This window comes from Arthrobacter gallicola, assembly GCF_014836775.1.
GTDB lineage: Bacteria > Actinomycetota > Actinomycetes > Actinomycetales > Micrococcaceae > Arthrobacter_B > Arthrobacter_B gallicola.
Genome location: NZ_JACSQD010000002.1, coordinates 165,785 through 278,345 on the forward strand (window position 1 = coordinate 165,785; position 112,561 = coordinate 278,345).

107 protein-coding genes, 1 tRNA gene and 2 riboswitches (2 of these 110 cut by a window edge) are annotated in these 112,561 nt (G+C 66.9%); of the genes, 48 read left to right on the plus strand and 60 right to left on the minus strand.

Going from position 1 to position 112,561, the window contains the following annotated elements; all coding sequences use genetic code 11:
* A protein-coding gene (locus tag H9639_RS05150) for a multidrug effflux MFS transporter (protein WP_191807067.1) crosses the window boundary here: on the minus strand, positions 1-682 show its 5' portion. The gene continues 521 nt to the left of window position 1, outside the view; only the first 682 of its 1,203 coding nucleotides appear in the window; the start codon lies at positions 680-682; the stop codon falls past the left edge of the window.
* A 287-nt stretch (positions 683-969) separates the two neighbouring features.
* Here H9639_RS05150 and H9639_RS05155 point away from each other — a divergent pair, with 287 nt between their 5' ends.
* The gene (locus H9639_RS05155; RefSeq protein ID WP_191807068.1) at positions 970-1,446 is read left to right on the plus strand and encodes a universal stress protein; all 477 of its coding nucleotides are present in this window, start codon (positions 970-972) and stop codon (positions 1,444-1,446) included.
* Here the strand turns inward: H9639_RS05155 and H9639_RS05160 are convergent.
* Positions 1,443-3,035: an MFS transporter gene (locus H9639_RS05160; RefSeq protein ID WP_318241981.1), complete on the minus strand. Its 1,593-nt coding sequence runs from the start codon at positions 3,033-3,035 to the stop codon at positions 1,443-1,445. The genes H9639_RS05155 and H9639_RS05160 overlap by 4 nt on opposite strands.
* 138 nt (positions 3,036-3,173) lie before the next feature.
* On the opposite strand from H9639_RS05160, the gene H9639_RS17015 reads away from it, so the two are divergent.
* From H9639_RS17015 to H9639_RS05175, 3 genes are read left to right on the plus strand one after another with little or no spacing between them, the layout of a single operon-like run.
* The gene (locus H9639_RS17015) at positions 3,174-3,740 is read left to right on the plus strand and encodes a TetR/AcrR family transcriptional regulator (protein ID WP_191807069.1); all 567 of its coding nucleotides are present in this window, start codon (positions 3,174-3,176) and stop codon (positions 3,738-3,740) included.
* A gap of 57 nt (positions 3,741-3,797) precedes the next feature.
* Positions 3,798-4,265 carry a ribonuclease E activity regulator RraA gene (rraA, locus tag H9639_RS05170; protein WP_191807070.1) on the plus strand — a complete coding sequence of 156 codons (468 nt, stop codon included), beginning with the start codon at positions 3,798-3,800 and terminating at the stop codon, positions 4,263-4,265.
* An 8-nt stretch (positions 4,266-4,273) separates the two neighbouring features.
* Complete coding sequence (locus H9639_RS05175; RefSeq protein WP_191807071.1) at positions 4,274-4,915, plus strand: dienelactone hydrolase family protein; 642 nt, start codon at positions 4,274-4,276, stop codon at positions 4,913-4,915.
* Between the two features lie 73 nt (positions 4,916-4,988).
* Here H9639_RS05175 and H9639_RS05180 read toward each other — a convergent pair whose 3' ends face one another.
* From H9639_RS05180 to uraD, 3 genes are all read right to left on the minus strand, one after another.
* Positions 4,989-5,834 (minus strand): HpcH/HpaI aldolase/citrate lyase family protein, encoded by an 846-nt coding sequence (locus tag H9639_RS05180; protein ID WP_191807072.1) that lies wholly within the window; start codon positions 5,832-5,834, stop codon positions 4,989-4,991.
* Positions 5,835-6,003: 169 nt separating this feature from the next.
* Positions 6,004-6,342 carry a hydroxyisourate hydrolase gene (uraH, locus tag H9639_RS05185; RefSeq protein ID WP_191807073.1) on the minus strand — a complete coding sequence of 113 codons (339 nt, stop codon included), beginning with the start codon at positions 6,340-6,342 and terminating at the stop codon, positions 6,004-6,006.
* Positions 6,339-6,854, minus strand: a complete 516-nt coding sequence (gene uraD / locus H9639_RS05190; protein WP_191807074.1) for a 2-oxo-4-hydroxy-4-carboxy-5-ureidoimidazoline decarboxylase — start codon at positions 6,852-6,854, stop codon at positions 6,339-6,341. Before uraD ends, uraH begins: the two co-directional genes overlap by 4 nt.
* A gap of 578 nt (positions 6,855-7,432) precedes the next feature.
* Between uraD and H9639_RS05195 the strand changes: the two genes are divergently transcribed.
* The 3 genes from H9639_RS05195 to H9639_RS05205 are packed head-to-tail and all read left to right on the plus strand — an operon-like array spanning position 7,433 to position 12,259.
* The gene (locus tag H9639_RS05195; protein WP_318241982.1) at positions 7,433-8,569 is read left to right on the plus strand and encodes an XdhC family protein; all 1,137 of its coding nucleotides are present in this window, start codon (positions 7,433-7,435) and stop codon (positions 8,567-8,569) included.
* 13 nt (positions 8,570-8,582) lie between these two features.
* A complete protein-coding gene (locus tag H9639_RS05200; protein ID WP_191807075.1) occupies positions 8,583-9,431 on the plus strand; it encodes an FAD binding domain-containing protein in 849 nt (282 codons plus the stop codon).
* Positions 9,428-12,259, plus strand: coding sequence for a molybdopterin-dependent oxidoreductase (locus tag H9639_RS05205; protein ID WP_191807076.1), 2,832 nt, complete (start codon positions 9,428-9,430; stop codon positions 12,257-12,259). The genes H9639_RS05200 and H9639_RS05205 overlap by 4 nt, the downstream gene beginning before the upstream one ends.
* Here H9639_RS05205 and H9639_RS05210 read toward each other — a convergent pair.
* Positions 12,246-12,503 (minus strand): metal-sensitive transcriptional regulator, encoded by a 258-nt coding sequence (locus tag H9639_RS05210; protein WP_191745498.1) that lies wholly within the window; start codon positions 12,501-12,503, stop codon positions 12,246-12,248. The genes H9639_RS05205 and H9639_RS05210 overlap by 14 nt on opposite strands.
* 295 nt (positions 12,504-12,798) lie before the next feature.
* Between H9639_RS05210 and H9639_RS05215 the strand changes: the two genes are divergently transcribed.
* From H9639_RS05215 to H9639_RS05235, 5 genes are all read left to right on the plus strand, one after another.
* Positions 12,799-14,199: an MBL fold metallo-hydrolase gene (locus H9639_RS05215; RefSeq protein WP_191807077.1), complete on the plus strand. Its 1,401-nt coding sequence runs from the start codon at positions 12,799-12,801 to the stop codon at positions 14,197-14,199.
* Between the two features lie 53 nt (positions 14,200-14,252).
* Entirely contained in the window at positions 14,253-14,843 is a 591-nt protein-coding gene (locus tag H9639_RS05220) for a rhodanese-like domain-containing protein (RefSeq protein WP_191807078.1), read from the plus strand.
* Between the two features lie 9 nt (positions 14,844-14,852).
* Complete coding sequence (locus tag H9639_RS05225) at positions 14,853-15,731, plus strand: sulfite exporter TauE/SafE family protein (RefSeq protein ID WP_191807079.1); 879 nt, start codon at positions 14,853-14,855, stop codon at positions 15,729-15,731.
* Positions 15,732-15,808: 77 nt separating this feature from the next.
* Complete coding sequence (locus H9639_RS05230) at positions 15,809-16,453, plus strand: TetR/AcrR family transcriptional regulator (protein ID WP_191807080.1); 645 nt, start codon at positions 15,809-15,811, stop codon at positions 16,451-16,453.
* 54 nt (positions 16,454-16,507) lie between these two features.
* Entirely contained in the window at positions 16,508-19,030 is a 2,523-nt protein-coding gene (locus H9639_RS05235; protein ID WP_191807081.1) for an MMPL family transporter, read from the plus strand.
* 63 nt (positions 19,031-19,093) lie between these two features.
* Here H9639_RS05235 and H9639_RS05240 read toward each other — a convergent pair whose 3' ends face one another.
* Positions 19,094-20,488, minus strand: a complete 1,395-nt coding sequence (locus H9639_RS05240; RefSeq protein WP_318241983.1) for an FAD-binding oxidoreductase — start codon at positions 20,486-20,488, stop codon at positions 19,094-19,096.
* A gap of 36 nt (positions 20,489-20,524) precedes the next feature.
* Entirely contained in the window at positions 20,525-22,282 is a 1,758-nt protein-coding gene (locus H9639_RS05245) for an L-lactate permease (RefSeq protein WP_318241984.1), read from the minus strand.
* Between the two features lie 207 nt (positions 22,283-22,489).
* Here H9639_RS05245 and H9639_RS05250 point away from each other — a divergent pair, with 207 nt between their 5' ends.
* The gene (locus H9639_RS05250; protein ID WP_191807082.1) at positions 22,490-23,242 is read left to right on the plus strand and encodes an SDR family oxidoreductase; all 753 of its coding nucleotides are present in this window, start codon (positions 22,490-22,492) and stop codon (positions 23,240-23,242) included.
* A 45-nt stretch (positions 23,243-23,287) separates the two neighbouring features.
* Here H9639_RS05250 and H9639_RS05255 read toward each other — a convergent pair whose 3' ends face one another.
* The 7 genes from H9639_RS05255 to gcvP form a co-directional block, all read right to left on the minus strand.
* Positions 23,288-23,710, minus strand: a complete 423-nt coding sequence (locus H9639_RS05255) for a ChaB family protein (protein ID WP_191807083.1) — start codon at positions 23,708-23,710, stop codon at positions 23,288-23,290.
* A gap of 2 nt (positions 23,711-23,712) precedes the next feature.
* Complete coding sequence (locus tag H9639_RS05260) at positions 23,713-23,943, minus strand: hypothetical protein (protein WP_191807455.1); 231 nt, start codon at positions 23,941-23,943, stop codon at positions 23,713-23,715.
* 90 nt (positions 23,944-24,033) lie between these two features.
* A complete protein-coding gene (locus H9639_RS05265) occupies positions 24,034-25,443 on the minus strand; it encodes an L-serine ammonia-lyase (RefSeq protein WP_191807084.1) in 1,410 nt (469 codons plus the stop codon).
* Positions 25,444-25,452: 9 nt separating this feature from the next.
* Positions 25,453-26,754 (minus strand): serine hydroxymethyltransferase, encoded by a 1,302-nt coding sequence (glyA, locus tag H9639_RS05270; RefSeq protein ID WP_318241985.1) that lies wholly within the window; start codon positions 26,752-26,754, stop codon positions 25,453-25,455.
* Positions 26,751-27,128 (minus strand): glycine cleavage system protein GcvH, encoded by a 378-nt coding sequence (gene gcvH / locus H9639_RS05275; RefSeq protein WP_191807085.1) that lies wholly within the window; start codon positions 27,126-27,128, stop codon positions 26,751-26,753. Before gcvH ends, glyA begins: the two co-directional genes overlap by 4 nt.
* A gap of 231 nt (positions 27,129-27,359) precedes the next feature.
* Complete coding sequence (gene gcvT, locus H9639_RS05280; RefSeq protein ID WP_191807086.1) at positions 27,360-28,481, minus strand: glycine cleavage system aminomethyltransferase GcvT; 1,122 nt, start codon at positions 28,479-28,481, stop codon at positions 27,360-27,362.
* A gap of 13 nt (positions 28,482-28,494) precedes the next feature.
* Entirely contained in the window at positions 28,495-31,341 is a 2,847-nt protein-coding gene (gene gcvP, locus H9639_RS05285) for an aminomethyl-transferring glycine dehydrogenase (RefSeq protein WP_191807087.1), read from the minus strand.
* A 149-nt stretch (positions 31,342-31,490) separates the two neighbouring features.
* Positions 31,491-31,597: riboswitch (glycine riboswitch) on the minus strand.
* A gap of 267 nt (positions 31,598-31,864) precedes the next feature.
* Here gcvP and cycA point away from each other — a divergent pair.
* A complete protein-coding gene (gene cycA / locus H9639_RS05290) occupies positions 31,865-33,355 on the plus strand; it encodes a D-serine/D-alanine/glycine transporter (protein ID WP_191807088.1) in 1,491 nt (496 codons plus the stop codon).
* Here cycA and H9639_RS05295 read toward each other — a convergent pair.
* From H9639_RS05295 to H9639_RS05320, 6 genes are all read right to left on the minus strand, one after another.
* On the minus strand, positions 33,342-34,220 hold the full coding sequence (locus H9639_RS05295) for an MBL fold metallo-hydrolase (protein WP_225219240.1): 879 nt from the start codon (positions 34,218-34,220) through the stop codon (positions 33,342-33,344). The two genes, cycA and H9639_RS05295, sit on opposite strands and share 14 nt — an antisense overlap.
* Before the next feature lie 84 nt (positions 34,221-34,304).
* The gene (gene amaP, locus H9639_RS05300) at positions 34,305-34,928 is read right to left on the minus strand and encodes an alkaline shock response membrane anchor protein AmaP (protein WP_191807089.1); all 624 of its coding nucleotides are present in this window, start codon (positions 34,926-34,928) and stop codon (positions 34,305-34,307) included.
* A gap of 33 nt (positions 34,929-34,961) precedes the next feature.
* Positions 34,962-35,552 (minus strand): DUF6286 domain-containing protein, encoded by a 591-nt coding sequence (locus H9639_RS17150; RefSeq protein WP_191807090.1) that lies wholly within the window; start codon positions 35,550-35,552, stop codon positions 34,962-34,964.
* On the minus strand, positions 35,549-35,953 hold the full coding sequence (locus H9639_RS05310) for an Asp23/Gls24 family envelope stress response protein (protein WP_225219241.1): 405 nt from the start codon (positions 35,951-35,953) through the stop codon (positions 35,549-35,551). Before H9639_RS05310 ends, H9639_RS17150 begins: the two co-directional genes overlap by 4 nt.
* Entirely contained in the window at positions 35,950-36,129 is a 180-nt protein-coding gene (locus H9639_RS05315) for a hypothetical protein (RefSeq protein ID WP_191745478.1), read from the minus strand. Before H9639_RS05315 ends, H9639_RS05310 begins: the two co-directional genes overlap by 4 nt.
* Positions 36,130-36,183: 54 nt before the next feature.
* Positions 36,184-36,762, minus strand: a complete 579-nt coding sequence (locus tag H9639_RS05320; protein ID WP_225219242.1) for an Asp23/Gls24 family envelope stress response protein — start codon at positions 36,760-36,762, stop codon at positions 36,184-36,186.
* Positions 36,763-36,959: 197 nt separating this feature from the next.
* Between H9639_RS05320 and H9639_RS05325 the strand changes: the two genes are divergently transcribed.
* The gene (locus H9639_RS05325; RefSeq protein ID WP_191807092.1) at positions 36,960-37,370 is read left to right on the plus strand and encodes an Asp23/Gls24 family envelope stress response protein; all 411 of its coding nucleotides are present in this window, start codon (positions 36,960-36,962) and stop codon (positions 37,368-37,370) included.
* A 257-nt stretch (positions 37,371-37,627) separates the two neighbouring features.
* On the opposite strand, the gene H9639_RS05330 is transcribed toward H9639_RS05325, so the two are convergent.
* Positions 37,628-38,887, minus strand: a complete 1,260-nt coding sequence (locus H9639_RS05330; RefSeq protein WP_191807093.1) for an MFS transporter — start codon at positions 38,885-38,887, stop codon at positions 37,628-37,630.
* A gap of 173 nt (positions 38,888-39,060) precedes the next feature.
* Between H9639_RS05330 and aceB the strand changes: the two genes are divergently transcribed.
* The 3 genes from aceB to ald all read left to right on the plus strand — a co-directional run bounded on the left by aceB (position 39,061) and on the right by ald (position 42,462).
* Complete coding sequence (gene aceB, locus H9639_RS05335; protein WP_191807094.1) at positions 39,061-40,659, plus strand: malate synthase A; 1,599 nt, start codon at positions 39,061-39,063, stop codon at positions 40,657-40,659.
* Between the two features lie 219 nt (positions 40,660-40,878).
* Positions 40,879-41,301 carry a helix-turn-helix domain-containing protein gene (locus H9639_RS05340; protein WP_191807095.1) on the plus strand — a complete coding sequence of 141 codons (423 nt, stop codon included), beginning with the start codon at positions 40,879-40,881 and terminating at the stop codon, positions 41,299-41,301.
* 42 nt (positions 41,302-41,343) lie between these two features.
* Positions 41,344-42,462 carry an alanine dehydrogenase gene (gene ald / locus H9639_RS05345; protein ID WP_191807096.1) on the plus strand — a complete coding sequence of 373 codons (1,119 nt, stop codon included), beginning with the start codon at positions 41,344-41,346 and terminating at the stop codon, positions 42,460-42,462.
* Between the two features lie 80 nt (positions 42,463-42,542).
* On the opposite strand, the gene H9639_RS05350 is transcribed toward ald, so the two are convergent.
* Together H9639_RS05350 and H9639_RS05355 are read right to left on the minus strand one after the other, a co-directional pair.
* Positions 42,543-43,871 carry an MFS transporter gene (locus tag H9639_RS05350; protein ID WP_191807097.1) on the minus strand — a complete coding sequence of 443 codons (1,329 nt, stop codon included), beginning with the start codon at positions 43,869-43,871 and terminating at the stop codon, positions 42,543-42,545.
* A 158-nt stretch (positions 43,872-44,029) separates the two neighbouring features.
* Positions 44,030-44,767 (minus strand): GAF and ANTAR domain-containing protein, encoded by a 738-nt coding sequence (locus H9639_RS05355; RefSeq protein ID WP_191807098.1) that lies wholly within the window; start codon positions 44,765-44,767, stop codon positions 44,030-44,032.
* Positions 44,768-45,168: 401 nt separating this feature from the next.
* Between H9639_RS05355 and H9639_RS05360 the strand changes: the two genes are divergently transcribed.
* A complete protein-coding gene (locus tag H9639_RS05360) occupies positions 45,169-45,504 on the plus strand; it encodes a hypothetical protein (protein ID WP_191807099.1) in 336 nt (111 codons plus the stop codon).
* Positions 45,505-45,582: 78 nt separating this feature from the next.
* Here H9639_RS05360 and H9639_RS05365 read toward each other — a convergent pair whose 3' ends face one another.
* From H9639_RS05365 to H9639_RS05375, 3 genes are all read right to left on the minus strand, one after another.
* Positions 45,583-47,805 carry a catalase gene (locus H9639_RS05365; protein ID WP_191807100.1) on the minus strand — a complete coding sequence of 741 codons (2,223 nt, stop codon included), beginning with the start codon at positions 47,803-47,805 and terminating at the stop codon, positions 45,583-45,585.
* Positions 47,806-48,061: 256 nt separating this feature from the next.
* A complete protein-coding gene (locus H9639_RS05370; RefSeq protein WP_191807101.1) occupies positions 48,062-48,253 on the minus strand; it encodes a hypothetical protein in 192 nt (63 codons plus the stop codon).
* A gap of 52 nt (positions 48,254-48,305) precedes the next feature.
* Positions 48,306-49,265 carry a lantibiotic dehydratase C-terminal domain-containing protein gene (locus tag H9639_RS05375; protein WP_191807102.1) on the minus strand — a complete coding sequence of 320 codons (960 nt, stop codon included), beginning with the start codon at positions 49,263-49,265 and terminating at the stop codon, positions 48,306-48,308.
* 521 nt (positions 49,266-49,786) lie between these two features.
* Here H9639_RS05375 and H9639_RS05380 point away from each other — a divergent pair.
* Both H9639_RS05380 and H9639_RS05385 read left to right on the plus strand, forming a co-directional pair.
* Positions 49,787-50,755 (plus strand): helix-turn-helix transcriptional regulator, encoded by a 969-nt coding sequence (locus tag H9639_RS05380; protein ID WP_191807103.1) that lies wholly within the window; start codon positions 49,787-49,789, stop codon positions 50,753-50,755.
* 45 nt (positions 50,756-50,800) lie between these two features.
* Positions 50,801-52,093: an aminotransferase-like domain-containing protein gene (locus H9639_RS05385; protein WP_191807104.1), complete on the plus strand. Its 1,293-nt coding sequence runs from the start codon at positions 50,801-50,803 to the stop codon at positions 52,091-52,093.
* Between the two features lie 19 nt (positions 52,094-52,112).
* On the opposite strand, the gene H9639_RS05390 is transcribed toward H9639_RS05385, so the two are convergent.
* From H9639_RS05390 to H9639_RS05410, 5 genes are all read right to left on the minus strand, one after another.
* Positions 52,113-52,313, minus strand: a complete 201-nt coding sequence (locus H9639_RS05390; RefSeq protein WP_191807105.1) for a hypothetical protein — start codon at positions 52,311-52,313, stop codon at positions 52,113-52,115.
* A gap of 30 nt (positions 52,314-52,343) precedes the next feature.
* Entirely contained in the window at positions 52,344-53,879 is a 1,536-nt protein-coding gene (locus tag H9639_RS05395; RefSeq protein WP_191807106.1) for a dihydrolipoamide acetyltransferase family protein, read from the minus strand.
* A 59-nt stretch (positions 53,880-53,938) separates the two neighbouring features.
* The gene (locus H9639_RS05400; RefSeq protein WP_191807107.1) at positions 53,939-54,919 is read right to left on the minus strand and encodes an alpha-ketoacid dehydrogenase subunit beta; all 981 of its coding nucleotides are present in this window, start codon (positions 54,917-54,919) and stop codon (positions 53,939-53,941) included.
* The gene (gene pdhA / locus H9639_RS05405; protein ID WP_191807108.1) at positions 54,916-56,112 is read right to left on the minus strand and encodes a pyruvate dehydrogenase (acetyl-transferring) E1 component subunit alpha; all 1,197 of its coding nucleotides are present in this window, start codon (positions 56,110-56,112) and stop codon (positions 54,916-54,918) included. The genes H9639_RS05400 and pdhA overlap by 4 nt, the downstream gene beginning before the upstream one ends.
* A gap of 142 nt (positions 56,113-56,254) precedes the next feature.
* A complete protein-coding gene (locus H9639_RS05410) occupies positions 56,255-57,394 on the minus strand; it encodes a histidinol-phosphate transaminase (RefSeq protein ID WP_191807109.1) in 1,140 nt (379 codons plus the stop codon).
* Positions 57,395-57,497: 103 nt separating this feature from the next.
* Between H9639_RS05410 and H9639_RS05415 the strand changes: the two genes are divergently transcribed.
* On the plus strand, positions 57,498-57,896 hold the full coding sequence (locus H9639_RS05415; RefSeq protein WP_191807110.1) for a phage holin family protein: 399 nt from the start codon (positions 57,498-57,500) through the stop codon (positions 57,894-57,896).
* On the opposite strand, the gene H9639_RS05420 is transcribed toward H9639_RS05415, so the two are convergent.
* Positions 57,853-59,466, minus strand: a complete 1,614-nt coding sequence (locus H9639_RS05420; protein WP_191807111.1) for a hypothetical protein — start codon at positions 59,464-59,466, stop codon at positions 57,853-57,855. The two genes, H9639_RS05415 and H9639_RS05420, sit on opposite strands and share 44 nt — an antisense overlap.
* A 2-nt stretch (positions 59,467-59,468) precedes the next feature.
* Positions 59,469-59,747, minus strand: a complete 279-nt coding sequence (locus H9639_RS05425) for a hypothetical protein (RefSeq protein ID WP_191807112.1) — start codon at positions 59,745-59,747, stop codon at positions 59,469-59,471.
* Between the two features lie 186 nt (positions 59,748-59,933).
* Here H9639_RS05425 and purB point away from each other — a divergent pair, with 186 nt between their 5' ends.
* Positions 59,934-61,358 (plus strand): adenylosuccinate lyase, encoded by a 1,425-nt coding sequence (gene purB, locus H9639_RS05430; RefSeq protein ID WP_191807113.1) that lies wholly within the window; start codon positions 59,934-59,936, stop codon positions 61,356-61,358.
* Between the two features lie 73 nt (positions 61,359-61,431).
* Here purB and rlmN read toward each other — a convergent pair whose 3' ends face one another.
* Together rlmN and H9639_RS05440 are read right to left on the minus strand one after the other, a co-directional pair.
* Positions 61,432-62,658, minus strand: coding sequence for a 23S rRNA (adenine(2503)-C(2))-methyltransferase RlmN (gene rlmN / locus H9639_RS05435; protein ID WP_225219244.1), 1,227 nt, complete (start codon positions 62,656-62,658; stop codon positions 61,432-61,434).
* Between the two features lie 131 nt (positions 62,659-62,789).
* The gene (locus H9639_RS05440) at positions 62,790-63,260 is read right to left on the minus strand and encodes a nucleoside deaminase (RefSeq protein WP_191807115.1); all 471 of its coding nucleotides are present in this window, start codon (positions 63,258-63,260) and stop codon (positions 62,790-62,792) included.
* A gap of 159 nt (positions 63,261-63,419) precedes the next feature.
* Between H9639_RS05440 and H9639_RS05445 the strand changes: the two genes are divergently transcribed.
* Positions 63,420-64,259, plus strand: a complete 840-nt coding sequence (locus H9639_RS05445) for an SMP-30/gluconolactonase/LRE family protein (protein WP_191807116.1) — start codon at positions 63,420-63,422, stop codon at positions 64,257-64,259.
* A 94-nt stretch (positions 64,260-64,353) separates the two neighbouring features.
* On the opposite strand, the gene H9639_RS05450 is transcribed toward H9639_RS05445, so the two are convergent.
* Positions 64,354-65,589 carry an MFS transporter gene (locus H9639_RS05450; protein WP_191807117.1) on the minus strand — a complete coding sequence of 412 codons (1,236 nt, stop codon included), beginning with the start codon at positions 65,587-65,589 and terminating at the stop codon, positions 64,354-64,356.
* A gap of 219 nt (positions 65,590-65,808) precedes the next feature.
* Positions 65,809-65,920, plus strand: a riboswitch (SAM riboswitch).
* A gap of 152 nt (positions 65,921-66,072) precedes the next feature.
* Between H9639_RS05450 and H9639_RS05455 the strand changes: the two genes are divergently transcribed.
* Both H9639_RS05455 and H9639_RS05460 read left to right on the plus strand, forming a co-directional pair.
* Positions 66,073-67,425, plus strand: a complete 1,353-nt coding sequence (locus H9639_RS05455; RefSeq protein WP_191807118.1) for an O-acetylhomoserine aminocarboxypropyltransferase/cysteine synthase family protein — start codon at positions 66,073-66,075, stop codon at positions 67,423-67,425.
* A gap of 1 nt (position 67,426) precedes the next feature.
* Positions 67,427-68,632: a cystathionine gamma-synthase gene (locus H9639_RS05460; protein WP_191807119.1), complete on the plus strand. Its 1,206-nt coding sequence runs from the start codon at positions 67,427-67,429 to the stop codon at positions 68,630-68,632.
* A gap of 122 nt (positions 68,633-68,754) precedes the next feature.
* On the opposite strand, the gene H9639_RS05465 is transcribed toward H9639_RS05460, so the two are convergent.
* From H9639_RS05465 to H9639_RS05475, 3 genes are read right to left on the minus strand one after another with little or no spacing between them, the layout of a single operon-like run.
* The gene (locus tag H9639_RS05465) at positions 68,755-69,966 is read right to left on the minus strand and encodes a cobalamin-independent methionine synthase II family protein (RefSeq protein ID WP_191807120.1); all 1,212 of its coding nucleotides are present in this window, start codon (positions 69,964-69,966) and stop codon (positions 68,755-68,757) included.
* Positions 69,957-70,553 (minus strand): GNAT family N-acetyltransferase, encoded by a 597-nt coding sequence (locus tag H9639_RS05470; protein WP_191807121.1) that lies wholly within the window; start codon positions 70,551-70,553, stop codon positions 69,957-69,959. The genes H9639_RS05465 and H9639_RS05470 overlap by 10 nt, the downstream gene beginning before the upstream one ends.
* Positions 70,554-70,568: 15 nt before the next feature.
* Positions 70,569-72,563, minus strand: a complete 1,995-nt coding sequence (locus H9639_RS05475) for an FAD/NAD(P)-binding protein (protein WP_191807122.1) — start codon at positions 72,561-72,563, stop codon at positions 70,569-70,571.
* Positions 72,564-72,863: 300 nt separating this feature from the next.
* On the opposite strand from H9639_RS05475, the gene H9639_RS05480 reads away from it, so the two are divergent.
* Genes H9639_RS05480 through H9639_RS05510 form a run of 7 tightly spaced genes read left to right on the plus strand, consistent with a single transcriptional unit; the run spans position 72,864 to position 80,481 of the window.
* Complete coding sequence (locus tag H9639_RS05480; RefSeq protein ID WP_191807123.1) at positions 72,864-73,925, plus strand: amino acid ABC transporter permease; 1,062 nt, start codon at positions 72,864-72,866, stop codon at positions 73,923-73,925.
* Positions 73,922-74,752, plus strand: coding sequence for an amino acid ABC transporter ATP-binding protein (locus H9639_RS05485; protein WP_318241986.1), 831 nt, complete (start codon positions 73,922-73,924; stop codon positions 74,750-74,752). Before H9639_RS05480 ends, H9639_RS05485 begins: the two co-directional genes overlap by 4 nt.
* A 29-nt stretch (positions 74,753-74,781) precedes the next feature.
* Complete coding sequence (locus tag H9639_RS05490; RefSeq protein WP_191807124.1) at positions 74,782-75,765, plus strand: transporter substrate-binding domain-containing protein; 984 nt, start codon at positions 74,782-74,784, stop codon at positions 75,763-75,765.
* Between the two features lie 9 nt (positions 75,766-75,774).
* A complete protein-coding gene (locus H9639_RS05495) occupies positions 75,775-76,899 on the plus strand; it encodes an LLM class flavin-dependent oxidoreductase (protein WP_191807125.1) in 1,125 nt (374 codons plus the stop codon).
* A complete protein-coding gene (locus tag H9639_RS05500) occupies positions 76,899-78,008 on the plus strand; it encodes an LLM class flavin-dependent oxidoreductase (RefSeq protein ID WP_191807126.1) in 1,110 nt (369 codons plus the stop codon). The genes H9639_RS05495 and H9639_RS05500 overlap by 1 nt, the downstream gene beginning before the upstream one ends.
* Before the next feature lie 18 nt (positions 78,009-78,026).
* Positions 78,027-79,430: an NtaA/DmoA family FMN-dependent monooxygenase gene (locus tag H9639_RS05505; protein WP_191807127.1), complete on the plus strand. Its 1,404-nt coding sequence runs from the start codon at positions 78,027-78,029 to the stop codon at positions 79,428-79,430.
* A gap of 46 nt (positions 79,431-79,476) precedes the next feature.
* Positions 79,477-80,481 (plus strand): ABC transporter substrate-binding protein, encoded by a 1,005-nt coding sequence (locus tag H9639_RS05510; RefSeq protein ID WP_191807128.1) that lies wholly within the window; start codon positions 79,477-79,479, stop codon positions 80,479-80,481.
* A gap of 7 nt (positions 80,482-80,488) precedes the next feature.
* On the opposite strand, the gene H9639_RS05515 is transcribed toward H9639_RS05510, so the two are convergent.
* Complete coding sequence (locus tag H9639_RS05515) at positions 80,489-81,757, minus strand: MFS transporter (protein WP_225219245.1); 1,269 nt, start codon at positions 81,755-81,757, stop codon at positions 80,489-80,491.
* Between the two features lie 88 nt (positions 81,758-81,845).
* On the opposite strand from H9639_RS05515, the gene H9639_RS05520 reads away from it, so the two are divergent.
* Positions 81,846-82,427 carry a TetR/AcrR family transcriptional regulator gene (locus H9639_RS05520; protein WP_191807129.1) on the plus strand — a complete coding sequence of 194 codons (582 nt, stop codon included), beginning with the start codon at positions 81,846-81,848 and terminating at the stop codon, positions 82,425-82,427.
* Between the two features lie 64 nt (positions 82,428-82,491).
* Positions 82,492-83,061 (plus strand): NADPH-dependent FMN reductase, encoded by a 570-nt coding sequence (locus H9639_RS05525; protein ID WP_191807130.1) that lies wholly within the window; start codon positions 82,492-82,494, stop codon positions 83,059-83,061.
* Positions 83,062-83,099: 38 nt separating this feature from the next.
* Here the strand turns inward: H9639_RS05525 and H9639_RS05530 are convergent, their stop codons facing one another.
* From H9639_RS05530 to H9639_RS05535, 3 genes are all read right to left on the minus strand, one after another.
* Entirely contained in the window at positions 83,100-83,873 is a 774-nt protein-coding gene (locus H9639_RS05530) for a YqjF family protein (protein WP_318241987.1), read from the minus strand.
* Positions 83,852-83,986 carry a hypothetical protein gene (locus H9639_RS17020; protein WP_263598536.1) on the minus strand — a complete coding sequence of 45 codons (135 nt, stop codon included), beginning with the start codon at positions 83,984-83,986 and terminating at the stop codon, positions 83,852-83,854. The genes H9639_RS05530 and H9639_RS17020 overlap by 22 nt, the downstream gene beginning before the upstream one ends.
* Positions 83,987-84,200: 214 nt before the next feature.
* Positions 84,201-85,364: a calcium:proton antiporter gene (locus tag H9639_RS05535; RefSeq protein WP_318241988.1), complete on the minus strand. Its 1,164-nt coding sequence runs from the start codon at positions 85,362-85,364 to the stop codon at positions 84,201-84,203.
* 251 nt (positions 85,365-85,615) lie between these two features.
* Between H9639_RS05535 and H9639_RS05540 the strand changes: the two genes are divergently transcribed.
* The 4 genes from H9639_RS05540 (at position 85,616) to H9639_RS05555 (ending at position 88,934) form a co-directional block, all read left to right on the plus strand.
* The gene (locus H9639_RS05540; RefSeq protein WP_191807132.1) at positions 85,616-86,026 is read left to right on the plus strand and encodes a VOC family protein; all 411 of its coding nucleotides are present in this window, start codon (positions 85,616-85,618) and stop codon (positions 86,024-86,026) included.
* 204 nt (positions 86,027-86,230) lie between these two features.
* Positions 86,231-87,100 carry a sugar-binding transcriptional regulator gene (locus H9639_RS05545; RefSeq protein ID WP_318241989.1) on the plus strand — a complete coding sequence of 290 codons (870 nt, stop codon included), beginning with the start codon at positions 86,231-86,233 and terminating at the stop codon, positions 87,098-87,100.
* A gap of 86 nt (positions 87,101-87,186) precedes the next feature.
* Positions 87,187-87,263: transfer RNA gene (locus H9639_RS05550), tRNA-Met, on the plus strand.
* Between the two features lie 258 nt (positions 87,264-87,521).
* The gene (locus H9639_RS05555; RefSeq protein WP_191807133.1) at positions 87,522-88,934 is read left to right on the plus strand and encodes an APC family permease; all 1,413 of its coding nucleotides are present in this window, start codon (positions 87,522-87,524) and stop codon (positions 88,932-88,934) included.
* Positions 88,935-88,941: 7 nt separating this feature from the next.
* Here the strand turns inward: H9639_RS05555 and H9639_RS05560 are convergent, their stop codons facing one another.
* The 3 genes from H9639_RS05560 to pstS form a co-directional block, all read right to left on the minus strand.
* Positions 88,942-90,432 (minus strand): mannitol dehydrogenase family protein, encoded by a 1,491-nt coding sequence (locus H9639_RS05560; RefSeq protein WP_191807134.1) that lies wholly within the window; start codon positions 90,430-90,432, stop codon positions 88,942-88,944.
* 91 nt (positions 90,433-90,523) lie between these two features.
* Positions 90,524-90,724 carry a hypothetical protein gene (locus H9639_RS05565; protein WP_225216870.1) on the minus strand — a complete coding sequence of 67 codons (201 nt, stop codon included), beginning with the start codon at positions 90,722-90,724 and terminating at the stop codon, positions 90,524-90,526.
* A gap of 98 nt (positions 90,725-90,822) precedes the next feature.
* Positions 90,823-91,968 (minus strand): phosphate ABC transporter substrate-binding protein PstS, encoded by a 1,146-nt coding sequence (gene pstS / locus H9639_RS05570; protein ID WP_191807135.1) that lies wholly within the window; start codon positions 91,966-91,968, stop codon positions 90,823-90,825.
* A gap of 206 nt (positions 91,969-92,174) precedes the next feature.
* On the opposite strand from pstS, the gene H9639_RS05575 reads away from it, so the two are divergent.
* A complete protein-coding gene (locus tag H9639_RS05575) occupies positions 92,175-92,558 on the plus strand; it encodes a DUF1304 domain-containing protein (protein ID WP_191807136.1) in 384 nt (127 codons plus the stop codon).
* Here H9639_RS05575 and H9639_RS05580 read toward each other — a convergent pair.
* From H9639_RS05580 to H9639_RS05620, 9 genes are all read right to left on the minus strand, one after another.
* The gene (locus H9639_RS05580; protein WP_191807137.1) at positions 92,555-93,496 is read right to left on the minus strand and encodes a DNA-3-methyladenine glycosylase family protein; all 942 of its coding nucleotides are present in this window, start codon (positions 93,494-93,496) and stop codon (positions 92,555-92,557) included. The genes H9639_RS05575 and H9639_RS05580 overlap by 4 nt on opposite strands.
* Positions 93,493-94,179, minus strand: a complete 687-nt coding sequence (locus H9639_RS05585) for an alpha-ketoglutarate-dependent dioxygenase AlkB family protein (RefSeq protein WP_191807138.1) — start codon at positions 94,177-94,179, stop codon at positions 93,493-93,495. The genes H9639_RS05580 and H9639_RS05585 overlap by 4 nt, the downstream gene beginning before the upstream one ends.
* Entirely contained in the window at positions 94,176-94,799 is a 624-nt protein-coding gene (locus tag H9639_RS05590) for a methylated-DNA--[protein]-cysteine S-methyltransferase (RefSeq protein WP_191807139.1), read from the minus strand. The genes H9639_RS05585 and H9639_RS05590 overlap by 4 nt, the downstream gene beginning before the upstream one ends.
* Positions 94,796-95,284 (minus strand): RNA polymerase sigma factor, encoded by a 489-nt coding sequence (locus tag H9639_RS05595; protein WP_318241991.1) that lies wholly within the window; start codon positions 95,282-95,284, stop codon positions 94,796-94,798. Before H9639_RS05595 ends, H9639_RS05590 begins: the two co-directional genes overlap by 4 nt.
* A 48-nt stretch (positions 95,285-95,332) precedes the next feature.
* Complete coding sequence (locus tag H9639_RS05600; RefSeq protein WP_191807141.1) at positions 95,333-96,811, minus strand: ATP-binding protein; 1,479 nt, start codon at positions 96,809-96,811, stop codon at positions 95,333-95,335.
* 14 nt (positions 96,812-96,825) lie between these two features.
* Positions 96,826-98,028 (minus strand): acyl-CoA dehydrogenase family protein, encoded by a 1,203-nt coding sequence (locus H9639_RS05605; RefSeq protein ID WP_191807142.1) that lies wholly within the window; start codon positions 98,026-98,028, stop codon positions 96,826-96,828.
* On the minus strand, positions 98,025-98,918 hold the full coding sequence (locus tag H9639_RS05610; RefSeq protein ID WP_191807143.1) for an amidohydrolase family protein: 894 nt from the start codon (positions 98,916-98,918) through the stop codon (positions 98,025-98,027). The genes H9639_RS05605 and H9639_RS05610 overlap by 4 nt, the downstream gene beginning before the upstream one ends.
* A 2-nt stretch (positions 98,919-98,920) precedes the next feature.
* The gene (locus H9639_RS05615; RefSeq protein WP_191807144.1) at positions 98,921-99,847 is read right to left on the minus strand and encodes an SDR family NAD(P)-dependent oxidoreductase; all 927 of its coding nucleotides are present in this window, start codon (positions 99,845-99,847) and stop codon (positions 98,921-98,923) included.
* Positions 99,848-100,000: 153 nt separating this feature from the next.
* Positions 100,001-100,954 carry a helix-turn-helix transcriptional regulator gene (locus H9639_RS05620; RefSeq protein ID WP_191807145.1) on the minus strand — a complete coding sequence of 318 codons (954 nt, stop codon included), beginning with the start codon at positions 100,952-100,954 and terminating at the stop codon, positions 100,001-100,003.
* A gap of 95 nt (positions 100,955-101,049) precedes the next feature.
* Here H9639_RS05620 and H9639_RS05625 point away from each other — a divergent pair, with 95 nt between their 5' ends.
* Positions 101,050-101,415 carry a VOC family protein gene (locus H9639_RS05625; protein WP_191807146.1) on the plus strand — a complete coding sequence of 122 codons (366 nt, stop codon included), beginning with the start codon at positions 101,050-101,052 and terminating at the stop codon, positions 101,413-101,415.
* Between the two features lie 48 nt (positions 101,416-101,463).
* On the opposite strand, the gene H9639_RS05630 is transcribed toward H9639_RS05625, so the two are convergent.
* Both H9639_RS05630 and H9639_RS05635 read right to left on the minus strand, forming a co-directional pair.
* Positions 101,464-102,009 carry a dihydrofolate reductase family protein gene (locus H9639_RS05630; protein WP_191807147.1) on the minus strand — a complete coding sequence of 182 codons (546 nt, stop codon included), beginning with the start codon at positions 102,007-102,009 and terminating at the stop codon, positions 101,464-101,466.
* A 119-nt stretch (positions 102,010-102,128) separates the two neighbouring features.
* A complete protein-coding gene (locus H9639_RS05635; RefSeq protein WP_191807148.1) occupies positions 102,129-103,646 on the minus strand; it encodes a SulP family inorganic anion transporter in 1,518 nt (505 codons plus the stop codon).
* Positions 103,647-104,353: 707 nt separating this feature from the next.
* Between H9639_RS05635 and H9639_RS05640 the strand changes: the two genes are divergently transcribed.
* The 4 genes from H9639_RS05640 to H9639_RS05655 all read left to right on the plus strand — a co-directional run bounded on the left by H9639_RS05640 (position 104,354) and on the right by H9639_RS05655 (position 108,518).
* A complete protein-coding gene (locus H9639_RS05640; RefSeq protein ID WP_191807149.1) occupies positions 104,354-104,689 on the plus strand; it encodes a hypothetical protein in 336 nt (111 codons plus the stop codon).
* A 63-nt stretch (positions 104,690-104,752) separates the two neighbouring features.
* Positions 104,753-105,766: a 1-aminocyclopropane-1-carboxylate deaminase gene (locus tag H9639_RS05645; protein ID WP_191807150.1), complete on the plus strand. Its 1,014-nt coding sequence runs from the start codon at positions 104,753-104,755 to the stop codon at positions 105,764-105,766.
* A 41-nt stretch (positions 105,767-105,807) separates the two neighbouring features.
* Positions 105,808-106,752 (plus strand): dihydrodipicolinate synthase family protein, encoded by a 945-nt coding sequence (locus H9639_RS05650; RefSeq protein WP_191807151.1) that lies wholly within the window; start codon positions 105,808-105,810, stop codon positions 106,750-106,752.
* Between the two features lie 122 nt (positions 106,753-106,874).
* On the plus strand, positions 106,875-108,518 hold the full coding sequence (locus tag H9639_RS05655) for a RecQ family ATP-dependent DNA helicase (RefSeq protein WP_191745426.1): 1,644 nt from the start codon (positions 106,875-106,877) through the stop codon (positions 108,516-108,518).
* A 108-nt stretch (positions 108,519-108,626) separates the two neighbouring features.
* Here H9639_RS05655 and H9639_RS05660 read toward each other — a convergent pair whose 3' ends face one another.
* Positions 108,627-109,106, minus strand: coding sequence for a CinA family protein (locus tag H9639_RS05660; RefSeq protein WP_191745425.1), 480 nt, complete (start codon positions 109,104-109,106; stop codon positions 108,627-108,629).
* Between the two features lie 242 nt (positions 109,107-109,348).
* Between H9639_RS05660 and H9639_RS05665 the strand changes: the two genes are divergently transcribed.
* From H9639_RS05665 to H9639_RS05675, 3 genes are all read left to right on the plus strand, one after another.
* Positions 109,349-110,368 (plus strand): glycosyltransferase family protein, encoded by a 1,020-nt coding sequence (locus H9639_RS05665; protein ID WP_318241992.1) that lies wholly within the window; start codon positions 109,349-109,351, stop codon positions 110,366-110,368.
* Positions 110,369-110,563: 195 nt separating this feature from the next.
* Positions 110,564-111,583: a glycosyltransferase gene (locus H9639_RS17155; protein ID WP_191807153.1), complete on the plus strand. Its 1,020-nt coding sequence runs from the start codon at positions 110,564-110,566 to the stop codon at positions 111,581-111,583.
* A complete protein-coding gene (locus tag H9639_RS05675) occupies positions 111,580-112,422 on the plus strand; it encodes a glycosyltransferase family 2 protein (protein ID WP_191807154.1) in 843 nt (280 codons plus the stop codon). Before H9639_RS17155 ends, H9639_RS05675 begins: the two co-directional genes overlap by 4 nt.
* Here the strand turns inward: H9639_RS05675 and H9639_RS05680 are convergent.
* A protein-coding gene (locus H9639_RS05680) for a glycosyltransferase (RefSeq protein WP_318241994.1) crosses the window boundary here: on the minus strand, positions 112,394-112,561 show its 3' end. 843 nt of this gene lie beyond the right edge of the window; the window shows 168 of its 1,011 coding nt (coding positions 844-1,011); its start codon lies beyond the right edge, outside the window — the gene reads right to left on this strand; the stop codon is at positions 112,394-112,396. The two genes, H9639_RS05675 and H9639_RS05680, sit on opposite strands and share 29 nt — an antisense overlap.

Genomic DNA, 112,561 nt, shown 5'->3' on the forward strand with positions numbered 1-112,561 from the left:
TGGCAAAGAGCAGAACGTAGCCGGCGAACCGGCCTTGGCGCAGCACGCGGCCCAGCCCGGCAAACGCCGGCCCCTGCGACCGCTTCCCTACCGGCAGCGTCTCCCGCACCACGGCTGCGGCACAGGCGAACATCAGAGCGGCAATTCCGGCCAGCGTCCACAGCACTCCCCGCCAGCCCCACACGCCGGTCAGAATCCCACCCAGCACCGGCGCCAGGACGGGAGCAACTCCGCCAATGGTCATCAGCAGGCTAAAGGTGCGGGCGGCGGCGGCACCGGAGGTCAGGTCGGAGGCCACGGCCCGGGCAATCACCGGCCCTGCGGCAGCGCACAGCCCCTGCACAAACCGCGCCGCGATCAGGACCTCCAGGTTCGGCGCGATCGCACAGACCACCGAGGCAAGGACGAAGGCGCCGGACCCCAGGAGCAGCGGACGGAACCGGCCGTACCTGTCGGACAACGGACCGAAAGCCAGCTGGCCCGCAGCCATGCCGATCAGGAACGCCGTCAGAGTCAGCTGAACGCCCGACGCCGAGGCCCCGAGCTCCCGGGCGATCTCGGGGAAGGACGGCAGATAGAGGTCCGTGGTGAACGGGCCCGTAGCGGCCAGGAACGCCAGCACCAGCAGCAGGCCGGTGCCCAAGGGAGCATTATTGGCTCGCGGGGAGGAGGTGGGAGACACGTCCTGATCCTACGGACCGGCACCGGGACCGGAGAATCCGTTACGCGTGTCCCGCTGGGGCCAACCGCCGTTCGGCGGGCCGCATACCGCCGCGCCGCCCGCGACAGGTCGTCCCCGCGGTAGGCCGTCCCCGCCGCATACCGCCGCGCCGCCCACCGCCGTCGGCCATCACAGCCCGGACAACCCACGGCAGGCCTAGTGGGACAGGCGGAGGCAGGGCAGACTGGGCAGAAGTTTCGACTCCCGGGCCCCCTCAAGAGGGTCCCGACAGACAGGAAGAAGACCAGATGAGTACGAACCCCGGCGGCCGGATCGTGGTCGGAGTGGATGGATCGGCGCTCTCACTGGTGGCGCTGCGGACCGCGCGCCGGCTCGGAGATTTGCTGCAGTGCCACCTTCAGGCAGTGTCCGTATGGTCGTATCCGGTTGCCCTGGCGGTTCCCGTTGCTTCCACGGAGTGGACGCCGCGGGTCGAAGCCGAATCTGCACTGGATGACACCCTGACGGCGGCTTTCGGAGAGGAATTCCCGGAAGGGCTCACGAAAACGGCCGTAGCCGGCCAGCCGGTCCACGTCCTGGTGGAGGCGAGCAGAGGGGCGGAGCTGCTGGTGGTGGGCAGCCGGGGCCGAGGAGGCTTCAAAGGGCTGCTGCTCGGCTCGGTCAGCTCCGCCGCCGCTGCGCACGCCCACTGCCCGGTGCTGATCGTGCACCCCGGTGAGTCAGACTCCAGCCTCCTCACCGGGGTTCCGGTCTCTGGCGGTTAGGCCTTGCTGCCGGCGGCCGCCGGCGCGGGCTTTTCAGCTGCGGGCTGCATTTCCTCAGGCTCACCGCTGTCCGGCGCCACGCGGCGCAGTGCCACCACGGCACCGGCAGCCGCGGCGACCATCAGCACAATGCCGATTGCCGACGTCGCCACCACACCGGAGTCGAACGCAGCCTGGGCCGAGGCCAGCAGGTCCGCGGCCTGCGGACCGGGGAGGGTCTTGGCTGCCTCGACGGCGCCGCCCAGGGTTTCCCCGGCGGCGGACGCCGCGTCCGGATCCATCCCCGCCGGGAGAACAACACCGTTGCGGTAGCCGGCCGTCAGGATGCTGCCCAGCACGGCGGTGCCCAGCACGGCGCCCACCTCATAGGCGGTTTCGGAGATGGCCGACGCCGCTCCGGCCTTTGCGGACGGGACACTGGAGAGGATGAGGTCATTGGAGATGGTCTCCGCGGAGCCAACACCGACGCCCAGGATCATAAACGCAATGATCAGGCCCAGCGGGCTTTCATTGTGTCCGGTCAGCAGCACCACGGTGTAGCCGACGGCACTGAAGAGCAGACCGCCTGCCACTGCGTAGGCGGGACGGACCCGGCGCACCACCTTCACCACGAGCAGCCCGGCGACGATGGTGAGCATCAGGCCCGGGAGCATCATCACGCCGGCCTCCCGGGGCGTCTGCCCCAGGACCAGCTGCAGATGCTGGGAGAAGAAGAAGATGAACCCGACCTGCGCGAAGACGCTAAGCAGGTTGGCGGAGATGGAGCCGCTGAACACCGGATTGCGGAACAGCCGAACGTCCAGCATCGGTTCGTCCCGGCGCAGCTGCCGGCGGACGAAGGCGGCTCCGAAAACCAGGGCCACAGCCATGGGCAGCAGGGAATCCACCCCGAACCCGTGCGTCGACACGGTCTTGATGCCGTAGACCAGCGGGAACATGGTGGCCATGATCAGTCCGATGCTGATCGGGTCGATCTTGCCCGGCTTCGGGTCCCGGGATTCCGGCAGCAGGCGCGGGCCGAAGACCAGCAGCGGGATGAGCACCGGCACGGCCAGCAGGAACACCGATCCCCACCAGAAGTGCTCCAGCAGGGTGCCGCCGACAATCGGGCCCAGGGCCGCGCCGCCGGAGAAGCCGGCAGCCCAGACCGCAATCGCGATCCGCCGCTGGCTGGGGATCACGAACATGTTGCGAATGATGGACAGTGTGGCGGGCATCAGCATGGCACCGAAGAAGCCCAGCAGGGCACGCGCACCGATCAGGGCCGACGCCGACGGCGCAAAGGCCGCGGCAACGGAGATGAGCCCGAAGCCGGCGGTGCCGATCATCAGCATCTTCCGCCGGCCGAACCTGTCCCCCAGGCTGCCCATCGGCACCAGGAGCCCGGCCAGGATCAGCGCGTAGATGTCGATGATCCACAGCAGTTCCGTACCGGTGGGAGCCAGTGCCCGGGACAGTGAAGGCACGGCAAAGCTGAGCACGGTGTTATCTACCGCCACCAGCAGGACGGCGAGCATCAGGACCGCCAGTCCCAGCCATTCACGCTGTCCAGCCCGCGCGAGCACGGGCCGTTCCTGTACCGCAGGCACAATTCCTCCTTGGATGCTGGCAGGGGTCTCCCTGCCGAAAACTTGTGGATTAAAAGACGGAACAGCACGTAGCCGGAGCCGGCCGAACGTTACTGTACCGTCTAGACTGTACAGGAAGAAATGGCGTACCGTAAAACCATGCCTGCACAGACATCCACCCGGGACCGCGTCCTGTCCGCGTACGAGGAACTGCTGATCAATGAAGGTCCGCGGGGGGCGACACTGGACGCCGTCACGGCGCTGGCCGGCGTCTCCAAGGGCGGCCTGCTGTACCACTTCAAGAACAAGGAAGCCCTGGCGGCCGGAGTGGTCGAGCGGCTGAAGGAACTGGCTGCCGCTGACCTGGAACAGATGCGCACCGATCCCGAGGGTCCGTCCAGATACCTGGTCCGCACCTCCGTTTATGTCGGCAGCCCGCTTGACCGTGCGCTGATCGCCGCGGTGCGGCTGGCCCAGTGCTCAGACCCCGCGGCGTCGGACCTGCTGCAGCAGATCCACCGCGACTGGTTTGATCTGGTGTTTCACGAAGTGGGAGACCGTGCCATTGCACGCGCAATCATGCTGCTGGGCGACGGGCTGTACTACAACGAGGGGCTGCCGGGCGGCTGGCCCCAGCAGGAGAACTCGCCAACTTCCGGCCCGGTGGAGGAACTCCTGGAAATCGTTGACCGGCTCAAGGCCCTTACTCCCGCCGGCCGCCCCTGATCCTTCCCTGCGCGTCCGGCCAGGGCTGGCCCGGTGCGGTGTGGCACAGTGTGTGCCATGGAAACAAGCACAGCTGACCTCTACGACGAACTCGGCGAAGCACTGGCTTCGGTCTCCCTGCAGTTCCAGGATCTGGGCGGACAGACCCGCTTTACCGGGACGGTGCGCACGATCCGCTGCCTGGAGGACAACGGACTGGTGAAATCCGTCCTGAACTCCCCCGGGAACGGCGCGGTGCTGGTGGTGGACGGCGCTGGTTCGCTCAACACCGCCCTGATGGGGGACATGATCGCCGAGGCCGCCGTGGCCAACGGGTGGGCCGGCGTCGTTATTAACGGTCCTATCCGCGACCGCGCCGCCGTCGCCAAGCTGCCGCTCGGCGTCAAGGCACTGGGTTCCAACCCGCGCAAAAGCGCCAAGGAGTCCGCGGGTGAGGTGGACGTGCCGGTGGAGTTCGGCGGGGTGACGTTCCGCCCCGGCGCCCGGCTCTGGGCCGATGAAGACGGCATCCTGGTCGAACGGTAGGCGTACAGGTGGCCAATGTACTGGTCTTCCATTCCGAGCTTGGCCTGACGCCGGGCCTGGAGGCCTTCGCGGACCTGCTCCGGGACGCCGGCCACACCGTCACCGCACCGGACCTCTATGACGGGCAAACGTTCAGCACCCTGGAGGCCGGGCTGGAGTACGCCGGAGAGGTCGGCCTGGAGACGCTCGAGGCACTGGGCGTGAGGATCGCCGAGCAGCTGCCGGAAGACCTGGTCTACATCGGTTTTTCACTGGGCGTCCTTCCCGCCCAGCGGCTGGCGCAGACCAGACCGGGAGCCCGGGGTGCCGTGCTCATCAGCACCTGCGTTCCTCCCGGCGCGTATGCCTACACCTGGCCTGCCGGCGTGCCACTGCAAATCCATGCCATGGCCGAGGATCCGGTGTTCGTGGAGGAAGGGGACCTCGACGCCGCCAAGAACCTCGTTGAGTCCACAGCCGCCGAGCCGGGCGGGGCCTGGGACGGAGGCGCGACACTGGATGAAGCCTCCGTCAAGCTCATCCTGTATCCCGGCAGCACGCACTTCTTCGCGGACATCAGTTCACCCGACTACGACGAAGACTATGCCCATGCCCTGACGGCAAGTGTCCTGCAGTTACTGAGAGGCATCGACGATGGGATCGAGGATTAAACACCGCAGCCCACCCCCGTAAGGGAGCGGGCTGCGGTTCTGCTGCGGATTTACTGCGGCCGAGGCGGAACGCTTACGCGTTCCAGAGACCGTAGGAGTCCGCCAGCGAGGAAATCTTCTGGGCGCGGGCCAGGCGGGGCAGGTAGGAACCATCGCCGACGACGGCGCCCGCGGCGTGTGCCTCCAGCAGCTCGTGCGCCCAGACGATTTCCGACTCACTGGGTGACAGGCCCTGGTTGATCGTGTCCGCAGCCTCGGGCATGAGGCACAGCTTGCCGGTCATGCCCATCGAAGCGGTGACCTTGCAGGCCTCCAGCAGCTTCTCACCCAGGGTGCCCACCGTCGGGCCGTCGATCGGACCGGGCAGCTGGCCCACACGGGACGCCACCACAAGCTTGGAACGGGCGTACGCGAGGGCCATCGGATCATCCGAGGCGCCGGTGTCACGGCGGAAATCGCCCACGCCGAAGGCCAGCCGGAAGGTACCCGGAGCGCTGGCAATCGCCGTCGCGTTTTCAATGCCGAGTGCCGATTCGACCAGGGCCAGGACCGGGGTGCCGGCCTGCAGCCGCATGGCCGTGTGCGTGACCTGCTCCGGCTTTTCGGTCATGGCCAGCATGACGCCGCGCAGGCCCGGAGCCTTGGACAGCGCCGCGAGGTCGTCTGCCCAGAAATCGGTTTCGATGCCGTTGACGCGGACCCAGGCGGTCATTCCGGTGGAGAGCGCCTCGACCACGCGTTCACGCGCTGCCGCCTTGCCGTCGGCGGGGACGGCGTCTTCCATATCGAAGATGACCGAGTCCGCTTCGGAGGCCAGGGCAGGCCCGAAGTTTGCTTCGTCCGCGGCTGATGCCAGGAGCCAGGAGCGGGACAGTTTCGCAGGCAGCGCCGCAGCGCGGCTGTTTCGGAATGGAGCCATAGCAATGAGACTACTTTCCAGCCACTGGGTTATCCCAACGCAGGGGCTGTTGATGTGACGACGGTTACTTCATATCCGGGTTATCCTGCGGCCGGCCGGGCGACGGCGGCGCTCCCCCGGCCGCAGCAGGTCCGGGCCGCCCTTCCCCCGGGCACGCTGCAGCGGGCGGTCAGCTGCCCCGGTAGGTGGAGTACGCGAACGGGCTCAGCAGCAGGGGCACGTGGCAGTGCTCCCCGGTTCCGCTGACGTTGAAGGTCAGGCTGACGGACGGAAAAAACGACGGCGTTCCGGCAGCTTCGAAGTAGGCCGCCGTGGCGAATTCAAGGCGGTAGGTCCCCCCCGGCAGCCGGTCCGGACCAAGATCGGCAACCCGGCCGTCAGCATCCGTGGTCCCTGCGGCGATTTCCCGCCAGCCCTGCTCCGCTTCGGCCTGGAGGGAGACCGGAATGCCTTGGGCCGGCCGGCCGGCGGCGGTGTCCAGGATGTGCGTGGTGATCTGGCTTTTCACTGGTTCAGGAGCCCTTCGAGTCGGAGGATGGCAATCTCGCGCAGCTGCGCGGCGATGACATCAAGTTCTTCTTCCGGAGTGTTGTCCAGGCGCTGGGAGAGGGCGGCCAGGACTTCCTCGGCGCTGCGGCCGGCTGCGCGGATCAGGAATACCCGCCCGAAACGCTCCTCATAGGCACGGTTTCCGGCCGCCAGCTGGGCCTGCACATCCGCTGAGGTTGCCACGCCCGACTGCTCGCGGCGTGAGAACTGCGCCTCGCTGCTGCTGCCGTCCGCCCGCTCGCCGATCCGGGGATGGTGCGCCAGGGCGCCGTCGATCTCTGCTTCGGTCCAGCCGGGAGCGGCCAGCTCGGCGAAGGAAATCAGTTCCGCCGGCGTTCCAAAGGGCCTGGCCAGGACAATTTCCGAGGTCCAGCGGGGGATGTCGACGCAGGGCTTCAACGCTGCATTGGCGTCCGCGATGGAGGCTGCGTTGAACGCGGAGAGGAAGTCCGGGGAAGATGTGAGGGCCACGGGTGTCAGCTTTCGGTAAGGGCGGAGATAGGACTTCCCGGCGCTGCACACCCTTGACCATCGGCGTTGGCCGACTTGATTCGATGTTCCGGTGAAGCTTCCTAGATGCTTTCCTGGTTTTCTGCTGTTTTCTTGATGCGTGTTCCGCTGAGTTTTTCTTGCAGTGTTTCCTTGCAGTATTTCCTAGATGTTTCCTTGATGCGGAATTTCTATTTCAAATAGTCTGTGTCTGGCGTCACAGCATGTCAAGCTGCCGGACGGTCCGTGGTTGCCGGACAGGTGCTGGACAGGCGCCCCGAACACTTTGCGCCGGTTGCCGGCGCCCGGGTGATGGACAGGGAATCCCGTGGTAGGCTCCTTCCAATTCCGGCCCGGATAATGCCCCTTTACTCGTGCGGAAGTGCTTTACGCGGCGCCAAGGTGCGGCGCCGAATGGTCTTGGTGAAAGCAAGAGACAAGAACTGGATTCGCGGATTTAAGGCCCGCCCGGCCCTCAGCCCGGTGGGGAACTCACCGCTTGGTTGCTGGTTAACCGGTAGCGGGTGCCGCCGGCGTAACCCCGTTGAAGGGCAGGTGCCGTGCTGGATCACTGGGACGACGTCGTCAACTCCCTGGCTGCAGGAATTCCCTGCGCGGCCGCAACGATTATCCGCACCTCCGGCTCGGTTCCGCGGCCAGCCGGCACCTCGATGATTACCAGCAGCAGCGGCGAGCTCTGGGGTTCGCTGAGCGGCGGATGCGTGGAAGCCGCGGTGCTGCACTCCGCCCTCGAAGCGATTGCCGATGGAAGCCCCCGGACCGAGGTCTTCGGCTACAGCGACGGCGATGCGTTCGCCGCCGGGCTGAGCTGCGGGGGCAGCCTCGACGTCCGGATCCAGCCGCTGGCACCGGGCGCGCTTCCGCCCGGCCCTGCCCCTGCGGCCCTGCTCCGGCGGCTCGACGGCGGCAGGCTTCCAGTCGCCGTGTCGTCAGGAGCGGCCCTGGACGCTGCCCTGCAGGATCTGCTCCCGGATGTGGAAGCGGCCGTCCTGACGGAGATGCGCGCCCGGCTGGAGTCCCTGCTCTCCGCCGGGAGGACCGGCGCTGTCCCGGTGCCCGGCCGGGACTCTGCCGGTGGCTCCGGCGGCGAGGCGCCAGCACTGTTTTTGGAATGCCGCCCGGCGCCCCCGCGCCTGTACCTGCTGGGCGCCAACGACTATTCGGTGGCGCTGTGCCGGATGGGCGCCCTGCTCGGGTACCGCGTCACGGTGGTTGATGCCCGGACGGCGTTTACGAATCCGGAGCGTTTTCCGGAGGCCGAGGACGTCGTCGTGCAGTGGCCGGATACCCTGCTGCGCGCCGAACAGGCTGCGGGCCGCCTGGATGCCCGTTCCGTGGTGTGCCTGCTCAGCCACGACGCGAAGTTTGACGTTCCCGCCCTGGCTGCCGCCCTGGGCTCACCGGCAGGATACGTCGGCGCGATGGGTTCACGGCGGACCCACCGGCAGCGGGTGCGGGCACTGCGGGCGGCCGGGATGGACGGTCCTTCCCTGGCCAGGCTGCACTCCCCCATTGGGCTGGACATTGGCGCCGGCACCCCCGAAGAAGTGGCAGTGTCCGTGTTCGCCGAGATCACAGCCGCCCGCCACGCCGGCGCCACCGGGCTGCCGTTGTCCGCGCTGAGCGGCCCCATTCATGCCTCCCCCCGTCCCGTTACCCAACTCACCGCCAGCTAGGAGATCCCTGCGCGTGGACATCAACACGATTACGGACCTGGTCCCCACCGCCGACCCGGCGCACTGGCGCCCCGGCGATGCCTGGCTGGGCGGGGGCACGGTGCTGTTCTCCTACGGCAGCCAGAGCCTGCAGCGGCTGTTGGACATCACCCGGGCCGGATGGGAACCGCTCACCGTCCGGGAGGACGGCCTGGAAATCGCGGCCACCTGCACTGTGGCCGAACTGTACGCTTTTGCCGGTGACCTGCCGGCCGCCGCCGCGGACTGGACCGCCCTGGAACTGCTGCGCCCCTGCTGCGACGCCTTTGTGGCGTCGTTCAAGGTCTGGAACGTCTCCACGGTGGGCGGCAACATCTGCACCGCGCTTCCCGCCGGACCGATGACCTCCCTGACCGCCGCGCTGGACGGCCAGGCACTGGTGCTCTCGCCGGACGGCACGGCGCGCACCCAACCGGTCACCGAGCTGGTCACCGGTGACGGGCAAACATCCCTCGCTCCCGGGGAGCTGCTGCGCAGCGTGACCCTTCCGGCCACGGCCCTGCAGGCCCGCACGGCCCTGCGCCGGCTGTCCCTGTCCAATCTGGGCCGCTCCGGCGTCCTGGTGATCGGCCGGGTTGATCCGGACGGGGCCTTCATCCTTACCGTGACCGCCTCGACCGTGCGCCCGGTCCAGCTGCGGTTCGGCAGCGTTCCCGGCCGGGCCGAGCTGCGCGCGGCACTGGATGCCGCCATTGAGTTCCCGCTCTACCACGACGACGTTCACGGGCTGCCGCAGTGGCGGCAGTACATGACCGAGCGGTTGAGCGAAGAAATCCGCGCCGAACTGGCCGCTGATCCGCAGGCACGGGAGGCAGCACAGTGACATACACGGTCAACGGACAACCCGTCCACGGCGAACCCGCGCCCGGGCAGTGCCTGCGCACCTTCCTGCGGGCCGCCGGAAACACCGGGGTGAAAAAGGGCTGCGACGCCGGCGACTGCGGCGCCTGCACGGTCCACGTGGACGGGGTTCCGGTGCACAGCTGCATTTATCCCGCCAGGCGCGCCGAAGGCCGGAACGTCACCACGATCGAAGGGCTGGCCGACGGCGGCACACTGCATCCGATGCAGCAGCAGTTCCTGGACGCCCAGGGATTCCAGTGCGGGTTCTGCACTGCGGGCGCCATCATGACCGCAGCCACCTTCGGGCCGCAGGAACTGGAGAATCTGCCGCGGGCGCTGAAGGGCAACCTCTGCCGCTGCACCGGGTACCGCTCCATTGAGGACGCCGTCTCGGGCACCCGGAACATCTGCGGGCAGGCGGGCTCCGGCTGCTCGGGCTGCTCCGCCGAACCCGACGCCGGCGCGCCTGACCGGGCCGCGGCATCAGTGGGGCACAACATCCCCGCGCCCGCCGGCCCGGCCATCGTGACCGGAGCGGCGCGTTACGCCCTGGACCTTCCACCGGGTTCCTTCCCGGGCCTGCTGCACTTGAAGCTGGCCCGCTCCCCGCACGCCCACGCCCGGATCTTGTCCATCGACACGTCGGCCGCCCTGGCAGTTCCGGGCGTCGAGGCCGTGTTCACGCACCACGATGCGCCCACTCAGCGGTTTTCCACTGCCCAGCACGAACTGCACACCGACGATCCCGCCGACACCCGGGTGCTGGACGACGTCGTGCGGTTCAAGGGCCAGCGGGTGGCCGCCGTCGCCGCCACATCCGTGGCTGCTGCCGAGGCCGGCGTCCGCGCCCTGGTAGTGGAGTATGAGCTGCTTCCTGCGGTCTTCGAACCGGATGATGCACTGGCTCCGGATGCCCCGCTGCTGCACGCCGCAGCCGCAGCGGAGAACGGCGTCGGCACACCTGCACCGAGTAACATCGTGGCCGAGCTGCACGCTGAGCTGGGGGATCCGGACGCGGGTTTCGCCGCCGCAGCGGCGGTGCACGAGGGAACGTATTTCAGCCAGCGCCTGCAGCACACCGCCCTGGAAACCCATGCCGCCATTGCGTCCTTTGACGAGGACGGGCGGCTGCTGGTGCGGACCTCCACCCAGGTGCCGTTCCTGGTGCGGCGCACCCTGTGCCGGGTCTTTGACCTTCCGGAGGATCGGGTCCGGGTGGTGTCCGGCCGGGTGGGCGGCGGTTTCGGCGGCAAGCAGGAAGTCCTGGTGGAGGACATCGCGGCGCTCGCGGCGCTGCGGCTGGGCAAACCGGTGCAGCTGGAACTCACCCGCGAGGAACAGTTCACCGCCACCACCACCCGGCATCCGTTCCGGGTCCGGGTGCGCGCCGGGGCGGATGCGGGCGGGCTGCTCACCGCGCTGGCCGTTGATGTCACCACCAACACCGGCGCCTACGGCAACCACGGACCCGGGGTGATGTTCCACGGCTGCGGGGAATCCGTGGCCGTCTACCGCTGCGCCAACAAGAAGGTTGACGCCCGGGCGGTCTACACCAACACCGTGCCCTCCGGCGCCTTCCGCGGCTACGGGCTAAGCCAGATGGTCTTCGCCATCGAATCCGCCCTCGATGAGCTGGCCCGCTCCCTGAACCTGGATCCGCTCGAGTTCAAACGGCGCAACCTGGTGGTTGAGGGAGACGCCATGCTCTCAACCTCCCCCGCGGCCGCCGAAGACGTGCTGTACGGCAGTTACGGCCTGGACCAGTGCGTGGACCTCGTGCGGAACGCGCTCGACGCCGGCGCCCGGGACCCGGACCGATCCGGGGAATCGCTGGGCCCGGGCTGGCTGGTCGGCACCGGCACCGCCGTCGCCATGATCGACACGGTGCCGCCGCGCGGGCATGTGTCCCATGCCCGAATCGCGCTGCGGCCCGACGGCCGGTACGGGCTCGACGTCGGCACGGCCGAGTTCGGCAACGGCACCACCACTGTCCACACCCAGCTGGCCGGCACCGCCCTGTCCACCGGCCCGGAGAACATTGTCATCCGGCAGTCGGACACAGATTTGGTGGACCATGACACGGGTGCGTACGGTTCCACCGGCACGGTGGTCGCCGGCAAGGCATCCCTGGCTGCCGCGGCGGAACTGGCCACCCGGTTGAAGGGCTTCGCGGCGTCGCTGTTCCGCAACACCTCGGCCCAGGTGTCCCTGGAGGACGGCGCCGTGGAGTGCGGCGGCGAGCGCGTACCGCTGGCCGAGGTCTATCTGCGGGCGCAGGAGGCCGGGGTGGAGCTGGTTGCCGAGGGCCGCTGGGGCGGAACGCCGCGGTCAGTGGCGTTCAACGTCCAGGGTTTCCGGATAGCGGTGGATCCGGGCACCGGCGAGATCCGGATCCTGCAGAGTGTGCAGGCTGCGGACGCGGGCGTGGTGGTCAACCCGATGCAGTGCCGCGGGCAGATCGAGGGCGGGGTGGCCCAGGCCCTCGGCGGTGCGCTCTACGAAGAGGTGCGGGTGGACGATGCCGGGGAGGTTGAGACCCGGATCCTGCGCCAGTACCACGTTCCCACGTTCGCCGACGTGCCGCGGACGGAGGTGCTGTTCGCATCCACCAACGATTCCCTGGGCCCGCTGGGCGCCAAGTCCATGAGCGAGAGCCCGTTCAACCCGGTGGCTCCGGCACTGGCCAATGCACTGCGGGATGCTACCGGGCTGCGGTTCAACCGGCCGCCCTTCGCCCGGGACCGGGTGTACCTGGCGCTGCGGGAAGCAGGGGTTGCCTTGGATTCGGCCGGGCTCAGGCGAGGGTGAGGAAGAGTTTCTCCATGTCCGCCTTGTCGGCCGTGGGATCCTCGCTCTTGAGGCACTGTTCGAGTCCGGTGGCGATGATCGAGAAACCTGCCCGGTCGATGGCCTTGGACGCCGCGGAAAGCTGGGTGACGACTGCCCGGCAGTCACTGCCTTCCTCCAACATACGGATCACGGCATTCAGCTGCCCCTGAGCCCGCTTGAGCCTGTTGATTGCCGGTTTCATCGTGTCCGCTTCCAGTTCCATGGCGGGCCCTTTCAGTGGTTGCCGTTTCGCTCATTCTATACCCCCAGGGGTTTCCCGGACCGATGCAAACATACCCCCGGGAGTATGTGCCACGCTCACATTGAGGCAACAGCGAAACCGCTGAAAAAGCGGCGATCGACCCCATTCGATGACGGGGCTGGTCGCCGCTTGTGCGTGCACAGCTGGTTCGGACCCGCCTGGATGGCCATTTGACCGATACCCCCAGGGGTATTAGCGTTGATGGCATACGGATACCCCCAGGGGTATCGTCATTCGAGCTATACCAGGAGAGAACATGCTGTTAGAGCGCATCTATGACGAGGACCTCGCGCAGGCCAGCTACTTCATCGGGTGTCAGGCCAAGGGCGAGGCCATCGTGGTGGACGCCCGGCGCGACATCCAGGTCTACCGGGAGCTTGCCGAGAAGAACGGCATGAGGATCACGGCCGTCACCGAAACCCACATCCATGCCGACTACCTTTCAGGGACCCGTGAGCTGGCGGCCGCGACCGGCGCCGCCACCTACGTTTCAGGCGAGGGCGGGGAGGATTGGCAGTACGGCTTCGAGGCTGAGCGGCTTTTCGACCAGAGCACCATCACACTGGGAAACCTCAGCATCAAGGCCCTGCACACCCCCGGACACACCCCCGAGCACCTCGCGTTCCTCGTGACGGACGGCGCCTCCAGTAACGAGCCGGGATTCCTGCTCTCCGGTGACTTCGTCTTCTCGGGCGACCTGGGCCGTCCGGACCTGCTGGACGAAGCCGCCGGCGGAGTCGACACCCGGTTTGCCGGGGCACATGACCTGTTCGTCTCCCTGAAGGAGAAATTCCTGGTCCTGCCGGACTACATTCAGGTCTACCCCGCCCACGGATCCGGCAGCGCGTGCGGCAAGGCCTTGGGTGCCATCCCATCCTCCACCGTTGGCTATGAGCGCAGCTTCGCCTGGTGGGCCCCCTACCTCGCAGCCGATGACGAGGCCGGGTTTGTAACCGAGCTGCTCGCCGGACAGCCCGATGCCCACGCCTATTTCGGCCGGATGAAGCGTGAAAACCGCCAGGGTCCCGCCATCCTGGGCGAACGCGCACCACTGGCCGAACTTTCGGCCGACAGTGTCGCCCAGGGACTGGCAGGCAACACGCTGGGCTTTGTTGATACCCGCAGCCACCACCAGGTCCACGAGGGCACGGTACCCGGAGCCCTCAACATTCCGGCCGGAACCAAGACCGCAAGTTTCGGCGCGTGGGCCGTGGACCCGGAGTCCGACCCGCGCCCGCTGGTGCTGCTTGCGCCGGACAGCGAAACTGCCACCGCACTGTGGGACCACCTGGTACGTGTGGGCATCGACAACGTGGCGGGATACCTCACCTCCCTGGACGGATTGCCCGTTGTGGCGCCGCGCACCGTCTCCCCTGCCGATCTGGAGGCCTTTGATCCGGCCCTGATGCTGGACGTGCGGAACAAGACTGAACACGCCGCCGGGCACATCCCCGGTTCGCAGCAGCTCAGCGCCGGACGCGTGCTGTGGAACACCGGCCAGCTGCCCACTGACGGGGTCATCGTGACCTACTGCCAGTCCGGGGTCCGCAACTCAGTGGCGGCCTCCACCCTGCGCCGGGCGGGGTTTGACGTCGTTGAACTGGCCGGCAGCTACGCGGGCTGGGCCGAATGGCAGCAGGCCCGGACCGCCGGATAGTCCAGTACACCCTCAGACCCCAGACCCCCAGACCCTCAGACAGGACACACCCCATGAACCCCACACCCCAGACCGTCACCGCCGCCGAGCTCAAGACCTGGCTCGCCACCGGCACTGATGCCCTCGTCCTTGATGTGCGTTCCAGCGCTGAATTCGAGGCAGCGCACATCAAGGGCTCCTGCAACGTTCCACTACCACTGCTTGCTGAACACGCCGGGGAGTTGGTCCCGCGGCTGCGGTCCGCAGTCGTCCTCGTCTGCCAATCCGGAGTGCGTGCCTCCGAAGCCCGGAAGAACCTGGCCGCGGCCGGTTTCGAGGATGCGCAGGTGCTGGTGGGCGGGGTTCCCGGCTTCCGGGAGGCGGAAGGCCCCATCATCGAAGGGTCCAAACGCTGGGCGCTGGAACGCCAGGTGCGTATGGCCGCCGGTTCCCTGGTAGTCGCCGGGCTGGCCGGCGGGAAATTCCTCTCACCGCGTGTCCGGACCCTCACCGGCGTTATCGGCGCCGGCCTGACGTTCTCCGCAGCGACCAACACCTGCGCCATGGGCAAGGCACTGTCCGCGATGCCCTGGAACAGAACCGGGGACGAACCGACCCTTGAATCCGTTCTCGCCCAGCTCCCCGCAGCACCGCAGGAGCAGTAAGAGATCCCCATGACTCTTCCCCTCCTACTGACGCTCCTGTTATCGGTGCTGATCGGAATCTCACTCGGCCTGCTCGGCGGGGGCGGCTCCATCCTCACTGTTCCGATCCTGACCTATGTCGCCGGCATGAACCCGAAGGAAGCCATCGCGGCCTCCCTCTTCGTCGTCGGGGCGACCAGTGCGGTCAGCGCTGTGCATCATGCCCGCGGGAAGCGTGTGCGGTGGCGGACAGGCCTGGTCTTCGGCGCCGCGGGCATGGCCGGAGCCTTCGGCGGCGGCCTGCTTGGCGGACATATCCCCGGAACCATCCTCATGATTGCCTTCGCCCTCATGATGGTTGCCACTTCCCTCGCGATGATCCGCGGCCGCAGGAACGCCCCGGATGCACCCCGGCAAGGTGACCTGCCTGTCGGCAAAGTCATCGGCGAAGGCTTAGCCGTTGGCCTGGTCACCGGCCTGGTGGGTGCGGGAGGCGGATTCCTGGTTGTCCCGGCACTCGCATTGCTCGGCGGGCTGTCAATGCCCGTAGCGGTGGGCACGTCCCTGGTTGTTATCGCCATGAAGTCGTTCGCCGGGCTTGGCGGCTACCTCACCACCGTCTCCCTGGACTGGGCGCTGGTGGGCGGTGTCACCGTGGCGGCGATCCTTGGCTCATTCATCGGTGCCCGCCTCAGCAGCCGCGTCCCCGAAGCCGCACTGCGCAAGGGCTTTGGGTTCTTCGTCCTGGCCATGGGCGTCTTCGTCCTGGTTCAGGAGCTCCCCTCCCCCGCCAATTACGCCGTCGGCCTCGCAGCCACCGGCCTCGCAGCGGCCGCCGCCCTGTGCTGGTTCATCATCCCCGGGTGCCCCCTGCGCCGGACCCTGACCCCACCCCTGCCAGCCCGGTAGCGCTGCGGGTCTGCGCTGCCGGCGCAGACCCGCATCGGCGTTTGCACCCAGTGCAACCATGCACTTAGTGTAGTTATGTGCTTCCAGCCTGTTCCGTCCCGGACCGCCGGGCCGCTTTAAAGAGCCGCCACCGGCAGGCGATCATCGATGCCTGCGCGTCACTGCTCTCCGAACGGCGCGGCACTGACTTCTCCGTGGAGGAACTCGCGCAGCGCGCGGATGTTTCCCGCCGCACGGTGTTTAACCACTTCGCGTCCCTGGATGACGTCGTCACCGAGGTGGGAACCGGGATCGTGGGGGCTGTTCTCATCCTGCCCCCAGGCCCGGCCCCGGAAGGACGCTCACCCCTGGACGATCTGGTGGATCTGGTCAGCTCGGCTGAATTCATCGAGGCGGTCTCCTACCTGACGCAGGTCCTGGGCCGCGCGGACAGCCGGTCCTCATCCCAAAAAGCCATCCTGGCGTTCCGCTCCGTCACCATGGCGGGCAACCAGGTCATCACCGGGCTGCTGTCCCGCTACCCGGACGTGGACCCGCTGGAAATCGAACTCCTCGTCGGCACCTTCGCCGGCGGGGTGAGTGTCCTTTACGAACGCTGGAACGCCCAGACGGGAGCCGTGGACACGCCCGAATCCCGCGGCGCCTGGCTTGACCTGCTCCAACGGCTGGTCACCACCCTTCGCACGGGCCACGGCTCCGGCACGCCGCCCGGGGCATCCTGAGCCACCACCGCACACTGACCACCCCCTCCGCAGCAAACCACGCAAGGACCTCCAATGGCTGAATTTCTGTACCGCCTCGGACAGGCCGCCGCCCGGCGAGCACGCACCGTATTGGCAGTGTGGATCGCTGTGCTGGCTGTCGCCGGAATAGCGTTCGCACTGTTCGGCGGCACGCTCTCCTCCGCGATTTCCATACCCAACACCCCCACCACCCAGGTCACCGACCGCCTCCAGCAGGAACTTCCCGAGGCATCGGGTGGCACCGGTTCGATCGTGCTCCAGACGGAGAACGGCTCCGCATTCACGGCCGAGCAGCGCGAGGCCATCAGCGCGCTGGTCGAGGACGCCAAGGCCCTGGACGGCGTGGAAAACGCCGTCGACCCCTTCGCCACCGAGGCACAGCGCGAGGAACAGGCCCGGCAGGTCGCTGACGGCCAGGCGCAGCTGGACGCCGGACTGCAGCAGATAGAGGCTGCGCGGGCTGAGCTCGACGCCGGCCAGGAACAGCTGGACGCCGCCCGGGCACAGGTTGAAGCAGCCGGGATGCTCCCCATGGCCGCCCCGCAGCTGGATGCCCAGCAGGCCCAGCTCGACGCCGGACGGGCGGAGCTGGAGGCCCAGGCCGCCACGGCCGCAGAACAGGCACCGCAGCTGGAACAGGCCGCGGCACTGCTGAACATGGCCCAGGAAATCCGCATGGTCTCCGAGGACGGCAGCACGGCGGTCCTGACCGTGGTCTTCGAGGACACCCAGATGGAGATCCCCCAGGAAACCAAGGACGCCGTGGTTGCGGTGTTCGAAGACGCGGGGATCGACGGCGTCACCGCTGACTTCTCCACCGACATCACCCAGGGCATCCCCAGCATCGTCGGCGTCGGTGAGGTTGTCGGCCTGGTGATCGCGGCCATCGTCCTAGTGGTTATGCTCGGCACCCTGATCGGCGCCGGACTGCCGCTGGTGACCGCCCTGATCGGCGTAGGCATCGGGGCCCTCGGCGCCCTGGCGTTCTCCGGTGTCGTCGAAATGATTTCCGTGACCCCCGTGCTCGGCCTGATGCTTGGCCTGGCCGTGGGCATTGACTACACGCTGTTCATCGTCAACCGGCACCGCCGCCAGCTCAAGAACGGCTTCGACCTCGAAGAATCCATTGGCCTGGCCAACGGCACCTCCGGCAACGCCGTCGTCTTCGCCGGCGCCACCGTGCTGATCGCATTGCTGGCCCTGAACATCAGCGGCATCCCCTTCCTGGGCCTGATGGGCACCGTGGGCGCCGCCTGTATTGCGATCGCCGTGCTCATCGCAGTGACCCTGACTCCGGCACTGCTCAAGCTCGTTGGCATGCGCATCCTGAGCAAAAAGGAACGCGCGTCCATCTCCTCCGCAACTGAGGACGGCACACCCGCCGCCGCGGCTGCCCCGGTGAAGCCCATGTCCACGGTTAGCGCCCTGCTGACCGCCGTGGCGGCGATCGCTGCCCTGCTGTTCATCGCCGTCCCCGCGCTGGAACTGCGGACCGGGCTGCCGGACGGCTCCTCCGAACCGCATGACTCCACCCAGTACCGGGCGTACTCAACCCTGTCGGAGAAATTCGGTGAAGGCCAGAACGGCACGCTGCTGGTAGTCGCCGAGCTGCCGGACGAGCCCACCGAGGCTGAAGCCACGGCAGCTCAGGCCGAGATCGCCCAGATTCTCTTCGACCAGGACGGCGTCTCCGCCGTCGCGCCCGTCGGCTCCTCCGAAGACGGCAGCACCGTGGCCTTCCAAGTGGTTCCCACCGAGGGGCCCACCAGCGAGTCCACCGAGAACCTGGTGCACACCCTGCGGGACATGTCCCCGCTGAACGGTACCTACGAAATCGGTGTCGCCGGCTCCGCCAGCGGCAACATCGACATCTCGGACAAGCTCTCCGACGCCCTGCCGATCTACCTGGGCGTCGTCGTCGGGCTCTCCCTGCTGATCCTGATCCTGGTGTTCCGGTCCATCTACGTTCCGGTCATCGCCACACTCGGGTTCGTGCTCTCCTACTTCGCTGCCCTTGGCGGCGTGGTGGCGATCTACCAGTGGGGCTGGCTTGCCGGCGTCTTCAATGTGGAGTCCCCCGGCCCGATCCTGAATTTCCTGCCGACCATCCTGGTGGGCATCCTCTTCGGCCTGGCCATGGACTACATGCTGTTCATCGGTTCCGGCATGCGGGAGGCCTACGCCCACGGCGCGCCGTCGCGCGTCGCCGTCGTCCAGGGTGTGCGGGCCGGCCGGTCCGTGGTGACCGCCGCGGCCATCATCATGGTCTCGGTATTCGGCGGGTTCGTCTTCTCCCACAGCGCGATGATCCGGCCCATCGGCTTTGCCCTGGCGTTCGGCGTGCTCCTGGATGCGTTCGTTGTCCGGATGCTGCTGATCCCGGCGCTCATGCACCTGGCCGGAGACAAGGCCTGGTGGCTGCCGAAGTGGCTGGACAAGATCCTGCCGGATGTCGATGTCGAGGGCGCCTCGCTGGAACGCCGCCACCCGCATCTGCACGACGCCGGTGCGGAGCAGGACGCTGAGGGAACGGATCCCGTTCCGGCTAAGCGCTAGCTGTACTGAGACACCGACAGGTGCCGCTTCCCTGAGGGGAGGCGGCACCTGTCGGTTAAGCCCCTAGATCGCCTTGCCCGGGTTCAGGATGCCCAGCGGGTCAAGGGCGGCCCGGATGGTGTGCATAACCTCCAGGGAAACACCGCCGAGTTCCTCTTCGAGCCAGTCCCGCTTGAGCAGGCCAATGCCGTGTTCCCCGGTCAGGGTGCCGCCGAGGGACTTGGCCAGCCGGAACATCTCCCCCAGCGCCACCTTGGGCGGGCCTTCCGTGACCGAGTCCTCGGGATCCATCACGATCATCGGGTGCAGGTTCCCGTCCGAGGCGTGTGCGACGGTGAAAATCCGCACCCCCGTCCGAGCAGAGATTTCCTCCAGCCCGGAAACCACCTCCGCCAGGCGTCCGCGCGGAACCCCGATGTCTCCGATCGAGACCCGGCCCAGCTTCTCCAGCGACGGGATGGCCTCCCGCCGCGCCCTGACCAGGGCTGCCGCCTGCTCGTCGTCGACCGCCTTTTCGCAGGTGCCAAAGGGGGCGACGGCGTCCATCACCACATCCTGCTCCAGGAACGCACCGTGGCCATCGGTCTGCACCAGGAGGAACGAGGCGCCGCGGGACCGGTAATCCGTGCCCAGCGCAGCATCCACCGCTTCCAGGGTCTGCCCGTCCATCAGCTCCATCATGGAGGGCTGGATCCGGGACGCGACGACGGCGGACGCGGCCCGGGCCGCCTGCTCCACGTTCGGGAAGAACGCGGCCACCGTGGCGGTCTGCACGGGCAGCGGCCGCAGCCGCAGGGTCGCCTCCACCACGATGCCGAGGGTGCCTTCCGAGCCGATGATCAGTGCGTTGAGGTCGTACCCGCTGACCCCCTTGATGGTTTCCCGGCCGGTGCGCAGTTCGCGTCCATCGGCGAGAATGACGCGCAGTGCCAGCACCGCCTCACGGGTGACGCCGTACTTTGCGCAGCGCATTCCGCCGGCGTTGGTGGCGATGTTCCCACCAATCGAACAGATGGCGGTACTCGCCGGGTCCGGGGCATAAAACAACCCGTACTCCCCCGCAGCCGCATTCAGCTCCGCGTTCAGGACCCCGGGCTGGACCACGGCCAGCTGCTCCTCGGGGTCGATCCGCAGGATCGCGTTCATGCGGGACACGTCCAGCACCACTTCTCCGGCCCGGGCCGTGGAACCCGCGGCCAGCCCGGTTCCGGCGCCGCGGGGCACCACCGGAACCCGGTGCGCGGTGGCCAGCCGCAGGAGGTCAGCCACCTCCCCGGCGTCGTGCGCGTAGACAACTCCGTCCGGCAGGCTGGGCGGCTGGTAGCCTGACCGGTCCGTACCGGCCGCCACCCGGTCAGCGGTGTGTACGGAGGAATGCGCCGCTTCCGCCAGCAGCGCCGCCGCCGGGCCGGTCAACGCGGCGGCCCCGGTGCGGGAGGGCAGAGACTCGGTGCTCACACATTCTCCTTGCGGTAGTGCCTGCCTGGACGGATGCTACGGAACCATCCAGCCCAGAACGGACGTGGACTGCAGCCAAATGAGCAGGGTCATCAACACCAGAAGACCCAGGCTCCAGCCGATCAGCTTGCGCAGCAGCGTGCCTTCGACGCCGTTCAGGCCCACGGCGGCTGCCGCGATGGCCAGGTTCTGCAGCGACAGCATCTTGCCCAGGACGCCTGCCGAGGAGTTCGAGGCTGCCATCAGGGTCGGTGATAGTCCGGTCTCATTGGCCGCTGCCACCTGCAGCTGGCCGAAGAGCGAGTTGGAGGACGTGTCCGAGCCCGTCAGCGCCACACCAATCCAGCCCAGCAGCGGAGACAGCAGCGCGAAGAATCCGCCGGCGGAGGCAAGCGCTACGCCCAGCGTGGTGGTCTGACCGGACAGGTTCATCACGAAGGAGAGCGCAAGCACCGAACATACCGTCACGATGGTCCAGCGCAGCGTCTTGAGGGTTTCACCGTAGATACGTACACCGGTGCCCGGTTTGATGCGGTAGAGCAGCATGGTCAGGATGCCCGAGATCAGCAGCAGCGTGCCGGTCGACTTCAGGTGGTCGAACCGCAGGTTCTGCGCGCCCACCGGGTCACCGGCCGAGTTGACCACGTCCAGCCCCGGCCAGTGGAAGGTGACGCCGCCGATGCTGGTCAGCCAGGCCTTGATCGGCGGGATCTGCGCCAGGGAGAAAACCACGATGATGATCAGATAGGGCGCGATCGCGAGCCACACGCTGCGCCCCGGAGGCCTCCCGGTGCCCGGTTCCCCGCCGTCGTCGCTTCCTGCGCCTGCCCGGGAACCGGGAGCGCTCCCGCCGCCGGTCCGGGTCAGGGTGTCCGTCCCTTCGGTGGCCCCCAGATGGGCGCCCTCGCCGCGCACGCCCTCGGCCTCGTCGTTGACCGTTTCCCCGGTCATACCGATGAGTTCCTTGGGCTGCCAGACCCGAAGCATGGCCAGGACGGCGATCACCGTAGCCACCGCGGCCACAACGTCAGTCAGTTCGACCACAAAGTAGTTCGACGCCACAAACTGCGCCAGCCCAAAGACGAATCCGGCTACCAGCGCCACCGGCCAGGTCTGCCGGACGCCGCGCTTGCCGTCGACCAGGAACACCAGGATCAGCGGGACCACCAGAGCGATGAACGGTGTCTGCCGGCCGGCCATGGAGGAGAGCTCATGCAGCGGGATTCCGGTCACCCCGTTGAGCGCGATGATCGGGGCAGCCATCGCCCCGAACGCCACCGGCGCCGTGTTGGCCAGCAGCGCCACCATCGCCGCTTTCAGCGGTTTCATGCCCGCAGCCATCAGCATGGCGGCGGAGATCGCCACCGGAGCACCGAACCCGGCCAGGGATTCGAGCAGGGCACCGAAACAGAAGGCAATCAGGATGGACAGGATCCGCAGGTCATCGGAAATGGAGCGGATTGTCCGGCCCAGGACATCGAACCAGGGAGTGGCAACGGTCAGGTTATAGATCCAGAGCGCGTTGATGAGGATCCAAAGAATAGGAAAGACCGCGTAGAAGGCGCCCAGAGCCGTGGCTGAGAATGCCTGGTCCAAGGGCATTCCCCAGCCAAAGACACCCAGCAGAATGGACAGCACCAGGGCAATAATCCCGGCCTGATAGGCCTTGAGCCGGAAGACGCCGAGCATCACAAAAAGCAGGAAAAGCGGCAGCGCAGCCAGGATGGCTGAGAGCACCAGGGAACTGCCTACCGGATCAAGGACCTGTTCAAACTGCGCCGTCGGAATACCCACAAAAACTCCCTTGTTTTTGTTCGGCCGGATCGCTCCTGACCTGATCGGGACTTACGTTGGGTTGACCCTAGGCTTAGGCTCCCGGCGGGTCAACGCTTTCCCGCATCCTTTTGCCGGTGAACTTCAGAAACTCTTCCTTTGGGGCACTAATAGACCCGTTTCGCTATTGCGGGGAAGATCTCCCCGGCGCTGGGGCAGGATGTATTCATGAGTTCAAACAATTCCCGCACCGCTGTTATTACCGGAGCCGGCTCCGGCATTGGCCGGGCCACCGCCCGGGCGTTCCTCGCTGCCGGATGGCAGGTGGCCCTGGCCGGCCGGCGCGAAGAGGCGCTGGTTGAAACGGCCGACGGCGATCCGCGCGCCCTGGTGATCCCGGCCGACGTTACCCGGCCCGACGACGTCGAGCGGCTCTTCAGCGCCGCCGCCGAGGCCTTCGGCCGGGTGGATGTGCTCTTCAACAATGCGGGCAGCTTCGGACCGGCAGGAGCCGTGGACGAAATCACCCTGGCGGACTGGAACAACACGATTGCAGTAAATCTCACTGGGACGATGCTCTGCGCCGCAGCTGCGGTTCGGCAGATGAAGCGCCAGGATCCGCAGGGCGGGCGGATCATCAACAACGGCTCGATCTCGGCCATTGCTCCGCGCCCCTTGGCCGTTGCGTACACCGCGACCAAGCACGCGGTGACCGGCCTGACCAAGGCCATCGACCTGGATGGACGCGGCTACGGGATCAGCTGCGCGCAAATCGACATTGGTAATGCCGCCACCGGCCTGCTGGACGGCATCACCTCCGGCGGCGCACTGCAGCCCGACGGCAGCCGCCGGGTGGAACCGACGTTCCCGGTGGAAGATGCCGCACGGACAGTACTGTTTATGGCTGAACTGCCCGCGGCGGCAAACCCGGGCTCCGTGGTGCTCACCGCGGCCGGCATGCCCTTCCTCGGCCGGGGCTGACCTTTCCTGGGCCGGGATGAACGTTCCTCGGCCCGGGCTGAAGACCTATTTTTCGCGGGATTCCCGGGTTTTCTTCTCGTTGGCTTTCTGGATGGCGGTGACCAGCTCCTCCTTGGTCATACTGGAACGCCCGGAAATATCCAGCCGGGCAGCGACCTCGTAGAGGTGGTCCTTCGTAGCGTTGGCGTCCACCCCGCCGGCGGTCTGGGCACTGGATTTCCGGCCCTCCGCCGCCTTTTGATCCGATGGTCCGCTGGAGTCCTTAGCCTCCCAGTGGTCGCCGACCTTCTCATGCGTGCGCTTGAGCGAGGCGTAAGCGGTCTGCGCGGCCCGCTGCTCGTCGCCGTACTCGTCAAGCGCCGAATCGTAGGTCTTCGCAAACGTGTCCTGCGCTTTTTGGTCCGACCTCTGCAGGGTGGAAGGCAGCTCGTTTTTCCTGGCGGAACCACTCCCGGTGGTCTTCGGCATGCTTAGTCCTCCCCTTCCGCCTGGCCCACCCACTCTTCGGTTTCCGGGCGGTCCGGGGGCGGGGTGCCCATGGCGGCCTGAACTTCGGGGCTGTCGGTGTCATCGGCGAGCGGTTCGGGATTACGCCATTCCTGAGTGGTGTCCGGGGTGGCTCTGCGGGTGAGGTTCTGCGTTTCGTGCTTCAGTTCCTCGTCCATGCGGCGTCCGTGGGTGCTGTTTCCGCGTTCGGCCATGGTGCATTCCTTCCGGTCGGCAGGTTACTAAGCGTCCTTACGGTCTATCACCGTTCACCGGGGCGCTCAACCCGCCGCCGTCGGAGCGTGTCAGCACTCCACCACATTGACGGCGAGGCCGCCCATGGCTGTCTCCTTGTACTTGGAACTCATGTCCTTGCCGGTTTCCCGCATGGTCACAATCACTTCATCCAGTGAGACCCGGTGCTCGCCGTCGCCCCAGAGCGCCATCTTGGCGGCATTAACCGCCTTCCCGGCACCGATGGCATTGCGTTCAATGCACGGGACCTGCACCAGGCCGCCGATGGGATCACAGGTGAGCCCCAAATTGTGTTCCATGGCGATCTCTGCCGCGTTTTCCACCTGTTCCGGTGTCCCGCCGAGAATCTCAGCCAGCCCTGCCGCTGCCATGGACGACGCCGATCCCACCTCGCCCTGGCAGCCCACCTCCGCCCCCGAGATGGAGGCCTGCTCCTTGTAGAGGACCCCCACGGCGCCGGCGGCGAGCAGGAACCGGACCACGGCGTCGTCCTTCTCCTCCTGCGTGGCCGTGTCCATGCCGGGCGCGTAGTGGGTTGCATAGAACAGGACGGCGGGAATGATCCCGGCGGCGCCGTTGGTGGGCGCGGTGACCACCCGCCCGCCGGAAGCGTTTTCCTCATTGACGGCCAGGGCCACCAGATTGACCCATTCCTGCCAGAACCGCGGATCCCGGGTGGGGTCCTCCTGCCGCAGCCGGGTATGCCACTGCGGTGCCCGACGGCGGACGTTCAGCCCGCCGGGCAGCAGGCCGCTGCGGGAAATTGCGGAATTCTTGCAGTCTTCCATCACATCGCGGATATGCAGCAGACCGGACCGGACCTCCTCCTCCGAGCGGGAAACCAGCTCGTTGGCCAGCATGACCCCGCTGAGAGGCAGCCCGCTGGCGGTGCAGTGTTCCAGCAGTTCCGCGGCCGTCCGGAAGGGGTAGGGAAGCTGCTGCTTGGACGCGGCGAGCTCGCGGGCGGCGTCATCTTCTTCGCCGTCGCGCACAATGAACCCGCCGCCGACCGAGAAGTACGTGGCTTCGTGCAGCACTTCCCCGCCGGCGCCGGTGGCCGCGAAACGGATGCCGTTGGTATGCCGCGGCAGGACGGTCAGCGGGCGCAGTACGATGTCCTCGATACTGTACGGCAGCAGGACTCCGCCGCCGTACTGGCCGCCCAAGTTGATTTTGCCCGAGGACTCAATGGCGGCGAGCCGTTCCTCCACCTGCTCCGGCAGGATCTCCTCCGGAGCAAAACCCTCCAGCCCCAGCAGAACCGCGGGCATGGTGCCGTGCCCGCGGCCGGTCGCCGCGAGGGACCCGTACAGATCCACGCGGAGACCGGCCGTGAAGTCCAGGAGGCCGGCGGCGTCCAGTTCACGTGCGAAGGCAGCGGCGGCCCTCATCGGCCCCACGGTGTGGGAGCTGGAGGGACCGATTCCAACAGTGAACAGGTCGAAAACGCCGACAGCCATCAGGACTCCTTAGACGCGGGTTGGTGCTCCTGCAAGGTCGGCGACCTGCGGGTACAGCGGGTGTGCTGCCGCCAGGGCGTGGACGCGGTCCTTCAGCGCACTGAGGTCCGCATCCTCCCCGGCAATCAAGGCCAGGGCGATGATGTCCGCGACTTCACGGAACGCTGCCTCGCCGAAACCGCGGGTGGCCAGTGCCGGCGTGCCGATCCGCAGACCGGAAGTCACCATCGGCGGACGCGGATCGAACGGCACGGCATTGCGGTTCACCGTGATCTCGATCTGCGCCAGCCGGTCCTCGGCCTGCTGGCCGTTCAGTTCCGCATTGCGCAGATCCACCAGGACCAGGTGCACATCGGTGCCGCCGGAGACCACGGAGATACCCTTGGCCGCGACGTCGTCGGCAAGCAGCCGCTCGGCGAGGATCCGGGAACCGGCCAGGGTGCGTTCCTGGCGTTCCCGGAACTCGGGAGTGCCGGCGATCTTCAGTGCGGTCGCCTTGCCGGCGATCACGTGCTCCAGCGGCCCGCCCTGCTGACCCGGGAACACGGCGGAGTTGATCTTCTTGGCGATCTCCGGGTCATTGGAGAGGATGATGCCGCCGCGCGGACCGGCGAGGGTCTTGTGCGTGGTTGAGGTAACCACGTGGGCGTGCGGCACCGGGCTGGGATGCAGCCCCGCGGCCACCAGTCCGGCGAAGTGCGCCATGTCCACCATGAGGTAGGCGCCCACTTCGTCCGCGATACGGCGGAACGCTTCGAAATCCAGCTGCCGGGCGTACGCGGACCAACCGGCGACAATCAGCTTCGGCTTGTGCTCACGGGCCAGGCGCGCGACGTCATCCATGTCCACGGTGTGGGTGGCTTCGTCCACTCCGTAGGGAACGATGTTGTACAGCCGCCCGGAGAAGTTGATCTTCATGCCGTGCGTGAGGTGGCCGCCGTCGGCCAGGGAAAGCCCCAGCACAGTGTCACCCGGACGGATCAGCGCATGCATCACCGAAGCGTTGGCCTGGGCACCGGAGTGCGGCTGAACATTGGCGAAACCGGCTCCGAACAGGGACTTTGCCCGGTCGATGGCCAGCTGCTCAATGACGTCCACGTACTCGCAGCCGCCGTAGTAGCGGCGTCCCGGGTAGCCCTCGGCGTACTTGTTGGTCAACACCGAGCCCTGGGCTTCCATGATGGCCACCGCGGTGTGGTTCTCGGAGGCGATCATCTCCAGGCCGTCCTGCTGGCGGCGGCGCTCATTGTCAATCTGCTCGGCGACCTCGGGATCGATCTCCGCGAGGTGGGAGTTCAGGAAATCGGTCACAGCTCGCCGCCGTTCTTTTCTGCGTACTCGGCAGCGCTCAGCAGCTCACCCTCCTCCGTGACCTCAACGGTGAACAGCCAGCCGGCACCGTACGGGTCCTCGTTCAGGATGGCCGGGTTGTCCACGGCTTCCTGGTTGATCTCCACGATGGTGCCGGAAACCGGGGCGTAAAGGTCCGAGACGGACTTGGTGGATTCAACCTCGCCGCAGGTCTCGCCTGCAGTCACCGTGTCGCCGACAGCGGGAAGGTCAACGTAAACCACATCACCCAGCGCGTCAGCGGCGACGGCGGAAATGCCAACCTTGACCGGGCTGGAGGAGTCGACCCACTCGTGTTCGGCGGAGTAGCGGAGGCCTTCAATAACTTTGCTCATAATGTGTGCCTTTCAAATAGGTCTTGTGAACTAACTCAAAGTCTAGGTCGGGTGCGGAGGGTTGGTGCGCGGCGTACGGCAGGCGACGCGGCATTTCGCCGCCCCTTAGACACCTCGCTCGTTCCTCGCTCGGCGATGCGGGGCTACACGAAACACCGCACCGCCCGCGCTGGCTAGGCACCGACACACCGCCCGGCTTTGTGGACCCGTGGTTGGTGCCTCTTGTCAGTACTACTTTTCTCGCTGATAGAACGGAAGGTCGACCACTTCGAAAGATTCGGGTTTTCCGCGGAGGTCGACAGAGAGCTCAGTGCCGGGGGTGGAATGGGCGGCATCGACATAGGCGAGAGCGATCGGGAAGCCGAGGGTTGGGCTGGGCGCACCGGAGGTGACTTCACCAATGGGGTGGCCGTCCTTCAGGACCGGGTAGTGCGAGCGGGCCGAACGGCGGCCGGAACCCTTCAAGCCAACCAGCTTGCGGGCCGGAGTCTGCTGCTTCTTGGCTTCCAGGGCTGCGCGGCCTACAAAGTCGCCGTCCTTGGACAGGGCGACGACGCCGCCGAGGCCGGCTGCGTAGGGGTCCAGCTCCAGGCTGAGCTCGTTGCCGTAGAGCGGCATGCCGGCCTCGAGGCGGAGCGAGTCGCGGCAGGCCAGGCCCGCCGGAACCAGACCGCGGCTTTCACCTGCGGCGAGGAGTGCCTGCCACAGGGCGGGGGCGACGTCGTTGGGAACGTAGACCTCGAAGCCGTCCTCGCCGGTGTAGCCGGTGCGGGCCACGAGGAAGCTGCCCGTCACTTCACCGAAGTGCAGGGGAACCGCCGCGGCAGCGTAGTACTTCATGCCCGTGACCGTGTCCCGGTTTTCGGCGGGGACCAGGTCCAGCAGGATCGCCTGGGCAATGGGTCCTTGGATGGCCACCAGCGAGGTGGCTGCCGTTTCGTCCGCGACCGTGACGTCGAAGCCCTGGGCGCGGGCAGCGAGTTCTGAGGCGACGACGGCGGCGTTTCCGGCGTTGGGCACCACCAGGTACTCGTCGTCGGCCAGCCGGTAGCTGATCAGGTCGTCGATGATCCCGCCGTCGGCGTTCGTGATCAGCGAGTATTTGGCGCGCCCCACCGCCATGGCGGAGAGCTTGCCGGTGAGTGCGTAGTCCAGGAACGCCCCCGCCTGCGGGCCGGTGACCCGGACTTCCCCCATGTGGGAGAGGTCGAAGAGGCCGGCTGCCTTGCGGACAGCGTGGTGTTCAGCCAGTTCGGAACTGTACTTCAGCGGCATCTGCCAGCCGCCGAAGTCGGTGAAGGAGGCGCCGAGGCGCTTGTGCTCTTCGTATAGCGCGGTGTACTGCTCAGTCATAGCGGCGATCCCCTTAGTTTTCGAACTCTTCGATCGGCGGGCAGGAGCAGATCAGGTTGCGGTCCCCCGCGGCACCGTCGATGCGGCCCACCGGCGGGAAGTACTTGTCCGTCCGCAGGCTGCGGAGCGGGAAGGCAGCCTGTTCGCGCGGGTAGGAGCGGTCCCACTCATTCGCGGCCACCGCGGTGGCGGTGTGCGGGGCGTTGCGCAGCGGGCTGTCCTCGACCGCGAAGTCACCGGCGGCAACCTGGTCAATCTCGGCGCGGATGGCGATCATCGCGTCGATGAAGCGGTCAATCTCGCCCTGGTCCTCGGACTCGGTGGGCTCGACCATCAGGGTGCCGGCCACCGGGAAGGACAGCGTGGGTGCGTGGAAGCCGTAGTCCACCAGGCGCTTCGCGACGTCTTCGGCGGTGACGCCGGTCTTGGCGGTCAGGTCGCGCAGGTCAAGGATGCACTCGTGCGCCACCAGGCCGCCCTTGCCGGTGTAAAGCACCGGGAAGTAGTCGTTCAGGCGGGCGGCCACGTAGTTGGCGGCCAGCAGGGCGCTCTTGGTGGCAGAGGTCAGGCCCTCGCCGCCCATCAGCCGGACATAAGCCCAGGAGATCGGCAGCACGCCGGCCGAGCCGAAGCGGGAGGCTGAGATCGGAATGTCTTCGCCGCCGTCCCAGGCCGCCGCGTTGCCGGGCATAAACGGTGCCAGGTGCGCCTTGGCTGCCACGGGCCCGACGCCGGGTCCGCCGCCGCCGTGCGGGATGCAGAAGGTCTTGTGCAGGTTCAGGTGGGAGACGTCGCCGCCGAATTCGCCCGGCTGCGCCAGGCCCACCAGAGCGTTGAGGTTGGCGCCGTCGATGTAGACCTGGCCGCCGGCCTCGTGCACGGCCTCGCAGACGTCGCGGACGTCGTCGTCGTACACCCCGTGGGTGGAGGGGTAGGTGATCATGATCGCGGCGAGGTTCTCGCGGTGCGCGTCGATCTTGGCGCGCAGGTCAGCGTGGTCAATCGCGCCGTCGCCGGCGGTGCCAACAACGACGACCTTCATGCCGGCCAGCACCGCGGAGGCCGCGTTGGTGCCGTGGGCGGAGGCCGGGATCAGGCAGATGTTGCGCTGCTCGTCGCCGCGGGAGTGGTGGTAGCCGCGGATTGCCAGCAGGCCGGCCAGTTCGCCCTGGGAACCGGCGTTGGGCTGGATGGACACCTGGTCGTAACCGGTGATCGTGGCCAGCTGGGCCTCCAGATCCGCGATCAGTTCGCGCCAGCCCTCGGTCTGGGAATCCGGGGCGAACGGGTGGATGGAGGCGAACTCAGGCCACGTCATGGCCTGCATCTCAGCGGTGGCGTTGAGCTTCATGGTGCAGGAGCCCAGCGGGATCATGGTGCGGTCCAGGGCCAGGTCCCGGTCCGAGAGGCGGCGCAGGTAGCGCAGCATCTGGGTTTCGGAGCGGTAGGAGGAGAACACCGGGTGGGTCATGTACTCGGAGGTGCGCAGCAGTTCAGCCGGCAGCTCGAACCCGGCCGCGTCGGCGGAGGAAGCAGCCGGCGTTGCGCCAAAGGCGGCAGCGACGTCGGCAATCACGGCGTCGGTGGTGGTTTCGTCAGCGGAGACACCCACGGTGTCCGCGTCGACGAGGCGCAGGTTGATGCCCTTGGCCTCGGCGGCGGCCACCACTTCGGCGGCACGGCCGGGAACACGGGCGGTCACGGTGTCGAAGAAGGTGTCGGAAACCAGCTCGACGCCCGCCGCGGTGAGGGCCGTGGCCAGGGCACGGGCGTGGCCGTTGGCACGCAGCGCGATCGCCTTCAGCCCTTCGGGACCGTGATAGACGGCGTACATCGAGGCCACGATGGCCAGCAGGGCCTGCGCGGTGCAGATGTTGGACGTGGCCTTTTCGCGGCGGATGTGCTGCTCGCGGGTCTGAAGCGCCAGACGGTAGGCGGGGGTGCCGGCAGAGTCCTTGGAGACACCAACCAGGCGGCCGGGCAGCGAGCGCTCCAGGCCCTTGCGCACGGCCATGTACGCAGCGTGCGGTCCGCCGAAGAACAGCGGAACACCGAAGCGCTGCACGGAACCGACGGCGATGTCCGCGCCCTGCTCGCCGGGGGGCGTGAGCAGAGTCAGCGCCAAAAGGTCAGCTGCCACGGTCACCAGGGCACCGCGTTCCTTGGCTTCGGCGATGATCCCGGACTGGTCCCGGACAGCGCCGGAAACACCGGGCTGCTGCAGCACAACGCCGGTGATCTCGCCGTCGGGCAGGCCCGCCGAGAGGTCAGCGACCTCGACATCGAAGCCCAGGGCCCTGGCCCGGCCGCGGACGATCGCGATGGTCTGCGGCAGCGCATCTGAGTCGAGCACGATCTTGCCCTCGGACTTCGCCTTATTGGAGCGGCGCATCAGCAGCACGGCCTCGGCGACGGCGGTGGCTTCGTCCAGCAGGGACGCGTTGGCCACGGGCAGGGCGGTGAGGTCCTGGACCATGGTCTGGAAGTTCAGCAGGGCCTCGAGCCGGCCCTGGGAGATTTCAGGCTGGTACGGCGTGTAGGCGGTGTACCAGGCGGGGTCTTCCACCACATTGCGCAGGATCACCGGCGGGGTGTGGGTGTCGAAGTAGCCCTGGCCGATCATCTGCACGGCGGTCTTGTTCTTGCCGGCGATCCGGCGGAGCTCGGCCAGGGTCTCCTGTTCGCTGCGGGCCGCGTTCAGCACCAGCGGCGCGTCTTGGCGGATGGCCGCGGGAACGGCAGCGTCCACGAGGTTGTCGAGGGTGTCGTAGCCGACGGCCTTGAGCATGGCGTCGGTTTCTGTCGCGCGCGCACCGATGTGGCGGTCGACGAAGGCTGCGGTGGACGGTGCTGCTGTCATGTGGAGGCTCCAAAAGGCGGGCGAGGGTACGCCGATGAGACGATTGGTTCCTCCCCGCTCTGTATTGGACCTGAGAGATTCCGCGGGAGTTAGCCGCTTGCACCGTCGGTGAGGATCCGGAGTGATCCGGTCCTGCTTTCCAGAGTTGCCTCGCTGTGGCGGTACAGGGGCCTGAGAGATTCCCGGGGAGGGTTTGCTCCTACGGCGCCCGCGGCGTCGGTGGTTCGCTGCTGCAGGACTCTCCCGCCACGGCTGATAAAGGCATATTCAGTTGTTGCTGCGTTGTTGACTCTAGTCGGCTGCACCGGTGCCTTCAAGGTATGACGCAAGACCGTTGCCGAAACCGCCGCGCCCGCGTATAAGCCAGTCCGCCGAAAGTCTCAAATTGACATGTCCTCGGGCACTCCGGAGACTGAAATGATCGGCGGCGACGCCGCATCTCATGGTGCTCCATTGGTAATCCGGTGACGGCAGCGTGTCTTGGCGGCGGTGCCACGAATTGGTGCCTACGAGAAAGAACTCCATGTCAGGTAGCTCCACCCGCCCTTCCAGCACGGCGCAGTCCTCAGAGGTTTCACGTTCCAAGGACCCGGATCTCTCACGGTCGCTGTCCAGCCGCCATATTCAGCTCCTCGCAATCGGCGGAGCCATTGGCACCGGCCTCTTTATGGGGTCCGGCAAGACCATCTCCGTTGCCGGTCCCTCGGTCATCTTCGTCTACATGATCATCGGCTTCATGCTGTACTTCGTGATGCGGGCCATGGGCGAGCTGCTGCTTTCCAACCTGGAATACAAGTCCTTCAGCGATTTCGCCGCGGACCTGCTCGGCCCGTGGGCGGGGTTCTTCACCGGCTGGACCTACTGGTTCTGCTGGGTGGTCACCGGGATCGCGGACGTCGTGGCGATCGCCCACTACGTCACCTTCTGGTGGGCCGGTGCACCGCTCTGGATCCCGGCGCTGGCCTGCATCGTGCTCCTGGTCGCACTGAATCTCCCCACGGTGAAGGCCTTCGGTGAAACCGAATTCTGGTTCGCGCTGATCAAGATCGTGGCTATTCTGACGCTGATCGTGGTGGGCCTGGTCATGATCCTGACCGGGTTCTCCTCCGGCCCGGGCGAACAGGCCAGCTTCAGCAACCTCTGGGAAAGCGGCGGGTTCTTCCCCACCGGTCCCATGGGCTTTGTTGCCGGCTTCCAGATCGCTGTGTTTGCGTTCGTCGGCATTGAGCTGGTGGGCACCGCCGCCGCCGAAACCAAGGACCCGACCAAGAACCTGCCCAAGGCCATCAACTCCATTCCGCTGCGCATCATGCTCTTTTACGTAGGCGCACTGGTCATCCTCATGTCGGTGATCCCGTGGACGGACTTCACTGCAGACGAGAGCCCGTTCGTCGGGATGTTCACCCTCGCCGGGCTGGGCACCGCTGCCGCCGTCGTCAATTTTGTGGTGCTGACCTCCGCCGCGTCGTCGGCAAACTCGGGCATCTATTCCACCTCGCGCATGGTCTACGGCCTGGCGCGCGACGGCGACGCCCCCCACGCGTTCAGCCGGCTGTCCCGGCGCAAGGTTCCGCAGAACGCCCTGTTCTTCTCCTGCACGTTCCTGCTTGCCGGGGTTGTGCTGCTGTACGCGGGCGAATCGGTGAGCGCGGCCTTTACCCTGGTCACCACCATTTCGGCGCTCTGCTTTATGTTCGTCTGGACCATCATCCTGCTCAGCTACCTCGCCTACCGGCGCCGCCGGCCGCACCTGCACACCGAATCGAAGTTCAAGCTCCCCGGCGGCCGGGTCATGGTCTACGTGGTGCTGGCTTTCTTTGCGTTCATCGTGTGGGCGCTGACAACCCAGCCGGACACCCTGATGGCCCTGCTGGTTACACCGATCTGGTTTGCCCTGCTGGGCGGTGCCTACGCGCTGCTGCGCCGCACGCCGCTGCACCAGGCGCGGGTGGCCGAATACCAGGCGATGGCCGCCACGGAACGGGAAGCCGTTAAGGCCCTTAGCCGCGGGTGAACTTCAGGTACCGGGTAGCGGAGTCCTGGACTATCCGGTCCGCGGCCCGGGGCAGGATGAAGTCCCACCAGGCGCCGTAGAGCCGTTCGTAGGCCAGGGGCGCCAGCAGCTCCGCGGCTGCCTCGACAATGTCCGGGCGCTCCGGGATGAGGTTGGGGTAGCTGTACATAAAGGCCACGTGCGTGAAGTCGGGGATGACCTGGATGATGTCCCCGCTGAACAGGGCACCCAGCCCGTCGGGATCATCTTGCCAGTGCATAACCGTGCCGCCCGGGAAATGGACGCCCGGGCGGTACAGGACCAGGCCTGCGGCCAACTCCAGCCGGTCGCCGTCCCAGAACTGCAGCACCGGGTCGCTGCGGCCCACCCACTGCCGGTCCGCGGCGTGCAGGTACACCGGAACCTGGAACTCGCGGGCCCAGTCCACCATGGTGGAGTAATAGTGCGGGTGGCTGATCGCGATCGCTGACAGCCCGCCTTCGGCGTTGATGATGTCGATCAGCTCTTCATCCAGGTACGGCACACAATCCCAGAGCACGTTGCCGTCTGCGGCTTTGACCAGCAGTGCCCGCTGCCCGATCGCGAACTTGGGTTCGCACCCGATGCCCAGCACCCCGGGCCCCTGCGGGTGCACGCTGGCCCGGCGCGCTCCGGAGCGGAGCCGGGAGAGCGTGGTCCAGGCCTGGCCGGATAACGGCACATACTGCCGTTCGTCCTGGCACACCGGGCAGCTGGCCCGCGGTTCGGAGTACTGCATGCCGCAGGTCACGCAGATCGGATAGTCGTTCGCTGGAAGCGCTTCTCTGTAATGCTGCACCATCACCGTGGACCCGTTCATGAGCAGGTTTGCCGAAATGCCGGTCACGCTACCGGCTCGTTTCCGCTGCGAACACCTGACCGGGCCGAATCCGGGCACCTGCCTGAGTAACGATTTGGACTCGCCGTCCGCTCAGTAGACCACCGTTCCGGTCGATTCGACGGTGCTGCCGAGCTGGGCCGGTTTGCCGCTGACTTCCAGCTGGATACCCACAGAGTGCAGTGGGGCTTCCAGGGCAAGGCTCAGGTTGGGCAGGACCTCGGAGCGGATCCGACGCAGGGTCTCCTGGATATCTGCCCGCTCATTGACGGTTACCCGCAGGGCAAGGTCCGGCGCCGCGGCCGTGCCGCGCAGCAGCGCGGAGGAATTGACGACGCCGGGCATGCGGTTGGCGTCGTGCTCAACGGCGCCGGCCAGGACACCGGGATCACACCGGGTAATACCGCTGGCCGGATCTTCCTGCAGCCGGTAGCCGGAGGCTTCGCGCCGGCGGGGAATCTGGGCCAGGATCCACCACAGGCCCAAAATCCCAAGAATGAGCCCGCCTATCAGCACGGCCGGCGCCACCCAGTCCGGCGCCAGCAGGGTCTCGGGACTCTGCTCCAGCACCGGCGACTGGGCGCCGGGCAGCGTTCCGCCGGTGAACTGGTTCAGGAAGCCCGCGGAAACCAGCAGCGCGAAGACCCCCGCTGCCAGCAGCAGCACACCGATAATGACCAGCCACGTCCGGTTCATCGCCCCCGCATGGTGTCGCATGGCGCGTCCTTTCCGTTCCTGGCAGGTCCCGGGTCAATCCCGGGAGCGGATGTAAACCTTAACGCGGGGCGCCGGGTCCAGGCCGGAGGCAACCAGCCGTGACCGGACGCCGTCGCCGACCCAGCGGTGGAGATCCCGGGTGTCATGCAGGGCGGTGTTCACGGACACCCGCACCTCCTTGTCCGTTGCCGTCGCCGAGGCGGAGGAGACGCCGTCGATGTGTTCGCAGGTGGCAGCGGCAAGCTGCGCCACCGCACGGCGGGACATCACCACTGCCGCGTCCCCTTCCACCGCGTGCTCGGAATCCGGCTCCTGCGCAGCCGGCAGGCGCACACCGAGGTCGTGATACCGGCCGGGAACGATGCCGGCCAGCAGCAGGATCAGCCCGACGGCGGCCGTCACGGACCCGAGGACCCAGATCCCGGGTTCATCCCAGCTCACGCCCGCAAGCCAGGTGAGCGGAGCCTTAACCGGCTCCGGCCAGGATCCGGAGGTCAGGCGCACAAGAGCCACCCAGACCAGCACGACGCCCAGGGCAAGGAGTACCGCGGCACAGATGACCGCGGGAACCGAGCGGCTCGGACGCTGGCGCAGCGCCACGGGAGGCGCCCCCTGCCGGCTCACAGCAGCTGCCTTCGGCCGGAGCTGTGGGACCTCGGCCTCAGCCAGGCGATCGTGATGTCCACCTGCCTCACCTGCACCCCGGTCAGCTCCGTGACCCTCTCGGCGATGCGCTGGCGCAGCTGGTCCGTTGCCCGACGCAGCGGCAGCGGATACTCCAGTCCCACTGTCACCTTGAGGCTCGCGATGTTCCCGGCCAGTTCGACGTCGGCATCCGGACGGGCCGTGAAGTCCGCCCGTGAGCCGATACCGAGGAAACCGCCGGAGGTCCCGCCCGCCTGAGTCTCGTCCCGGGCTACCTGGCTGGCAATTTTTTCCAGCACTTTCTTGGACATGGACGTGCTGCCCCGGCTGCCCACATCACGGCGGGAACGGCCGGAAGCAGGCACCTCCGTGGTGGTCATCGGCTTGAGGCCCGGCCAAACAACCCGGCCATGTCGAGCTTGCCGTCAGCCGTCAGCCCCACCAGGAGTCCAATCAGCCCAAAGAGGATGGTCACCAAAAAGGCAAACCATCCGCCGAAGGCCAGCACGATCCCCAGAACCAGACCAACAGCCACGCACCATCTTGTTGCAGACATGGTGTTCTCCTTAGTTCCCTAGATTAGAACCGCCGCATACCGGGCGGATTCCCGTCACTCCAAACGGTTGGAGGGCGCCTTCTTGCCGGCGTCGTCCCCCTCGTCGCTGGACTCTCCGGGCAGGTGCACATCCGTGACGTTAACGTTCACTTCCAGAACTTCCAGTCCGGTTGCGTTCTCCACGGAGCGGATAACGTTCCGGCGGATGGCCTGGCTGACTTCCACGATGGAGAAGCCGTAGTCAACGATGATGCTCACGTCTATCGCGGCCTGCCGTTCACCCTTTTCCACAGTGACGCCGTTGCTGACGTTGGTCTGTGAACCGGGGATCCGGTCCGTGACGGCGCTGAAAGCCCGCCGGGCCGCGTTTCCCATCGCGTGGACGCCGGGAACTTCCCTGGTGGCCATGCCGGCCAGTTTCTGCACCACGGTTTCTTCGATCGTTGTATCTCCCCTGGGCGTGTGGAGTGGCCCCGAGCGGCGCTGCTGCTCCACCTCGTGATCGCTGCCGGCACGCTCGCCTGACACCGCTTCTGCGGCCGGGGCGGATGATGGTCCAGGGTTCCTGGCGGTTTCTGCCATGACACTCATCTCCTGCTCGATGCGGATCCGGGCCGAATGGCCTATCTCCATTAAGACGACCAAAAGCCCGTACCGTCACTCCCGCCGGGACTATTCGGGCTCTGGACACGGATATTCCTCTTCCGCGGAGCAGGTTCCGCTTCCACCGCGCCGGTGTCATATTTACAGAACCGGCAGCATCAGCCGCCGCTGCACCCGTCCTGCGGTGAAACACCGGACGCGGTGCCCGGGGATTGGAAGGTGGGACAGTGTCCGACAAACCCCTTCACGGCCAGCTGGTGGACAGCGCCCTGGTGGCAGGCATCGCCGCACGCGCGGCGAGGGAAACACCGGGAGTGCTGCGGCTGGCTACCGCCCGCAGCCACGTATTTGCCCGGCTCCGTTTGGGTGCCACCCAGTCCTGGCGCACGACGGCGGGATGGGCGGCCCGCCATTCCGGAGACCCTGATGCTCCCACTCTGCGGGACGGCGTCGTGGCCCAGATCCACGACGGCACGGCAACAATCGAGGTGGACCTGGCCACCGATGCTGCCTGGAACGCGCTGGACGTCGCTGCCGAAGTGCGGGAGCGGGTGGCCCAGGCCCTCCACGCCACGGGCATCACCACCGGTCCGGTGAATGTGACCGTGCTGGCGATTGAGCGTGCCCCTGGAGCGTAGCGCCGGGTTGGGAGTGGGTCGGGGTCCACTCCCCGTTCGTGGCGTGGGTCCCCTCCGGTTTGGGGGTTTCCGGCCGGTTTGTGGCATGGGTTCCCTCCGGTTTGGGAATTCCCGGCCGGTTTGTGGCGTGGTTTCCCTTCGGTTTGGGAATTTCCGGCCGGTTTGGGAATTCCCTCCGGCGCGCGGCGGCAGGGAAATCCCAAACAGGACGATTTCTCCCAAAACGGATGATTCTCCGTACCCCGGGTTCGAGCCTGCTACACTTGGCTCCCGGCCGGGCCGCCGTCCGCGGCCGCAGCTTCAGCTTCAGGCGCCGGCCGGTCACAAACCCCCAGGCGGCGCAGCGCGAGCGGCCCCAGGATGGCTCCGCTGAGGATGATCCCGGCGAAGACGAGGCACGGCAGGGCCCAGGTGCCGCCGTCGTACAGCAAACCGGCCAGCAGGGATCCGGCGGCCGCGCCAAGGAGCTCCGCGTTGCTGAGCTGACTGAGACCCCGGCCGGTCCGGGGCGCACTGACCTCCGCGGCAACGGCACGCTGGATCGGCAGGAGGATGGCCCAGGAAGCACTTGTGAGCGTCCAGAGCGCGGCGATCGCCAGCGGACCGGGAGTGAAAGCCAGTCCCGCTGCAGTGAGGGCCGACGCCACGGACGCGACGGCGTACCCCTTCCGCCGGCCGTGGCGTTCGACGAACCTGTGCAGGATGCGCGGCAGAACCGTGAGCGCTATACCGCCGGGCAGGTAGACGAGCGCAATCTGATACACGACTAACTGCAGCGAGTTCTGCAGATGAAGCAGCAGGAGCAGGCCAACGCCTGCCTCCGCGGCACCGGTGATCAACGCGGCCAGCAGCAGCGGTGTCAGCGGCTTTCCGCTACCCGCACCGTGGATTGCGCCAGTCTCGGCGCCCGCCTGCGGAGGCTGGGCCTGCAGCGACTGGGCCTGCGGGGCGCGGGATTCCTGCGAGGGCAAGGCGCGCTGAACGCGAAGCAGCAGAACGGCCGCCGTGGCGCAGACCGCGGCGAGCGCAGCGAAAATTCCGCTGAAACCGGCCAGTGGCAGGAGGACCATCGCCGGAATCCAGAAAAACCAGGATCCGAGAGCTTCGGAGGAGAGCAGCCCGGCGAGGGCTCCGGGGTCATGTCCCAGGTCTTCGGCCGTGATTGCCCGGACCGCAATCCAGAACAGTGCTCCGCCGGTCCCGCCCAGGATGGCGGCCGCGAAGGCGTGCGGCGGAGCCGCGGCCAATGCGTAGCCCAGACAGCTCAGTCCGTAGAGCAGAGCCCCGGCCGCAGCCACCACCGTCCTCCGGCGTGTGTCCACCAGCCGGCCGGCGATCGGACGCGCCAGCACCGAAACACCCAGTTCCACGGCGATCAGGGATCCCACCGCAGCCGGGGAGAATCCCAGCGCTGCACCGGCCCAGAGCGGGAGCAGGAAGTCGATCAGCTCCGCACTGCCGCCAAGCAGGGTGGCAGTGGTTCCCGCGGCCCTGGCCCGGGCTGTTCTCACTCGCATCCCCCGATCCTAGCCGCCGGGAATCTCCGGAAAATGCGGCCCGCAACCCTTGCTATTCCCTTGTCAGACGCCGTATATTCACGATACGGAAGAACTTTTTCATTTTTCAGTCCTCGGTTGCATCAACTGGCGGACCAGCTCGACAAAGCAGACCTGCAAGAGGGAGTAAGGCCATGGCCATTGAAGTAACCGATTCGAACCCGGCAGAGGGTGCCGAAACCATCCTGACCCCCGAGGCCCTGGCGTTCGTCGAGGAGCTGCACAGGCGCTTCGCGTCCACCCGCAATGACCTTCTCGCCGCCCGCACAGCGCGCCGCGAAGCTGTCGCTGCCGGCGGCTCCCTGGATTTCCTCCCCGAAACCGCTGAAATCCGCGAAGGGGACTGGAAGGTTGCAGCCGCACCGCCGGCGCTTCAGGACCGCCGGGTCGAAATGACCGGCCCCGCCTCCCCGGCGAAGATGGCGATCAACGCCCTGAACTCCGGCGCCAAGGTCTGGCTGGCTGATCTGGAAGACGCATCCACCCCCACCTGGCACAACGTGGTGGACGCCGAGTACAACCTGTACCGGGCCGCCCGCGGCGAGCTGTCCTTCACCTCCCCCGAGGGCAAGGAATACGCGCTGCGCACCGACGCGCCGCTCGCCGTCGTCGTGATGCGCCCGCGCGGCTGGCACCTGCCGGAGAAGCACGTGCTTATCGACGGCGAACCGGCTGTCGGCGCGCTGGTCGACTTTGGCCTGCACTTCTTCCACAACGCCAAGCAGCTGCTGGAAAACGGCCACGGCCCGTACTACTACCTCCCCAAGATGGAAAGCCACCTCGAAGCCCGGCTCTGGAACGAGGTCTTTGTGTTTGCTCAGGACTTCCTGGGCGTTCCGCAGGGTTCAGTGCGCGCCACCGTCCTGATCGAAACCATTCCCGCCGCCTTCGAGATGGAGGAGATCCTCTACGAGCTGCGGGACCACGCCTCGGGCCTGAATGCCGGCCGCTGGGACTACCTCTTCAGCATCATCAAGATCTTCCGCGACGCAGGCAAGGACTTCCTGCTCCCGGACCGGGCCGACGTCGCCATGACCGCACCGTTTATGCGCGCTTACACCGAGCTGCTGGTCAAGACCTGCCACCGCCGCGGCGCCTTCGCCATGGGCGGGATGGCCGCCTTCATCCCGAACCGGCGCGAACCGGAGATCACCGCAAAGGCGTTCGAGAAGGTCACCGCGGATAAGACCCGGGAAGCCAACGACGGCTTCGACGGTTCCTGGGTGGCCCACCCGGACATGGTGGCCACGTGCCGCGAGGTCTTCGACGGAATCCTCGGCGAGAAGCCGAACCAGGTGGACCGGCTTCGCGAGGACGTTTCGGTCACGGCGAAGGACCTGCTCAACGTCACCACCGCCGAAGGCTCCATCACCGAGGCGGGGCTGCGCTCCAACCTCTACGTCGCCGTTGCCTACACCGCTGTGTGGCTTTCGGGCAACGGCGCAGTCGCCATCCACAACCTGATGGAGGACGCCGCGACGGCGGAAATCTCGCGCTCCCAGGTGTGGCAGCAGGTCCGTAACGGAGTTGTCCTGGAGGACACCGGCGAGACCGTGACCGAGGAACTCGTCACCCGGATCCTGGCTGAGGAGACCGAGCGGCTGCGCGGAGAAGTGGATGAGGACAAGTTCAACCGTTTCTACGCGCCGGCCAGTGAGCTGATTGGCCGGATCAGCCTGGACCCGGATTACCCGGACTTCCTGACGCTTCCCGCCTATGAGCTGATCGACTAACTCCCGGGCTCTCGAAGCTGAGAAACGGACCTCCGGCGGACCACTCATCCGTCCGCCGGAGGTCCGTTTCCGGTTTAACCTCCAGCTTCATTTCGGTGCCGGCACACCGCCGTTTTGAGGCCCCTTTCGGCAGGCCGGCACGCCTGCTGAGTCCGACGCGCAGGGCTTAAGAGCGCCGCCTCGTGTTTCCCGGCCGCCGGGTTTGGCAAGATGATCAGCATGAGTCAACGGACCACCACCACTCCGGCACTTCCCGGCAAGGACGCCAAGGCGCTGGCCCGGGCGCTCGACGCCGGCGACGTCACTGTTTTCGTGGACGGCACCGCCCTCCGGCTTCCGCCTGCGGCCCGGGACGCGGTCCTGGATCTGCTCCGCAGGCTGGGATCCGGAGACGCCGTGAGCATTTCCTCGGCGGCGGCTCCCGCGGCTGTTCCGGAGGCGGGACATGATCCGCTCCTGACGACGTCGCAGGCTGCCTCCGCCGCCGGAATCTCCCACACCTATCTGCGGAATCTGACCGACGCCGGCGTTATCCCGGTGGAATACCGCGGAACGCACCGCCGCATCCGAATGTCCGACGTCGAATCCTGGCTGCAGGCGCAGCGGAGCGCCAGCGCAGCCAAGGCGGCCGGGCAGAAGTAGCGTCACCACCCCTTTGTTACCCCCTGAAGACCGGAGCTAAACGTGATTATCGGTATCCCTAAGGAGATCAAGAACAACGAGTTCCGGGTGGCGATTACCGCATCCGGCGTGCACGAGCTGAGTGCGCGCGGCCATACCGTCCTGATCGAAGCCGGCGCGGGTACCGGATCGAATATCACCGACACGGAATATAAGGCCGCCGGAGCGGAAGTCGTTCCCGCCGCGGAAGCGGTCTGGAACCGCGCGGACCTCATCCTGAAGGTCAAGGAACCAATCGCCGCGGAGTACGGATATTTCCGGCCCGGCCTGATCCTCTTCACCTATCTGCATCTCGCCGCGGCTCCGGAACTCACCCGCGCGCTCCTCGATGCGGGGGTGACCGCCATCGCTTATGAAACCGTTCAGGAGGGCCGGGCGCTGCCCCTGCTCGCACCGATGTCGGAGGTCGCCGGGCGCCTGGCGGTGCAGGTGGGCGCGCAGTGCCTGATGGCACCCGCCGGCGGACCGGGCCTGCTGCTGGGCGGTGTCCCCGGGGTGCGCCCTGCAAAGGTAGTGGTGCTGGGCGCCGGAGTTGCCGGCACGAATGCCACCGCCGTAGCCGTGGGCGCACACGCGGACGTCACCGTGCTGGACATCAACATTCACCGGCTGCGGGAACTGGACGCCCAATACGCCGGGCGGATCAAGACGGTGGCCTCCAACGGCTTCGAAATCGAGCGTGCCCTGCTGGACGCGGATCTGGTGATCGGGTCGGTGCTGATTCCCGGCGCCCGTGCCCCGAAGCTGGTCACGAATGACATGGTCGCGCGGATGAAATCCGGGAGCGTCCTGGTGGACATCGCCGTGGATCAGGGCGGATGTTTCGAGGACAGCCGCCCCACGACCCATGAGGATCCGACGTTCCGGGTCCACGGTTCCCTGTTCTACTGCGTGGCCAACATGCCCGGCGCCGTGCCGAACACCTCCACCTACGCCTTGACCAACGTGACCCTGCCCTACGCCGTCGCCCTGGCAGACAAGGGCGTGCGGGCTGCCTTCGAAGCAAGCCCGGCCCTGGCCCGGGGGCTGAACATCGCTGGCGGCAAGGTGGCCCACCACTCGGTTTCCGAAGCCCACGGCCTGGATCTGGCCGCCGGCTGGTCAGAGCTGGTCTCCGGCTGACCAGAGCCTGCTCGAACTGCGCAACAGGCCGGCAGCCCTGCGGGGCTGCCGGCCTGTTGCAAGTGATTCGGGGAAGAAACTTAGTGGGCTACCGGTACTTTGGCTGCCGCACTGCGGAGCACGGGTGCCCCGAGCATCGAAATCACGACGGCGCCAAGACCCATCGGAATCACGAAGAGGAAGTAGAGGTCTCCCGGCGTCCAGCCGCCGTCGATCAAGGTGCCCGCCAGGATCGGGGACACGATGGCGCCGACCCGGCCCATCCCGATGACCAGGCCCAGGGCGGTGCTGCGGACCTCCGAGTCGTAATAGGTGGGGCTGATCGCCAGCATGCCGGCGATCGGAGCGTTGGACCCGAAGCCCACCAGCGCGGCGGCAAACAGAGCCAGTGGCAGCGACCCCTCGGTGGAGTTCGCGAAGGCCACGAACGTGGCAGCACCGACCACGAAGAAGACCGCCAGGACCTTGCGCATCTCATACCGCGCACCGAAGACCCCCAGGGTAACGGCACCTGCGATGGCACCGACGCTGAACAGCACGCCGGCATTAATGCCGTCCTGAGCGCTGAAACCGCTGGCGGTGATCAGCTTCGGCGTCCACGAGTTGGCGAAGTAGAAGCTGGCCATCAGGATGAAGTACGCCAGCGAGAGCAGGATGGTCCGGCGGGCATTGGCCCCGGTGAGGACGTCGGCGAAGCGGGATTTTTCGCTGCGCGGTCCCGGATCCGGCAGTTCGCTGACGGGGTCCTGGCCAATGCTGCGCAGAGTCTTGTTGATGCGCTCCAGAGCATTAGCGGGACGGCGCACGGCCAGGTAATCAATCGATTCCGGCAGGACCTTCAGGACAAGCGGGATCATGATGAGGGTGGCGAGGGCTCCGAAAAGGAACGCGGAGCGCCAGCCGAAGGCAGTAATCAGCAGGCCGGTGATCAGGCCGCCCAGGACGCCGCCGATCGGCTGGCCAATGCTGACAATGGCCAGCGCCGTGGAACGGCGCTTGGCGTTGGAGAATTCCGAGGCGAAAACGTTGATGGTGGCCTGCAGAGTACCGATGGCGACGCCGGTGAGAACGCGCAGGATCAGCAACACTTCGTAGGACGGCGCAAACGCCGCCCCAAGCATGCCGAGGGCGACGACGCAGACACCAATCAGGAGGGTCTTCTGCCGGCCGATGACGTCCGCGATCGTCGAAACGAAGATCGATCCGACCGCCATGCCGACCAGGGCCGCGCTGAGCAGGAAACCGAGTTTGGCGCCGTTGAGGTCCCATTCCCTGGAGACGTCGGCTGCGCTGAAGGCCATGACCAGAACGTCGAAACCGTCGATCATGTAGAGGGCTGTACAAATTGCAATGATTCCGACTTGCCGCCGGCTCATGGTGGAATCTTCGATCCGGTCTTTGAGGTGCATTCCTAAAATGCTAGGGGAGACGAGCGCCACACCGTGATTTGCGTCCCGTTTGCGCTTTCGGATTACACACTGCCCGGAACCGGATTTTAAGGCCGGCATGGATCAGGCGTATGATTCCCAGCCCGCGCAGCGGAGTGCGGTTTCCCCCGGACGTTCGGTCAGGAGGGCTGGAAGTGTGTCTCGGAAGGAGCACCGTTCAGCCGCGCCACTAACTCGCCGGCCAGGACCTTGAGCTTAAGGTTGCGGCTGTTTGAGGCACGTTTCAGCGTTTCGAAGGCTTCGCGCTGGGTGCAGCGGTTCTGCCCCATGATGATGCCTACGGCCAGGTCGATGTCCGTGCGGGACTGGAGCACGGCCTGCAGGTCCTCCACCGTGGTGGCGCGCTGGGACATCCGCACCGCCAGCCTGAGGGCCAGGGACGCTTCGGCCGCGTAGGTACGGGCCACGCGCTGGAACTCCTCATCAAACACCCCGGGGGCGCGGGAATAGAGGTTCAGGGCTGCACGTGAGTGCCCCTCGAGGTCCAGCGGGACGGCGTACATGGTGCTCACACCCTGCGCGAGGACGTGCTGCAGGTACTCCGGCCAGCGCTCGTCCCGGGAGGTGTCAGGGACAAAAACCGGCTCATGGACGCGCAGCGCGTGCAGGCAGGGGCCGTCATCAAACGCATACTGCATTTCATCCATTTCCAGCGCAGTGCTGTCACTGCTTGCCACCGTGAAACTCAGTTCGCGGGAGCGCTGCAGGGTGATGCCGCAGTACACCATTCCCCTGGAGGACAGCGAGGATGAACTGAGCCTGGCCAGTTGCTGGAGGAACTCCAAAACGTCCTCGTGGTGCACCAGCAGATCCTGCAGCTGGGCCGCCGTTGCGGTCCCTGACCTCAGGTCATCCATTATTCATTTTCCCGCTCCAACGCCCGCACCCAGTGCACCTAATTGTCGTGTCCGAGGTTAGATACTACGATATCGAGATACGGTCAAGACGCGGCCACGGCTTCTGGACACCCTTACGGAGTTATAAATGGGCCTTCCGGCGCATTTGCCGCTGTGCCTCGACTGCGGCGTCGACGACTATTTGATCTACGAGTACTACACCGCGCCGGCCGACGGTGGCCCCGGCGTTGTCAGCTACACCTGTTCAGCCTGCGAGACTTTTGCGGGCCACGAGGTTCCGGCTGGCTGGACTCCCCCGGGGTGGCGCATTGCGCACTGATCCGCCCGGGCCTGCGGCAGGCACTCTGAGCCGGCTGCTCGGCGCTGCTGCACTCCTCTCAGGACAGGCCAGAGAGCACTTTTTGGCCGATTTGTCCCTGACCGAGGATTCCCTCCTCATTCTCAGAACACTTTCAGCAGTCGGAATGCCGGTGGCCGAAATTGCCGAAAAGGCACATCTGAGCCCTGGGAAAGCAGCTGCCGGACTCGCTGCCCTGCGCACCGCCGGCTATGCCGTCCGCTCGTCCCAGGAGACGTGGTCCAAGAGCACGGCCGGCCAGCAGATCCTGGCTGACCTCGCACTGAGGAAGCAAAGCTGCGAGGCCAGGCCGGACACGGAGGACCTGCGGCAGGCACTGCTGACGCTCATCAAAACCATGGATTCGCCGCCCCCGCATCTGGAACGGAACCCGTCCTAGGAGAAGGCGGCACCGGACACAGCAGCGGGCCCGGAGCCGGATTACTCCGCTCCGGGCCCGCTGCCCCCGACTGTCCGGTTAAGCTGTCTGGGCCACCGGGAAGCGTTCCCACACCCGGTGCTGCGACAGCAGTTCCGTCAGCGCCGGCACGATCTGTGCGGGGTCAGTGGAGATGATGCCCGGGGCATCGCCCGGAATGCCCGACGCCGCCAGCACCGCTGCGCCCGGACCCCAGGCGGCCAGCGCCTTGGAGTGCCGGTATGCCTCGGTGAGGAGGATCGCGACGCGGGGATCGATGGCGGGATGTCCGGACGGGTTCCCGGCCTTGGCATCGAGACTGTCGGCGTCGTCAGCACCGTGCCTGCCCGCCCCGGCAACGATCACGGCGTCAAACTCGGTGGAACGGGCGGTGAGGTAGGTCCGCTGCGCGGTCACCTGACCCGCCAGCTTTCCACCCTTCGGGGCGATAATCAGCGGGACCATGTTTGCTGCATCAATGGCTGCGCGGACCTGGTCCAAGGCGGCGAGATCGGTGGTCTCATCAGCCAGAATGCCGATGACGCGGCCGTCAACGGGCCATGCTTTACCAACCTGGCGGAGGGCCGGGCTTGGGTCGGCATCCTCCACCGCCACGGCCGGAGCCGGCGGGGTCAGCCCGAGTCCGGCGGCCACCTCGGCGCAGAGCCGCTCGTCGATGTTCGCGAGCTGCTGCAGCTGGCGGATCCGGATGTTTTCCTCGTAGCACTTGCCCAGTTCGAAGGTGTACGCCTGAATCAAGTGATCCTGCTCCACCGGCGTCAGTGAACGGAAGAACTGACGCGGCTGGCTGTAATGATCGTCGAAGGTGGCCGGGTTTTCCCGCACCTTCCGCGATTCGGCCACCGGAGCGGGCACGTCGATGAACGCGCCCATGTCCGCGCCTGCAAGGAACGGGCAGCCGCCGTCCAGGGAGTTGGGCTGATACGGGGCAACCCCGCTGTGCACGGCATCCTGGTGGAAGCCTTCCCTGAACATGTCATTGACCGGCGCATGCGGACGGTTGATCGGAATCTGGTGGAAGTTCGGTCCCCCCAGACGGGTCAGCTGCGTATCGATGTAGGAGAACAGCCGGCCCTGCAGCAGCGGATCGTTGGTCACGTCGATGCCCGGGACCAGGTGTCCGGGGTGGAAGGCAACCTGCTCGGTCTCGGCAAAGTAATTGGTGGTGTTCCGGTTCAGGGTCATGGTGCCGATGATCTGCACCGGAGCCAGTTCCTCCGGAACGATCTTGGTGGGGTCCAGGAGGTCGATACCCGCGAACATCTCCTCTTCCGTGTCAGGAAAGACCTGAACACCCAGGTCCCACTGCGGGTAGGCACCCGCTTCAATGGCGTCCGCCAGGTCGCGGCGGTGGAAGTCAGGATCCATGCCGTTGATGATTTGGGCTTCTTCCCACACCAGCGAATGCACGCCAAGCCGGGGCTTCCAGTGGAACTTCACCAGCGAGGTTTCGCCCTTGGCATTCACCAGCCGGAAGGTGTGGACGCCGAACCCTTCCATGGTGCGGTAGGACCGCGGGATGCCCCGGTCCGACATGTTCCACATGGTGTGGTGCTGCGCTTCAGTGTGCAGCGAAACGAAGTCCCAGAAAGTATCGTGGGCGCTCTGTGCCTGGGGAATCTCCCGGTCAGGGTGCGGTTTGCCGGCGTGGATCACATCGGGGAACTTGATCGCATCCTGAATGAAGAACACCGGAATATTGTTTCCGACCAGGTCGAAGGTGCCCTCATCGGTGTAGAACTTCGTGGCAAAGCCGCGGGTGTCGCGCACGGTGTCGGAGGAGCCCCGCGAACCAAGAACAGTGGAGAAACGAACAAAGACCGGCGTTTGTGCGTCCTTGGCGAGGAAGCCGGCGCGGGTGATGCCTTCCGCTGCACCGTTGGCGGTGAAGACACCGTGTGCTGCGGCACCGCGGGCGTGGACTACGCGCTCGGGGATCCGCTCGTGGTCGAAGTGGGTGATTTTCTCCCGGAGGTGGTGGTCCTGCAGCAGCACCGGCCCGCGCGGACCGGCCTTCAAAGAGTGGTCGGTATCCTGCAGCCGGGCCCCCTGCGCGGTGGTCAGGTAGCGGCCTGACTGCGCATTGGAAGTCTTAGGCGCTCCGGTGGGGACACCGGTGGGGGATACCGTTTCCGGACCGTCCTGGTCCGGCTTGGGCGGCAAGGGCTCGCGCGGTTCGGTTGGTTCCGCCAGGCTCGGCGCCTGGGGCGCCGGTGCACCGGGAATGGGCAGTCCGTCTGCAGAAGTGCTCTGATCAGCCATGTAAGCCTCCATCTCGTGGAACGTTGCAGCGGCGCATCGCGCCGCCCCACATCCACCCTACCTAAAAATAGTAAGGGTGCTGAACAACTCCGGATTTTGGCGGGCAGATTTTCCGCGGCAGACATAAAGGACGGATCCGCCTGCAGGGGGGACACAGGCAGATCCGTCCTTGGGGGTGTCATACCCCTCGCCGCCGCTTCGTCATGGGCTCCCGCAGTGGAGCCGTCCCGATTCGGCGGACGTTTTGTGGTGCAGTTCAGTCCCAGAGACCGTCTGCCCAGGCAGCATCTCTCAGGTAGTCACGGGCCGGCCCGACGCTCCACAGCTCGCCACGGGACTCGACGTACCCCATGTCCCGCATGTCTTCTACGGTGCCTTCACTGCATCCCAGGACCGCTCCCAGGTCTTTCTGGTCCGCGGCCAGAACCAGTTCATTCCGTTGTGCCACAGCAGCGACCTCTTTCTTCTGCAAGATGTTCCCCCCGGACCATCCGGAGCGGCTAGTGCTTGTCCAGGAGCAGGGCTTCGCGCTCCGTGCTCCAGGTCCTTGCGTACAGCCCCATGGCCGCTTCCTCACGGAGCGACAAGCCAAGGCGGTTCAGCAGCATGTGTGCCTGGTAAACGGTGAGGTGCTGGGCACTGCGGCTGACACGGGCCTTGTCCGCCCGGTACAAGTAGGTGTCCATGGTGCGGAACCAGCGGCGCCGCCAGTTCTCAACCGCGGATTCTGCGGCTGTGGCCGCCATCAGGCGGTGCGTCGGCATGACCTTGGCGCTGACCTGGACTGTCATCGCCTGGCGGACACTCGCGGCACGGGGGCCGAAGCCCGCGGTGCAGCTGCGCAGATGGCTGTCCCAGTAATAGTCCCAGGAAAGCCGACGCCGGTCCGGCCAGCTGGACGCGCGCGGGCCCTTCATCATGCTGCGCGCCGAATCGAAAAGAAGCAGGGAGCCCAGCGCCCATCTGTTCTGCACCTTGGGAAAGCGGGCTGTGGCCCAGGTGCCCAGGTCGGAGGAGAGCTCGAAGACTTCTTCCGCGAGGGACAGGCCCTCTACTCCACCGTATTTGGCGAGATCGGCTTCCACCCGGGGGTCCTGCTGTTCGGCACCGCCGGGACCGAGCCGGTCACTGGCGGGATCCCCGAAGGCATGGGTGACGCTCAGGTGACCGATTACTCCGCTGGCCTGCTCCTGCAGTGCTCCGAGCAGTGACTGCAGCCGGTCCAGGGTCTCCTGCGGAGCCAGGATCTTCACCCGCACGTGGGCGTTCGAGGGTTCAGAGCAGCGGGTGTAAAACCATCGCTGCGCTCCCCAGAGCTGTGCCTGCGCCGCCAGCGGGGTAACCAGTTCTCCAATGATGCCGTCCGCTACATCGAAGCCACCGGTATAGATCGAAAGCGTCCACCAGTGAGTGCTTGCATTAGTTCGCGAGGCGTTTCGAACTGCTGTTAGCTGGCTCATGGCGATCTTCCTCCGGGTTCAAATCTGGTTACCACCGCTGGGGCGGGTCTATATGTGTACTGCTGGATGGTTCTTCCCCCAAAGCGAGGGGACTAAATCAGAACCATTCCCAGCTCTTGATGGAAACCGTTGATCCTGTAGCTTTCTCCATGGTCGTATCCCCTCTTTTTAGTTCGGCTGGTTGCACAGCCGGGTGTGTTTGACTCCGAAAGCTTCCCCCGCCCTGAGAGGGTGTGTCCACAGTTACGAATTTCAGCTTCCTGTCATGGCCTGTTGATGCCCGAAGCACTCCCGTTACCCGGCGCGGGGCGCGTAATCTCGCGCTGGGGAGCACGGATTTCGCCGGCTTAGGTGCCCAAACTGGGAATTTGCATGGAGAATGGCATTAACTTGCCATGTCACTTTCTCCGGGTTCCAATTTCGACCCGGAACGCTTTGTGCCCGCAGGGATGAGAAGACACCGGCGCTGACAAACGTAACGGCCCGCCAGGGCTCTACGCCGCGGTTTGAGGAGGAAAAAGGTGCTTGATCAGGTGTCGGTTGAGGTCTACCGCTATGCGGTGGCCCATCCTGGCTGGACCCCCGCCGAAGCCTCGGACGCTCTGGGGTACACCACGCGTGCCATTGACCAGGCTGTGGACGAGCTTCGCTCCCGGTGCCTGCTCTTTGCGGAAGGAGCGGATGTTCCGGTCTATACAGCGGTGTCCCCCGACGTCGCGCTGGCCGAACTTGTGGACCCCGACGAACGGGCCATGCTGGAGCTCCGCTCCCGGATCGGCGCCAAGCGCAGGGAGCTGGCTAGTCTGGTGCCCACGTTCGCCGAAGCCCGCCGGCAGGCATCCGCGGATGCCTCCGTGGAGGTGCTCGAAGACCCGGAACAGGTGCAGCGCGTCCTCATCGAATACGGCCGGTCAGCGTCCGAGCGGGTGCTGATTGCCCGGCCCGGGCACGGCTCCAACGCTGACTTCCAGGAGGAAAGCGTCCAGAAGGATCTGGATCTGCTTCGCGCCGGGGTCCGGAGGCAGACTCTGTATCACGCCAGCACCCGGGACCACGTTCCCACCCGCAAGGCCGTGGAAATGATCAGCGGCGCCGGGGGCGAGTTCCGGACCCTGCCCTACGTCCCTCTCCGCACGCTGATCTTTGATGACAAGGTTGCCGTGGTAGCGCGGCAGCTGCACACCTATGACCGCGCCGGACTGGTGATCCGCGACCCGAACCTGATCGGCCTGTTCGCCATGCTCTTCGAGTTCGCGTGGAGCCTCGCGGAGCCCTTCCTGGATGAGGACCCGGGGAAAGCCGGGCTCAACAGCACCCAGCGGTCGGTCCTGGCGGGACTGGCGGCGGGCCACTCCGACGAAGTGATCGCCCGCAGGGTGGGCATCAGTGTGCGGACCTGCCGCCGGCATATTGCGTGGATGCTCGAAGAACTGAAGGCCGAAAGCCGGTTTCAGGCCGGGGTGAAGGCGCACAAAGCCGGTTGGATCTAGGAAACGCATGTTGCTTCCCGGTCAACTCGAATGCCATGATGTGGCATGACTTTCGAGGAAACCACGGGATCGACGCTGACCCCGGAAGCACAGGTGGCGCTTGACCGGGCCACGGATTCAGCCCACCGGCACCATGACCTGCTCTCGGACCGGGCCTTCCACATCAAACAGTCCGCGGTCCGGGATGTTTTCGACATCTCCATTCAACCCGGCCTGATTTCCCTGGCGGGCGGCAGCCCCTATCTTCAGTCGCTCCCCTTGGACGGGCTGGCCGACACGGCAGCGGACATCATCCGCAACCACGGTCTGGAAGCCCTGCAATACGGTCCGGGGCAGGGCCTGCAGGAGCTTCGGGAGCTGGCCTGCGAAGTCATGGCGGCCGAGGGAATCCTGGACGCCGACCCCTCGGACATCGTCATCACCACCGGTTCCCAGTCCGCCCAGGACGTGGCGGCCAAGGTGTTCTGCAATCCCGGTGACGTGGTGCTCTGCGAGGATCCCACCTACGTGGGCGCGCTGAACGCCTTTGAGGCTTATGAGGTGGACCTGCAGCCGGTCCCCATGGACTCCGACGGGCTGATCCCCGAAGCGCTCGAAGAGCGGATCCGCGCCCTGAAGGATGCCGGCAAACGGATCAAGTTCCTCTACACGATCCCCAGCTTCAACAATCCGAGCGGAATCACCCTCGCTGCCGAGCGCCGCAGCGCCGTCGTCCGCATCTGCCGGGAAAACAACATCCTGGTGCTGGAAGACAACCCCTATGGGATGCTGCGCTTCGACGGGGAACCGCTGGTCCCGCTTCGTGCCGACCACCCGGAAGACGTCCTGTATCTGGGGTCCTTCTCGAAGATTTTCGCGCCGGGCCTGCGGCTGGGCTGGGCCCTGGTGCCCAAGCATCTCTTCCGCCGCTTCTACCTGGCCTGTGAGGCCGTGGTGCTCTGCCCCTCACCCCTCACCCAGATGATCACCGCAGCGTACCTTCGGGACTTTGACTGGATGGGGCGGGTCCGGGCTTCACGCACCTTTTACGCCGAACGCTGTGCAGCCATGCTCCGCGCACTGGACGAGCAGATGCCCGACGGCGTGAGCTGGACGGTCCCGGACGGAGGCTTCTTCATCTGGGTCAGCCTGCCCGAAGGCACCGACACGTACCCGCTGCTGACTGAAGCCATCGAGGCCGGGGTGGTATTCATCCCGGGAGCGGCCTTCACCCCGGACGATGCTCCGAGCGCCCAGCTGCGCCTGGCATTCAGCGCCGTCTCCCCCGAGGAGATAGCCGAGGGCGTCCGCCGGCTCGCGCCGGTCATCCGCCGGGCGGTTGAGGCCCGGGCGTCCTAGCCCGGACCGCGCCCGCCTGCTACTTCCGGTGCCGGCGGTCCACCATCGGCACCACGATCACGAACAGCAGCGCCATGATCGCCAGCCGCCAGAGCGTGCCGAGGCCGGGGAAGAGGATGATCAGCAGGCTGGAGACGATAAAGGCGCCCGCGAGGATCCACAGCGTCCGTTTCCAGTCGATCTTGGGCCCGCTGCCGCCGGGTCCGGGGTTCATTGCCATGCTTCTCCGATCGTTTGCCTGGCCTCGAGCCTAGTCCAGCAGCAGTGCCGGTTCCTCCAGGATGGCTGCGACGTCGGCCATAAAGCGGGCGGAAAGATCGCCGTCCACCACGCGGTGGTCGAAGGAACCACCCAGGGTGGTGATCCAGCGCGGGATCACTTCGCCGTCGAGCACCCAGGGCTTCTGCTTGATGGTGCCGAAGGCCACGATCGCGACTTCCCCGGGATTGATGATCGGAGTACCGGTATCAATTCCCAGGGCGCCGATGTTGGTGACGGTCAGCGTTCCGCCGCGCATGTCCGCAGGCGGAGTCTTGCCTGCCCGGGCCGTGGTTGCGAGGTTGTTGATCGCGATGGCCAGTTCCTTCAGGGAAAGGTCCTGGGCATCCTTGATGTTCGGCACCATCAGGCCCCGCGGGGTCGCGGCGGCGATTCCGAGGTTCATAAAGTGCTTCACATGGATCTCATCCTCCGCCCAGGTGGCGTTGACTGAGGGGTTGCGGGCGGCCGCCCAGATCACGGCTTTGGCCAGGATCAGCAGCGGGGACACCTTGATGCCCTCGAAGTCCCGGGAAACCTTCAGCCGTTTGACGAACTCCATGGTCCGGGAAGCATCCACATCCACGAAGATGCTGACGTGCGGGGCGGTGAAGGCGCTCTCCACCATGGCCTTGGCCGTAGCCTTGCGCACACCCTTGACCGGGATCCTCTCGATCCTGCGTTCCTGCGGCTTGGTAGCGGGCGACCAGAAGGTGTCGGCTGAATCCTGTTCAGACTCACGCTGGGCCTGGTAACTGATCAGGTCCTGCTTGGTCACCTCTCCCCCGGCGCCGGTGGCCGGAACGTCCGCGAGGTTGATGCCCAGGTCCTTCGCTGCCTTGCGGACCGGCGGCTTCGCGAGGACACGCTGGAGCAGCTGGTTGAAGCGGTCCTGGACGGCTGCCTGGCGCGGGGCTGCGGTGGGCTGCCGGGTTTCGGTTGACGGCCGGGTTTCAGACGGCGCTGGGCCGGCAGTGCTGGGGCTTGCCGTGGACGCGGCTGCCGGGGATGCAGGTGCCGGCTCTGCGGGATCCGCCTGCCCGGTCTCCGGCCCGTTGGCCTCGTTCAAACCCTGGCCCGCGGGACGGACGCCCGCCCGCCTCGGACGGCGCCGGACCGGGTCCGCCTTGGGTCCGCTGCCGGTCAGGGAGGCCGACGGCGGCGCGTCGGCTCCGGCGGGCGCTGCGGGGGCAGCGGGGGCTGGCTCGGGCGCTGACTCGGGTACTGAGGCTGCGGCCGCGGGCGTCGACGGTGCGGCGGCGGGCGCCGGCACGCCGGCTTCCGGAGCGCCGGCGGAGACCCGGAATATCGGGGTTCCGACATCCACCGTCTCCCCCTCCTGAACGAGGATGCCGGTGACCGTGCCGGCGAACGGGGAAGGCAGCTCAACCAGGGACTTGGCCGTCTCGATTTCCACGATCACGTCGTTGATCGCGACGGTGTCGCCTTCCTTGACCTTCCACTGGACTATCTCGGCCTCGGTGAGTCCCTCGCCGACGTCGGGCAGGTTGAACGTTTTCTCAGTCATGGAATCTCGATCTGGCGTTGGCCGGCGCACCGGCGGGATGAAGGATGTCAGGGGCGCAGTTAGTAGGAGAAGGCGGTGTCGAGGGCGTCCATCAGCCGGTCGATGTTCGGCAGGTAGTGCTCCTCGACGGCGGCAACCGGGTAAGGCATATGGAACCCGCCCACCCGGATGACCGGCGCCTCCAGGTGCAGGAAGGCTCGCTCCGTGATGCGGGCGGCGATTTCTCCGCCGATTCCGCCGAAGGTCGGGGCTTCGTGGGTCACGATCAGGCGCCCGGTCCGGCGGACGGATTCGGTGACCGTGTCGAAGTCGATGGGCGAGATGGAGCGCAGGTCGATGACCTCGACGCTCCGCCCGTCTTCCGCGGCAGCGTTGGCGGCAGCCAGCGCCACCGGCACCAGCGGCCCGTAGGCAACGATGGTGGCGTCCGTTCCCGCACGCAGAACCTGGGCCGTGTACGGATCACCCGAGGGCGCCGTCGTGTCCACTTCGCCCTTGAGCCAGTAGCGGCGCTTGGGTTCAAAGACGATCACCGGGTCCTTGCCCTGCATGGCCTGCTGGATCATCCAGTAGCCGTCCTGGGGGCTGGAGGGTGTGATGATGCGCAGTCCGGCCGTGTGGGCGAACAGCGCCTCCGGCGATTCGGAGTGGTGCTCGATCGAGCCGATTCCGCCGCCGTACGGAATGCGGATGACCACGGGGGCACTGAGCGCCCCGTCGCTGCGGGAGTGCATTTTGGCCAGCTGGGTGGTGATCTGGTTGAAGCCGGGGAACACAAAACCGTCGAACTGGATCTCGCAGACGGGCCGGTAGCCGCGCAGGGCCAGGCCAATCGCCGTGCCGATGATGCCGGATTCCGCCAGCGGAGTGTCCACCACCCGGTCGGCACCGAACTCTGCCTTGAGCCCCTCGGTTATCCGGTACACGCCGCCCAGGGATCCGATGTCCTCGCCCATCAGCAGTGCCTTGGGATCGTTTGCCAGGCCGGCCCGCAGGCCGGCGTTGATGGCCTTGGCCATGGTCATGGTCGTGGTGCTCATGCGCCGGCCTCTTTCGTGCTCTCGTCGGTGTCGGCAAAGCCTGCTTCGTAGGACCGGTGGAAGGCCTGTTCCTCGTTGATCAGGGCATGGGGTTCCGCATAGACCCCGGCGAAGGATTCCTCGAAGGTCGGCGGCTCCATGGCCTGCACATCGGCGCGCAGCTTGGCTGCCAAGGCGTCTCCCTCGTCAGCCAGGGCGGCGAAGAAAGCGTCATCGGCGGCGCCCGTGGTGCGCAGGTGCTTCTCCAGCCGGCTCAGCGGATCACGTCCGATCCAGGCTTCCTCATCCGCGGACACCCGGTACTTGGTTGGGTCATCTGCGGTGGTGTGGGCGCTCATGCGGTAGGTGAAGGCTTCGATGAGCACCGGCCCCTTGCCGGAGCGTGCGTGCTCCAGGGCCCACCGGGTGACGGCATGGACGGCCAGGACGTCGTTGCCGTCCACTCGAACACCGGGGAAACCGTAGCCCTGGGCGCGGTTTGCCAGCGGGATGCGGGACTGAACCTCGGTCGGCACCGAGATGGCCCAGTGGTTGTTCTGGCAGAAAAAGACGACGGGAGCATCGTAGGACGCTGCAAAAACCATCGACTCGTGGACGTCGCCCTCGGAGCTGGCTCCGTCTCCGAAGTAGGCAACGGTGGCGCCGGCGGGCTGTGACGGATCCATGAGCTGGTCCCGGGCCATGCCCATGGCATAGCCGACCGCATGCGGCACCTGGGCCGCCAGTACCAGCGTGTAGAGGTGGAAATTGGCTTCCCGCGGATCCCATCCGCCGTGGGAGATACCGCGGAACCGCCGCAGGAGGTGGGACAGTTCGAGGCCGCGGGTGAGCGCCACTCCGTGTTCCCGGTAGGTCGGGAACACGTAGTCCTGCGGGGCCAGGGCGCGGCCGGAACCGATCTGGGCGCCTTCCTGGCCGGTGAGCGGAACCCACATCACCAGCTCGCCCTGCCGCTGAAGCGCAGTGGCCTCGATGTCAAAGCGGCGGATCAGGAACATGTCCCGGTAGAAGGAACGCAGCGCCTCGCCGTCGATATCCTCGGCGTAGCGGCCATAAAGCTCATGGCCGGTCCGCTCTCCGTCCGGTGTCAGCAGCTGAACCATGCCGTCGGGCGGGCTGCCGGCAGCGCGCATGAGGGAATCGTCCAGCGCCGCCGAATCGAATTCGCTGGCGGGCAGTTGCTCCAAGGCCATACCTCTCCTCGCCGGGCGGGTTTGAGACCCTGCCCCGCTAGAAATATGCCTGTGCAGGAATAAGTACCTGACAAGACATATACGTGGAAGTTACTCCACACAGCCTAGCGAGAGCAGGGATCACAAAAGCACTTAGGACACGCTAGGAAAGCCGGGGACCTTTTGTATAGGTCGCACAGAGAGCAAGGAAACGGGTGTTTGCCTCTGGCTCTCCGATGGAGACCCGGACACCCTCAGTGCCGAAGGCCCGCACCGAGAGCGCCTGCTGCTCCGCCAGCGCCGCGAACTCGGGGGTATTCTCGCCCAGGTTGAGCCAGACGAAGTTGCCTTCCGCCTGTGGAATCTCCCAGCCAAGTTCCTTCAGACCCGCCACGACGCGCGTCCGTTCAGCGACCAGTTCTTGTATTCTTTCCACAATTTCGCTGTGATGCCGCAGGGACGCAATCGCGGCTTGTTCAGCGATCTGGGAGACGGCGAACGGTACGGCGGTCACCCGCAGGTACTGCGTCAGGTGCGGATGTGAGATCGAGTACCCGACCCGGAGCCCGGCCAGACCCGCCCCCTTGGAGAACGTCCGCAGAACCACTACGTTCGGGTGGCGGCGGTAGATATCGACGCCGTCAACCGCCTCTGGGTCCCGGACGAAGTCTTCGTAGGCCTCGTCAATCACTACGATCACGTCCTCGGGAACCTTTGCGAGGAAGCTCTCCACCCCGTCCCGCGTCAGAACCGGTCCGGTCGGGTTATTCGGCGTGCAGAGGAGCACCATCTTGGTGCGTCCCGTGACGGCAGCAGCCATGGCATCGAGATCGTGATGTCCGTCTGCGCGGAGAGGAACCTGGACATCGCGGGCACCGGCGAGTCCCACGCTGATGGGGTACGCCTCAAAGGAGCGCCACGGGTAGATCACTTCATCTGGCACCCCGTCTTCGTTCTGACCTGCGAAGGTGGCGAGCAGCTGGTTCAGTGCACCCAGGCTTCCGCCGCCGGTGACAATATCCTCAGCGGGTACATCAAGGAACGCGGCCAGTTCGGTCCGCAGCGCCGTCGACAGCGGGTCCGGATAGCGGTTGACGTTCGGATGGGCGCTGATGGCCTCCAGCACGGAGGGAAGCGGCGGGAACGGGTTCTCGTTGGACGAAAGCTTGTAGCTTTGCAGTCCGTCAATGGCGACCGGCGGTTTGCCCGCAGTGTAGCGCGGCAGACGGTCTACGACCGGGCGCGGACGGATTCCCGGTGCCGGAACTCCAGCAGCATTGATGTCATTCTCGGTGGTGGTCATGGCTTAACCCTAGTCCCGATTCACCCCCGCCCGTGTGACATGATCCACAGTCCGGGAACAGGGGTGTCTTGGGAACCGGCCTGCCCTGTGCCAGCATTGGGCCATGCGCCTGTTGCTCCGTATCATCATCAACGCCCTGGCCCTCTGGGTTGCCAGCTGGGTCCTGCCCGGTATCACTCTGGGGGAAGACGGGTCCTCAGCAACCGGCAACGCCACCCTGGACGTGGTGCTGGCCTACCTTTTTGTCGGCCTGATTTTCGGCGTCGTCAATGCTTTTGTACGCCCCATTGTGCGCCTGCTGGCGCTGCCTTTGACCATCCTGACGCTGGGCCTGTTCACGATCATCATCAATGCGGGGATGCTGATGCTGACCGCCTGGCTGAGCAGTTTCACCCCGGTCCGGTTTGAGGTGGATTCGTTCTTCTGGACGGCCATTCTTGGCTCGATCATCATCAGTCTCATTTCGATGGTCGCGGGCTCTCTGACGGGTGCCCGGAAGTAGCACGAAGCCCGATCTGCTGTTGTTGCTGAGCCGGCGCCTGCGGCGCAGGGGACGCAGGCGGCGCAGTTCCGGCGAGGGTCCGTGACGCGAACGGCACCGGCGGGGCCGGCAGAACCGGCACGCCCGGCTTGACCGGCAGGACACGTGGAGGCGGTTTGGCCGGCAGGACCGGCACGTTCGGTTTGACCGGCAGGTCCGGCAGGTTCGGCACGTTCCGCGGCCCGGTCAGACGGGGCGTCCGCGGCAGATACCGCGGGCCCCGCGGGGCGGGGATAGGCGGAAGCCCTTTGGGGACGACCTTCGGCGCAGCCCGGGCGGGTATCCGGGTGAACCGGTACAGTTCGCGGGTTGCGATACTCCCGGCGCCCACGACCGCGCTCACTTCCGCCAGAGTTGTCCGCAGGGACGGATCGGTGCTCGCATCGGCGGCAGCTGCGCCTTCCAGGTAGACCGGGAGTTTGTGGGCCGGTCCCAGGCCGCCTGTTTCTCCCGGGATACTCATTGCAGGGTCGGTGAGCGTCATTGTGGTCCGGTTTGGCGCATCCGGGTTGGAGGTCCCGTCTGCCCCGGCCACCCAATCCTGCTGGTGCTCCAGGTGCAGTACCTGTGTGCTGGACGGTATGTCGGCGTCGCCTGCGGGGGCGCCGGCGGTCAGAACGTGGCGGACTTCGACTCCCAGCTCGGCTTCGATCTGACCGGCGGCGTTGGCCGCATGAATACCGCCCTGGCTGTACCCGACCAGGATGACAGCATCGCCTGCCTCGGCCTGCGCCTGCCTCAGAGCTTCCGCAACTGCTGCTGCAATGTATCTGCTCCCGGCGGCCCGGCCTTCGGCATTGCCGTAGTTGTCGAAAGGGTTGGAGCCCGCCGTGCGTCCCCCGGGCTGCGTTCCGGGCAGAGTGACCACAAACACCGGCCCCCCGCCGCGGTCGATCCGCAGGACTTCAATGACACCGGGGTCGTTCTCCTCCAGCAGCACGGCACTGCGGTTCAGAAGCCCTGCCGCACTGCCATCCACCGGAATCCTGGCGCCTGAGCGCGGGGACTTCTCCACCGTGATCGGGCGAAGCCCGTGGCTTCCAGGCGAAGCGCCAGCCATAACAAGTTTCAGGATTCCTTCATCGACGAACCGCAGCGGAAGCCGCTCCACCACTGCCCGCTCCGGAAAGCCTCCAGTGCCGCGGCCGGCAAACAGCAGGGACAGGAACGGAATGAGACCGGATGCCCCGGCCATGCGTTCTGACCTGCCCTCTGCATCGCGGTACCTGCCTGCTGCTGTTCGCAGATCGGCAGCGCTGTCCCTGGCAGCGTCCCTGCACCGGGACAGAAGGAAGACGGCCTGAGCGAGTTCGTCCAGGGCTGTAGTTGCAGCTGCGGGCGGCTGCAGCCACATCAGTCCGTGTTCCTCCATCTGCATACGCCGGAGGTCATCAGCCACAGTGCTCATCTGCCCGGCGGCGTGCTCCAGCCGGGCGGCCTGTTCCTCCAAAGCGTCGTACTCCACGAGAATGCTGCCCGCCCCGCCGGTGACCGTAAACCCGGGGCCAGGTACCGGACAGGTTGGTGACATGCCTAGCCCCAGGCCTTGTCCTGAGGCGTGCGGGCCAGCTCCCGGCGGGCCGCTGCGGCCGCTGCCAGCGCCTCGCCGCATGCGGACAGGTCCCGGATGATGTCCTGCAGACGCTCCAGGAACTGTCTCCCGGCCCCGGAGCGCCAGTGCTGGGGGTCGAACCGGCTGTATTCATCCTGCAGCCTGCGGATCTCCTCCGCATGCATCTCCAGTACCCGAGCCGACAGTCCGGCGTTCTCGGCCAGGTCCCGCGCGTGCCCCTCCTCAAGTGGCAGAGTCACCGGCTGTTCCACCTTTCATCGGCTGCTTGCTATGAGCCTTCGCGAACAACGTACGGCCTGGATCCGGGTGCGGCGTCCGCTGCCCAAGGGTTGGGGACATCCTCCGGCGGCACCCCCTGCTGTGCAGGACCAGTGCCGAAATGTCACAGAGCCGGGTGCCACGGGAGGACGTGGAAGAATTGCCTCATGGCCGATTCTGTTCCCGCACCCCGCGTCCCCCTTGCCTCCGTGACCCCAGCCATTGCGCTGGGCCCGCTGGACGGACGCTACCGTTCCGCTACCGCCCCGCTGGTCGATTACCTCTCCGAGGCGGCCCTGAACCGGGACCGTACCCACGTTGAGGTCGAGTGGCTCATCCACCTCACCTCGAACTCCGTCCTCCCCGGCACCTCACCGCTCACCGCGGACCAGCAGGCCGCGCTGCGGGACATCGTCTCCGGCTTCGACGGAAACTCCGTCAATGAACTGGCCGAGATCGAGCAGGTGACCGTCCACGATGTGAAGGCCGTGGAGTACTTCATCGGCCGCCGGCTGGCCGCCATCGGCATCGAGAACCTCACCCCCCTGGTGCACTTCGGCTGCACCTCAGAGGACATCAACAACCTCTCCTACGCCCTGGGCATCAAGGGTGCGGTGGAGAATGTCTGGCTGCCGGCCGCCCGGAAGATGGTCGCGCAGATCGCTGCCATGGCCGAGGAAACGCGGTCGGTTCCGATGCTCTCCCGCACCCACGGACAGCCCGCCACCCCCACCACCCTGGGCAAGGAACTGGCCGTTACGGTCCACCGCCTGACCCGCCAGCTGGACCGCGTTGCCGGCACCGAATTCCTCGGCAAGATCAACGGCGCCACCGGCACGTACGCTGCGCACTACGCCTCGGTTCCGAACGTCGACTGGCAGCAGGTGGCAAAGACCTTCATCGAGGGCCTGGGCCTGACCTGGAACCCGCTCACCACCCAGATTGAGTCGCACGACTGGCAGGCCGAGCTCTACGCAGATATGGCCCGCTTCAACCGGATCCTGCACAACTTCTGCACGGATGTCTGGAGCTACATCTCCATCGGCTACTTCGCCCAGGTACCGGTGGCCGGGGCCACCGGCTCCTCCACCATGCCGCACAAGGTGAACCCGATCCGCTTCGAGAACGCCGAAGCGAACCTGGAGATCTCCAACGGCCTGCTGGACACCCTGGCGTCCACGCTGGTCACCTCCCGCTGGCAGCGCGACCTCACGGACTCCTCCTCGCAGCGGAACATCGGCGTGGCCTTCGGCCACTCTCTGCTGGCCATCTCCAACGTGGCCAAGGGCCTGGAACGTCTGAACGTTGCCGAGGACGTCCTCGCCGCCGATCTGGACACCAACTGGGAGGTGCTCGGCGAAGCCATCCAGATGGTTATGCGCGCCGAGGCCATCGCCGGCGCTCCCGGCATGGAGAACCCGTACGAGCGGCTCAAGGAACTCACCCGCGGCAACCGGGTGGACGCCGAGCGCATGAAGGAATTCGTCTCCGGGCTGGGTCTGCCGGCCGAGGCCGAGGCACGCCTGCTTGCGCTGACCCCGGCGAAGTACACCGGCATCGCCGACAACCTGGTGGACCACCTGCAGAAGTAGGGCCGCACATAACAACGCCGGCGGGAGGCCGGGTTTGCGAACCCGGCTTCCCGCCGTCGTTGTTATCTGATTTCTAGTCCGCAGCAGCCAGCTGGCCGCAGGCGCCGTCGATCTCCTTGCCGCGGGTGTCGCGCACAGTGGTGGGAATACCGGCGTCGAGCAGGGTGTCGATAAACTCCTGGATGACCTCGGGCTCGGGAGAGGTCCAGATGGAACCCGGAGTGGGGTTCAGCGGAATCGGATTCACATGGACCCAGCCGCGGCCGCGGGAGTTGAGCTTCTTGGCCAGCAGCGCCGCACGCCAGGCATGGTCGTTCATGTCCTTGATCAGGGCGTACTCAATGGACACCCGCCGCCCGGTCACGCGGTAGTAGTTGTACGCGGCGTCGAGCGCCTCGTCCACCTTCCACCGGCTGTTGACCGGAATCAGCTCGTCGCGCAGTTCATCGTCCGGGGCGTGCAGGCTGAGCGCGAACGTGACCGGGATGTTCTCCTCGGCCAGCTTCTTGATCGCCGGGACCAGGCCCACAGTGGACACGGTGATGTTGCGGGCGCTCATGCCCAGGCCTTCGGGAGCTTCAGCGGCCATCCGGTGCACGGCGTTCATCACACGCTTGTAGTTGGCCAGCGGTTCACCCATGCCCATAAAGACGATGTTGGTGACACGCTCGGCGTCGTGCCCGCCGTCGCGGCGCTTGCCGCCCAGCCCGCCTTCGGCGATGACCCGGTTGGCCTGGACAATCTGGTCCAGGATTTCCGCGGCAGACATATTGCGGGTCAGCCCGGCCTGGCCGGTGGCGCAGAACGGGCAGTTCATGCCGCAGCCGCACTGGCTGGAGACGCAGAGCGTGATGCGGCCGGGGTAGCGCATGAGCACCGACTCGACGAGGGATCCGTCGAACAGGCGCCAGAGGAACTTGATGGTGTCCCCCTTGTCCGTGGTCAGGCGCTTCACCTCGGTGAGCAGGGTCGGGAACATCTCCTTGACCAGCTCGTCGCGGCGCTCCTTGGGGAGGTCGCTCATTTTTTCCGGATCGGTCGTGTAGTGCTGGAAGTAGTGCACCGAAAGCTGCTTGGCGCGGAACGCGGGCAGGCCCAGGGACTTAAGCTTCTCCTGGCGTTCGGCAAGCGTCAGATCAGCCAGGTGTTCCGGCGGCTGTGAGACGCGCGGGGATTTGAACTGCAGCAGGGGCCGGCCGTCGGGCTCCTTGGCCTGCTCCCAGCCTTCGGTTGCGGGGCGCACCTGCGGCTTGGTGCCGGGCGCGCGCAGGGCAGCTGGGGGAATGTTAGGGGAAGTCATCCCTTCCATTTTGACATGCATCCGCCGAGCGTGTTTTTTCCTCCGCTGATTCTCACACAGCGGAAATACCGGGCGGAACTGCCGGCCACCCGGGCATCACCTGCCGCCCGGGCCGGCTGGTCCTCATACCCCTAATACTCGGTTCGGTTCGCGGCGGTCTTCCAGGCATCGAATGGATCGTTGCGGCTCTCGCCGGAAATCTGGATCACCGGCATGGACCGCTCCTCCACCGGAGTCTGGAAATACTCATAGAAGACGGCGTCGTCGAACCCGGCCCTGGCGGCGTCGTGCCGGTCCGCGGCGAACACCACCCGGTCCACACGCGCCCACAGTGCTGAGGCCAGGCACATGGGGCAGGGTTCGCAGCTGGTGTACAGCACCGCCCCGGACAGGTCGAAGGTTCCCAGCGCGGCGCAGGCGGTTCGGATTGCAGTGACTTCGGCGTGGGCTGTCGGATCGTTATTGGCGGTGACGCGGTTAACGCCGTCGAAGGCCTGCCCATCCGCAGCGACGATCACAGCACCGAACGGCCCGCCGTTGCTGGCGACATTGCTGGTGGCAAGCTCGATGGCCCGTTCCAGGTAAGCGGCATCTGTGGTCATGGGAACTTCCCCCTCGATCAGAATCCCGGCGGTCTTTCCGCCACGGGAAATGCCAGGTTGATAGCAACGATCGTGCCCGCCTTCGCAGTGATGAGACTAACATCAGCGGCAGTGTGCGGGGACCGGCTAGCCTAGGGGCTACCCACAGGAAGGCACCGGATGAGCACAGAACCATGGACACGCGTCAGCACCCACCCGCACGAACTGGGAGAAGGACTGCGCCGGTCCCCGGGCGGCGTCCGGTGGGTGGATCTGCTGAAGGGCGAAATGTACGCCTGGACACCAGGCGCCCAGGACTCCCCCGCCTGCACCCACAAGCTTGGTAAGCCCCTGGGCATGGCCGAGGAGGACGGCACCGGCCGGCTCCTGGCCATCGCCGGAACCGGCGTCGTCCAGCTTCTCGATGACGGTTCCGACGTTCCGCTGGCAGACACCGGGCTGGATCCGGCACGCTACCGCGTAAACGACGGCGCGCTGGCACCGGACGGTTCCTTCTGGTTCGGCACGATGGTGCACAACGGCTCCGAACCGGACGGCGCGCTGTGGCGCTGGGATCCTGCGGACTGCGGTATCGCCAAGGTACTGGCCGGCATCGACATCCCCAACGGACCGGTTTTCCTGCCTGGCGGGCAGGAAATGCTCATCGCGGATTCGGCAGCAGGCCGGATTCTCCGCTCCACCCTGGCAGATCCGGCGGACACCGTGCCCTTCGCGCAAACCGCCGGCGGGTCCCCTGACGGAATGCACGTTGACGGCCGGGGAAGAATCTGGAACGCGGTGTGGGGAGCTGCCCGCCTGGACGTCTACGCTCCCGACGCCACGCTCCTGGCGGCGTTACCGCTGCCGGTTGGTCAGCCCACCAGCGTTCTCCTCACGGATGAACCGGATCCCTGGATCCTGGTCACCAGCGCGGCCACGGGCCTTTCCGATCCTGGTCCCTTCGACGGGTTCACGATCGCTGCCCCCTTCTCACGGGTGGCTGCCGGGTTGAACCGCTAGCACCGCTCCGGCGCTGCCGGTTGCTGCCGGGCGCGGCCCGGGCTGCCTGGCGCGGCCGCGGCCCGGACGTGGGACGGCTAGCCATCCACGAAACTTACCCGTCCACGAAGCGGTGGCGTCCGGCCAGGCCGCCCATGACGGCAGCCGCGGCACCAATCAGCAGGAACATCAGCGCTGCCGGAGTGAAGGAGCCGGTGGAGGTGTGCAGGACGCCGACCAGCAGGGTCCCGGAGGATCCCACCCCGTAACCCACGCACTGCATCATGCCGGAGACCCGCGCCGCGGTTCCGGAGTTCCGGGTGCGCAGCACGATCAGAGTCAGCGCGAGCGCGGTCAGGCTGCCCTGCCCGACGCCGAGGAGCACAGCCCATAGCCACACCAATTCCAGCGGGCCGAGGATCACGAGGGCGAATCCGGCGCCGGTCAGCAGGGCAATCGCGGCATTCAGCCAGCCCTGGCTGCGCAGCCGCGCCGCCAGCGGCGGTGCGAGAAAAGATCCCAGGACCTGCACCACGATTGAACCTGCCACGATGTAGCCGGCGGTGCCGCCGTCGATCCCCCGGTCCCGCAGAACCGGTGCCAGCCAGGCGAAAACACTGAAGGACATCATCGCCTGCAGTGCCATAAAGGCGGTGATCTGCCAGGCCAGGGGTGAAGCCCAGACGGACGGGCCGGAAGCGGTCTGCCGGCCGCCGCGGGCGGGCCGGCGCCGCAGGGCCAGCGGGGCGAAAAGCAGCAGGACGACGGCGGCCGGCAGCGCCCAGAAACCCAGTGCCGCCTGCCAGGAGCCGGTGGCTTCCAGCAGCGGGTGCGTGAGTCCGGCACCGAGCGCGGCAGCGGCGCAGATCGCGCCGGTGTACAGCCCGCTCATCAGTCCCAGCCGATGCTGGAAGTCACGTTTAACGAGGGTGGGCAGCAGGACGTTGACGACGCCGATGCCTGCGCCCGCCGCGATGGTTCCGGCCACCATCGCGGGGAAGTCGCCGAGTCCGCGGACGGCGAGTCCCGCCGTCAGCACTGCCATCGCAGCCAGGATGGTCCGCTCGGTTCCGAACCGCCGGGCCAGCGGCGGTGCTGCCGGCGCAGCGAGCCCGAGCATCAGTACCGGACCGGTGGTCAGGACGGTGATCAGACCGGCCGGGATCCCGGATGCTGCCGTGATTTCCGGCAGGATCGCGGAGAAGCTGGAAAAGACCGTGCGCAGGTTCAGCCCGATCAGTACGATGCAGATGCCGAGCAGCAGCAATCCGCGCCCGCTCGGGCCCCCGCCCGCTGTGTCTTCCGCCCGGTGGGGTGCGGGTGCCTCAATGACGGCGGGGGTGTTGCCCATTGCTTCGGTGTCCTCTCCAGAAGCCCACAGGGCTCCTCTGTCCGGCTCCACGGTAAGAGGAACCCGGCCGACGAACCAAAACAGGCAGACGCCGGAGGCGCCGTCATATAACGGCGACCGCGGGATTTATGACGGAACCCGCGTCCAAAACCGTCATGCAGCGCCTCGTTGCCGCAGACATTTGGGCAGGACCCCGGGCGTTACCTACAGTGATCCCACCAACCATCAAGAGCGGCCGAGAGATCTGGCTTGTTGACGCCGCAGCAACCATCTTGCTGCCCTCCCCCGGGGCGGGCAGCGGGAACGGTGCTACCGCCAGAACCGATGGAGACGCATCAGCGAACCCACCTGCGGCCCCGGCGTGTTCTCAGCCCCGGATACCGCTGGTTCCGGAAACCCTGATGCACTCCCTCGCAGGACCGAGGAGAGGCACATGACACTTCACGCCCAAGCCGTTACAGCCAGCGAAGCGGCGGCCCTTCCATGAGCACCGGCGACGGCGGCTGCACAGCCACCTCCCTGATCCATGCCGGCTACGAACCCCAGGACCCGTACCGGCCCGTGGCCGTCCCTATCTACCAGACGGCCGCATACGAATTCCGCGACTACGCCTCCGCCCGAAGCATGTTTGCGCTGAAGGAACCGGGTTTCACCTATACCCGGACCGGCAACCCGACGGTGGCCGTGCTTGAGCAGCGAATCGCAGCGCTCGACGGCGGTGTGGCTGCGCTGGCCACGGCCACCGGACAGGCCGCAGTGGCCGTCGCCCTGTTAACCCTGGTGCGCGGCGGTGAGCACATTGTCGCCTCCTCGAAACTTTACGGGGGAACGGTGGACCTGCTCACCGACACCTTTGACGACTTTGGGATCGAAGTCAGCTTCGCCGATCCGGCCGACGTCGGCGCCTGGGCGGCAGCGGTGCGCCCGCGGACCCGGGCCTTCCTGACCGAGTCCATCGGCAACCCGCTCGCCACGCTGCAGGATCTTCCGGCGATTGCCGCGGTGGCGCACGGAGCCGGCGTCCCGCTGGTGGTGGACAACACCCTGGCCACCCCGGTGCTGTACCGGCCGCTGGACCATGGAGCCGACGTCGTCGTTTATTCGGCCACCAAGTTCCTGGGCGGGCACGGGACCACCCTTGCCGGCGCCGTCGTCGACGGCGGACGCTTCGACTTCTCTGCCTATCCGGATAAATGGCCGCAGCTCACCAAACCCAAGCGCCGCTACGGCGGTGAGGTCCTGTGGGAACGCCACGGGCACGGCGCGTACCTGGCTCTGGCGCGCAGTAAGTATCTGCACGATCTGGGTCCCTCCCTGGCGCCGTCCAGTGCCGTGCAGATTCTTCAAGGTCTGGAAACCCTGGATGTCCGGATAGCCCAGCACGGCCAGAACACCCGTGAGGTGGTCCGGTTCCTGACCAGCCATCCGGCCGTCGCTGCGGTGCACCACCCGTCAGTGCCGGATCACCCGCAGGCCGGGCTGGCGGTCCGGGACTTCCCGCGCGGGGCCGGAAGCGTCTTCTCCTTCGACCTCGCTGCGGATTCCGGCCAGGTGGGTCCGTTTATCGACCGGCTGCGGCTCTTCAAGCTGGTGGCCAATGTCGGCGACACCCGCTCGCTGGTGGCGCATCCGGCGGCTATGACACACTGCCGGCTCAGCCGGGAGCAGCGTGCTGCCGCCGGCATTGGCGAGACCACCATCAGGCTCTCGGTGGGGGTCGAAGCCGCGGCGGACCTCGTCGCCGATCTGGCCCAGGCACTCGAGCCGCTGGCTGGGGCTGCTCCCTTGACGGCAGGAACGCCTGCCGCCGTGATTTCTGCCGGATCGGAGGCCTGAAATGGCACAGTACGCAGGGTTTAATACCACCGCCATCCACGCCGGGCAGGAACCGGATCCCTTGACCGGAGCTGTGATCCCGCCGATCTACCAGACCTCCACCTTTGTGCAGGACGGGATCAATGTGCTGCGTGCCGGGCATGAGTACAGCCGCGGATCCAACCCCACCCGCAACGGTTTTGAAACCCAGCTGGCCGCATTGGAACGCGGAACGGCGGCCTTCGCTTTCGCCTCCGGTCTGGCGGCCGAGGACGCGCTGCTCCGGGCGGTGCTGCGGCCCGGCGACCACGTGGTGCTGGGCGGAGACGGCTACGGCGGCACCAACCGGCTGATCAACGGACTGCTGGGTCCCTGGGGTGTGGCAAACACGGCGGTGGACATCACCGATCTGGCAGCGGTCGCAGCCGCGGTCCGGCCCGGAAACACCGCGGTTCTGTGGGTGGAAACGCCGTCAAATCCGCTGCTTGGCATCGCGGATCTGGCCGGCTGGGCGAAGGTGGCGCACGCGGCCGGGGCCCTGCTGGTGGTAGACAACACCTTCGCTTCGCCCTATCTGCAGCGGCCGCTGGACTGGGGTGCGGACGTGGTGGTGCACTCCACGACGAAGTACATTGGCGGGCACTCGGATGTCCTGGGCGGAGCAGTGGTGGTGGCGGACCGCTCCTTCCGCGGCCGGGAGCTGGCCGAGACCGTGGGCTACCAGCAGTTCGCCGGCGGCGCCGTCGCCGGCCCCCAGGACTGTTACCTGGCCGCCCGCGGCCTGAAGACCCTGGGGCTGCGGATGGAGCGGCACACTTCCAATGCGCAGAGTCTCGCCGAATGGCTCCAGGACCAGCCCGGCGTCGCCGAGGTCCTGTATCCGGGGCTGCCCGGGCATCCGGGGCATGCCCTGGCGGCGCGTCAGATGACAGGCTTCGGAGGGATCGTTTCGGTTCGCTTCGACGGCGGTGCGCCGGCCGCCCGGGCCTTCGCCGAGTCCACCCGGCTGTTCGCACTGTCGGTGAGTTTGGGCGGGGTGGAATCCCTGATCTGTTACTGCTCGGAGATGACGCATGCCTCGGTGCGCGGCACAGAGCTTGCCGTGCCCGTCGACCTGGTCCGGCTGTCGGTGGGGGTGGAGGACCTGGCGGACCTGCAGGAGGATTTGGCCGGCGCGCTGGAGCGGACACATGAACGCTTCGCAGATGCCGTGGTGCTCAACAGGTGATTTGAGCCGCCCAGGGGTACGCTCGGGCTGCCGGATGCCCCGTGTGATGGACCGAACCCCGGAGTCTCCGGGGTTCGGCCCATCACAGCCGGTTAAGGGGCGGAATGCCCCTGCGGCGCGGGTTACTTCCAGAGCCGCCGGGAGGCTATCTCCGCGCCCTGGCCCAGGGCTTGAAGCTTGGCGGCGGCGATCTGCGGGTGCACGCGCCCGCCCAGGCCGCAGTCCGTGGAGGCGATGACGGCTTCCCGGCCCACCAGGCCGGCGAACCGTTCGATCCGGTCCGCCACCAGTTCGGGATGTTCCACCACGTTGGTGGCGTGCGAAACGACGCCGGGGATAATCACCTTTCCCTCCGGCAGTTTGGTGTCCTCCCAGACGCGCCATTCATGCTCGTGCCGGACGTTCGCGGCCTCGAACGAGTAGGCGCCGGCGTTGATCTGCAGCACCGCGCCGATGATGTCCTGAAAGGGGATATCGGTGGTGTGCGGTCCGTGCCAGGAGCCCCAGCAGACGTGCAGCCGGATCTGCTCCTGGGGCAGGTCCCGCAGCGCCCAGTTGGTGGCCTCGACGCGCAGCTGGATGAACTTGAGGTAATCCTCCAAGGACGGTTCCGGATTGATCTGGTCCCAGCTCTCAGCCAGCGACGGGTCATCCAGCTGAACGGTCAGGCCTGCCTCGATGATCGCCTTGTACTCCTCCCGCATGGCGTCGGCGCTGGCGTACAGCAGTTCCTCGTCACTGGCGTAATACTCGTTGGCAATCCGCGCACAGGAGCCCGGGGAGAGCGATGCGACGAATCCTTCCGTCAGCCCCGCGGCATCCAGTCCTTTCTTCAGGTTGGTGATATCGGAGGCGACCAGCTCATGCCCGGTGTACGTCAACGGACCGGCGACCTTGGGCTGTTTGACCGGCTTCCGGTTCGCCAGGATGCCCGAGGAAGGATCGGTGTACGCATCATTGAACGCGACCCGGTCGCGGCGGTCGGTGAACGAGGTCAGCACGATGCTGCCCGGGGAAGAGCGGCGGGCCTGGTTATCCGCCCAGCGGTCCACGTCCGTGGCTTCCAGGCCGCCAAGCCGGGCAAACGAGTAGTTCCACCAGGCGCCGTAGTCCACCGAGGACGACATCGTGTGCCCGTACTCGCCGTCGTTGGCAATGTCCACGCCGAGATTCTTCTGGCGCTGAACGACGTCGATCACGGACGTCTCAAGCAGGCCGAGGAACTCCTCCGTGATGCCCTCGGCTTCCTTCTTCTCATTCGCCGCGAGCAGTTCCGGGGTGCGGGGCAGGGAACCGGCGTGGGTGACGCGGATCCGGCCGGTGTTCAGGGGCATGGTGAGTAGTCCTTTCCATTGGTGCTGGCAGCAGCACCGCCGCCGTTGTGAAGAGCAGCGGGCACCGTCCTCTGCCAGGACACATCTGCAGATATTTCCTTAGTGAAAACCAAGTGTTTGATGACTTCCGGATCGGCACCGAGGTCGAAACCCGGGCTGTAGCCGGTGGCCAGATAGAGGTTCTTTGCCTCCGGCTGGCGCGGTCCGGTGGTCAGGTAGATCCGGCGGTAGCCCCGGCGCCCGGCCTCTGCCTCCAGCTCGGCCAGCACCAGGCGGGCGAGGCCGCGGCGCCGGTGGCCGGGATGGGTCCAGATGCGCTTGAACTCCGCGGTCTGTTCGTCGTAGCGGCGGAAGGCACCGCCGGCCACGGATTCTCCGCCCTCCTGGATGATCAGCAGCGCGCCGTGCGGGGCGGCGAACTCCTCCGCCGGGTAACGGAGCATCTCCTGGCTGGCGCCGCCGAAAATGCTGCCGTACCGGTGGTCATATTCCTGGGTGAGCCCCTGAACCAGCGGTTGCACACGGGGGTCCTCCAACGGCAGATGGAGCACGGTCAGCTCCGGCCCGGCGGGCGCAGGGAGAGTCATCAACGTTCCTTTCGTTCAGGCCAGGGAGGAGTGGAGCAGATTGACGGCGGCGCCAAGCCGCGTCCGGGAGAGCTCATCGGCAGCGGCGGACGCCGGGGCTGCCACGTCGGTGAGGATCTGCCGCGCCAGCGCATCGCTGTCACGGAACGGTGCGGCGTTGCTGTTCGGCCGGGCGAACGCTCCGCCGCCCCAGCCCGACGTCGCAGGTCCGACGGCGTACAGGCCCGGCCGGGTGCCGCCGTCCGCCCCAACGAGCCGTGCACGGGAGTCCACCAGCAGCTTGCCGGTGCCAGCCGCCGCCGGCCCGGCGCCGGTGTGCTCCTCAGCGCCGAGGCCGGACTCGTGGAGCGTCCGCAGCAGCGGGTTTGCCGAGCCCGCCACGGCCGGCGGGGGGAGCCGGGCCTCGATAAGCGCCGCCGCGGCCACCGTGTGGCCCGTCTGCGGGGAGGAGGCCGTGAACAGGCCACGCGCTTCGTCGGTGTCCACCTGCAGCGCGGGGCCGAGGAACCTGAGGTACCCGGCGTCGTGCAGCGCCAGCATTTCGCGCAGCCGGCTGGCCGGCGGACCGGAATCCACGTAACTGAAGAAACCGTGCCACCAGCCGCTGACCTGCCGGCGGGAGGAAGGCGTGAGCAGGTCCATGGGAACCAGCCGGCCCAGTTCGAAGTACACCCCCAGCAAGGCCAGGAACAGGCCAAGGGTCTCTGAGTTTGCTCCTCCGTCTCGCAGCCGGAGATCCTCGCGGATGTGCGTGGAAACTGCCGCCTGCATATCCCCGGGCCCGGCGAAGGCCATCCCGGCCAGCGGATGATCAAGCTCCTCGAACTCCAGCCGGTCCGCTGCCCGGGGCACGGCTTGGTTCACCAGGCGGCGCCGCTCGTCGGAATACCAGGGAACGGCGTCGAAACGGGGCACAAAAGCGGACCACGGCAGGGTCACCCGCCCCGGATGCCCGGTAAAAAGTTCCCGGTAATAGCCGAATGCGGCGTCCTTGGCCAGCAGCGGCCACAGGTGCTGCCGGAAATCCAGGCCGCCGTGCTGCTCATGCAGCGCGGCGACAGCGCCAGCGGTCAGGTACCGGGGCGGACCGGGCGGGTCGCCGCTCAGCTCAGCACTGATCTTGGAGCGGTACGGAACACCCCGGCGGGAGCCCGCCCACAGCACCGGTTCTTTTCCGGAAGGCAGGTAGCGCAGGGCACCGCCGGGCGCCTCGGCAAACCGCCCGCCGCGGCCTTCCATCAGCAGCACCATCAGGTCCACGAAGGCCAGCCCCATACCGGAAACGATCGCTTCCTGTCCCGGCTGCAGGGCCGAAAAGTCGACGTCGTTGGTGTAGGCCGGCGGGGTGTGGAAAAGCTTGTGCCGGGCCGCAAAGCCGGCAAAGCGGGTGGAGGCCGGCTCCGGCACCGAGTCCGTGTGACCCACAGCGACTACGACGGCGTCGCCCCGCAGCTGTGCCCCCGAGTCCAGCCGCACCAGGTAGCCATTGCCCTCCGCTGTGACCTCCACGGCGTGGTCCCGGTGCACGGTGACCGGCACCTGCGGGCCCAGCGCCCGGACCGTGCGGCGAAAAAACCATTCCAGGTACATACTCTGCAGCTGGCGGGTCGGGAAGGTCTCCGGGCGCAGGCCGGCCAGCTGGCGGGCCAGCTCCTCAGTCGGCACCGGAACGTCCGTGATGCTGCCGTCCACCACACCGGCGGCCCATTGAACCAGGCTGGGCCCCGCCACGGCCGGCCCGGCGCACTCCACCGAGTCATCGGTAAACATGGTGACGTCCGCGGCCCTGGAATTGAGCTTCAGCAGCGGGCTCTGGTCCTGCCGCCAGATCCGGCCGGAGCCAGGGGCGTGCGGCTCCACGACGTGCACGGCGAGCCGGCCGCTGAAGAGCCCGGCCCGGTTGGCGGCCAGCCGTTCCAGGACCATGGCTGCCCGGGGGCCGCCGCCAATGAAAATGACTGTCTTCGAGGTGCCGCCGGGCGGCTGGGCCAGCGTGTTGGTGACCGGCATGGCGCTCCTTTCAGGCAGCAGTCGGACCTGCATCCCGCTCAGCGTAGAGCCCCCGGCGGGCCGTTGCAGCGCGGCGGTAACCGGCCTTCACGAGCCGAAATATTGCGCAACTCCACGCCATGCAAGTCCTCCGGCGGGGCCGCGCCGGAGCCAATGCGTCGCCGGTTTACTCTGCACGACGGCGTGCTTGAGTGCGCCGCTGCCGCCGTTCTAGATTCATCCAACCTTCCGGATTCCGGCTGGGGTACAAAGCCTTCTGCACCGTGCAGGACAGGTTCGCAGACAAGAGCGAGGTGGCGCATGAGTTCCACAGCATCAAACAGCCAGACCCGCCCGGAGACGGCAAAGCCCGAAGCTGCCCCGCCTCCGGAGGTGGTTCCGGAACGGCAGTCCGCAGGTGCCGGCGGCTCCGGCCGCCCTCCGGCCAGCGGAGCCGGCACGGGCACTGCCGCGGACTACTCCGGTTACCCGGTGGTGGCTGCCCGCCATCCCTGGCGGTGGGCAGGGACCGGGCTGGTGGCCCTCGGCCTCGCCGCGGTTCTGTGGTCGCTGGTGACGAATCCGCGCTGGGAATGGGACGTGGTGGCCCAGTGGTTCACCGCTGAATCGGTGCTGCGCGGCCTGGGCGAAACCTTGAAGCTGACGGCCATCGCCGGCAGCCTCGGCTTTATCCTCGGCTTTATTCTGGCGCTTATGCGGCTGTCCTCCTCGCCGCTGCTGGTCTCCGTGTCCTGGACGTTCTCCTGGATCTTCCGTTCCACCCCGCTGCTGGTGCAGCTGCTGCTTTGGTACAACCTCGGGTACCTGTACGAGAAGGTGTCCCTGGGAATCCCCTTCACGGACGTGCGCTTCTTCGAAGTCCAGACCACCACCTTGATCAGCCAATTCGCGGCGGCCGTTCTGGGTCTGACCCTGAACCAGGCCGCCTACTCGGCGGAGATCATCCGGGGCGGCATCCTCGCCGTGGACCAGGGCCAGCTTGAGGCGGCCGCAGCGCTGGGCATTCCGGCCTGGCGCCGGTCCACCCGGATCGTGCTGCCGCAGGCCATGCGTTCAATCCTTCCCACAGCCTTCAACGAGATCATCGGCCTGGTCAAAGGCACCTCGATTGTGTACGTGCTGGCCTATTCCGAGCTGTTCTACACGGTGCAGGTCATCTACAACCGCACCCAGCAGGTGCTGCCCCTCCTGCTGGTGGCGACCCTCTGGTACGTGGTGATTACCTCGGTGCTCAGCGTGTTCCAGTACTACATCGAGCGCCACTACTCCAAGGGTGCCGTGCGTACCCTGCCGCCAACACCGCTGCAGCAGGCGCGGCAGTTCTTTGCCACCCATGCCAGGAAAGCCGAGGTCTCCCGATGAGCCGGTCCGCCGCCCCAGCCGCCCTCGAACCGGGCACCCCGGCCGCCACCCGCGGCCTGGTGGAGATCACCAATGTGTACAAGTCCTTCGGCCAGGTGGAAGTACTGCGCGGCGTCTCGTTGACCGTGCAGCCGGGCGAGGTGGTGGTGATCCTGGGCCCCTCCGGGTCCGGCAAGTCCACCCTGCTGCGCACCATTAACCACTTGGAGAAGGTCGACGCCGGCCACATCGCTGTGGACGGGGATCTGGTGGGTTACCGGGCCCGCGGCGGAAAACTCCATGAGCTTCGGGAGAAAGAGATCCTGGCCCAGCGCACCCACATTGGCATGGTGTTCCAGAACTTCAACCTGTTCCCCCACCTGACCGCCGTCGAAAACATCACCGAAGCCCCGCTCTACGCCCAGAACCTCCCGCGCGGCCAGGCACGCACGCTCGCCCTGGAGCTGCTGGAGCGTGTGGGGCTGTCGGACAAGGCCGATGTTTATCCGCGGCAGCTCTCCGGCGGACAGCAGCAGCGGGTAGCGATCGCGCGGGCACTGGCGCTGAATCCGAAGGTCGTGCTGTTCGACGAGCCCACTTCCGCACTGGACCCCGAACTGGTCGGTGAAGTGCTGGATGTCATCCGGAGCCTGGCGGACTCGGGCACAACCCTGATCGTCGTGACCCACGAGATGGGCTTCGCCCGCGATGTGGCGGACCGCGTGGTGTTCATGGACCAGGGCCACATCGTGGAGCAGGGCACCTCCGCACAGATCTTCGGGGCACCGCAGCACGAGCGCACCAAGGCTTTCCTCTCCAAGGTCATCGAACCGGCCTTTCACCTCTGATTCCAACTGACGCAACAAAAAGGGAACCAATGGCTAACACCTTGCTCCATCCGATTCCGGCACTGTCCGCGGCAGCCGCCGTCGTACTTCTGGCCCTGACCGGCTGCTCCGATCCAGGTTCCGCAGGCGCGTCGGAAGGCAGCGCCTCTGCGGCACCGGCCGCCAACGGTGTGGTCTATAACCTGGCGCCGGAGCAGAACCGCATCCGCACTGAGAAGGACGCCGACGCCGCCGCGCAGGTACCGGCGGACATCGCCGAGGACGGCAGGCTCACCGTCGGTGTCAGCCCGTTCGCTACCCCGCTCTCGGTTTACGCCACGGACGACAAGACCGTGATCGGCAACGAAACCGATATTGCCCAGCTGGTCGCGGACAAGCTCGGCCTGGAGCTGGAACTGCAGGTCACGTCCTGGGAGAACTGGCCGCTGAAAACCCAGTCCGGAGACTTCGAAGCGGTGTTCTCCAACGTCGGCATCAACGGCGACCGCGTGCAGCTCTTCGACTTTGCCACGTACCGCGCCGCGTTTATGGCCTTCGAAGCCCGGAAGGATTCGGGCCTCACCGTTGACGGTTCCGATGACATCTCCGGCAAGAAGGTCGCCGTCGGCGCCGGCACCAACCAGGAGAAAATCCTGCTGGCCTGGAACCAGGAACTCGAGGACGCGGGCAAACCCCCGGCGCAGCTGCAGTACTACGGCAGTGACGCGGATACCATCCTGGCGCTCTCCTCCGGACGGCTGGACCTGAACCTCTCCCCGTACCCGAGCGCCACCTATCGGGAGAACACGCGGGACGACCTGGAAATTGTCGGCAAGGTAAACGCCGGCTGGCCCTCGGAGACCCTGGTGGCAGCCACCACCCTGCGCGGCAACGGCCTGGCCGCACCGCTTGCGGCGGCCCTTAACTCGGCCATCAAGGACGGCAGCTACGCCAAGGTGCTCGAACGGTGGGGCTTGTCAGAGGAAGCCATTCCCGAGTCGGTCGTGGTCGATGCCTCGAACTTTGAGAAGTAGGCAGCAAACGTGAAATTCCAGGTACTGGACATCATTCCGCATCTGAAGAATCCGGTGACCGGCAGGATTGTCTCCGCCGCAGACCGGCTGGACCAGGTCATCCGCACGGCGCAGCGGGCCGAGGAGCTCGGCTTTGACTCCTTCTCCGTTGGGGAGCGGCACGCCGGGGAGTTTATTTCCTCCTCGCCCACCACGGTGCTGGCGGCAATCGCTGCCGTGACCAGCCGGATCCGCCTGCAGAGCGGGGTTACGGTGCTCTCGGTACTGGATCCGGTGCGCGTTGCCGAGGACTATGCGACCATCGACCAGCTCAGCCGGGGACGGCTGGAACTGGTGATTGGCAAGGGCAACGAGGTGCTGCAGTACCCGCTGTTTGGCCTTGACCTGGCGGACCAGTGGGACCTGCTCGAGGAGAAATACGCCCTGCTGCGGCGGCTCTGGCGCGAAGCGGACGTGACCTGGCACGGCCGGTTCAGGCCGCCGCTGCCGGAACCGGTAACGACGACGCCGCGGCCGTTCGCCGGGCCCCCGCGGGTATGGCACGGCTCGGCAACATCGCTGCGGTCAGCCGAGCTCGCGGCTTACTGGGGCGATCCGCTGTTCACCGCCAACGCCATCCAGCCGCGGGAAAACTACAAGCGCCTGATCGATCACTACACCGAACACTATCTGGCCGCCGGGCACGACCCGGCCAGGCGCTACATCGCCTCCGGCAGCGGAGCCGGCGGCGTCTTCCTGGCGGACAGCACCGCCGAGGCGAAGCGCGCGTTCGGACCGGTTTATGAAGCCCTGACCGCCGGCCGGAACGTACCGGGGAACAACTCTCCGTTCCGCAATATCGACCACGCTGTGGCCGAAGGCCCGGCACTGGTGGGCAGCCCGGAGGATGTTGCAGCCAAGATCCTTGACTACCACGCCGAGTACGGGCACTCACTGCAGTCCGTTTCGCTGCCCACCACACTCCCCTTCGGGCAGCAGCTGGAGATTCTGGAGCGGTTCGCCGCTGAGGTTATTCCGGTGGTCCGCGCGGCGGCACCCACCACCCTGTGGGAGGAGGCGGACCCCTGGGCGGGGCGCCCGGCGGGGGTGGCCGCCGTCGAGCATGCCGGGAATCCGGCGGAAGGAGCAGCATAATGAGCCAACACCAAGCCGGCCGGGGAATCCTGGCCCTGGAGGTCGACGGCGAGGGGACTCACCCTGCCGCATGGCGGGTTTCCGGCCGGGCACCCGGCGGGGTACTGGCGGCCGCCCGCACGCTGGAGGCGGTCCAGGCCGCCGAATCCGCGGGGTTTCACGCCGTCACCTTCGAGGACAGCCGGCTCCTCCGGGAGCAGGGACCGGCCCGGCTCGACGCCGTGCAGCGGGCTGCCTTCGCGGCACCGCGGACCCGTTCCGTTGCCTTGGTTCCGGTGCTCGACGCCGTGTACACCGAACCGTTTCATGTAGCCACGCAGCTTGCCAGCCTGGACCATATTTCCGCCGGACGGGCCGGCTGGATCGTCTCCGCAGCCGGAACAGCTGAAGAAGGTGCCGCGGTGGGACGGGCACCGCTCACCGGGGATGCGCTGGCGCAGGAGGCGGCGGACGCGGTGGAAACCAGCCGCCTGCTGTGGGATTCCTGGGAAGACGGCGCGGTCATCCGGGACGTTGCCGCCGGACGCTACCTGGACGCCGGGAAACTGCACTATGCCAACTTCCGCGGCCGGACCTTCTCGGTCAAGGGACCGGCCATCATCCCCCGGCCGCCGCAGGGACAGCTTCCGGTGTTCGCCCCGGCCGGGCTGCTGGCCCCGGGCACCGGTCAGGGCGCGGACGCAGCGCTGGTGTCTGCTGCGGCCCCCGAGCTCCTGCTCAACAGCGTTGCCGCACACGCAGCTGCGGGGAGCGTCATCGCCGAGCTGGAGGTCGTGCTCGATTCCCGCGGCCGGAGCGCCGCGGACCGGCTCGCCGAACTGGACGGCTGGGAACCGGGCTCAGACGCCGTTCCGCAGCGGGCCCGGCTGGCCGGTTCCGCCGCGGAGCTGGCCGACTATCTGGCCCAGCTGCTCGGCACAGCCGCCGGGGTGCGGCTGTTCCCGGCGGTGCTGGACACGGATCTGGAGGAGCTGGGCCAGCTGGTGCTGCCCCGGCTGCGGGCCTGGGGACTCCTGGCGCAAACAGCACCAGAGCGCACCTTCCGGGATCTGCTGGGCCTGCCCCGGCCCGCCAACCGGTTCGCGGCCGCCGGCCGCGGGCACGCCTGAGACCAAAGGAGCATCAGCATGACAAACACCACTCCTCCGGCATCCGGCCCGGCCGGCACCGGGCAGCTGCAGTTCGGCATTTTCTTCCAGGGCGTGAACTCCGGAACCATCTGGAAGCTGCCCGAATCCGGATCCCAGACCGACTTCCAGTCCTTCCGCCGCCTGGCGCAGACCGCCGAGCGGGGCCTCTTCGCCGCCTTTTTCCTCGGTGAGGGGCTGCGGCTGCGCGAGCACCTGGGCCGTCCGCACGAACTTGACGTGGCCGGACGCCCGGACGCGCAGACCATGCTGGCCGCTTTAGCCTCGGTCACCAGCCGCATTGGACTGGTGGCCACGCAGAACACCACGTACAACGACCCCGCGGATCTGGCGCACCGGCTGTCCTCCCTGGATCTGCTCTCCGGCGGTCGCGCCGCGTGGAACGTTGTGACTACGGACAACGCCTGGACCGGGGAGAACTTCCGCCGCGGTGGCTATCTGGACCACGCGGACCGCTACGTCCATGCCGAGGCTTTTGTGCAGACGGCCAGGGCCATCTGGGACGCCTGGGAACCCGGCGCCGTCGCCCCGGGGCCGGGAGCCGAACGGTGGCTGGCGGACGGGGCGGTGCGCCGCGTACACCGCGAAGGGCAGCACTATTCGGTGAACTACGCTCCCCGGCTGCCGCGCAGCCCGCAGCATCACCCGGTGCTGTTCCAGGCCGGCGACTCCCCTGCCGGACGGGATTTCGCTGCGCGGCAGGCGGACGTGATCTTCTCCGCGCATCCGCAGTTCGACGCAGCCGTGGCGTTCCGCGCCGATATTACCGAGCGCACCCTCCGCGCGGGCCGGCCCGCGGACGCGGTGAAGATCATGCCCGCCAGCGAATTCATCCTGGCCCCCACGGACGCGGAGGCAGCGGAAAAGAAGGCGTGGGTCCGCGAACTCCAGATCGGCCCGCAGCAGGCTCTCGCCTATCTGGAACAGTTTTGGGGCCGGCGGCTGGACGGTTGGGATCCGGACGGTCCGCTGCCTGACATCGCTCCCGCGGTCGAGGAAACCTCGGAAACCCGCGGCAGCGGATTCCACGGGGCCAAGGCGGCGCAGCTTACCGCGCAGTGGCGGCAGGAGGCGGCCGAGAAGGGGCAGAGCATCCTGGCCTTCGTCCGGGCCAAGGCCGGGCGGGCGGACGCCTCCTTCGTTGGCTCCTACTCCGAGGTCGCCGACAGGCTCGCCGGATACGCCCGTGCCGGCGCGGTGGATGGGTTCAATATTTCCCCTTGGCTTATCCCCTCCGGCCTGGACGACGTCGTCAACCACCTGGTCCCCGAACTTCAGGAGCGGGGCGTCTATCCCACGCAGTACCGGGGCACTACGCTGCGCGAAAACCTGGGCCTCGCGGTCCCGGAGCGCACGGCAGCCGGGGAACCTGCCGTCCGCTGACCCGCTCCACCGCCATTCAACCCATCACACACTGGAAGGCCCCACCATGCACACCAGTTCCATTCCGCCCTCCCGCCGCCCGCGGCGCACCGCACTGTTGGGCGCAGCCCTGCTCGGCCCGGCACTGCTGGGCCTGGCCGGCTGTGCCGACCCCGGCACGGCGGCGGCCGGGCAGGCAGACGGCGCCTCGCCGTCCGCGGCTGCTGCGTCCGGATTCAACCTCACACCGGAACAGAACAGGTTCACTTCCGATGTCTCCGGCGAAGCGCAGGCCCTGCTGCCCGACGAAATCAGCGCTGACGGCAAGCTCACCGTGGCGGTGAACCCGTTCGCTGCTCCGCTGGCGGTGTACGCCTCCGACAACACGACTCCGATCGGCAACGAGGTGGACATCGCCTATGCCCTCGCCGATTCACTCGGCCTGGAGGCGGACGTGGTGCCGGTGGCCTGGGCCGACTGGCCGCTGGGCGTGGAATCCGGCAAGTACGAGGCGGTGATCAGCAACGTCACCGTCACCGAGGAGCGCAAACAGAAATTCGACTTTGCCAGCTACCGCAATGACCTGCTCGGCTTCTACGCCAAGGCTGATTCCGCGGTCAGCGAGATCACGGAGGCCGGCGACGTCGCCGGGCTGCGGGTCATTGTCGGCTCCGGGACCAACCAGGAGAAAATCCTGCTGGAATGGGACGCGCAGAACCAAGAGAACGGGCTGCAGCCGGTTGAGTTCCAGTACTACGACGACGATTCGGCGTCTTCACTGGCCTTGCAGTCCGGACGGGCGGATGTGACCTTCGGCCCCAACGCCACCGGCGCGTATAAGGCAAAGACCGACGGCGAGACCAAGCTGGTGGGCACGGTGGAAGGTGGCTGGCCGGCGAAGGCCAACATTGCGGTGACCACGCGGAAGGGCAACGGCTTCGCCGTGGCGGCCCAGGCCGGGCTGAACCATCTGATCGATAACGGCACGTATGCCAGGATCCTGGACCGCTGGGGACTGGCTGCCGAAGCGATTGAGGAGTCTGAACTGAACCCGCCCGGGCTGGGGTCCTAAGCGGGGTTCAGGACGGCTTGCGGACCGGTGCGGGATCCGGTTCCGCGGCGCTGCCGGCGGACCTCCGCTGCGGCGTCCTGAACCTGACCTTGTCCGCCGCACGGTCCTTCACGGCAGGAAGGACAGCGAGGAACCCCGCAAGGCCGGCGGCGGTGAACGCCGCCGCCGGCTCGACCGGGTTGAGCAGGAACCCCAGGACCACCGCACTGACCGACTGGCCAACGGCAAGCGCGACAAACGCTGCCACGGTAGCGGTGGAGGCACGCTCCGGCATCAGGCGTACGGCCCAGAGAATCAGGACACCGCTCATGGCCGTGTAGGCCGCACCAAACACCGCTGCGGCGGCGTAGGCGGCCGGCAGTACGCCGGGAAACAGGCCCAGCGCGATGGTTGCGGCGGCCATCGACGCGGAGGTCAGCGCCCACGCCGCCGCGAGGCTCAGTGCCTGCACAATCCTTCCGGCGAACGCGCCCAGCACCCCGAAGGCTCCCAACACCATCCAGGCACCGATGGAGTATGCGTCCCCTCCGTAATCCGGCGCCGCAGCCGTCACCGTGCGGCCAAAGGTCCAGACGGCGGCACTGGACGCTCCGGCGAGCGCTGCAGCCGTCAGCGGCCAGGCCAGGGTCCGGGCCAGGGAAATGCTGTTCCCGCCGCGAGCTTCCGCAGGCGGGCCACCATCCGCACCGGCCCGGCCGGAAGAAGCAGTGGGTCGGGCAGAATCCGCACGGGTAGAATCCGCACGGGCAGAATCCGCACGGAGCACGGCGGCTGCGGTGAGGGCGGCCAGCACAGCGATCACGGCCCAGCCCGCGCGCCACTGGGCCGCGGTGAGCAGCATCAGGATCCCCGCGCCAACAATTCCCGCGCCGGTTCCGGCGTTGACGATTGTCTGCGCGCGTTCCTGGCGCCCCGGGCTGATGTTGCGGCCGATCAGGGTGACCAGACCCGGCGAGGCAAAACCGGCGCCGGCTCCGGCGAGGACCAGTCCCGCCGCCAGGACACCCGGGCCGGGCGCCGCCGCCACTGCTGCTGAGCCCAGCGCCGCCGTCGCGCCAGCCAAGCCAATCACCAGGCGGGGACGCGCGCCCAGGCCGGCGGCCAGCACCGCAGCAACACAATAGGATGCGAAGCTGCCCGCCTGGATAGTCCCTGAAACGGCCGAACCCAGGTCGAAGGTTTCGGTGAACCGTGGGAGGAACAGCCCGTAGCCGAACCGGGCCAAACCGTAGACGGCTGCGATCAGGGCCATCCCGCTGATAACCAGGTTTCGCAAGACCTGACCTCCCAAACATCGAAAACAGAACGCTCGTTACAGTACAGGAGAACTACCGTTCTGAAACAGGGGTGGCTAGGGTTGGAGGATGACAACCGTCCAGCGACCACCGGCGCGCACCCGGCTGCTCCAGGCAGCCGACCGGGTGCTGTTCACCAACGGCATCCGGGCCACGCCCGTCGATGACCTGCTGCGGCAGGCAGAAGTCTCCACCGCCACCCTGTACGCACAGTTCGGCAGCAAGGACGGCCTGCTCGCCGAGGCGCTGCGGCTGCGGCTCGCCGACTGGCGGTCCATCTGGGACGAATGCATCATCTCCGCAGGTGACGATCAGGCGCGGCTGCTCGCCGTTTTTGATGCCCTCGAGGCCTACCGCGGGCAACGGCTCCCCCCTGCGCGCTGGTGCGCCTTCCTGGCCACGGCCACGGAACTGCCCAATGCCCAGGGCGAGATCGGCGACGTCGTAGCCGCGGATACCGCGCTGCTCAACGACCGTCTCCGGCATTTGGCCAGCCCGCTGGCCGGCGCGCGGGCGGCAGAGCTGGCTGACGACGTCGTCCTGGCTTACAACGGAACGCTCGCGGCGTTCCTGCGCGGACACCCGGCAGACCCCATCGAGGCAGGGCGCCGTTTGGCCCGTGCAGCGGTAGGGGCATACCGAACGGCTTAGCTTCACGGCCCCGGGGGTGGACAATGAGGTGCCGGGATCCTGAACCGCATCCGGGAGGTGTCCCATGCAGATCCCCAGCCGAATCGCCGTCGTTGTGGGCAGCACGCGGCCTGCCCGGATCTGCCCCGTGGTGGCCGCCTGGGCGCAGGCCGAACTGCAGGCAGGCAGCCCGCTTCACTACGAGCTGCTGGACCTGGCGGAGGTGGACCTGCCGCTGCTCGATGAACCACTCAAAGCCGCACTGCAGGACTACCGGCACGAGCACACCCGCGCCTGGAGCCGGCTGGTCCTGTCCTTCGACGGATTCCTCTTTGTGTTCCCGCAGTACAACTGGGGTTACCCGGCCGTGCTGAAGAACGCCCTGGACTACTTATATGTGGAGTGGCGGGACAAGCCGGCGAGCGTCTTCACCTACGGGACCCGCGGCGGACACAAGGGCGCCCAGCAGCTGCTCACTGTCCTGAACGGCCTGCACATGGCCGTGCTTGAAAACCATGTGGAGGCCGTGATCACCGACGACGACGTGGACCCGGACTGGCAGCTGACCGATCCGGCAGCCACCCTGCGCCCTGCGCTGCCGCAGCTGCGCAGGGTCGATGAGGATTTCCTGGGGATCCTGACCGACCGGCAGTGAGAACTGTCCATGGAAGGAGCCGCCCAGTGACCTGCCGCCTACAATCTCCAGGGGCGGCCAAACAGGGCGGAAACGCCCGGGGAGAACAGGACCGATTCCGGTGCGCCATTCACCGGGAACCCAGCTGAAGCCAGCAGCTGAGTGTCCCATTCCTGGAGCTCAGCCTTGTACAACGGCCACCGCCGATGCGTGTTCGGCACAAAAAACGTCCGCCCGAACAGACTCGCGTGTGCCCCAAAGCGGGCAGTGACTTCCAAAGACAGGTCGTCGGTTGCCTCCGCCCCGTAATCCGGATGCACGCTGAACCTGGAATCCAGCGTGCTCCCCCAGCGCCTCACCTGATAGCCATAGCTGCCTGTGGCCCCGGACGCACGCGTTGGCACGCACCTGGACCAGATATACGGAACCCTCAGTGCCCGCGCTCCCAGGACGGTGGGCAGGCGGGCTGCATCAAGGGAGACGAATAAAACCCCGCGGGTCCCGTCCCTGCCCCGCGTGTAAAGCCGGACGTTGATTTCCGTGAAGGAACCAAGCCAGGGCAGCGGAATCCTGCCGGCCAGCCGGGTTCGGTGAAGCCGGAATCCGATCAATCCAACCCACGTGGAACCGAAAAAGACGTCCGGCTCCACACCGTCCGGCAAATAAGGCTCAGCCCAGGCCGGCGGTATTGGCCAATGCAGGAAAACGGCATCAGACCATCGCTGGGACACCAGCGTCGGACCAGGCAGCACCTCGGGCCCTTCCGGCCAGGGGTCCCCCGAAGGACGAAATCCGGCTTGATGCCGCACAACTACGCCGGCCCCTTGTTCCACGAAACCAGGGGGATTCCGCTGCGCGGGAAGGCGGCGAGCTGGGCCAGGCGGTTGGGGTCGCCCCTGTCCGAACGGGACCGCTGGGGCGTGGCGGCGGACAATTTGATGGGCATCGGTCTCCTTGGGGTGGGGGACGCAGACCGTCCAGCAACGGCCGGAAATCATCAGTTTACTGACCGCGCCACCCGGGAAGCCATGGCCAGGGACGCGGCGGCGGAAATCATGGCCGTTGCAGCACCCGGGGCCAGTATCGGCATCTCCTGGTCCCGCACCCTGGACCTGGCTGCCGGCCATGTCACCCACCTGCCCGCCTGCGGCATAGTCCGGCTAGGCGAACACCACCAGGGCGTAGACGACGAACACCGCCAGGTGCGCGGCCCCGTGCATGGCCGTGGTCCTCTTCGCCGCGAAGGTGGTGATGGACAGCAGCAGGCTCACGCCCAGCAGCAGCAGGTTGGCGGGTGATTCGCCCAGCACAACGGTCTGGCCGGTCAGGGCGCCGATGATCAGGACCGCCGGAATCGTCAGGCCGACCGTTGAGACGAGGGCCCCGTGGCACAGGTTGCTGACCCGCTGGACCTCGCCTTTCAGCGCGGCCCGGATGGACGTGATCGATTCGGGCAGGAACACAATCATCGCGATCAGGATTCCGGCCAGCGCTGCCGGCGCGCCAACCCGTCCCAACCCATCGTCCAGCAGTGCGGCCATGTCGTGCGAAAGCAGCACGATGGGCAGGACAGTCACCAGGAGCACGGCAACGCGCAGCACCAGCTCGGTCCGGTGTCCGGCGATGATCTGGCCCACTCCCGGGCGGGTGCTGCCGTCCGGGGATGTCCTCTCGCCGGCCGCCCCGCCCTGCTCCGGCGCGGTGCTGACTTCCCGGAAGTCGTCTGCCTGCCGGCCCATTTGCCGGACCAGGAAGAAAACGTAGAGGGCCAGGGTCAGGATGATGATCGGAACCGCCTGCCCGGGGGTGTAGGACCCGCCGATGCCGATGAGCGCCGGCAGGGCCAGGGCCAGCGAGGACAGAACGACCAGCAGGGAAAGGTAGGCCGAGGTGCCGGTGCGGTTGTGCCGCATACCGCCATGCCTGAGCCCTCCCACAAGCAGGGACAGTCCGATGACGGCGTTGAGGATGATCATGGACACGGCCATCACCGAGTCGCGGGCAATGGTGGCGTGCTCGCCCGGCCCCAGCATCACGGCCGCGATCAGGATGACCTCGATCATCACGATCGACAGCGTCAGGATCAGCGAACCGTAGGGGTCGCCGAGGCGGCGGGCCAGGTGCTCGGCCTCGTGGACGACGCCGAAGGCGCAGACCAGGATGACGCCGACAATGATGATGAGGGCGATGATGAGCACCGGGACCGCAACCGGCGGTTCGAGTATGGGTCCGGCGATCATCAGGCCAAGGAACGTGCCCCAGCCAAGCACAATGCGCAGGATGGCGGCGGGGGTGATGATGGAGCGGGGATGAGCGTGGCTCACAGCAGCGTCCTGTTCAACGGGGTCGTCCCCGTATCAAAGGAAATGAGCGGGTCGTCCCGCCCATCAAGTTCGCGGCTGCTGTCCAGTGGTACCGGTACCCGGTGTGGCGGCCGGACAGCGTGTGGCTGCTCCCAATTATAGCCAACGTCCGGCTGCCAGCTCGGGGCTCCCGCCGCAAGGGCCTTGACCCGGGCGGCTGCGCCGTTAGATTTGGGGCCATACACCCGCCGTCCACCTGCATGGGAGCAGCCATGGAACGCATGATTTTCCCCAACCTGCCGGTCAATGATCTGGCCGCGTCCACGAACTTCTACCTGGGACTCGGTTTCGAGAAGAACGACCTGTTCAGTGACGAGCAGGCCACCGCCGTCGTCATCTCGGATGCGATCGTAGTGATGCTCCTGGAAAAGAGCTTCTTCCAGAGCTTTTTGGCCGACGGCGATGCGGTGCATACGGATGCGTCCAGCAAGGCGGTCATTAACGGCATCAGCTGCGCCAGCCGCGCTGAGGTCGATGCCCTGCTGGCGAAGGTCGAGCCCGCGGGCGGGGCCATCTACTCTCCGGCCCGGGAAATGATGCCCGGTATGTATTCGGGCTCCTGCACCGATCCGGACGGGCATATCTGGGAATTTATGTGGATGGACCCGGCCAGCGCGCAGTAAGCGCGCCGGCCGGACCCGGAAAACAGCCGCGGCGGCGGCCCGCACGCCCAGCCGGGAGGTGACTTCAGTCATCTAGAATCAGCTGAACAACACCTAGTCGATCAGGCGGAGAAGGCGGGCTGAACCATTACCGGACCAGGCACGTCACACGAAGAGCTGCTGGCCAGGATCGGCCGGGACTACTACCTCAGCAACCACTCCAAGGTGGAAATCGCCCGGAACTACGGCCTCTCACGCTTCCAGGTGGCCCGTTATCTGGACGAAGCCCGCGCCCTGGGCATCGTGAACATCGATGTCCGCTTCCCGGAGGCTGCCACAGACCTGGACCCGGCCAGCCTGGCCGCGGCACTGGGCGTCGACCGGGTGCGGATCACCCCTACCGGCCCGGACGACCGCGCCACCCGGGAAGCCATGGCCAGGGACACGGCGGCGGAAATCATGGCCGTTGCAGCACCCGGGGCCAGTATCGGCATCTCCTGGTCCCGCACCCTGGACCTGGCTGCCGGCCATGTCACCCACCTGCCCGCCTGCGACATAGTCCAGCTGGCCGGAGCGCTGCCCGTCCCCGGCAGCGGCAATTCACTGGAGCTGATCCAGAGCCTGGGCCGGCACGACGGCGTCCGGACCTGGCCGCTGTGGGCGCCGCTGGTGGTGGAAGACGCCCACACCGCAGACAGCCTGCGCCGCCAGCCGGAAATTGCCGACACACTCAGCAAGGCCGGCGCGCTGGATTCCGCCGTCGTGGCTGTCGGGGCGTGGGCACCCGGGCTCTCCACCGTCTGGAACCGGGTGGATAACCGGCTGAGGCTGGAGGCGGCCAACGCCGGGGCCGTCGCCGAATGCTCCGGCCGCCTGCTGGATGCTGAGGGCAATCCAGTGAGTTCCGAACTCGATGACCGGGTTCTGGCGGTGACCGTGGCCCAGTTGAAGAACACCCCCAAGGTGGTGGCGGTGGCCCAGGGCGCGGCGCGCGCCGATGCCCTGCATGCGGTGCTGGCCGCCGGATTCGCCACCACCCTGCTGATCGACAGTGAACTCGCCGTTGCCCTTTCGGGGCGCCCCCTCCCCGCTTAGGCCCCAGTGCAGCCACCGGGCAGCATAGTGACGGGGACCACGTGATTAGCAGCTCCGGCAAGGGTGCTGTAGAGTTCTAAGTACGACGCGGGGTGGAGCAGTTCGGTAGCTCGCTGGGCTCATAACCCAGAGGTCGCAAGTTCAAATCTTGCCCCCGCAACCATTATGAAATAGTCCTGAACCGGCATTAGCCGGTCGGGACTATTTTTTTGCCCTGGCACCGCATCGAGCCCGGTTTTGCGGGAAGTCATGAACGAAGAGTTGTGACACAGATATTAAGGCCCGGCATCCGTCATTGACTATTATCAGCGTTGAACGGATGGGATTCTTTGCTGCCCATCAATAGGGCTATACAGCGGTAAAAGAGTGCGCTTCGACCAGACAAGTGCGTCCATTCACCCCGCAGGAAGTAAGGACAGTTTTGGAAACCACTCTGAACCGCCGGCTTGGGGTGCCCGGCATCGTCTTGATGGTGATTGCCGCCGCCGCGCCGATCACCGTAGTCGCCGCGAATTTCCCCATCATTATTACGGTTTCGGGGTCAATCGCTGTTCCACTGATGGCGCTCACCGCGATGGTGATCCTGCTGCTTTTCTCGGTCGGATTCTCCTGGATGACACCCCGTGTGCCCGATGCCGGCGCCTTCTACTCCTACGTCGATAAGGGACTGGGCAGGCGGGCCGGGCTGGGCACTGCGGGGATCGCGCTGTTCGCGTATGTACTGCTGACCGTCTCCATGACCTGTTACCTCGGCGTGCAGGCAGGCAACCTGATCCACCTGTGGACCGGGGCGGCAGTGCCCTGGTGGTTAATCTCTGCCGTAATGCTGGTCATTGTTGGACTCCTTGGCTTCCGCGACATCAATCTTTCCGCGAAGGTCCTCGGCATTGTCCTGGTGCTGGAAGTCGTGGCCGTACTGGCCATTGATCTTGGCGTGCTTTTTTCCGGACGGGAACTGACTTCCACCCCCTTTAGCCCGGCGGAAGCCCTGTCAGGGGCTCCGGGACTGGGCGTGCTTTTCGTTTTCCTGGGATTCTTCGGATTCGAGGCTACCGCGGTATTCCGCAATGAGGCACGCAATCCGGAACGCACCATTCCGCGCGCAACCTACATTGCCGTCCTGTCGATCGGAGCCCTGTACGCTCTGTCATCCTGGCTGGTCATCAGCGGACTCGGTGAGGAAACCGCAGTCACCGCTTCGAGCGAAAATCCGGACCAGGTGGTGATCGGCCTGGCAGGGCAGGTAGTGGCTCCCATCATGGCCGATTTAGTCCAGGTGCTGGTGGTAACCAGCATGTTCGCCTGCATGCTGGCGTTCCACAACATCGTGACCCGGTACCTGTTCACCCTCGGCCAGCGCGGCGTTCTGCCCGGGAGCCTGGCCCAGGTGCACCGCAGGCACCACGCCCCGTCCCGGGCATCGCTGTGGGTCAGTGCCGTAACATCGGCCGTTGTTGTAGTTTCAGCCGCCGCTCAGCTGGATCCCGTGCTGCAGATCTACACCTGGTACTCGGGGGCGGGCGCGATCGGCGTCATTGTAATGATGGCGCTGACCAGCTTCGCCGTGGTGGTTTTCGGGTCCAAGACCCGGAAGGCCGCCGGCCAGGCTCCCCCCGCCATGGTCACAACGGCAGCGGTTCTGGGCGGCATAGGCCTGCTGCTGGTGCTGGCGCTCTCGATCTGGAATTTCCCGCTTCTGGTGGGCGGTGGTCTCGCGGCGGTTATCTGGGGAGCCGCGCTGGTGATCGTCTTTGCGGCGGCCGCGTCGCTGCCCCGCCGGGCAGGGATGACCCCCGCTGCGGAGGAGCCGGCCATTCTCGAGCCGCGGCCGTAGGACGCGTTTACGCCGTCCCGGCCCCGCCTGCAGCCAGCTTTTCCACCGTGGCCCGGGCGCCGGCGTCGTGCAGCAATGCCAGCGCCTCGGTGTAGGCCTGCACAAACCGGTCGTTTGACGCCAGGTCGCCGAAAAGCTCCGGCTGGGAAATGAAGGCAAGCGGATCCTCGCGGTTCCGGGAGGCCGCTGCCATCAGCGGTCCACGCAGCCGGTCCACCACCGTGATCGGTTCGCCCTGTTCATCGGTGCCCTCGGTGTACCTGGCCCAGCTGGCGACGATCGCCGCCGAGCGGTGAATCTCCCCGCCGGCGGCGAGGTTTTCGCGGATAACAGGGAGCAGCCACTTCGGAATCCGGTCGGAGCTTTCGGCACAGAGCCGGGCCAGGGTGTCACGGACGTATTCGTTGGAGAAGCGCTCGATCAGCTTGCGCTTGTAGGCCTGCAGGTCGACGCCGGGCAGCGGCTTCAGGGTGGGAGTGGCCTCCAGATCCATGTAGTCCAGCAGGAACCGGGCGAACAGCGGGTCCTGGCACACCTCGTGCGCGTACCGGTATCCGGCCAGATACCCGAAGTAGCACTGGCCCTGGTGACTGGCGTTGAGCAGCCGCAGCTTCATAAGCTCAAAGGGTTCGACGTCGTCCACCACCTGCACCCCGGCGTCCTCGAACGGCGGACGGCCGAGCGGAAAGTCCTCCTCCAGCACCCACTGTTCAAAATCCTCGCTCACCACGGGCCAGGCGTCCTCCACACCGAAGTCCTCGGCGACCATGGCGCGGTCCTCCTCGGTGGTGACGGGGGTGATGCGGTCCACCATGGAGTTGGGAAACGCCACGTTGTCCCGCATCCATTCCCCCAGCCCGGGCGCGCGCAGGTCCGCGTAGGCGGTGAACATTCTCCGTGCCACATCGCCGTTGCCCTGAATGTTGTCGCAGGACATCACCGTGAACGGCGGCAAGCCGCGCTCCCGCCGGCGGACCAGCGCCTCGGTGACCAGCCCAAAAACCGTTGAGGGCACTGCCCCGGGTTCCAGGTCGGCCGCCACCGCGGAATTGCCGGCGTCGAATTCGCCGGTGACGTGGTGGAAGTTGTAGCCGCCCTCGGTGATGGTCAGGGAAACTATGCGGGTGCCGGGTGCGGCCATCTTTTCGATCACCGCTTCGGGATCCTCCGGCGCCAGCAGGTACTCGACGATTGAGCCGATGACCCGCCCCTCGCGGGTGCCGTCCGGGTGCTTGAGAACAAGGGTGTACAGGCAGTCCTGGCTGTCCACGACCGTCTTCATGGCGGCGTCGCCCGGTAGCACGCCCACCCCGCAGATTCCCCAGTCGAGTGCCTGGCCGGCGTTCATCAGCCGGTCGACGTACATGGCCTGGTGGGCGCGGTGGAACCCCCCAACACCGAAGTGGACTATGCCCACGCTGATCGCCGAACGGTCGTAGGCCGGGACAGACAATGTCTCCGGCAGGCCGGACAGGGCTGCTGTGCTGAGTTTGCTCATGGTCACACCTGTTGGGAGGAGCGGATACGTGCGGCTCAATTTATCATGTGAGCACACAGCATCCACTCAAACGAGCAAACGCAGCAGCGAGCTAATCCACCAGTTCTGACTGCGTTTCGATAAAGTCCCAGTCCCCGACGCCGAGAATGGGGTCGATGACCGGTCCGCCGGCTTCAGCAATCCGGTCCTGGATTTTGGACGGAATACCGTCGTGGCGGAGGTTTTCCCGAAGCCATTGCTTGGCCGTGGTGTCCAGATACGGCCACCACCGCTCGATCCTGATTGGTTGCACAGCAGCCCCCTTTCCTTCGCGGTAGGTCCACCGTGCCACCGGCCCTTCAGGGGCGCAAGGGGGGCACTGAAGACGGTCCCGGAGGGGCCTGCTTCGACCTATGGCCGAACGGAGATGCTCTCGATCGCCGCGCGCGCCTGCACCGCCAGGCTGTCCGGAATCGGCGCGCTCTTCGCGGCTTCCGCGGAGGCCTGCTGGCCTTCCTCACTCACCACATACTGGCCGAACGTCTTCACGAGCTCAGCGGTGTTCGCGTCCTCATAGCTGGTGCAGAAGATCTGGTAGGAAATCAGCACCAGGGGGTAGGCGCCGGGTGCGGTGGTGGTGCGGTCCAGGTGCAGGGCTATGTCGTGTTCGCCGCGGCCCTGGACCCGGCTGGCCTGCTCGACGGCGATCGAGGCTGCCTCGGCGCTGATGGGCACGTACTCTTCGCCCACTTTTAGGTTGACGGTTCCGAGGGAATCGTCAACCACGGAGTCATCGGAGTAGGCGACGGCGCCTTCCGTGCGGGTCACGGTGCTGATCACACCGGCGCTGCCCTGGGCGTTTTCGCCGCCCAGCCCGCCGGGCCAGGACCCGGAGGGAGCGGTCGGCCATTCCTCCGGAGCGGCCTCGTGCAGGTATTCGGTGAAGTTCTCCGTGGTGCCGGAATCGTCCGCGCGGCTGACGGCGGTGATCCGCGTCTGCGGCAGCTCCACACCGGGGTTCTGCGCGGCAATCACGGGATCATTCCAGAATTCGATCTCGCCGCGGAACAGCTTGGCAATGGTGCCGGCGTCCATGTTCAGCGAGTCGATGCCCGGCAGGTTAAAGGCCACCGCGATGGGGGAAATGTACGCAGGAATATCCATGGCGCCGTCGGGTCCGCAGGTCTCACGGGCCTCGCCGAGTTCCTCTTCCTGCAGGTAGGCGTCGGAGCCGGCGAAGTTCACGGCACCGGCCAGCAGGGCGTTACGGCCGGCTCCCGAACCGTCCGGGGAGTACTGAACCTGCACCTTGGGGTGCAGCACCCGGAAGCCGCCGATCCAGGCATCCATGGCCGGACCCTGGGCTGTCGAGCCGGAGCCGGAGATGATTCCGGCAAGGGTGGAGGTGCTGTTTTCCGCAGCTTTGCGCTGTTCCTCGCCCAGGGGGTAATCGGAGCCGCAGGCTGAGAGCGCAAGCACTGCGGCGGCTGCGGCTGCCAGGGTACGAAGCGGACGGGAAGTGCGCACGTTGGTGGGCTCCTTTGGGGGAAATGGCATCGGGCGACCGGGCGGCAGTGCATTATGCACTGCGCTTCCCCTTCGCAACTTCAAGGCTAGCCGCCGATTAGTCTTCACCGCCAACTGGGAGCATCTCCCGCTCTTGGCTCGGCGGCTCCAGAGTGGAAGGATGAACGGCACCGCGGACCACAGCTGTTCATGCGGCATTGTCCGTCCGCCAGGGTTCCAGCGCCGAGGGGGTTGCAGTGCTGATTGCCGCCGCCGTATTCACGCTGGTTGCCGCCGCCGTCCACTTTTACTTCTTTGTGCTGGAATCCCTGCGCTGGACTGCTCCCGAAACCATGGACGCCTATGGAATCACGTCGCCGCAGGACGCCGAGGCCACGCAGCCGCTGGCCTACACCCAGGGTTTCTACAGTTTGTTCCTCGGCGTGGGTGCCGTTCTGGGTGTGCTGCTGCTCGGCGTGAGCAATCCGGTTGCGGGGCTGACTCTGATGAGCTTTTCCACCGCCTGCATGGCCCTTGCGTCAGTGGTGCTGCTGGCCGGGAAATGGCCCCTGGGGCGGATCGCCCTGATCCGGGGGATACCGGCGCTGCTCGCACTGCTGCTGGCACTGCTGGGTTCCTAGGCACCGGCCTGCGCGGGCAGCGGAGCGCCGTCGTACGCGTGGTCCGTCCAGAGGTGGAAGAGGGCGTAGGCCCGCCAGGGCCGCCATGGTTCAGCCAGGCCTTCCGCTTCCCGCGCCGTGGCGACGCCGAGGGCGCGCCGCAGAATCAGGTCGCCGGGAACAAACGCATCCCGGTCCCCTCCGGCACGGACCGCCAGGTAGTCGGCGGTCCAGGGTCCGATGCCCGGCAGCGCCAGCAGCGCGGCCCGCTGACCGCCGTTCCCCACGTCAAGACCGCCGGCGACAGCGACGGAGAGTGTGTGGATGGTCCGGGACCGCGCCCCGGTGATCCGCAGGGCGGTCTGCAGCTCCCCGGCGGGAACCTCCGCCAAGGCTGATGCCGAGGGAAACAGCCGGAAGCCCCCGGGACCAGGGGTGCCGTACTCGGAAACCAACCGGGCGCCGAAGGTCCTGGCAGCGGCGAGGGAGACCTGCTGGCCCAGCACGGTCAGCACGGCGGTTTCGAACGGGTTCACGGCTCCGGGAATCCGCAGGCCGGGGTGCCTGGCTACCAGCGGGGCCAGGCGCGGAAAGCCCGCCAGGAAGCCGTCCACGGCGGGGGTGTCTGCGTCCAGGTCCAGCCAGCGCCGGACCAGCGCGAGGCGCGCGGCATCACCGGCCGGGGTGCCGCCGTCGAACCGCACGGTCAGTCCGTCCGCGGAACTGAACTCCACGCGTGCCAGCACCGGACCGTCCGGGGACGGCAGCAGCCGGGTCAGGGCGGCACCTGCCGCGGTGCCTTCCACGGATTCAAGTCCCGGAACTGCGTGTGCGGCCAAGCTGCGGACCAGGGGTTGCCAGGGGAACGGCCCGCCGGCTTCCAGCAGGTGGGTCCGGCCGGCCGTCTGAACTGCCTGCGTCGCCGGGATTCCGGGGACGCAGACTTCGGGGTTGCTCATTGAAGTCCGGTCATGCGGAGGGTGATGTTGATCCGCCCGCGGGGCAGACCGGTTTCCGGGTCCGCTGTGCCGGGCAACGTCTTGGGCACGCCGTGATAGGCGAAGCGTGACGGGCCGCCGAACACGAACAGGTCCCCGGAGACCAGCTCCAGATCGGTGTAGGGCTTGGTGCGGGTCTGTGTATTCCCGAAACGGAATATACAGCTGTCACCGATGCTGAGGGAGACCACCGGGGCACTGGACTTCTCATCCTTGTCCTGATGCATGCCCATGTGGGCACCGTCGGCGTAGTAGTTGATCAGGGCCGTGTCCGGGGTGTAGTCCTCCAGGTCAAAGATCTCCGGAGCGTAGCCAGCCTGCCCCTCGGCGAAGTAGGCGGTGCGGAGGGCGTCGCGTCCCAGGTGGATGAGCCAGTCCGGAACCTCGGCCACCCGGCCGCCGCCGGCGTCGTCCGCTGTGCGGGTGTATTTGTACGGCTGCCAGTGCCAGCCCAGGCAGACCGTCTGGACCGACATTTTGTGTCCGCCGGGGAGGACGGCGGAGCGCATCGGCACCGGGCCGATCGCCCAGGCCCGGCAGGCCTCCACGATGCTGCGCTGCTGGGCGGTATCCAGCCAGCCAGGAACATGGACGGCACCGGCGGACGGAGCGGAACGTTCCCGCGGGAAAAGCTGCCCGGTCATGCGGCGGCTTCCATCTGCAGCAGGGTGCGCTTGGCGTCGCTGCCGCCGAGGTAATTGCCGATTTTGCCGTCCGAGCGCACCACCCGGTGGCAGGGAACCACCACGGGCAGTGGATTCCGGGCGCAGGCCGTACCGGCGGCGCGGACCGCGCCGGGGTTCCCGGCCAGGGCGGCGAGGGCCGCGTAGCTGGCGGTGGCGCCGTAGCCGATGTCGGAGAGGTGCTCGACGACGGTGCGGCGGAAGCCGGTGGCCAGGCGGAAATCCAGCGGCAGGTCGAACCGCTGCCGGGTGCCCGCGAAATACTCTTTCAGTTGGCGGACCGGCGCGGCCAGGCGCTCTGGAGCGGCAAGGATGCGTGGACTGATCCGCGCGGCGAGCTGTTCCAGGACGGCGTCGTGGCCTTCGATGCCGAACCCCACCCGGACCAGTCCGGCAGGGGTGGCGGCGAGCAGCAGGTCCCCAACGGGTGAGTCGATGACGGTGTAGGCGACGTCGAGCAGGTCTCGCTGTTCGGCCCCGGCCGCGAGCCGGGCCTGCAGCCGGGCCAGGGCTTGCTCTTCTCCGGCGGCCAGGGCAGAGCTCAGTCCGGCGTCCGGCACGGTATCCACAGGCAGGCTCATCGGAGGTCCTCTCCATCCATGGTTCTCAGTTTCTTCATACCGTCCGCGGCGGAGCGGCGGACGGCTGCCTCGGTACTGCCCAGCAGCACAGCCACCTCGGCGAAAGGCAGTCCGGCAAGGTGGTGGTAGGCCAGCGCCTCCCGCTGGCGCTGCGGCAGGGTCCGCAGGGCGGCCCACAGTCCGTCATGGTCGCCGGGACCGGGTGTCTCTGTGCTCCTGCCGCCGTCGCTCCCAGGCTCGGGGAGTTCAGGCACCAGCACCGGGCGGCGGGCGGCGGAACGGTGGACATCGATGGCCTTTCGCTTGGCAATCGTGACCAGCCAGGCCTGGACGTTGGCTCCAGCCTGCAGTTCCGGGTAGGCGCGCAGGGCAGCGAGGAACGTCTCGGACCAGGCGTCCTCGGCGTCGTCGGGTCCCAGGACAGCGCGGCACACGCGCAGCACCACGGCTCCGTGTTCCCTGACGATCGCTTCGAACGGTTTCACTTCCACATACTGTAGACGCGCGGCAGCAGGGTTTTGTGAGGTTCCGGATTAGCCCAGGCCCGCGTGCGGCAGTGGTGACCAGCCGAAGCCGGCGCGCGGTCCTGTGGCGAACCCTCCGGCGGCATCGGGCCCTGCAGGCTCCTGACCCTCCGCCTCAGGACCCGCGCCCAGCAGGCTGCGGGTCAGGGCTTCGCGTTGTCCGGAGAGGCTTTCGGCTGCACCGAGCAGCTGTGCGTCGCCGGGGTCCTCCCCCGCTTCCGCCGCCGCCAGGACAGCGCGGCGCACCAGTTCCCGGGCGAACGACGCCGTTGCTCCCTCTGTTTGTTCCGCCACCTGTGCCAGGGCGGCCGCGGAGAACGTGCCGGCCGGTGCATACAGTTCCAGCAATCGGGCGCGGTCGGCGGCATCCGGCAGGGGAATTTCGACGGCGAGGTCCACCCGGCCGGGCCGCTGCGCCAGTGCCCGTTCCAGGACGTCCACCCGGTTAGTGGTCATGATGAACGAGACATCCGCATCGGCGTCGAGTCCGTCCAAGGCATCAAGGACTTCGAACAGCAGCGGCTGAGGCCCGTGGCCCATGCTCCGGTCTTCAGCAATCAGGTCAATGTCTTCCAGCACCACCAGGGACGGAGCCATGGCCCGGGCAAGTTTCGCCGCGTGGGAGACAGCGCCGAGGGAACCGCCGGAGAGGAGCACCGCCGTCGTGCCGGGAGTTTCACTGAGCAGGTGTCTGACGGTATGGGTCTTCCCGGTGCCGGGCGGACCGTAGAGCAGGACACCGCGCTTGAGGTGCTGGCCGGCTGCCTTCAACTGGCTGCGGTGCCCGGCGATGCCGATGACGTGGCTGCGGACCCGCTCCAGCACGCCGTCGGGCAGGATCACTTCGCTGATGGGAAGTAAGGGCCTGGAGAGGAACGTGACGCCGGCGCCGTTTTGGCCATAGGGGTCAAACCCTAGCGACACCACCTGGCCCCGCAGGACGCTGTTGGTCCGCAGGTCTTCCTGGACGGCAGCCAGCACGGCGGCTGCCGCGGAACGGTCCGCTGCCATCACCGCGATGCTCGCGTCCGGACTGCCGGTCTGCGGATCCCCGTTGCGCTGCATTACGGCAACGGGAATCCCGCGGTGGCGGAAGAGCCGGATACCCAGGGCCAGGGCTTCGCGGCTCTCCCCTGGACCGATGGGGACGTTCACATAGTCCGGCTGGCCCACCGGAACGTTGCTATAACCGTCCTCCTGCACTACATCGGAGAGGGTCAGGTGCCGGCGCTGCTGGCCGCCGCCCATGCCAATCAGCACATTGTCCGGGTCCGCCGCAGCCAACCGTTCCAGCGCGATGTCCAGGTCCGCGAACCGGTGGAACGGAATTGTCTCGGCCACGATCGGCACATCCTGGGCCGGGCAGCCCAAATGGCGGCTGATGGCATCCCGCAGCCGCTCCCGGTCCGGGGACTGGAAGCGCTGCTGCTGGGCGAGGTCGATTGCGGCGCTGAAGCTGGCCAGGAAGTCCGCGAGGTTCTTCTCCATGGGCGCCGACCCTATCAGCGGAAGGCGCCCGTTCCGGTGAGGGCGCGGCCCAGGATCAAGGCGTTGATGTCATGGGTCCCCTCGTAGGAGTAGACCGCCTCGGCGTCCGCATGGAAACGGGCGACGTCGGTGTCCAGGGTGATGCCGTTGCCGCCCACCACTTCGCGGGCCAATGCCACGGTTTCCCGCATCGCGGTGCAGGTGAACATCTTGGCCATGGCTGAGTCCTCGTCCCGGAAGATGCCCTCTTCCTGGCGCTGGGTCAGCCGGACCACCATGCCCAGTGAGGCCGTGACGTTGGCTGCCATGGTGGCGAGCTTCTGCTGAGTGAGCTGGAAGGAGGCCAGCGACCGGCCGAACTGCTGCCGTTCCAGGGTGTAGCGCAGGGCCGCCTCGTAGGCGCCGGCCTGCAGCCCGCAGGCGATCCACGCGACGTCGGAACGCAGCCGGCGCATCAGCGCGGCGACGTCCTTGAACGAGTTGATGTTACTGAGCCGGGCGGTATCGGGCACCCGGACGGCCCGGAGTTCGATGTCGGCGTTCTGCATCATCCGCAGGGAGGTCTTGCGCAGGATTTTGCTCATCGAGACGCCGGGGGTTTCGCGCGGAACGAGGAAGGCTTTGACCTGCCCGTCGGCTTCATCCCGGGCGAAGACCGCCAGCACGTCGGCGGTGAAGGCCCCGCCGATCCAGCGCTTGGCGCCGTTGATCACCCAGTTATCACCCTCGCGCCAGGCGGAGGTTTCCAGGCCGCCGGCTATGTCCGAGCCGTGGTCCGGTTCGGTCAGGGCGAAGACGCCGGTGTACTCGAAGGAGCGGATCTTGGGATCCAGGTCCGCCGCCTGTTCCGGGCTGCCGCCTTTCAGAACGGTGGTGCGGAACAGGCCGGACTGGGCGTTGTAGAACGTGGCCACAGACGCATCGGTGCGGGCCAGCTCAAAGTTCCGGAAGCCGGTGTACAGCCCGGAGGTGCGTCCCTGGCTGTCGGTGGCGCCCTCGGGTGCCATGAGGTTCAGGTCCACCAGCGGCTGGCGGATCTGGTACGGGAATTCCCCGGCTTCCCAGTACTCGCCCAGCAGCGGGGCGACCTGCTTATCCAGCACGGTCCGCAGCTGGCCCAGCGCTGCCAGTTCCGGGGTGCTGAGCAGTTCGGAGTAGCCGTAGCGGTCCGAGGGGTAGAACGCTGCTGCGTCTCCGGCACTCACCCGGGCGCTCATGAGCCCAGTCCCAGCAGACGCACGGCGTTTTCCTTGAGGATCTTGGGCCGCACCGCGTCCTTCAACGGCAGGTCCGCGAACGCACTCATCCACTTCTGCGGGGTGATCAAGGGGTAATCGGTGCCGAAGAGCACCTTGTCCTGCAGGACGGAGTTGGAGAGCTTCACCAGCGACTCCGGGAAGTACTTGGGCGACCAGCCGGACAGGTCGATGAAGACATTCGATTTGTGTGTGGCGATCGAGTTGGCTTCGTCCTGCCACGGCACCGACGGGTGCGCCATGATGATCTGGAACTGCGGGAAATCCGCGGCAACCTCATCCAGCAGCAGCGGGTTCGAGTAGCCCAGCTTGATTCCGGACCCGCCGGGTGTACCGGCACCCATGCCGTTCTGCCCGGTATGGAAGACCGCCGGCAGGCCGAGCTGCTGCAGAGCTTCCCACAGCGGGTAATACCGTTGGTCCGAGGGATTGAATCCCTGCAGGCTTGGGTGGAACTTGAACCCACGGACCCCGTAGTCCTCAACCAGCTGTTTCGCCCGGTCGATGGCGTCGGCACCGGTAAGCGGATCTACAGACCCAAACGGGATCAGCACGTCATTGTTCCGGGCTGCGCCCTCGGCAATCTCCTCGATGCTGTTCGGCTCGTGTTTCAACCGGGTCCGGGCGTCCACAGTGAATACCACGGCAGCCATGTTCAGTTCACGATAGGTCGCGGCGATCGCGTCCAGCGACGGCGTCCGCTCCTCGGCCTTGAAGTACTTGCTCGAGGCGTCCATCAGGTCCTGCGGCAGCGAAACGTGTCCGTGGCCGTCGATTTCGATATGCACATGCATGTCGATCGCGGTCAACGAGGCAACATCCAGGCCCAACTCGTAGCGTGTGGGTGCCATGGCTACTTCGCCACCGCTTCGGGCTGGAGTTCGGCGGGCAGCGGCGGGAACTTCTCCCCCACACCCTGCAGGCTGCCGGCGAACGGGAACGCCGCCGCGAGATCCTGATAGGTCCAGCCGCCGTCCCGGTACTCCGAGGCAATAGCTTCCGGATGGGACCACAGCTGCAGCCGGTCCCCACCCACACCAATGGCCTGACCGGTGATCCCGGCAGCATCCTCCGAAGCCAGGAACGCGATCAGCCCGGCCACATCCTCCGCCGTGCCGAAGCCCAGCTCCTTGCGGAAGAAGTCCGGCATCGCCTCACCGCGCTCCTCGGCCTCAACCGCGGCAGCGAAGTACGGAACGGTCTTGGTCATCGCCGTCGCCGCGACCGGAATGACGGCGTTCGCGGTCACGCCGGCCTTCTTCATTTCCAGCGCCCAGGTGCGGACCATGCCCACGATCCCGGCCTTCGCTGCAGCGTAGTTGGTCTGCCCGAAGTTCCCGCGCTGACCCGTCGGGGAACCAATCGTGATGATCCGGCCCGCCACATTGTTTTCCTTGAAGTACGCGTACGCCTCCCGGACACAGGTGAACGTGCCGCGCAGGTGCACGTTAATGACCAGGTCAAAGTCCTCATCGGTCATCTTCAGCAGGCTCTTATCCCGCAGCACCCCGGCATTGGTCACCAGAATGTCCAGGCCGCCGAAGTTCTCCACGGCAGCGGCCACCAGGGCCTTCGCCGTCTCGGTCGACCCGACCGGAGCCACCACCGCAACCGCGCGGCCGCCGTCGGCCTTAATCACCGCTACCGCTTCATCAGCAACGGCCTGATCGACGTCGTTCACCACTACCGCTGCGCCCTGCCGGGCCAGTTCCCGGGCGTAGGCCAGGCCCAGCCCCCGCCCGCTGCCGGTAACAATCGCGGTTTTGCCGTCCAAGGACATGGTGGCTCCTTTTCTGCCGGCAGTGCCGGGCGCCGTTGACCTGCTGTTTTGTTCCATCCTTGCCGGAATGGTTGAAAAAGTCAACGGTTTAAGAGTGCACCTATCCCTGGCGCAGCACCTTCCGCTGGACTTGCCGCCCCACGCCCTGGACAGCTACTCCGGCCGGTGGCGCTGCGCAATGCCGGACGCCAGCTCATAAAAGCGCCGGCGCGCCTCCGGCGGCGAAAGCACCTCGATATGGTCTCCGAACTGCAGCAGTTGCCGCACCGATTCGACATCGGGATAACTGATCTCCGCCGGGCACCACCCCCGGCTGGCCGGTCCGGTGTTTATGAGCCGCGAACCCAGGATCCGGCCCGCCAGATCGAGGCGGTTTGCCCGTAATCGCGCGTGAAGCACAACCGGACCGAGCGTCTCCGTCCGTTGCCTGAGGTCCGCCCAGACCGTGCGCAGGTCTTGGCCCGCCCGGGTCTTCGCGGCGTCGGGCAGCACCACATAATTTTCCAGACGATCGAGGTTAAAAAGCCTGGGTTCCTGCTCACGATCGGCCACCAGGTACCATCGGCCCGCTTTGGACGCCAGACCATACGGGTCCACCACCATCCCGGCGGCCTGCCGGTTTCCGCTGTGCCGATACCAAACCCGGAGCCGGTTCCCTCCGCGCAGGTCGAGTGCCAGGGCAGCCACATCCGTGGCCTGCCCGGCGGCGGAAAGCCAGCTGGCGTTATCAACGATGACAAGGTCTGCCAGCCCCGGTTTCGAGGCGGCAACTGTGGCCTGGCGCGCGGCGATCTTGTGAGTTGCCATTTCGTGGGCGGCCGCCAGACCAAGCTCTTCCCGCTGTGCGCTGTCCAGGCCAGCTAGGGACAGAGCTTCCATCTCAGCCGGTTCAAGCTGGGAGGCGTTCAATCGGCTGCCCGGGAGCAAAACGATGCCGCCCCGCCTGCCCCGCTCTGCGTAGACGGGAACTCCAGCGGCTGACAGTGCTTCCACGTCACGAAGAACCGTTCGCTGGGACACTTCCAGCCGTTCGGCCAGTTCGCGGGTGGTCATCCGGTTCCGCGTTTGCAGGACCAGAAGCATGGCCAGTAGGCGGGAGGCTCTCATGATTCACCATCATGGCGTAAAACATGACAGGTTCTGTCGGGATTCAGCGCTTGAGTCAGTCTGAAGTGTTTTTCCCGTCGCTTGAGGAGACCCCCATGACTGCCCCCAACTTGTTCCTGATCTATGTCCGGGAAACTGAAGCTGCTACCGAGTTCTATCGTTCGCTGTTCGAGATGGAGCCTGTGTTTATCAGTCCCCGGTATGTCGCTTTCGAGGCCGCGCCGGGAGTGCTCTTCGCTTTGTGGACCGGACGCAGCGACCACGCGGAGCCCGCTACGCCGCGGACCTCTGAAATCGGCCTGATGATTCCAGGGGCCGCATCTGCGGTAGACGAGGTCTTTGCGGAGTGGGAAGCCAAGGGAGTCACGGTGCTGGAGCGACCCCACGATGATGTCTTCGGCCGCACGTTTGTGGTCGCCGATCCGGATGGGAACCTCATCCGGGTCTCACCCATGGACTGATGTTCGGGAGCGAACTGGCGCGGCGGGATCAGCGCGGCCTTTGGGCACCTAACCGGGCTGCAGCACCCGGAAGCGCAGGTGGATGCCACCGGCGAAGGCCTCCGTCTCCAGCCGCTCCAGATTGACCGGACGCTCGAGCCCGCTGAACAGGGAGATGCCCCGGCCCAGCAGGATTGGCACCACATGCAGCTGGATTTCATCGACGATCCCGAGTTCGAGGCACTGCCGGGAGATGCTGCCGCCCAGCAGTGCCACCGCCTTCTCCCCCGCCGCGGTCCGTGCCTGCTCTACGGCCTGCGGGAGATCGTCCAGGAACGCGTAGGTGGTGCCGTCCTTTTCGATGGGGCCGCGGGGCGAATGGGTCATCAGGAACACCGGGACTTTCAGCATGCCCCCGTAGGGTTCTTCTCCCGGTTCGATCGTCTGGGTTTTGTTCGCGCCGCCCACCACGGCACCGATCTCCCGGACCACGCGGTTCACCAGCGCGGTGTCCGCCTCCACCGACTCGGCGTCGAACATCCAGTCGACGCCGCCGTCGCTGTCCGCCATAAAACCGTCCACGGTCACCGTTGCGTGAATCAGGACTTTTCCCATGGTTCCGCCCGCCTCTTCGCAGTTTCCCGGGCCTGGCCGTGAAGTTCGGGGCCAGGTCGCGGGGGTTCAGGCTATTTCTAACGCGCAGGCGGGTACCCGCGCCAGAGCCCGGGCACCGGTCAGCCGCCGAGCTCCCCCGAAAGCCGGCCCTGCAGGGACAGTGAAGAGTCATTCAGGCCCGTGATCCGGACGGTTTTGCCGCGGCTGCGGTACTTTTCGGTGATGGAATCCAGCGCCGCGACGGTGGAGGCATCCCAAACATGCGAGCCGCTCATGTCGATCACCACGTCTGCCGGGTCCAGCGCGTACTCGAACTGGGTATAAAGGTCGTTCGAGGAGGCGAAGAACAACTCGCCCCGCACCGCATAGGTGACCGCGGCGCCGTCGTCGGCCACCGTCCGCTGCACGGTGACGAAGTGCGCCACGCGCCGGGCAAACAGGACCATCGCCACCAGGACACCGATGCCGACGCCGATTGCCAGGTTGTGCGTGAGCACGGTCGCGACGACGGTGGTCACCATCACCACGGTTTCCGACCGGGGCATCCGGCGCAGCGTGGACGGGCGGATGCTGTGCCAGTCGAACGCGGCCCAGGCCACGAAGATCATCACCGCGACCAGCGCCGCCATGGGAATCAGCGCCACGATGTCGCCCAGCACCACCACCAGGATCAGCAGGAAAACACCGGCCAGGAACGTGGAAATCCGGGTCCGGGCGCCGGAGGCCTTTACGTTCATCATGGTCTGCCCGACGACGGCGCAGCCGCCCATCCCGCCGAAGAACCCGGTGACGATGTTGGCGATGCCCTGCCCGGCGGCCTCCCGTGGCTTGGAGGAGCGGGTGTCGGTGATGTCGTCCACCAGCTTGGCGGTCAGCAGCGATTCGAGCAGACCCACGAACGCCATCGCCACGGCGAAGGGCGCAATGATCTGCAGGGTTTCCAGGGTCAGCGGAACATCGGGGAAAAGCAGGGCCGGCAGGCTGTCCGGCAGCTCACCCTTGTCCCCCACCGTCGGGACGTTCCAGCCGGCGGCGACGGCGGCAGCCGTGAGCAGGACGATCGCCACCAGCGGTGCGGGCACCGCCGTCGTCAGTTGGGGCAGCAGGAACACAATCAGCAGCCCGACGGCGACGATCGGGTAGACCAGCCACGGCACCCCGATCAGTTCGGGCAGCTGGGAGGAAAACACCAGGATGGCCAGCGCGTTCACGAAGCCCACCATCACGGAGCGCGGAATGAATCGCATCAGCTTGGCGACCCCGGCGAGCGCGAGCAGGATCTGAAAAATCCCGGCCAGGATCACGGTTGGCACCAGGTACTCCACGCCGTGGCTGGCAACAACCGGGGCGATGACCAGCGCCACGGCTCCCGTAGCCGCGGAAACCATGGCTGGCCGTCCGCCCACGAACGCAATGGTCACGGCCATGGTGAAGGAGGCGAACAGGCCCATCCGCGGGTCGACGCCGGCGATCACCGAGAAGGCGATGGCCTCCGGGATCAGGGCCAAGGCCACCACCAGTCCGGCGAGCACCTCGGTTTTCAGCAGCCGCGGCGAGCGCAGGGTGGAGAGGACAGTTTGCGGGGCGGAGTGCGCTGGAACGGGAGTCGGGGCAGGTAGGGACAAGGCGGTTTCCATTCGGGTGTGCGGGGGCATTCGGCGGCCGGGGCGGAATGCCGGGGGCCGTGCGACGAATCCGGTTCCAGAATACCGGCGCGGTGTCCCCGCAATGGAAGTCCAGCCGCTGGCGGAGACGCAGTCCGGAGCGTCGCTCGGCTCGCGGTGCCCGCCGGATGGGGGGTCCGGGTGGCCCTTTCCCTGCGTTTCGGGACATCCCTGCCAGATGGGGACCTCCCGGGTAACCCTTTCCCTGCGTTTCGGGACATCCCTGCCAGATGGGGACCTCCCGGGTGACCCTTTCCCTGCGTTTCGGGACTTCCCTGCCAGATGGGGACCTCCCGGGTGACCCTTTCCCTGCGTTTCGGGACTTCCCTGCCAGATGGGGACAATCCTGCGCGGCGCCGCGGCAGGAAAGTCCCAAACCGGAAGGATTGTCTCAAAACGGAGCAAAACACGGACGGCCAGCCGCTCAGGCCCAAACAGCTCGTATGAGAGGGTCAAAACAGGAACAGCAGCCGTAGAAAGCAGGAAATGTGGAAGAGGAACCATCATTCGTGCCGGGCGTCAGCCGGTGGCGTGCAGACGGCACCAGACTCACCGCGGACTTCGGAACCTGGCGTGGACAGGAGTACGAACTCCTCAGCCGCAGGCGGGATGCGGAGGGAACGCTGTGCCTTCTCTCCCGAGCCGATAAAGCGCCAGGACCCGACTGGCGAACCAGGAAAATGCACCCGAACAATTTCGCCGAAACCCCGTACAGGCATTTCCTCGATGTCCCCGCAGCGGAAGTGACAAACATCCTGCGGGTCGAAACCACTGGGGAATTGGGCCGCAACCGGAAGGTCCAAATCCTGGCTGAGGACGCCGCGGGCAGGCTCGCGGTCATGCAGTCAAGCCTGTGGGATGAATCGGACCAGCGCAGACTCATCACCTCTTACGGTTTCCGTCCGTTCTCTGACAGCGAGCCTTTGTCGCACCAGAGCGTCGCCGGCTGGATCCCGGCCGAGCCCGAACGGAACCCTGACGCTGGGCAGCAGGACCGAGAATTTCTGACGCCCTGAGCCAAGACCCACCCGCTTTTGGGTTCCACGCTCCGGCATGAGGCATAAGGCATACTCGTCCGCATGGCCATCACGGACTTTGAGCGCTATCCCCTGACCTTCGGGCCCAGCCCGGTCCACCCACTCCCCCGCCTAAGCCAGCACCTGGGCGGCGGCGTCGAGATCTGGGCGAAGCGGGAGGACGTCAACAGCGGCCTCGCGTTCGGCGGCAACAAGACCCGCAAACTGGAATACCTGGTGCCGGACGCGCTGGCGCAGGGTGCGGACACGCTGGTGTCCATCGGCGGCTACCAGTCCAACCACACCCGGCAGGTTGCCGCGGTTGCCGCAAAGCTGGGCCTGAAGGCACGGCTGGTGCAGGAGAACTGGGTGGACTGGCCGGACCCGCTCTCGGACCGGGTGGGCAACATCCAGCTTTCCCGGATCATGGGGGCGGACGTCCGGCTGGACAGCGCCGGGTTCGACATCGGTTTCCGCAGCAGCTGGGAGGCCGCCATCGACGAGGTGAAGGCCGACGGCGGCACGCCCTACGCGATTCCGGCCGGCGCCTCTGACCATCCGTTGGGCGGCCTGGGCTTCGCCAACTGGGCGTACGAGGTTCAGCAGCAGGAGCGTGAGCTGGGCATCTTTTTCGACACCATCATTGTCTGTACGGTCACCGGTTCCACCCACGGGGGCATGATCGCCGGCTTCGCCGGACAGGACCGGCCACGGCGGGTGCTCGGCATCGATGCCTCAGCGACCCTGCAGAAGACCCGGGACCAAGTGGAGCGCATCGCCCGGAACACGGCGGAGCTGATCGGCCTGGACCGGGACCTGCGCGACGATGAGATCACCGTCCTGGAGGGCTGGGCCGGGGACCTCTACGGCATTCCGGTGGACTCCACGCTGGAAGCGATCCGGCTCGGTGCCTCGCTCGAGGCGATGATTACCGACCCGGTCTACGAGGGAAAGTCCCTCGCGGGCCTGATCTCCCTGGTGACCAGCGGGGAGATCCCGGCCGGCAGCAGGGTGCTCTACGCCCATCTGGGCGGTCAGCTGGCACTCAACGCCTACAGCGGACTGTTCCGCTCGTAACACTTGCCCACCCCGCCGGAAGGCACGGTTACAGTCAGCTCATGTTCACCGGCCTCAGCGCATTTCCCCTGACCCCGCTCAAAGACGACTCCGTTGACGAGGCCGCCTTCACCGGCCTCGTCCAGCGGCTCGCGGACTCCGGCGTCGACTCCATCACCGCACTGGGATCCACCGGTTCCTACGCCTACCTGACCGCCGCGGAGCGTGCCCGGGTGGCGCAGCTGGCCGTGGAGCACGCTGGCGGAGTACCGGTGTTTGTGGGTGTCGGCGCGCTGCGGACCTCGCATGTCCTGGCGAACGTCCGCTCCGCGGAGGCCGCGGGCGCGGCCGGCATCCTGCTGGCACCCATGAGCTACCAGCCGCTGACCGACGACGACGTCCTGGGCCTCTTCCGGAGCGTCACCGGCGGCACTGACCTGCCTGTGATCGTCTACGACAACCCCGGCACCACCCATTTCAGCTTCAGCACGGAGCTCTACGCACGGATAGCGGAGCTGCCCGGGATCGCGTCCATCAAGATCCCCGGTGTCCCGCAGGCTGCAGCTAAGGCCCGCGAACGGGTCGCAGGAATCCGGGCAGTGCTTCCGGAGCACGTCACCATCGGTATTTCCGGTGATGCGACGGCGGCGGACGGCCTGGCCGCGGGGTGCGACGCCTGGTACTCGGTGATCGCCGGAACGCTCCCGGCCCCCGCACTGCGGATCCTGCGCGCTGCCCGGGCGGACAGTGCGAACACAGCGGACGAGGCAGACCAGGCGGACCGGGCGCACCAGACGGACAGAGCAGCCGCCGCCGCCGCCGAATCGGCGCGGCTGGCTCCCCTGTGGCAGCTCTTCGCCGAGTTCGGCAGCCTCCGGGTTACGGCCGCCATTGCCGAACAGCTTGGGCTGGCGCCGCACGCAAGCCTGCCCCTGCCCCTCCGCGGGCTGGACAGCAACGGACGTACCCGGGTGGCCCGTGTCCTGGAAGAACTCCGGCTGGCCTGAAAACTGCCCGGTTTGGCCTGACGTGAGCCCGGCCACCGCATTCGGTGACTCCGACCGGAAGTCAGTAGGCTTAGGATCCGCGAAATTGTCCGTTTCGCTGATTGTTGCCAGGAGGAATGCCCATGTCACCGTCCCGCGCCGATCTGCAGCGCACAGCTGCCCGGGTTTTTGGCTGGGAGGATTTCCGTCCCGGCCAGCTGGAAGCGATGGAGGCCGCGTCCACGGGCCGGGACGTGCTCTGCATCATGCCCACCGGCGCCGGAAAGTCCGCCGTCTACCAGGTGCCGGCCATGGCGATGCCGGGGACCGCCGTCGTGATTTCACCATTGATTGCCCTCCAGCAGGACCAGGCGGACGCCATTAACGAGGCGGTTGGCCGTACCGCTGCGTACGTGCTCAATTCCGCGCAGTCCCAGGCCTACTGGGACGAGGCGTGGGCCGCGGCAGAGGGGGACGGCGCCGGTCAGGCAAAGTTTCTTTTCCTCGGTCCGGAGCAGGTGGCCAGGGCGGAAGTAGCGGAACGGCTGCGTGCCCTGGACGTCTCCTTAGTGGTTATCGATGAAGCACACTGCGTCTCCGCCTGGGGGCACGATTTCCGCCCCGACTACCTGCAGCTCGATCTTCTGGTCAAGGCCCTGGAACGGCCCGTCGTCGCCCTGACGGCTACGGCTTCCCCGCCGGTTCGAGCCGAGATCGTGGAGCAGCTCGGCATGCGGAATGAACTGCAGGTTTCCCTTGGCTTCGACCGGCCCAACCTGCGCCTGTCCGCGGCACGGCACGAAAATCCGGAGGACAAGCGGCGCGCCATCCTGGCCCAGACCGCGCAGCTGCCCGGCCCCGGACTGCTCTACGTTGCCACCCGCAGGGAAACCGAGGAATATGCGCAGGCCCTGCAGGAAAAAGGGCTGCGCGCTGATGCCTACCACTCAGGGCGGCGCCACGAGGACCGGCAGCAGATCCATGAACAGTTCCTTAACGACGCACTGGACGTGGTGGTGGCTACGACGGCGTTCGGCATGGGCATCGACAAACCCAACGTGCGGTTTGTGGTGCACGCGGATGTGCCCGACTCCGTGGACAGCTATTACCAGGAGATCGGCCGCGGTGGGCGCGATGGGGAACCCTGTGGGATCTTCCTGCACTACCGGCCGGAAGACCTCGGGCTGCGCCGGTTCTTCGCCGCGAAATCCCCCAACGAGGAGGCGCTGAGCCAGGTCTTCAAGGTGGTGAAACGCCATGATGCTCCAGTCTCCGCGGACACGCTCCGGCAGGACCTGGATATCAGCGCCCGGCGGCTCTCCGGGCAGTTGAGCCTGCTGGAACAATCCGGTTCGGTCCAGGCCAGCGGCGCCGGGTATACCGCGCTGCCTGTGACGGCGGCGAAAGCCGTTCAGGCCGCCGTCGAATTCGCCGAAAAGCGGGAGAACATTGACTCATCCCGGCTGGAGATGATGCGCCAGTACGCCGAAACCGGTGACTGCCGCCGGCGCTTCCTGCTGAACTACTTCGGTGAGGACGCTCCCGACATGTGCGGGAACTGTGACAACTGCGAGCGCGCGGAGGAACGGGGCGAGGAACTGGGTCCTCAGGAACCCGCCGGGGAGCAGCCCTTCCCGCTGCAGTCCGAGGTGACCCACGCAGAGTGGGGCCGCGGCATGGTGATGAGCTACGACGACGGCACCGTGACCGTCCTGTTCGATTCCGAAGGCTACAAAACGCTCTCCGTGGACGTGGTGCTGGAGAAGGAGCTGCTCAGGGCACAGTGACGTCCCGGCCCCTCCAGCGGGCAGCGGTTATTCCGGGACCGGTCGCCAAGGACCGCCAGGTTCCGCCATCCCGGCGGCTGAACGAAGGTCACCCGCCGGGATGATGCCTCAGGCCTGCCTGGCGAGTTCAAGCAGCCGCTGCAGCGCCGCCGCTTCGGTCTGTTCGATGACTTCCTCCGGAGCGCCGTCGAACTGATGTTTGGAGCTGCCCGTGGCGCCCTTGCAGCTCCAGCCAATGAACACAGTGCCGGCGGGCTGTCCCTCCAGCGGGCCCGGACCGCCAGCCCCGGTGGTGGAAACGGCGACGTCGGCTCCGAACAGCCGGGCCGCTCCAGCCGCCATCTCCTCGGCGCACCGCGCACTGACCACCGGACCTGGACTGACGCCCAGCACGGACTGCTTGACCTCCGTCAGATACGCCACGATCCCGCCGCACAGCCACTGCCCGGTATTGCCGCCCTTCCCCAGCGCTCCCGTCAGGTTTCCGCAGGTCAGCGACTCAGCCAGGGCCACCTTCAGCCCGGCCCGTTCCACCTCCTCCGCGATGCGGTGTGGAAGCTCTTCCAACTGTCCGTTTGTGGCGTTCATACTCAGCCGCTGCCCACCCTTTCCGGTCCGTATGCTATTGATTAGTAACGCTACTTACTATTTCACCACCCGCGCGGCACCGGTTGTTGCTCAGACCTGCCGCCGCATAACGGAAAAGGGGTCACAGATTGCAGCCGCGCAACACCATTCGGGTCGCCAGTGTTCCCTCCGGACACGTATACATCCGCCATCTGGACCCGGTCCCTGGCGCCACAGCCGGCCAGGCAGAGAAGCTTCCGAAAGTGGTCCGGCTCCCCGATCCGGACCCCGATTCCCCGGACAATCCCGCGACCGGCAAGTGGTGGCCGCCGGTTATGCTGCACGCGGACTGGATCGACGCCAATGCCGCTTCCTTCGACGTTTTCCACATCCACTTCGGATTCGATGCCCTGGACCCGCAGGATCTGCAGGACGCCGTGACCGCATTGCGCCGGCACGGCAAGCCGCTCATCTACACGGTGCACGATCTGCGCAATCCCCACCACAACAGCCCCGAAGCGCACAACGCGCACCTGGACGTCCTGATCCCGGGTGCCGACGCGTTGATAACCCTTACCGCCGGAGCTGCCGCGGAGATCGAACGCCGCTGGGGACGGACTCCCCACGTGATTCCGCACCCGCACGTCGTCGAACTCGACACGATGGAACAGTACGTCCGCCGGGCGGCGCAGACCCCGCCGGGGCAGGAGTTCCGCGTCGGGGTCCACGTCAAAAGCCTGCGGGCCAGCATGGAGCCGCTGCCCGTGATCCAGGCACTGCTGGACGTTGCCCGGCAGGACGGCGGCATGGTGGTGCAGGTTAACGGGCACAAGGATGTCCTGGAATCCGGCGGGGCCCGGTACGACGCCGGCCTGGCACACTTCCTCACCGCCCAGGCCGCTGCCGGGGAACTTGTTCTCCACGTCCACGATTTCCTGCCTGATGATGACCTCTGGGAGTACCTCGCCGGCCTGGACCTCTCGGTGCTGCCCTACCGGTTCGGCACCCACTCCGGCTGGCTGGAGGCCTGCCGGGACCTGGGCACCGCCGTCGCCGCTCCCGACTGCGGCTACTATGCCGGCCAGGGACCGGTGTTCGGCTACCACCACGACGAAGCAGGACTCGATCCGGAATCATTGAAGGCCGCCGTCCGCGCCGCCCGGCTGGCCGGCCCGCCGGAGCCGCTGCCCACCCTGGCGCGCGCCGAACAGCGCACGGTGATCGCGGCCCAGCACACGGAAATCTACGCCACGCTCCTGGACCGGAGCGGGGTGCTGCAGTGAGGCTCTGCGTCATCGGACCCTCCCGGTTTCCGATCAGCGAGCCGTTCGCCGGCGGCCTGGAAGCCCACACCCATGCGCTGGTCTCCGCGCTGACCGCCCGCGGCCACGAGATCACGCTTTTCGCTGCCGCCGGTTCCGACCCGGACCTGAGGAATATGAGGCGCTGCTGCTCGAGGCCGCACAGGTGGTGGCCGCGTGATCGGCTACTACATCCACCATCACGGCAGGGGACACCTCCGCCGCGCCCTGGCCATCGCCGCGGAGCTGCCCACGGGCAGCGTCACCGGGTTATCCTCCCTGGCCTGCCCGCCTGAATGGCACGGTCCCTGGATCCAGCTGGAGCGCGACGATGCCTCCAGCCAGCCGCAAAGCGTTGACGCCAACGGTTTCCTCCACTGGGTTCCGCGTGATGACGCAGGGCTGCGCGGCCGCATGGCCCGGCTTTCGGCCTGGATCCGGGATGCCGCCCCGGCTCTGCTGGTGGCGGATGTGTCCGTGGAAGTTGCCGTCCTCGCGCGCCTGCACGGGGTACCCGTGGTTTCGGTGGCACTGCCGGGCGTCCGGACAGATCCGGCCCACACTCTGGGATTCGGGATCTCCGACGCCGTGATTGCCGCCTGGCCGGCCGCTGCTCCGGACATGCTCCGCACGGCGGATGCCGGCCTGGCCGGGAAACTGCACCCGGTGGGCGCGATCTCCGGGGTGCCGGTGCAGTCCGGCCGGCTGCCCCGCCGCATTGAGCAGGTCCTGGTCCTCGGGGGCGCCGGCGGCGGCGGGATGAGCGACGACGATATCCAGGACGCACGCCGCCAGACGCCGGGCGTGGACTGGGTAGCAGTGGGAACCACACCGGAAAACCGGACCGGCGATCCCCTCCCCCACCTGCGGGCGGCGTCGTTCGTGGTGACCCATGCCGGGCAGGGGGCGGTGGCGGACGCGGCAGCTGCCGGCATCCCGGCGCTGATCGTGCCGCAGGAGCGTCCGCACCAGGAGCAGTTCACCACGGCGCGGGCACTGGCAAAACTGCAGGATCTGCCGGTCATCGTCTCCCCAACCTTCGCCCGGACGGATTGGCGGGAGGTTCTGGAAACGGCCGGAGGGCTGGACGGCAGACAGTGGCACGCCTGGAACGACGGACGCGGAGCGGCCCGGGCAGCGCGGATCCTCACCGCAGTTGCTGACCGCGCGGGGGCACCGGCAGAGGTGGACGCATGAAGATCACCGTCATCACCCTGGCGCAGGGCCGCCACCGGCACCTGGCCGCCCAGCAGCAGGCCCTGCTGCTGTCCTCACGTCCCGTGGATGACTATGTGGTCGTAGCCATGAACGATCCGGACATTGGCGCCCGCGTCCGGGATCCCCGGCTGCCCGGAACAGTCCTGAACGTCCCGGCCTCCGGCAGCAGTCTTCCGCTGGCGAACGCGCGCAACGCCGGTGCCCGGGCAGCGCTGGAGCGCGGTGCCGGCCTGCTGGTCTTCCTCGATGTGGACTGCCTCCCCGGCACGGATCTGGTTGCCGGCTATGCCGCCGCCGCAGAGCAGGCAGACGGCCGCCTGCTCTGCGGACCGGTGACCTACCTGGATCCGCCCGGCCCGGACGGTTACGACCTGATCCGGCTCCAGGACCTGGACGCACCGCATCCCGCGCGGCCGGCGCCGGAACCGGGCAGCATTGTTCCGGACGGCAACCCGGACCTGTTCTGGTCCCTCTCCTTCGCCGTCACGGTCGAAACCTGGCAGCGGATCGGCGGTTTCTGCGAGGACTACACCGGCTACGGCGGGGAAGATACCGATTTCGCGCGGCTCGCCGGGCAGAAGGGCGTGGGGCTGGCGTGGGTGGGCGGAGCCCGCGCCTACCATCAGTGGCATCCCACCCAGGATCCGCCGGTGCAGCACCTCGCGGACATTGTCCGCAACGCAAACCTGTTCCACGAACGCTGGGGCAGCTGGCCCATGGGCGGCTGGCTGGAGGGATTCCGCCGGCGCGGCCTGATCCGAGGCGGTACCGGCTCCGAGCCGTGTGCCCTCAGCGAATCTGTGCCGCTGCCCGGGTGAGCGGCGTGCCGGGTGGCGCGACACTGGCTTGAGTGGGGCTCCCGGCACGGTGCCGGCGGCGGAGCGCACGCAGCGAATGACCCGCGGTCTTCAGCCGTCCTCCGCCATACGGGGCACCGCCGGTGAGGCGAAGCACGGC

Excerpts from the sequence above, each read along its gene's own strand:
- H9639_RS05155 (WP_191807068.1), top strand. The coding sequence starts at position 970 with ATGAGTACGAACCCCGGCGGCCGGATCGTGGTCGGAGTGGATGGATCG.
- H9639_RS17015 (WP_191807069.1), top strand. The coding sequence starts at position 3,174 with ATGCCTGCACAGACATCCACCCGGGACCGCGTCCTGTCCGCGTACGAG.
- rraA (WP_191807070.1), top strand. The coding sequence starts at position 3,798 with ATGGAAACAAGCACAGCTGACCTCTACGACGAACTCGGCGAAGCACTG.
- H9639_RS05180 (WP_191807072.1), bottom strand. The coding sequence starts at position 5,834 with ATGGCTCCATTCCGAAACAGCCGCGCTGCGGCGCTGCCTGCGAAACTG.
- H9639_RS05210 (WP_191745498.1), bottom strand. The coding sequence starts at position 12,503 with ATGGAACTGGAAGCGGACACGATGAAACCGGCAATCAACAGGCTCAAG.
- H9639_RS05215 (WP_191807077.1), top strand. The coding sequence starts at position 12,799 with ATGCTGTTAGAGCGCATCTATGACGAGGACCTCGCGCAGGCCAGCTAC.
- H9639_RS05220 (WP_191807078.1), top strand. The coding sequence starts at position 14,253 with ATGAACCCCACACCCCAGACCGTCACCGCCGCCGAGCTCAAGACCTGG.
- H9639_RS05225 (WP_191807079.1), top strand. The coding sequence starts at position 14,853 with ATGACTCTTCCCCTCCTACTGACGCTCCTGTTATCGGTGCTGATCGGA.
- H9639_RS05235 (WP_191807081.1), top strand. The coding sequence starts at position 16,508 with ATGGCTGAATTTCTGTACCGCCTCGGACAGGCCGCCGCCCGGCGAGCA.
- H9639_RS05250 (WP_191807082.1), top strand. The coding sequence starts at position 22,490 with ATGAGTTCAAACAATTCCCGCACCGCTGTTATTACCGGAGCCGGCTCC.
- H9639_RS05255 (WP_191807083.1), bottom strand. The coding sequence starts at position 23,710 with ATGCCGAAGACCACCGGGAGTGGTTCCGCCAGGAAAAACGAGCTGCCT.
- H9639_RS05260 (WP_191807455.1), bottom strand. The coding sequence starts at position 23,943 with ATGGCCGAACGCGGAAACAGCACCCACGGACGCCGCATGGACGAGGAA.
- H9639_RS05265 (WP_191807084.1), bottom strand. The coding sequence starts at position 25,443 with ATGGCTGTCGGCGTTTTCGACCTGTTCACTGTTGGAATCGGTCCCTCC.
- gcvH (WP_191807085.1), bottom strand. The coding sequence starts at position 27,128 with ATGAGCAAAGTTATTGAAGGCCTCCGCTACTCCGCCGAACACGAGTGG.
- gcvT (WP_191807086.1), bottom strand. The coding sequence starts at position 28,481 with ATGACTGAGCAGTACACCGCGCTATACGAAGAGCACAAGCGCCTCGGC.
- gcvP (WP_191807087.1), bottom strand. The coding sequence starts at position 31,341 with ATGACAGCAGCACCGTCCACCGCAGCCTTCGTCGACCGCCACATCGGT.
- cycA (WP_191807088.1), top strand. The coding sequence starts at position 31,865 with ATGTCAGGTAGCTCCACCCGCCCTTCCAGCACGGCGCAGTCCTCAGAG.
- amaP (WP_191807089.1), bottom strand. The coding sequence starts at position 34,928 with ATGCGACACCATGCGGGGGCGATGAACCGGACGTGGCTGGTCATTATC.
- H9639_RS05310 (WP_225219241.1), bottom strand. The coding sequence starts at position 35,953 with ATGACCACCACGGAGGTGCCTGCTTCCGGCCGTTCCCGCCGTGATGTG.
- H9639_RS05315 (WP_191745478.1), bottom strand. The coding sequence starts at position 36,129 with ATGTCTGCAACAAGATGGTGCGTGGCTGTTGGTCTGGTTCTGGGGATC.
- H9639_RS05320 (WP_225219242.1), bottom strand. The coding sequence starts at position 36,762 with ATGGAGATAGGCCATTCGGCCCGGATCCGCATCGAGCAGGAGATGAGT.
- H9639_RS05330 (WP_191807093.1), bottom strand. The coding sequence starts at position 38,887 with ATGCGAGTGAGAACAGCCCGGGCCAGGGCCGCGGGAACCACTGCCACC.
- aceB (WP_191807094.1), top strand. The coding sequence starts at position 39,061 with ATGGCCATTGAAGTAACCGATTCGAACCCGGCAGAGGGTGCCGAAACC.
- H9639_RS05340 (WP_191807095.1), top strand. The coding sequence starts at position 40,879 with ATGAGTCAACGGACCACCACCACTCCGGCACTTCCCGGCAAGGACGCC.
- H9639_RS05350 (WP_191807097.1), bottom strand. The coding sequence starts at position 43,871 with ATGCACCTCAAAGACCGGATCGAAGATTCCACCATGAGCCGGCGGCAA.
- H9639_RS05355 (WP_191807098.1), bottom strand. The coding sequence starts at position 44,767 with ATGGATGACCTGAGGTCAGGGACCGCAACGGCGGCCCAGCTGCAGGAT.
- H9639_RS05365 (WP_191807100.1), bottom strand. The coding sequence starts at position 47,805 with ATGGCTGATCAGAGCACTTCTGCAGACGGACTGCCCATTCCCGGTGCA.
- H9639_RS05375 (WP_191807102.1), bottom strand. The coding sequence starts at position 49,265 with ATGAGCCAGCTAACAGCAGTTCGAAACGCCTCGCGAACTAATGCAAGC.
- H9639_RS05385 (WP_191807104.1), top strand. The coding sequence starts at position 50,801 with ATGACTTTCGAGGAAACCACGGGATCGACGCTGACCCCGGAAGCACAG.
- H9639_RS05390 (WP_191807105.1), bottom strand. The coding sequence starts at position 52,313 with ATGGCAATGAACCCCGGACCCGGCGGCAGCGGGCCCAAGATCGACTGG.
- H9639_RS05395 (WP_191807106.1), bottom strand. The coding sequence starts at position 53,879 with ATGACTGAGAAAACGTTCAACCTGCCCGACGTCGGCGAGGGACTCACC.
- H9639_RS05400 (WP_191807107.1), bottom strand. The coding sequence starts at position 54,919 with ATGAGCACCACGACCATGACCATGGCCAAGGCCATCAACGCCGGCCTG.
- pdhA (WP_191807108.1), bottom strand. The coding sequence starts at position 56,112 with ATGGCCTTGGAGCAACTGCCCGCCAGCGAATTCGATTCGGCGGCGCTG.
- H9639_RS05410 (WP_191807109.1), bottom strand. The coding sequence starts at position 57,394 with ATGACCACCACCGAGAATGACATCAATGCTGCTGGAGTTCCGGCACCG.
- H9639_RS05415 (WP_191807110.1), top strand. The coding sequence starts at position 57,498 with ATGCGCCTGTTGCTCCGTATCATCATCAACGCCCTGGCCCTCTGGGTT.
- H9639_RS05420 (WP_191807111.1), bottom strand. The coding sequence starts at position 59,466 with ATGTCACCAACCTGTCCGGTACCTGGCCCCGGGTTTACGGTCACCGGC.
- purB (WP_191807113.1), top strand. The coding sequence starts at position 59,934 with ATGGCCGATTCTGTTCCCGCACCCCGCGTCCCCCTTGCCTCCGTGACC.
- rlmN (WP_225219244.1), bottom strand. The coding sequence starts at position 62,658 with ATGACTTCCCCTAACATTCCCCCAGCTGCCCTGCGCGCGCCCGGCACC.
- H9639_RS05440 (WP_191807115.1), bottom strand. The coding sequence starts at position 63,260 with ATGACCACAGATGCCGCTTACCTGGAACGGGCCATCGAGCTTGCCACC.
- H9639_RS05445 (WP_191807116.1), top strand. The coding sequence starts at position 63,420 with ATGAGCACAGAACCATGGACACGCGTCAGCACCCACCCGCACGAACTG.
- H9639_RS05450 (WP_191807117.1), bottom strand. The coding sequence starts at position 65,589 with ATGGGCAACACCCCCGCCGTCATTGAGGCACCCGCACCCCACCGGGCG.
- H9639_RS05455 (WP_191807118.1), top strand. The coding sequence starts at position 66,073 with ATGAGCACCGGCGACGGCGGCTGCACAGCCACCTCCCTGATCCATGCC.
- H9639_RS05460 (WP_191807119.1), top strand. The coding sequence starts at position 67,427 with ATGGCACAGTACGCAGGGTTTAATACCACCGCCATCCACGCCGGGCAG.
- H9639_RS05465 (WP_191807120.1), bottom strand. The coding sequence starts at position 69,966 with ATGCCCCTGAACACCGGCCGGATCCGCGTCACCCACGCCGGTTCCCTG.
- H9639_RS05470 (WP_191807121.1), bottom strand. The coding sequence starts at position 70,553 with ATGACTCTCCCTGCGCCCGCCGGGCCGGAGCTGACCGTGCTCCATCTG.
- H9639_RS05475 (WP_191807122.1), bottom strand. The coding sequence starts at position 72,563 with ATGCCGGTCACCAACACGCTGGCCCAGCCGCCCGGCGGCACCTCGAAG.
- H9639_RS05480 (WP_191807123.1), top strand. The coding sequence starts at position 72,864 with ATGAGTTCCACAGCATCAAACAGCCAGACCCGCCCGGAGACGGCAAAG.
- H9639_RS05485 (WP_318241986.1), top strand. The coding sequence starts at position 73,922 with ATGAGCCGGTCCGCCGCCCCAGCCGCCCTCGAACCGGGCACCCCGGCC.
- H9639_RS05490 (WP_191807124.1), top strand. The coding sequence starts at position 74,782 with ATGGCTAACACCTTGCTCCATCCGATTCCGGCACTGTCCGCGGCAGCC.
- H9639_RS05500 (WP_191807126.1), top strand. The coding sequence starts at position 76,899 with ATGAGCCAACACCAAGCCGGCCGGGGAATCCTGGCCCTGGAGGTCGAC.
- H9639_RS05505 (WP_191807127.1), top strand. The coding sequence starts at position 78,027 with ATGACAAACACCACTCCTCCGGCATCCGGCCCGGCCGGCACCGGGCAG.
- H9639_RS05510 (WP_191807128.1), top strand. The coding sequence starts at position 79,477 with ATGCACACCAGTTCCATTCCGCCCTCCCGCCGCCCGCGGCGCACCGCA.
- H9639_RS05520 (WP_191807129.1), top strand. The coding sequence starts at position 81,846 with ATGACAACCGTCCAGCGACCACCGGCGCGCACCCGGCTGCTCCAGGCA.
- H9639_RS05525 (WP_191807130.1), top strand. The coding sequence starts at position 82,492 with ATGCAGATCCCCAGCCGAATCGCCGTCGTTGTGGGCAGCACGCGGCCT.
- H9639_RS17020 (WP_263598536.1), bottom strand. The coding sequence starts at position 83,986 with ATGCCCATCAAATTGTCCGCCGCCACGCCCCAGCGGTCCCGTTCGGAC.
- H9639_RS05540 (WP_191807132.1), top strand. The coding sequence starts at position 85,616 with ATGGAACGCATGATTTTCCCCAACCTGCCGGTCAATGATCTGGCCGCG.
- H9639_RS05560 (WP_191807134.1), bottom strand. The coding sequence starts at position 90,432 with ATGAGCAAACTCAGCACAGCAGCCCTGTCCGGCCTGCCGGAGACATTG.
- pstS (WP_191807135.1), bottom strand. The coding sequence starts at position 91,968 with ATGCCATTTCCCCCAAAGGAGCCCACCAACGTGCGCACTTCCCGTCCG.
- H9639_RS05580 (WP_191807137.1), bottom strand. The coding sequence starts at position 93,496 with ATGAGCAACCCCGAAGTCTGCGTCCCCGGAATCCCGGCGACGCAGGCA.
- H9639_RS05585 (WP_191807138.1), bottom strand. The coding sequence starts at position 94,179 with ATGACCGGGCAGCTTTTCCCGCGGGAACGTTCCGCTCCGTCCGCCGGT.
- H9639_RS05590 (WP_191807139.1), bottom strand. The coding sequence starts at position 94,799 with ATGAGCCTGCCTGTGGATACCGTGCCGGACGCCGGACTGAGCTCTGCC.
- H9639_RS05600 (WP_191807141.1), bottom strand. The coding sequence starts at position 96,811 with ATGGAGAAGAACCTCGCGGACTTCCTGGCCAGCTTCAGCGCCGCAATC.
- H9639_RS05605 (WP_191807142.1), bottom strand. The coding sequence starts at position 98,028 with ATGAGCGCCCGGGTGAGTGCCGGAGACGCAGCAGCGTTCTACCCCTCG.
- H9639_RS05610 (WP_191807143.1), bottom strand. The coding sequence starts at position 98,918 with ATGGCACCCACACGCTACGAGTTGGGCCTGGATGTTGCCTCGTTGACC.
- H9639_RS05615 (WP_191807144.1), bottom strand. The coding sequence starts at position 99,847 with ATGTCCTTGGACGGCAAAACCGCGATTGTTACCGGCAGCGGGCGGGGG.
- H9639_RS05620 (WP_191807145.1), bottom strand. The coding sequence starts at position 100,954 with ATGAGAGCCTCCCGCCTACTGGCCATGCTTCTGGTCCTGCAAACGCGG.
- H9639_RS05625 (WP_191807146.1), top strand. The coding sequence starts at position 101,050 with ATGACTGCCCCCAACTTGTTCCTGATCTATGTCCGGGAAACTGAAGCT.
- H9639_RS05630 (WP_191807147.1), bottom strand. The coding sequence starts at position 102,009 with ATGGGAAAAGTCCTGATTCACGCAACGGTGACCGTGGACGGTTTTATG.
- H9639_RS05635 (WP_191807148.1), bottom strand. The coding sequence starts at position 103,646 with ATGGAAACCGCCTTGTCCCTACCTGCCCCGACTCCCGTTCCAGCGCAC.
- H9639_RS05640 (WP_191807149.1), top strand. The coding sequence starts at position 104,354 with ATGCACCCGAACAATTTCGCCGAAACCCCGTACAGGCATTTCCTCGAT.
- H9639_RS05645 (WP_191807150.1), top strand. The coding sequence starts at position 104,753 with ATGGCCATCACGGACTTTGAGCGCTATCCCCTGACCTTCGGGCCCAGC.
- H9639_RS05650 (WP_191807151.1), top strand. The coding sequence starts at position 105,808 with ATGTTCACCGGCCTCAGCGCATTTCCCCTGACCCCGCTCAAAGACGAC.
- H9639_RS05655 (WP_191745426.1), top strand. The coding sequence starts at position 106,875 with ATGTCACCGTCCCGCGCCGATCTGCAGCGCACAGCTGCCCGGGTTTTT.
- H9639_RS05660 (WP_191745425.1), bottom strand. The coding sequence starts at position 109,106 with ATGAACGCCACAAACGGACAGTTGGAAGAGCTTCCACACCGCATCGCG.
- H9639_RS05675 (WP_191807154.1), top strand. The coding sequence starts at position 111,580 with ATGAAGATCACCGTCATCACCCTGGCGCAGGGCCGCCACCGGCACCTG.